Origin of the sequence: Streptomyces sp. NPDC093064 (genome assembly GCF_044754605.1) — a bacterium.
GTDB lineage: Bacteria > Actinomycetota > Actinomycetes > Streptomycetales > Streptomycetaceae > Streptomyces.
This window is the reverse complement of record NZ_JBIVPK010000011.1, coordinates 1-115,343: the sequence shown is the minus strand read 5'-3', so window position 1 is coordinate 115,343 and position 115,343 is coordinate 1. Positions and strand designations below refer to the sequence as shown.

Annotated in this window: 88 protein-coding genes, 1 tRNA gene and 3 pseudogenes (1 of these 92 running past the window's edge); 33 read left to right on the top strand and 59 right to left on the bottom strand. The window is 70.3% G+C overall.

What is annotated here, in order from left to right; genetic code table 11:
• Positions 1 to 128, top strand: partial view of a GNAT family N-acetyltransferase gene (locus tag ACIQFZ_RS16045; RefSeq protein ID WP_365422575.1) — the 3' portion only. The gene continues 316 nt to the left of window position 1, outside the view; the window shows 128 of its 444 coding nt (coding positions 317–444); its start codon lies beyond the left edge, outside the window; it ends in the stop codon at positions 126 to 128.
• Positions 129 to 173: 45 nt separating this feature from the next.
• Here the strand turns inward: ACIQFZ_RS16045 and galK are convergent, their stop codons facing one another.
• The 7 genes from galK to ACIQFZ_RS16010 all read right to left on the bottom strand — a co-directional run bounded on the left by galK (position 174) and on the right by ACIQFZ_RS16010 (position 10,537).
• Positions 174 to 1,328, bottom strand: a complete 1,155-nt coding sequence (gene galK / locus ACIQFZ_RS16040) for a galactokinase (RefSeq protein WP_383056505.1) — start codon at positions 1,326 to 1,328, stop codon at positions 174 to 176.
• Positions 1,329 to 2,297 (bottom strand): UDP-glucose 4-epimerase GalE, encoded by a 969-nt coding sequence (gene galE / locus ACIQFZ_RS16035; protein ID WP_365422569.1) that lies wholly within the window; start codon positions 2,295 to 2,297, stop codon positions 1,329 to 1,331.
• Positions 2,294 to 3,355, bottom strand: a complete 1,062-nt coding sequence (gene galT / locus ACIQFZ_RS16030) for a galactose-1-phosphate uridylyltransferase (RefSeq protein ID WP_402691472.1) — start codon at positions 3,353 to 3,355, stop codon at positions 2,294 to 2,296. The genes galE and galT overlap by 4 nt, the downstream gene beginning before the upstream one ends.
• A gap of 348 nt (positions 3,356 to 3,703) precedes the next feature.
• Complete coding sequence (locus ACIQFZ_RS16025; protein WP_365422563.1) at positions 3,704 to 4,375, bottom strand: LuxR C-terminal-related transcriptional regulator; 672 nt, start codon at positions 4,373 to 4,375, stop codon at positions 3,704 to 3,706.
• Between the two features lie 260 nt (positions 4,376 to 4,635).
• Positions 4,636 to 6,459, bottom strand: a complete 1,824-nt coding sequence (locus ACIQFZ_RS16020; RefSeq protein ID WP_402691471.1) for a PQQ-binding-like beta-propeller repeat protein — start codon at positions 6,457 to 6,459, stop codon at positions 4,636 to 4,638.
• Positions 6,460 to 6,561: 102 nt separating this feature from the next.
• Positions 6,562 to 8,439: a PQQ-binding-like beta-propeller repeat protein gene (locus tag ACIQFZ_RS16015; protein ID WP_402691470.1), complete on the bottom strand. Its 1,878-nt coding sequence runs from the start codon at positions 8,437 to 8,439 to the stop codon at positions 6,562 to 6,564.
• A 283-nt stretch (positions 8,440 to 8,722) separates the two neighbouring features.
• Entirely contained in the window at positions 8,723 to 10,537 is a 1,815-nt protein-coding gene (locus ACIQFZ_RS16010; protein ID WP_365426698.1) for an ABC-F family ATP-binding cassette domain-containing protein, read from the bottom strand.
• A gap of 156 nt (positions 10,538 to 10,693) precedes the next feature.
• Between ACIQFZ_RS16010 and ACIQFZ_RS16005 the strand changes: the two genes are divergently transcribed.
• Entirely contained in the window at positions 10,694 to 11,311 is a 618-nt protein-coding gene (locus tag ACIQFZ_RS16005) for a Uma2 family endonuclease (protein ID WP_365426695.1), read from the top strand.
• 9 nt (positions 11,312 to 11,320) lie between these two features.
• Here ACIQFZ_RS16005 and ACIQFZ_RS16000 read toward each other — a convergent pair whose 3' ends face one another.
• The 6 genes from ACIQFZ_RS16000 to rsmI form a co-directional block, all read right to left on the bottom strand.
• On the bottom strand, positions 11,321 to 12,214 hold the full coding sequence (locus tag ACIQFZ_RS16000; RefSeq protein WP_365775593.1) for a 4-(cytidine 5'-diphospho)-2-C-methyl-D-erythritol kinase: 894 nt from the start codon (positions 12,212 to 12,214) through the stop codon (positions 11,321 to 11,323).
• A complete protein-coding gene (gene rsmA, locus ACIQFZ_RS15995; RefSeq protein WP_365426690.1) occupies positions 12,211 to 13,080 on the bottom strand; it encodes a 16S rRNA (adenine(1518)-N(6)/adenine(1519)-N(6))-dimethyltransferase RsmA in 870 nt (289 codons plus the stop codon). Before rsmA ends, ACIQFZ_RS16000 begins: the two co-directional genes overlap by 4 nt.
• A 123-nt stretch (positions 13,081 to 13,203) precedes the next feature.
• On the bottom strand, positions 13,204 to 14,745 hold the full coding sequence (locus ACIQFZ_RS15990) for a ubiquitin-like domain-containing protein (protein ID WP_402691469.1): 1,542 nt from the start codon (positions 14,743 to 14,745) through the stop codon (positions 13,204 to 13,206).
• A gap of 53 nt (positions 14,746 to 14,798) precedes the next feature.
• Positions 14,799 to 15,677: a TatD family hydrolase gene (locus ACIQFZ_RS15985; protein ID WP_365426687.1), complete on the bottom strand. Its 879-nt coding sequence runs from the start codon at positions 15,675 to 15,677 to the stop codon at positions 14,799 to 14,801.
• Between the two features lie 59 nt (positions 15,678 to 15,736).
• Complete coding sequence (locus ACIQFZ_RS15980; protein ID WP_365426684.1) at positions 15,737 to 16,189, bottom strand: hypothetical protein; 453 nt, start codon at positions 16,187 to 16,189, stop codon at positions 15,737 to 15,739.
• 239 nt (positions 16,190 to 16,428) lie between these two features.
• Positions 16,429 to 17,277 (bottom strand): 16S rRNA (cytidine(1402)-2'-O)-methyltransferase, encoded by an 849-nt coding sequence (rsmI, locus tag ACIQFZ_RS15975; RefSeq protein ID WP_365426680.1) that lies wholly within the window; start codon positions 17,275 to 17,277, stop codon positions 16,429 to 16,431.
• A gap of 97 nt (positions 17,278 to 17,374) precedes the next feature.
• On the opposite strand from rsmI, the gene ACIQFZ_RS15970 reads away from it, so the two are divergent.
• Positions 17,375 to 19,123: a phospholipid carrier-dependent glycosyltransferase gene (locus ACIQFZ_RS15970; protein WP_365426677.1), complete on the top strand. Its 1,749-nt coding sequence runs from the start codon at positions 17,375 to 17,377 to the stop codon at positions 19,121 to 19,123.
• Between the two features lie 1,421 nt (positions 19,124 to 20,544).
• Here ACIQFZ_RS15970 and ACIQFZ_RS15965 read toward each other — a convergent pair.
• Positions 20,545 to 21,282: a flavodoxin family protein gene (locus tag ACIQFZ_RS15965; RefSeq protein WP_376651955.1), complete on the bottom strand. Its 738-nt coding sequence runs from the start codon at positions 21,280 to 21,282 to the stop codon at positions 20,545 to 20,547.
• Positions 21,283 to 21,523: 241 nt separating this feature from the next.
• On the opposite strand from ACIQFZ_RS15965, the gene ACIQFZ_RS15960 reads away from it, so the two are divergent.
• Positions 21,524 to 23,197, top strand: coding sequence for an acetolactate synthase large subunit (locus ACIQFZ_RS15960; protein ID WP_365775607.1), 1,674 nt, complete (start codon positions 21,524 to 21,526; stop codon positions 23,195 to 23,197).
• 463 nt (positions 23,198 to 23,660) lie between these two features.
• Here ACIQFZ_RS15960 and ACIQFZ_RS15955 read toward each other — a convergent pair.
• Positions 23,661 to 23,909, bottom strand: a pseudogene (locus tag ACIQFZ_RS15955) (calcium-binding protein); the annotation flags it as partial.
• Positions 23,910 to 24,270: 361 nt separating this feature from the next.
• On the opposite strand from ACIQFZ_RS15955, the gene ACIQFZ_RS15950 reads away from it, so the two are divergent.
• Together ACIQFZ_RS15950 and ACIQFZ_RS15945 are read left to right on the top strand one after the other, a co-directional pair.
• Positions 24,271 to 25,896, top strand: a complete 1,626-nt coding sequence (locus tag ACIQFZ_RS15950) for a penicillin-binding transpeptidase domain-containing protein (protein WP_402691468.1) — start codon at positions 24,271 to 24,273, stop codon at positions 25,894 to 25,896.
• Positions 25,897 to 26,033: 137 nt separating this feature from the next.
• A complete protein-coding gene (locus ACIQFZ_RS15945; protein WP_402691467.1) occupies positions 26,034 to 27,707 on the top strand; it encodes a penicillin-binding transpeptidase domain-containing protein in 1,674 nt (557 codons plus the stop codon).
• 113 nt (positions 27,708 to 27,820) lie between these two features.
• Here ACIQFZ_RS15945 and ACIQFZ_RS15940 read toward each other — a convergent pair whose 3' ends face one another.
• On the bottom strand, positions 27,821 to 28,180 hold the full coding sequence (locus ACIQFZ_RS15940; protein WP_365424992.1) for an SsgA family sporulation/cell division regulator: 360 nt from the start codon (positions 28,178 to 28,180) through the stop codon (positions 27,821 to 27,823).
• Positions 28,181 to 28,346: 166 nt separating this feature from the next.
• On the opposite strand from ACIQFZ_RS15940, the gene ACIQFZ_RS15935 reads away from it, so the two are divergent.
• From ACIQFZ_RS15935 to ACIQFZ_RS15920, 4 genes are all read left to right on the top strand, one after another.
• Complete coding sequence (locus ACIQFZ_RS15935; RefSeq protein WP_365424994.1) at positions 28,347 to 29,402, top strand: energy-coupling factor ABC transporter permease; 1,056 nt, start codon at positions 28,347 to 28,349, stop codon at positions 29,400 to 29,402.
• A 1-nt stretch (position 29,403) separates the two neighbouring features.
• Positions 29,404 to 30,165, top strand: a complete 762-nt coding sequence (gene cbiQ / locus ACIQFZ_RS15930; RefSeq protein ID WP_402691466.1) for a cobalt ECF transporter T component CbiQ — start codon at positions 29,404 to 29,406, stop codon at positions 30,163 to 30,165.
• A 205-nt stretch (positions 30,166 to 30,370) separates the two neighbouring features.
• Positions 30,371 to 31,120, top strand: a complete 750-nt coding sequence (locus ACIQFZ_RS15925; RefSeq protein WP_365424998.1) for an ABC transporter ATP-binding protein — start codon at positions 30,371 to 30,373, stop codon at positions 31,118 to 31,120.
• Positions 31,121 to 31,260: 140 nt separating this feature from the next.
• Positions 31,261 to 32,430, top strand: a complete 1,170-nt coding sequence (locus ACIQFZ_RS15920) for a serine hydrolase domain-containing protein (RefSeq protein ID WP_402691465.1) — start codon at positions 31,261 to 31,263, stop codon at positions 32,428 to 32,430.
• A gap of 16 nt (positions 32,431 to 32,446) precedes the next feature.
• On the opposite strand, the gene ACIQFZ_RS15915 is transcribed toward ACIQFZ_RS15920, so the two are convergent.
• The 6 genes from ACIQFZ_RS15915 to ACIQFZ_RS15890 all read right to left on the bottom strand — a co-directional run bounded on the left by ACIQFZ_RS15915 (position 32,447) and on the right by ACIQFZ_RS15890 (position 38,669).
• On the bottom strand, positions 32,447 to 32,722 hold the full coding sequence (locus tag ACIQFZ_RS15915) for a DUF1876 domain-containing protein (RefSeq protein ID WP_225074761.1): 276 nt from the start codon (positions 32,720 to 32,722) through the stop codon (positions 32,447 to 32,449).
• A gap of 135 nt (positions 32,723 to 32,857) precedes the next feature.
• Positions 32,858 to 33,841 (bottom strand): trypsin-like serine protease, encoded by a 984-nt coding sequence (locus ACIQFZ_RS15910; protein ID WP_402691464.1) that lies wholly within the window; start codon positions 33,839 to 33,841, stop codon positions 32,858 to 32,860.
• Between the two features lie 411 nt (positions 33,842 to 34,252).
• The gene (locus ACIQFZ_RS15905; RefSeq protein ID WP_402691463.1) at positions 34,253 to 35,098 is read right to left on the bottom strand and encodes an EamA family transporter; all 846 of its coding nucleotides are present in this window, start codon (positions 35,096 to 35,098) and stop codon (positions 34,253 to 34,255) included.
• On the bottom strand, positions 35,095 to 35,595 hold the full coding sequence (locus tag ACIQFZ_RS15900; protein ID WP_402691462.1) for a YbaK/EbsC family protein: 501 nt from the start codon (positions 35,593 to 35,595) through the stop codon (positions 35,095 to 35,097). Before ACIQFZ_RS15900 ends, ACIQFZ_RS15905 begins: the two co-directional genes overlap by 4 nt.
• 153 nt (positions 35,596 to 35,748) lie before the next feature.
• A complete protein-coding gene (locus tag ACIQFZ_RS15895) occupies positions 35,749 to 37,965 on the bottom strand; it encodes an MMPL family transporter (protein ID WP_402691461.1) in 2,217 nt (738 codons plus the stop codon).
• A gap of 104 nt (positions 37,966 to 38,069) precedes the next feature.
• On the bottom strand, positions 38,070 to 38,669 hold the full coding sequence (locus ACIQFZ_RS15890; RefSeq protein ID WP_365775582.1) for a TetR/AcrR family transcriptional regulator: 600 nt from the start codon (positions 38,667 to 38,669) through the stop codon (positions 38,070 to 38,072).
• A 155-nt stretch (positions 38,670 to 38,824) separates the two neighbouring features.
• Here ACIQFZ_RS15890 and ACIQFZ_RS15885 point away from each other — a divergent pair, with 155 nt between their 5' ends.
• Positions 38,825 to 42,259: a S41 family peptidase gene (locus ACIQFZ_RS15885; protein ID WP_402691460.1), complete on the top strand. Its 3,435-nt coding sequence runs from the start codon at positions 38,825 to 38,827 to the stop codon at positions 42,257 to 42,259.
• A 244-nt stretch (positions 42,260 to 42,503) separates the two neighbouring features.
• Here ACIQFZ_RS15885 and ACIQFZ_RS15880 read toward each other — a convergent pair whose 3' ends face one another.
• From ACIQFZ_RS15880 to ACIQFZ_RS15865, 4 genes are all read right to left on the bottom strand, one after another.
• A complete protein-coding gene (locus tag ACIQFZ_RS15880) occupies positions 42,504 to 42,734 on the bottom strand; it encodes a hypothetical protein (protein WP_402691459.1) in 231 nt (76 codons plus the stop codon).
• Positions 42,735 to 42,830: 96 nt separating this feature from the next.
• Positions 42,831 to 43,724 carry an SDR family oxidoreductase gene (locus ACIQFZ_RS15875; protein WP_365432744.1) on the bottom strand — a complete coding sequence of 298 codons (894 nt, stop codon included), beginning with the start codon at positions 43,722 to 43,724 and terminating at the stop codon, positions 42,831 to 42,833.
• Positions 43,721 to 44,764, bottom strand: coding sequence for an alpha/beta fold hydrolase (locus ACIQFZ_RS15870; protein WP_402691458.1), 1,044 nt, complete (start codon positions 44,762 to 44,764; stop codon positions 43,721 to 43,723). The genes ACIQFZ_RS15875 and ACIQFZ_RS15870 overlap by 4 nt, the downstream gene beginning before the upstream one ends.
• On the bottom strand, positions 44,761 to 46,314 hold the full coding sequence (locus ACIQFZ_RS15865; protein ID WP_365775578.1) for an NAD(P)/FAD-dependent oxidoreductase: 1,554 nt from the start codon (positions 46,312 to 46,314) through the stop codon (positions 44,761 to 44,763). The genes ACIQFZ_RS15870 and ACIQFZ_RS15865 overlap by 4 nt, the downstream gene beginning before the upstream one ends.
• A gap of 205 nt (positions 46,315 to 46,519) precedes the next feature.
• On the opposite strand from ACIQFZ_RS15865, the gene ACIQFZ_RS15860 reads away from it, so the two are divergent.
• A complete protein-coding gene (locus tag ACIQFZ_RS15860; protein ID WP_361412088.1) occupies positions 46,520 to 47,140 on the top strand; it encodes a MerR family transcriptional regulator in 621 nt (206 codons plus the stop codon).
• Positions 47,141 to 47,146: 6 nt separating this feature from the next.
• Here ACIQFZ_RS15860 and ACIQFZ_RS15855 read toward each other — a convergent pair whose 3' ends face one another.
• Positions 47,147 to 47,950 carry an exodeoxyribonuclease III gene (locus tag ACIQFZ_RS15855; protein WP_365432735.1) on the bottom strand — a complete coding sequence of 268 codons (804 nt, stop codon included), beginning with the start codon at positions 47,948 to 47,950 and terminating at the stop codon, positions 47,147 to 47,149.
• A 145-nt stretch (positions 47,951 to 48,095) separates the two neighbouring features.
• Between ACIQFZ_RS15855 and ACIQFZ_RS15850 the strand changes: the two genes are divergently transcribed.
• A complete protein-coding gene (locus tag ACIQFZ_RS15850) occupies positions 48,096 to 48,578 on the top strand; it encodes a GNAT family N-acetyltransferase (protein WP_376651962.1) in 483 nt (160 codons plus the stop codon).
• Between the two features lie 203 nt (positions 48,579 to 48,781).
• Here the strand turns inward: ACIQFZ_RS15850 and ACIQFZ_RS15845 are convergent.
• From ACIQFZ_RS15845 to galU, 7 genes are all read right to left on the bottom strand, one after another.
• Positions 48,782 to 48,855 (bottom strand) — tRNA-Ala (locus tag ACIQFZ_RS15845).
• A gap of 74 nt (positions 48,856 to 48,929) precedes the next feature.
• Complete coding sequence (gene glpR / locus ACIQFZ_RS15840) at positions 48,930 to 50,141, bottom strand: gephyrin-like molybdotransferase receptor GlpR (protein ID WP_402691457.1); 1,212 nt, start codon at positions 50,139 to 50,141, stop codon at positions 48,930 to 48,932.
• 195 nt (positions 50,142 to 50,336) lie between these two features.
• A complete protein-coding gene (locus ACIQFZ_RS15835) occupies positions 50,337 to 50,963 on the bottom strand; it encodes a GNAT family protein (protein WP_365433266.1) in 627 nt (208 codons plus the stop codon).
• Positions 50,964 to 50,983: 20 nt separating this feature from the next.
• Positions 50,984 to 51,526: a MogA/MoaB family molybdenum cofactor biosynthesis protein gene (locus tag ACIQFZ_RS15830; RefSeq protein ID WP_365433269.1), complete on the bottom strand. Its 543-nt coding sequence runs from the start codon at positions 51,524 to 51,526 to the stop codon at positions 50,984 to 50,986.
• Positions 51,523 to 52,035: a cyclic pyranopterin monophosphate synthase MoaC gene (gene moaC / locus ACIQFZ_RS15825; RefSeq protein ID WP_326802854.1), complete on the bottom strand. Its 513-nt coding sequence runs from the start codon at positions 52,033 to 52,035 to the stop codon at positions 51,523 to 51,525. The genes ACIQFZ_RS15830 and moaC overlap by 4 nt, the downstream gene beginning before the upstream one ends.
• A gap of 86 nt (positions 52,036 to 52,121) precedes the next feature.
• Positions 52,122 to 53,444, bottom strand: coding sequence for a gephyrin-like molybdotransferase Glp (glp, locus tag ACIQFZ_RS15820; RefSeq protein WP_402691456.1), 1,323 nt, complete (start codon positions 53,442 to 53,444; stop codon positions 52,122 to 52,124).
• A 5-nt stretch (positions 53,445 to 53,449) separates the two neighbouring features.
• The gene (gene galU, locus ACIQFZ_RS15815) at positions 53,450 to 54,376 is read right to left on the bottom strand and encodes a UTP--glucose-1-phosphate uridylyltransferase GalU (protein WP_365433275.1); all 927 of its coding nucleotides are present in this window, start codon (positions 54,374 to 54,376) and stop codon (positions 53,450 to 53,452) included.
• 103 nt (positions 54,377 to 54,479) lie between these two features.
• Here galU and ACIQFZ_RS15810 point away from each other — a divergent pair, with 103 nt between their 5' ends.
• Entirely contained in the window at positions 54,480 to 55,094 is a 615-nt protein-coding gene (locus tag ACIQFZ_RS15810) for a 5-formyltetrahydrofolate cyclo-ligase (protein WP_365433278.1), read from the top strand.
• Positions 55,095 to 55,209: 115 nt separating this feature from the next.
• Here ACIQFZ_RS15810 and ACIQFZ_RS15805 read toward each other — a convergent pair whose 3' ends face one another.
• Entirely contained in the window at positions 55,210 to 58,017 is a 2,808-nt protein-coding gene (locus tag ACIQFZ_RS15805) for a penicillin acylase family protein (protein ID WP_402691455.1), read from the bottom strand.
• Positions 58,018 to 58,231: 214 nt separating this feature from the next.
• On the opposite strand from ACIQFZ_RS15805, the gene ACIQFZ_RS15800 reads away from it, so the two are divergent.
• From ACIQFZ_RS15800 to mscL, 6 genes are all read left to right on the top strand, one after another.
• Positions 58,232 to 59,743 carry a potassium/proton antiporter gene (locus tag ACIQFZ_RS15800; RefSeq protein WP_365433046.1) on the top strand — a complete coding sequence of 504 codons (1,512 nt, stop codon included), beginning with the start codon at positions 58,232 to 58,234 and terminating at the stop codon, positions 59,741 to 59,743.
• 203 nt (positions 59,744 to 59,946) lie between these two features.
• A complete protein-coding gene (locus tag ACIQFZ_RS15795; RefSeq protein ID WP_402691454.1) occupies positions 59,947 to 61,242 on the top strand; it encodes an MFS transporter in 1,296 nt (431 codons plus the stop codon).
• 67 nt (positions 61,243 to 61,309) lie between these two features.
• Positions 61,310 to 61,651: an FmdB family zinc ribbon protein gene (locus ACIQFZ_RS15790; protein WP_365433037.1), complete on the top strand. Its 342-nt coding sequence runs from the start codon at positions 61,310 to 61,312 to the stop codon at positions 61,649 to 61,651.
• A 75-nt stretch (positions 61,652 to 61,726) separates the two neighbouring features.
• On the top strand, positions 61,727 to 62,560 hold the full coding sequence (locus tag ACIQFZ_RS15785) for an S-methyl-5'-thioadenosine phosphorylase (protein ID WP_383056580.1): 834 nt from the start codon (positions 61,727 to 61,729) through the stop codon (positions 62,558 to 62,560).
• Between the two features lie 251 nt (positions 62,561 to 62,811).
• Positions 62,812 to 63,426: a hypothetical protein gene (locus ACIQFZ_RS15780; protein ID WP_383056625.1), complete on the top strand. Its 615-nt coding sequence runs from the start codon at positions 62,812 to 62,814 to the stop codon at positions 63,424 to 63,426.
• A gap of 63 nt (positions 63,427 to 63,489) precedes the next feature.
• Positions 63,490 to 63,948, top strand: coding sequence for a large conductance mechanosensitive channel protein MscL (mscL, locus tag ACIQFZ_RS15775; protein ID WP_365420510.1), 459 nt, complete (start codon positions 63,490 to 63,492; stop codon positions 63,946 to 63,948).
• 28 nt (positions 63,949 to 63,976) lie between these two features.
• On the opposite strand, the gene ACIQFZ_RS15770 is transcribed toward mscL, so the two are convergent.
• Complete coding sequence (locus ACIQFZ_RS15770) at positions 63,977 to 64,159, bottom strand: hypothetical protein (RefSeq protein ID WP_361412034.1); 183 nt, start codon at positions 64,157 to 64,159, stop codon at positions 63,977 to 63,979.
• A gap of 95 nt (positions 64,160 to 64,254) precedes the next feature.
• Between ACIQFZ_RS15770 and ACIQFZ_RS15765 the strand changes: the two genes are divergently transcribed.
• Positions 64,255 to 65,283 (top strand): P1 family peptidase, encoded by a 1,029-nt coding sequence (locus ACIQFZ_RS15765; RefSeq protein ID WP_402691453.1) that lies wholly within the window; start codon positions 64,255 to 64,257, stop codon positions 65,281 to 65,283.
• 206 nt (positions 65,284 to 65,489) lie between these two features.
• Entirely contained in the window at positions 65,490 to 66,236 is a 747-nt protein-coding gene (locus ACIQFZ_RS15760; RefSeq protein WP_365420519.1) for a DUF6227 family protein, read from the top strand.
• Between the two features lie 67 nt (positions 66,237 to 66,303).
• Here ACIQFZ_RS15760 and ACIQFZ_RS15755 read toward each other — a convergent pair whose 3' ends face one another.
• The 5 genes from ACIQFZ_RS15755 to ACIQFZ_RS15735 form a co-directional block, all read right to left on the bottom strand.
• Complete coding sequence (locus ACIQFZ_RS15755) at positions 66,304 to 66,558, bottom strand: hypothetical protein (RefSeq protein ID WP_365420522.1); 255 nt, start codon at positions 66,556 to 66,558, stop codon at positions 66,304 to 66,306.
• Positions 66,559 to 66,671: 113 nt separating this feature from the next.
• Positions 66,672 to 68,789 (bottom strand): fructose-specific PTS transporter subunit EIIC, encoded by a 2,118-nt coding sequence (locus tag ACIQFZ_RS15750; protein ID WP_402691452.1) that lies wholly within the window; start codon positions 68,787 to 68,789, stop codon positions 66,672 to 66,674.
• A gap of 136 nt (positions 68,790 to 68,925) precedes the next feature.
• A complete protein-coding gene (gene pfkB, locus ACIQFZ_RS15745) occupies positions 68,926 to 69,873 on the bottom strand; it encodes a 1-phosphofructokinase (protein WP_402691451.1) in 948 nt (315 codons plus the stop codon).
• Entirely contained in the window at positions 69,870 to 70,631 is a 762-nt protein-coding gene (locus tag ACIQFZ_RS15740; protein WP_361412046.1) for a DeoR/GlpR family DNA-binding transcription regulator, read from the bottom strand. Before ACIQFZ_RS15740 ends, pfkB begins: the two co-directional genes overlap by 4 nt.
• Positions 70,632 to 70,829: 198 nt before the next feature.
• Positions 70,830 to 72,380 carry an MFS transporter gene (locus ACIQFZ_RS15735; RefSeq protein WP_376651967.1) on the bottom strand — a complete coding sequence of 517 codons (1,551 nt, stop codon included), beginning with the start codon at positions 72,378 to 72,380 and terminating at the stop codon, positions 70,830 to 70,832.
• A 62-nt stretch (positions 72,381 to 72,442) separates the two neighbouring features.
• On the opposite strand from ACIQFZ_RS15735, the gene ACIQFZ_RS15730 reads away from it, so the two are divergent.
• Positions 72,443 to 73,441, top strand: a complete 999-nt coding sequence (locus ACIQFZ_RS15730; RefSeq protein WP_383056588.1) for a helix-turn-helix transcriptional regulator — start codon at positions 72,443 to 72,445, stop codon at positions 73,439 to 73,441.
• Positions 73,442 to 73,846: 405 nt separating this feature from the next.
• On the opposite strand, the gene ACIQFZ_RS15725 is transcribed toward ACIQFZ_RS15730, so the two are convergent.
• Together ACIQFZ_RS15725 and ACIQFZ_RS15720 are read right to left on the bottom strand one after the other, a co-directional pair.
• Positions 73,847 to 74,845, bottom strand: coding sequence for an RNA polymerase sigma factor RpoD/SigA (locus tag ACIQFZ_RS15725; protein WP_402691450.1), 999 nt, complete (start codon positions 74,843 to 74,845; stop codon positions 73,847 to 73,849).
• A gap of 445 nt (positions 74,846 to 75,290) precedes the next feature.
• Positions 75,291 to 76,082, bottom strand: coding sequence for a dioxygenase (locus ACIQFZ_RS15720; RefSeq protein WP_402691449.1), 792 nt, complete (start codon positions 76,080 to 76,082; stop codon positions 75,291 to 75,293).
• A gap of 101 nt (positions 76,083 to 76,183) precedes the next feature.
• Here ACIQFZ_RS15720 and ACIQFZ_RS15715 point away from each other — a divergent pair, with 101 nt between their 5' ends.
• Positions 76,184 to 76,717, top strand: a complete 534-nt coding sequence (locus ACIQFZ_RS15715; protein ID WP_383056593.1) for a MarR family winged helix-turn-helix transcriptional regulator — start codon at positions 76,184 to 76,186, stop codon at positions 76,715 to 76,717.
• A gap of 122 nt (positions 76,718 to 76,839) precedes the next feature.
• On the opposite strand, the gene ACIQFZ_RS15710 is transcribed toward ACIQFZ_RS15715, so the two are convergent.
• Entirely contained in the window at positions 76,840 to 78,387 is a 1,548-nt protein-coding gene (locus ACIQFZ_RS15710) for an MFS transporter (protein ID WP_376651970.1), read from the bottom strand.
• A 225-nt stretch (positions 78,388 to 78,612) separates the two neighbouring features.
• Positions 78,613 to 79,266 carry a helix-turn-helix domain-containing protein gene (locus ACIQFZ_RS15705; RefSeq protein ID WP_365428551.1) on the bottom strand — a complete coding sequence of 218 codons (654 nt, stop codon included), beginning with the start codon at positions 79,264 to 79,266 and terminating at the stop codon, positions 78,613 to 78,615.
• Positions 79,267 to 79,655: 389 nt separating this feature from the next.
• Here ACIQFZ_RS15705 and ACIQFZ_RS15700 point away from each other — a divergent pair, with 389 nt between their 5' ends.
• The 3 genes and pseudogenes from ACIQFZ_RS15700 to ACIQFZ_RS15690 all read left to right on the top strand — a co-directional run.
• On the top strand, positions 79,656 to 80,948 hold the full coding sequence (locus ACIQFZ_RS15700; RefSeq protein WP_402691448.1) for a M6 family metalloprotease domain-containing protein: 1,293 nt from the start codon (positions 79,656 to 79,658) through the stop codon (positions 80,946 to 80,948).
• 187 nt (positions 80,949 to 81,135) lie between these two features.
• Positions 81,136 to 82,794 (top strand): IclR family transcriptional regulator C-terminal domain-containing protein, encoded by a 1,659-nt coding sequence (locus ACIQFZ_RS15695; protein ID WP_402691447.1) that lies wholly within the window; start codon positions 81,136 to 81,138, stop codon positions 82,792 to 82,794.
• A 591-nt stretch (positions 82,795 to 83,385) separates the two neighbouring features.
• Positions 83,386 to 83,868, top strand: a pseudogene (locus tag ACIQFZ_RS15690) (helix-turn-helix domain-containing protein); the annotation flags it as partial.
• 82 nt (positions 83,869 to 83,950) lie between these two features.
• Here the strand turns inward: ACIQFZ_RS15690 and ACIQFZ_RS15685 are convergent.
• From ACIQFZ_RS15685 to ACIQFZ_RS15645, 9 genes and pseudogenes are all read right to left on the bottom strand, one after another.
• Complete coding sequence (locus tag ACIQFZ_RS15685; RefSeq protein ID WP_365432225.1) at positions 83,951 to 84,319, bottom strand: metalloregulator ArsR/SmtB family transcription factor; 369 nt, start codon at positions 84,317 to 84,319, stop codon at positions 83,951 to 83,953.
• Complete coding sequence (locus ACIQFZ_RS15680; RefSeq protein ID WP_402691446.1) at positions 84,316 to 84,762, bottom strand: SRPBCC domain-containing protein; 447 nt, start codon at positions 84,760 to 84,762, stop codon at positions 84,316 to 84,318. Before ACIQFZ_RS15680 ends, ACIQFZ_RS15685 begins: the two co-directional genes overlap by 4 nt.
• Before the next feature lie 373 nt (positions 84,763 to 85,135).
• Positions 85,136 to 85,343, bottom strand: a pseudogene (locus ACIQFZ_RS15675) (hypothetical protein); the annotation flags it as partial.
• Between the two features lie 116 nt (positions 85,344 to 85,459).
• Positions 85,460 to 88,846, bottom strand: coding sequence for an ATP-binding domain-containing protein (locus ACIQFZ_RS15670; protein WP_402691445.1), 3,387 nt, complete (start codon positions 88,844 to 88,846; stop codon positions 85,460 to 85,462).
• Between the two features lie 101 nt (positions 88,847 to 88,947).
• The gene (locus ACIQFZ_RS15665) at positions 88,948 to 89,316 is read right to left on the bottom strand and encodes a hypothetical protein (RefSeq protein WP_402691444.1); all 369 of its coding nucleotides are present in this window, start codon (positions 89,314 to 89,316) and stop codon (positions 88,948 to 88,950) included.
• Positions 89,316 to 91,775: an AAA family ATPase gene (locus tag ACIQFZ_RS15660; protein WP_402691443.1), complete on the bottom strand. Its 2,460-nt coding sequence runs from the start codon at positions 91,773 to 91,775 to the stop codon at positions 89,316 to 89,318. Before ACIQFZ_RS15660 ends, ACIQFZ_RS15665 begins: the two co-directional genes overlap by 1 nt.
• Before the next feature lie 337 nt (positions 91,776 to 92,112).
• Positions 92,113 to 93,798 (bottom strand): DUF6119 family protein, encoded by a 1,686-nt coding sequence (locus ACIQFZ_RS15655; protein WP_402691442.1) that lies wholly within the window; start codon positions 93,796 to 93,798, stop codon positions 92,113 to 92,115.
• Positions 93,799 to 93,879: 81 nt separating this feature from the next.
• Positions 93,880 to 94,311 (bottom strand): hypothetical protein, encoded by a 432-nt coding sequence (locus ACIQFZ_RS15650; protein WP_402691441.1) that lies wholly within the window; start codon positions 94,309 to 94,311, stop codon positions 93,880 to 93,882.
• A 320-nt stretch (positions 94,312 to 94,631) separates the two neighbouring features.
• Complete coding sequence (locus tag ACIQFZ_RS15645) at positions 94,632 to 95,222, bottom strand: hypothetical protein (protein WP_402691440.1); 591 nt, start codon at positions 95,220 to 95,222, stop codon at positions 94,632 to 94,634.
• A 232-nt stretch (positions 95,223 to 95,454) separates the two neighbouring features.
• On the opposite strand from ACIQFZ_RS15645, the gene ACIQFZ_RS15640 reads away from it, so the two are divergent.
• Genes ACIQFZ_RS15640 through ACIQFZ_RS15625 form a run of 4 tightly spaced genes read left to right on the top strand, consistent with a single transcriptional unit; the run spans position 95,455 to position 103,745 of the window.
• The gene (locus ACIQFZ_RS15640; protein ID WP_402691439.1) at positions 95,455 to 97,602 is read left to right on the top strand and encodes a hypothetical protein; all 2,148 of its coding nucleotides are present in this window, start codon (positions 95,455 to 95,457) and stop codon (positions 97,600 to 97,602) included.
• Between the two features lie 17 nt (positions 97,603 to 97,619).
• On the top strand, positions 97,620 to 99,242 hold the full coding sequence (locus ACIQFZ_RS15635; RefSeq protein ID WP_402691438.1) for a type I restriction-modification system subunit M: 1,623 nt from the start codon (positions 97,620 to 97,622) through the stop codon (positions 99,240 to 99,242).
• The gene (locus ACIQFZ_RS15630; RefSeq protein ID WP_402691437.1) at positions 99,235 to 100,470 is read left to right on the top strand and encodes a restriction endonuclease subunit S; all 1,236 of its coding nucleotides are present in this window, start codon (positions 99,235 to 99,237) and stop codon (positions 100,468 to 100,470) included. Before ACIQFZ_RS15635 ends, ACIQFZ_RS15630 begins: the two co-directional genes overlap by 8 nt.
• Positions 100,467 to 103,745: a type I restriction endonuclease subunit R gene (locus tag ACIQFZ_RS15625; protein ID WP_402691436.1), complete on the top strand. Its 3,279-nt coding sequence runs from the start codon at positions 100,467 to 100,469 to the stop codon at positions 103,743 to 103,745. The genes ACIQFZ_RS15630 and ACIQFZ_RS15625 overlap by 4 nt, the downstream gene beginning before the upstream one ends.
• 148 nt (positions 103,746 to 103,893) lie before the next feature.
• Here the strand turns inward: ACIQFZ_RS15625 and ACIQFZ_RS15620 are convergent, their stop codons facing one another.
• The 5 genes from ACIQFZ_RS15620 to ACIQFZ_RS15600 form a co-directional block, all read right to left on the bottom strand.
• Positions 103,894 to 105,093, bottom strand: coding sequence for a hypothetical protein (locus ACIQFZ_RS15620; RefSeq protein ID WP_402691435.1), 1,200 nt, complete (start codon positions 105,091 to 105,093; stop codon positions 103,894 to 103,896).
• Between the two features lie 306 nt (positions 105,094 to 105,399).
• Positions 105,400 to 109,203 carry an AAA family ATPase gene (locus tag ACIQFZ_RS15615; RefSeq protein ID WP_402691434.1) on the bottom strand — a complete coding sequence of 1,268 codons (3,804 nt, stop codon included), beginning with the start codon at positions 109,201 to 109,203 and terminating at the stop codon, positions 105,400 to 105,402.
• A gap of 116 nt (positions 109,204 to 109,319) precedes the next feature.
• Entirely contained in the window at positions 109,320 to 109,895 is a 576-nt protein-coding gene (locus ACIQFZ_RS15610; protein WP_402691433.1) for a hypothetical protein, read from the bottom strand.
• A gap of 317 nt (positions 109,896 to 110,212) precedes the next feature.
• The gene (locus ACIQFZ_RS15605) at positions 110,213 to 111,277 is read right to left on the bottom strand and encodes a putative dsRNA-binding protein (protein ID WP_402691432.1); all 1,065 of its coding nucleotides are present in this window, start codon (positions 111,275 to 111,277) and stop codon (positions 110,213 to 110,215) included.
• 677 nt (positions 111,278 to 111,954) lie between these two features.
• Entirely contained in the window at positions 111,955 to 112,335 is a 381-nt protein-coding gene (locus ACIQFZ_RS15600; protein ID WP_402691431.1) for a helix-turn-helix domain-containing protein, read from the bottom strand.
• A gap of 491 nt (positions 112,336 to 112,826) precedes the next feature.
• Here ACIQFZ_RS15600 and ACIQFZ_RS15595 point away from each other — a divergent pair, with 491 nt between their 5' ends.
• Positions 112,827 to 113,831 carry a hypothetical protein gene (locus tag ACIQFZ_RS15595; RefSeq protein ID WP_402691430.1) on the top strand — a complete coding sequence of 335 codons (1,005 nt, stop codon included), beginning with the start codon at positions 112,827 to 112,829 and terminating at the stop codon, positions 113,829 to 113,831.
• Positions 113,832 to 114,135: 304 nt separating this feature from the next.
• Complete coding sequence (locus tag ACIQFZ_RS15590) at positions 114,136 to 114,996, top strand: hypothetical protein (RefSeq protein WP_402691429.1); 861 nt, start codon at positions 114,136 to 114,138, stop codon at positions 114,994 to 114,996.
• Positions 114,997 to 115,343 lie beyond the last annotated feature (347 nt).

Below are 115,343 nucleotides of genomic sequence, written 5' to 3'. Positions count from 1 at the left end.
CCCGCCTGGAGACCTGGGACTTCCAGGCCCCGGACTTCTACCGCAGGCACGACTACAGGGTGGTCTGCGCGATCCCCGACTACCCGCCGGGGATCACCGAGTACACCATGATCAAACGCCTGCCCTGACCGGACCGGCTCCCGGCGAAGGGACCCGCGCCCGCTCCCGTTCCGTCAGGCCAGCCGCCTCGCGCCCGCCGAGGGAACCGCCTCGAAGACGCGCGGGGTCTGGTGGCCCGCGTCCGTGAAGGACTGCTCGATCGCCTTGGTGAGGGCGGGGACGTCGGAGGACTCGGCCAGGACGATCGCCGAGCCGCCGAAGCCGCCGCCGGTCATCCGGGCGCCGAGAGCGCCGGAGGCGAGGGCCGTGTCGACGACCAGGTCCAGTTCGGGGCAGGAGACGCGGAAGTCGTCGCGCAGGGAGGCATGGCCCTCGGTCAGGATCGGGCCGATCGACCTGATGTCGCCCGACTCCAGAAGGGACACCACCCGTTCCGCCCGCCCGTTCTCGGTGACGACGTGACGGACCAGCCGGGCCACCTCCTCCTCGCCGGCCAGGTCGGCCAGCGCCGCGTCCAGACCTCCGTAGGGGATGTCGCGCAGGGCGTCCACGCCCAGCAGGGCCGCGCCCTTCTCGCAGCCCGCGCGGCGCCTGCCGTACTCGCCGCCGCTGTGGGCGTGCTGGACCCGGGTGTCGACGACCAGCAGGCGCAGGCCCTCGGCGGCCAGGTCGAAGGGGATCTGACGCTGGGACAGGTCGCGGGTGTCCAGGAACAGGGCGTGGCCCGACTCGCAGCAGGCCGAGGCGGTCTGGTCCATGATGCCGGTGGGGGCGCCGACGTAGACGTTCTCGGCGCGCTGGCACAGGCGGGCCAGTTGCCAGCCCTTCAGGCCCAGTGCGTAGAGGTCGTTCAGGGCCAGGGCGACCACGACCTCCAGGGCCGCGGAGGAGGACAGGCCGGCGCCCGTAGGAACCGTCGACGCCAGGTGGACGTCCGCGCCGGTCACCTCGTGACCCGCCTCGCGCAGGGCCCAGACCACGCCCGCGGGGTAGCCGGTCCAGTTCCGGTCGGACTCCGGGGCCAGCTCGTCGACCCGCAGTTCCACGGGCCCTCCCGGCACATCGGCCGAGTGCAGCCGCAGTACGCCGTCGTCGCGGCGCGCGACCGCGGCGGTCGTGACGTGCGGCAGCGCGAAGGGCATCACGAAGCCGTCGTTGTAGTCGGTGTGCTCGCCGATCAGGTTGACGCGGCCCGGCGCCGCCCAGATCCCCTCCGGCTCGGCGCCGTACAGCTCGGTGAAGCCTTCCCGGACCTCAAGTGCCCCCACTTACCGCTCCCTTGCGATGTGCTGCGCGAACTCCCAGGCATCCGCGACGATACCCGCGAGATCCGTGCGGGTCGGGTTCCAGCCGAGCTTTTCGCGGGCGGCCGCGGCCGAGGCGACCAGGACCGCCGGGTCGCCGGCCCGGCGCGGGGCCACGACCTCCGGGACGGGGTGGCCGGTGACCCGCCGGACGGTCTCGACGACCTCGCGGACGGAGAAGCCGTTGCCGTTGCCGAGGTTGCACACCAGGTGCTCGCCGGGCCGGGCGGCGTCCAGGGCCAGCAGATGGGCCTCGGCGAGGTCCGCCACGTGGATGTAGTCGCGTACGCAGGTGCCATCCGGGGTCGGGTAGTCGTCGCCGTAGACGGAGATCACCTCCCGCCTGCCCTGGGCGACCTGGAGGACCAGCGGGATCAGGTGCGACTCGGGGTCGTGGCGTTCGCCGTACGCGCCGTGGGCGCCGGCCACGTTGAAGTAGCGCAGCGAGACCGCGCCCAGGCCGTGGGCCGCCGCCTCGCCGGCGATCATGTGGTCGACGGCGAGCTTGGAGGCGCCGTAGGGGTTGGTGGGCCGGGTCGGGGTCGTCTCGACGATCGGGACCCGCTCCGGTTCGCCGTAGGTCGCCGCCGTGGAGGAGAAGACCAGCGTGCGCACGCCGGCCTCGCGCATCGCGGTGAGCAGGGCCATCGTGCCGCCGACGTTGTTCTCCCAGTACTTCTCCGGCTTGACCACCGACTCGCCCACCTGCGAGAAGGCGGCGAAGTGCAGCACCGCGGCGAAGGAGGGGTCCAGCCACTTGGCGGCGTCCCGGATGTCGCCCTCGACGAAGGAGGCGCCCGCGGGCACGCCCTCACGGAAGCCGGTGGACAGGTTGTCGAGTACGACGACCTCGTGACCGGCCTGAAGCAGGTGCTGGGCGACCACGCTGCCGACGTAGCCCGCGCCACCCGTCACCAGGTACTTCCCGCTCATGAACCCGCTACCTCCCGCAGTCGCTCGGCCGCACGCTCCGGCGGCACGTCGTTGATGAACACGTTCATGCCGGACTCGGAACCCGCGAGGAACTTCAGCTTGCCGGAAGTGCGGCGGATGGTGAAAAGCTCGAGGTGGAGTGCGAAGTCGTCGCGCGTGACACCGTCGGACCCGGCCGGCACGCCGAACGGGGCCTGGTGCCAGGCGGCGATGTACGGCGTCGGCGGGGCGCCCTCGCCGAAGAGCCGGTCGAAGCGCCGCAACAGGTCCAGATAGATCCCGGGGAACTCCGCGCGCGCCGCCTCGTCGAGTCCGAGCAGGTCGGGGACCCGGCGCCGGGGGTACAGGTGAACCTCGTAGGGCCAGTGCGCCGCGTACGGGACGAAGGCCACCCAGTGGTCGCCCTCGACGACGACCCGCTCGCCGGCCAGCTCCCGCTCCAGGACCGCGTCGAAGAGGTTCTCCCCGCCGGTGGCCTCCCGGTGGGCCGCCAGTGAGCGCAGCATCAGCGCGGTGCGCGGGGTGGTGAAGGGGTAGGCGTAGATCTGGCCGTGCGGGTGCCCCAGCGTCACGCCGATCTCGGATCCGCGGTTCTCGAAGCAGAACACCTGCTCCACGGAGGGCAGTTGGGACAGCTCCACGGTGCGGTCCGTCCACGCGTCCAGGACCAGCCGGGCCTGCTGCTCGCTCAGGCCGGCGAACGAGGCGTCGTGGTCGGAGGTGAAGCAGACGACCTCGCAGCGGCCGAGGTCGCCGGTCAGCGAGGGGAAGCGGTTCTCGAAGACCACCACGTCGTAGGAGGAGTCGGGGATCTCGCTCAGGCGGTCGCCCGTGGAGGGGCACAGGGGGCACTCGTCGGCCGGCGGGTGGTAGGTGCGGCCCTGGCGGTGGGAGGCGACGGCGACCGCGTCGCCGAGCAGCACGTCCCGGCGCACCTCCGAGGTGGTGACCGTCGGCTCCAGGGGGCGCCGGTCCACCGCGTCGCGCACGGTGTCGTCGCGCAGGTCGTAGTAGACGAGCTCACGACCGTCGGCCAGCCGGGTCGAGGTCTTCTTCACTGTCGGAACTCCCTACTGGTCCCCGGGCCACCGGTCCGCGAGTCCGCACCCCGCCGGCACCCCACCACTCCCAACACAATCAAACACAACACGCCACAACCCACCACCCCTTTTCAGATCACGATCGAACAAAGTCCATCAACAACTGAACGCGGAAGCGTAGGTTCGACCGGCTCCACCGGGCAGGCCGTCAGGGCGCTACGCGCCCTGGAATCCGGATGCGGCGGCACACCGCGCCGCTGGCACACGATGCGATTCCCACCCGGCCTGAACGGCGGGCCCTCCTCGCAAGAGAGCAGACGCGGGCGTCCCCTCGTCCGGTGCGGGGGAGCCGGGACCGGGCCGGAGTTACAGCAGCGGGCCCGCGCGGTCCAGCAGGCCGGTGCGGGCCGCCAGGGCCGCCGCCTCCAGCCGCGAGCCCACCCCGAGCTTCATCAGGACGCGCTGGACATGGGTCCGGGCCGTGCTGGGGGCGATGCCCATGCCGGCCGCGATCAGGCGGGTGTCCTCGCCCTCGGCGACCCGGACCAGGACCTCCACCTCGCGCGGGGTGAGCATCCGCAGCAGACGCTGGCCCTCGTCGTCCGGTGGGGCGGCGGGGTTCAGCAACTCGCCGAAGGCGCCCTGGAGGAGCTGGGGGGCGACGGCGGCCTCGCCCGCCCTCGCCTTGATGATCGCCCGCTCGACGCCCTCGATGCGCTCGTCATGGCGTACGTATCCCGAGGCCCCCGCCGCGAAGGCGGCCGCGATGCCGCGCGGGGACGGAACCGGGCCGAGCACGACCACCACGACCTGCGGACGCTCCCGCTTGATCTTCACCACCGGGTCGAAGGTGCCGGGCTCGGCCGGTGCCGCCGTGCCCAGCAGGCACACCTCCGGAGCGCGGCTGATCACCAGGTCCGCCGCGCCCGCGGCCGGCGCCGCGGCGGCGAGCACGCGGTGTCCGCGCAGCTTCAGCGCCGAGGCCAGCGCCTCGGCCAGTAGCCGGTGGTCGTCGACCACCATGAGCCGCACTCCCATCGAGCCCCCAGTCCCCCCAAGGATGTCCACAGCCCCGGGCTGCGGCCCCCCGGCACGCCACCCGTCATGCCCCCGGAAGCTACACGCTTGTTCGACGTCGCGCTGCCCCTACCGGCGAGAAGTACCCCCGGATCGGCGGACTTTTCGCATTCCTCGCATTCAAAACTCATTTCGAGGGTCATGCGCGGGCGCCGAGTGGTACGCGCACGGCCCCGCCCCCGGTCGGGGGCGGGGCCGTGTCGTTCCGGCCGTGCGGCGGATCAGCCGCCCACTCCGAAGGCCAGCGCCAGGTAGTCCTTGCCGAGGGACGAGGACGACGCCTTGCGGGCGTAGATCGACGACATGTAGAGGTGGCCCTGGGAGTAGAGGAACTCCGCGCGGTCCGGGGACATGGAGGTCTCCGCGTCGCGCACGTCCCGCGAGGCCGGGTTCTCCAGCAGCTTGGTCTGCTTGAAGCTGCCGCCGTCGATGCTGACGATCTGGCCGCCCTTGTCATAGGGCGGGCTCTTGTACGCGATGACGTCGGCGCCGTCCATGCGCAGCGGGTAGATGTGGTAGCCGTCGCCCGCGTCGGCGCGCTGGCCGGTCTGCTTGCCGGTGCCCAGGTCGAACGCGACGATCTCGTTGGTCTTGCGGAACTCCTCGCTGCCGTCGTGGTCCTCGGTGGGCACGTACAGCCGGTCGTCGCCGACCGCGAGGCCCCGGCAGTCCTCGACCCTGCTGATGCCGTCGCAGCGGGCCGCGTAGGTGTCGCCGGGCGCCGAGATGTGGGCGCGCAGCTTGCCGGTCCCGTTGTCGATGGAGAAGAAGTCCGAGATGCCGCTGCCGTCGCCCGCGCTCTGGCCGACGTCGGCGGCCACGACGAGCGGATCGGTCGAGACGATCGCGGCGTACTCGATGCCCTGCGACATCTTGTACTCCGAGATCACCTTGCCGGACTTCGGGTCGATCGTCTGGATGTGCAACTGGCGCTGCCCGTACTGGCCGCACTTGCGCACCGCGACCAGCTTGGCGCCGCCGCCGTACCCGGAGTCGTAGCAGGTGTCGGCCGCCTTCGGGGCCCACAGGACCTTGCCGTCCGCGATGTCGAAGGCGGCGCCGCCGCTGGTGCCGCCCACGGCGACCGTGCCGCCGCTGACGGTGACGTTGTCGAGACCGATGGGCTGGTCACCGGACTTGACGGTCTGCGTCCACAGCTTCTTGCCGGCGTCGAGGTCGATCGCCGCGACCTGGCTGCAGCCGTGCGTGGGCTTGTCCTTGGTCGGCATGGCCGGCTCGTAGACGATCGCCGCCTTGCCGTCCGAGGTGGTGTGGTTGCTGGCCTCGCACACCGGGCCGGGCAGCTCGATCGTCCACAGCTTGGTGCCCTTGTCCCGGTCGTAGCCGACGACCTCGGCGACGCCGCTCTTGACGTACGCCTTGTCGGTGAGCCAGGAGCCGGTGGTGGTGACCAGGTCGCTCACCTCGGGCATCGGCACCTGGTAGAGGACCTTGGCGGCCGGGTCGGACGGCGCCTTCTCCGTGCCGCCGGAGCCGGATTTCCCGTCCCCTTCCTTGCCGCCGGTGCCGCCGCTGGAACTGGCGGTGTCCTGCTTGCCGCCGTCGGACCTGTTCGAGTACCAGATGCCGGTGCCGATGATCAGCGCGATCACCACGACGGTCGAGACGATCATCACCACCTGGGCGTTGACCTTCCGGCCGCCGCCCGGCGTTCCAGCCTGCGGCTGCACCGGCACGGTCGGCGGCTGGCCGGGATAGCCGTACCCGGACTGCTGGGCGCCGTACGGGTTCGGCTGCGCGGCGGGCGACTGGGCGTAGGGGTTCGGCTGCCCGCCCGGGTAGCCGTAGCCGGGCTGGGGCTGCGGCGGTCCGGCCGGGGGCGGCGTCTGCGGGGTGCCCTGCGGCGGCTGCGGTGCCTGCGGGTAGCCGTAACCCGGCGCCGGCTGGGGGGACTTGGCGAAGTCCGGGCCGCCCGCGGGCGGCGTCTGCGGGGACTGTGCGGGCTGCTGCGGCAGCTGGCCCTGCGGCTGGCCGTAGCCGCCGGGCTGCGGCGGCTGGTTGGGCGGTGGGGGCGGCTGGGACATGACGAGTGCACCTCGGAGGAAGCGGAGGGGGCGGGACGACGGGGAAGCAGAGTGGCCGGAACGGCGTGCGGCGCCGGCCGCGCGTGGCGCGGCCGGCCGGGCTCACTTGCCGTAGGCGAGCATCAGCTTCTCCTTCGTGTCGGCCTTTCCGCGCAGCCGGGTGGTGGAGAGGTAGAAGCGTCCGTCGACCCAGTCGACGGCCCGCGAGTAGAAGCCGTTCTCGATCGACGCGGTGCCCTCCGGGTTCTGGAGCAGCTTCACCGGAGTGTGGACCGAGCCCGCCGTCGCCACGGACACGATCTGGCCGCCCGCGTCGTACGAAGGCTCGACGTACACGATGAGCTGCCCGTTCTCCACCTTGAGCGGCATCATCGAGGTGTCCGTCGGGGACTTCACGCGCCACTTCTCCTTGCCGGTGGCGAGGTTGAGGGCGACGATCTCGTTGGCGCCGGTGGTGACGTCGGTGGGCAGGTAGAGGGTGTCGGCGTCGGAGGCGACGGCCTGGCAGCCCTGGAGGTTACGGGCGAGGATGGCCCAGCCGCAGTCGGCGTTGAAGTTCGACTTGGTGTCCACCTGGGAACGGATGGCGCCGCCGCTCAGCGTCGAGATGTTCCAGTGCTTCTTGTCCTTGTCCACCGAGTACAGGACCACCGGGTCGACGGAGTAGACACGCTCGACCGACCAGTCCTTGGGGATCTTCTTGGTCCACCTGACCGCGCCGGTCGCGGGGTCGAGCTCCTGCACCTCGTCGTGCTCGTTCGAACCGCCGGCCCCGCACGACGCCACCGCGAGCAGCCGGGCACCGCCCGCGAAGGCGCCGGGGAAGCAGGCCTGGCCGTAGCGCCGCTTGTCGAAGAGCTTCTTGCCGCTGTCGATGTCGTACGCCGTGCCCGACTGCGAGCGGCCCACCATCAGCGTCTTGCCGGCCACGGTCATCTCGATGGTGAGCGTGCTGTCGAACAGCTCGCCGTCCTCGACCTTGATGGTCCAGCCCTTCGCCCCGGTGTTCAGGTCGACCTGCTGGAGCTGGTTGCACTTGGCGCGGTCGCTGCTGCCGCTCATGTAGGCCACGACCACCTTGTCGTCGGCCGTCTTCTGCGGTGTCACCGCGCAGATCTTCTCCGGGAACGTGATCGGTTCCCAGGTGGGCCTGCCGTCACCGACGTTGTAGGCGAAGACCTGCTTGTACGCCGCCTTCACCGCCGTCTTGTCGGTGATCCACATACCGGGGGCCTCGGCGCCGCCACCGGGCGCGGCGGGCGCCTCCTTGTACCAGAGCACCTTGGCCTCGCTGGACTTGCGGCCCGCGTTGAGGTCCTCCGCCTCCCCCTTGCCGTCGCCGCTGCCGTCACCGGGGTTGACCGGGGCGTCGGAGACGGCGGACTTCGAGGGCTTCGCGTCGTCGCTCGCGTCGGCGACCGGCTTCTTGCCGCCGTCGTCGCCGCTGACGGCCCAGACGGTGACACCGACGACGAGTACGGCGGCCACCGCGGCGCCGATGATGGCCGCGGTTTTGCCCTTGAACGGGCTGCCGGAGCCGCCGGGGGGCGGGGTGCCGGGCGTGCCCGGGAAGTGCGGCTGCTGCGGGTAGCCGTAGCCGGGCTGCTGCCCGTACGGCCCCGGCTGCTGCGGCTGCCCGTACGGGCCGGGCGCGGCGGGCGCGCCGTAGGGGCCGGGCTGGGCGTAGGGCCCGGGCTGCTGTGGGTAGCCGTAGCCGGGCTGCGGCGGGCCGGCGGGCGGGGGCGGCGGCGTCTGCGGCGGCTGGGCCGGGGGCGGGGGCGTGGCCTGGCGCGGGTCCTGGGGCGCTCCGAAACCGCCCTGGGCCGGCGGGCCCTGGGGGGCACCGAAACCGCCCTGCGCCGGTGGGGTCTGCGGCGGCCCGAAGCCGCCGGACTGCGGCGGCTGGTCCTGCGGCTGCGGCGGCTGATCCTGCGGTGCTCCGAAGCCGCCCTGGGGCGGCTGGCTGGGCGGCTGAGACATCAGCGCGCTTCCCCCTCAATCACTGCTTTTTAGCCACGCCCTGAGGTACTCGAAGAACCCAGAGCCGCCCGGGAAAGTCCCCGGACGGCTCATTCTTATCACTGGCAACCTGCCCGCCACCGGCCCGAGTCGGCCCCTGTTCCCAAGGGAGGACCGGCCTGTGACGCGCCCGTTATGCGTGGCGGGCCCGGGGGATTTCCCTCCAGAAAACCACCACGCGCCGTTCACACGGCGCGTGCGCCGGACTGTGGCGGGCCCGACCACGACGGGCCCGCCCGCAGCGCTACGCGTCCTCGGCGAGTTCGAGCCAGCGCATCTCCAGTTCCTCCCGCTCCCCCGCCAACGCGCGCAGTTCGGCGTCGAGTTCGGCGACCTTCGCGAAGTCGGTGGCGTGCTCGGCGATCCGCGTGTGCAGCGTGGACTCCTTCTCGGAGATCCGGTCCAACTGCCGTTCGATCTTCTGCAGTTCCTTCTTCGCGGCGCGCAGTTCGGCGGCGCTCCGCTCGGGCGTGGCCTGCTCGGCGGCGGGCGACGGGACCGGGGCGGCGGCCGCGGCCTGCTGCTCCATCCGCTGCCGCCGCTCCAGGTACTCGTCGATGCCGCGCGGCAGCATCCGCAGCGCGCCGTCGCCGAGGAGCGCGTACACCGTGTCGGTGGTGCGCTCGACGAAGAAGCGGTCGTGGGAGATGACGATCATCGAGCCGGGCCAGCCGTCGAGGACGTCCTCGAGCTGGGTGAGGGTCTCGATGTCGAGGTCGTTGGTGGGCTCGTCGAGGAAGAGCACGTTGGGCTCGGCCATGAGCAGGCGCAGGAGTTGCAGCCGCCGCCGCTCACCGCCGGACAGGTCGCCCACCGGCGTCCACTGCTTCTCCTTGCCGAAGCCGAACGTCTCGCACAGCTGCCCGGCGGTCATCTCCCGCCCCTTGCCGAGGTCGACGCGCTCGCGCACCTGCTGCACGGCTTCGAGGACCCGCCAGTCCGGGTCGAGTTCGGCGACCTCCTGGGAGAGGTAGGCGATCTTCACGGTCTTCCCGACGGCGATCCGCCCGCCGGCGGGCTGTGCCTCGCCCTCGGTACGGGCCGCGTCCGCCATGGCCCGCAGCAAGGAGGTCTTCCCGGCGCCGTTGACGCCGACGAGACCGATCCGGTCGCCCGGACCGAGGTGCCAGGTGACGTGCTTGAGCAGCACCTTGGGCCCGGCCTGCACGGTGACGTCCTCGAGGTCGAAGACCGTCCTGCCCAGCCGCGAGGAGGCGAACTTCATCAGCTCGCTGCTGTCGCGGGGCGGCGGCACGTCGGCGATCAGCTCGTTGGCCGCCTCCACGCGAAAGCGCGGCTTGGAGGTGCGGGCGGGGGCGCCGCGCCGCAGCCAGGCCAGCTCCTTGCGGATCAGGTTCTGCCGCTTGGCCTCCTCGGAGGCGGCGATGCGTTCGCGTTCGGCGCGGGCGAAGACGTAGTCGGAGTAGCCGCCCTCGTACTCGTGCACCGCCCCGCGCTGCACGTCCCACATGCGGGTGCAGACCTGGTCGAGGAACCACCGGTCGTGGGTGACGCACACCAGCGCGGAGCGGCGCTCGCGCAGGTGCCGGGCCAGCCAGGAGATGCCCTCGACGTCGAGGTGGTTGGTGGGCTCGTCCAGGACGAGCAGGTCCTGCTCCTCGATGAGCAGCTTGGCCAGCGCGATCCGCCGCCGCTCGCCGCCGGACAGCGGCCCGATGACGGTGTCGAGGCCCTTGGGGAAGCCCGGCAGGTCGAGCCCGCCGAACAGTCCGGTCAGGACGTCCCTGACCTTGGCGTTGCCCGCCCACTCGTGGTCGGCCATGTCCCCGATGACCTCGTGGCGGACGGTGGCCTCCGGGTCGAGGGAGTCGTGCTGCGTGAGCACCCCGAGCCGCAGCCCGCCGGAGTGCGTGACCCGTCCGGTGTCGGCTCCCTCCAGCCTGGCCAGCATCCGGATCAGTGTGGTCTTGCCGTCGCCGTTGCGCCCGACGACCCCGATCCGATCCCCTTCGGACACACCGAGCGAGACACCGTCGAGCAGGGCGCGCGTTCCGTACACCTTGCTGACGTTCTCGACATTGACCAGGTTGACGGCCATTTCACTCCTGTGCGCGGGGGTCGGTCAGCCTTCTAGCGTAGGGCCTCGCGGGCGGGGACGGTGCGCGAGAGGGCGGTCACTCTTTGTGATGACATGATCGAGATACGGCCGCTACGGTGGGAAGGCAGGTCCCAGGATCCCGCCATGGGAGGAACCATGACTGCCGAGCCCATTCCCGAGGTGACCGTGCCCGAGCCCGAGCCGGCCTCCCGGTGGCCGATGCCGCCTCAGGACGGCTGGACCGTGGACGACCTGCACACGCTGCCCGGCCTCCCGCCGCACACCGAGATGATCGACGGAAGCCTGGTTTTCGTGAGTCCGCAGCGCTATTTCCACAGCATTGTCATCGACCTGCTGGTGAGCGGCCTGCGCCGGACGACTCCACCGAGGCTGAAAGTCACCCGGGAGATGACCGTCGTCATCGACCGCAAGAACGGGCCGGAACCGGATGTCTCCGTGATCCGCGCCGAGGCGGTGACCAGCCGCAGCCAGACGTCCTTCCGGGCCTCCGACGTCGTCCTCGCCGTGGAAGTGGTCTCGCCCGACTCCGAGTCCCGCGATCGCGACACCAAGCCGCGCAAGTACGCCGCCGCGGGCATCGACCACTTCTGGCTGGTGGAGATGGTGGGCGAGGAGGAACGGCCGGTCGTCCACGTGTACGAACGCGATCCGGTCACCAAGACCTACATCGTCACCGGAATCCACCACGACCGTCTGAAGCTCTCCGTCCCCTTCGACATCGACATCGACCTGACGGAGATCGACACCCTCTGACCGGGCCGCTCAGAGCACCGTGGCCCCCGGCGCGGGCCCCGCCGCCACGCGTACCGCGCGGCACGTGCCGGACTCCCGCAGGGCTCGCGCCACCGTCCCCGCCGACTCGGCGTCCGCCACGAGGAACGCCGTCGTCGGCCCCGACCCCGACACCAGGCCCGCCAGGGCCCCCGCCGCGCGGCCCGCCGCGAGCGTGTCCGCGAGGGACGGGCGCAGGGAGAGCGCGGCGGGCTGGAGGTCGTTGGTGAGCGCGGCGGCGAGGGCGGCGGTGTCCCCCTTCTCCAGCGCGGCCAGCAGGTCCTCGGAGGCGACCGGTTCGGGAATGTCCGTGCCCTCGCCGAGCCGGTCGAACTCGCGGAACACCGCCGGGGTGGACAGCCCGCCGTCGGCCATCGCGAACACCCAGTGGAAGGTGCCGCCGACCTCCAGCGGACGCAGCTTCTCGCCGCGCCCGGTGCCCAGCGCCGCCCCGCCGACCAGACTGAACGGCACGTCGCTGCCCAACTCGGCGCAGATGTCGAGGAGTTCGTCGCGGGAGGCGTTCGTGCCCCACAGTGCGTCACAGGCCGCCAGCGCGCCCGCGCCGTCCGCGCTGCCGCCCGCCATGCCCCCGGCGACCGGGATGTCCTTGGTGATGTGGATGTGCACGTCGGGGCGGAGGCCGTGGCGTTCGGCGAGGACGAGGGCGGCGCGGGCGGCGAGGTTCGTACGGTCCAGGGGGACCTGGTCGGCGTCGTGGCCCGCGCAGGTCACGCGCAGCTCGTCGGCCTCGGTGACCGTGACCTCGTCGTACAGGCCGACAGCGAGGAAGACGTTCGCCAGGTCGTGGAAGCCGTCGGGGCGGGCGGCGCCGACCGCGAGCTGGACGTTGACCTTGGCCGGAACGCGTACGGTGACGCTCACTTACCGGTCTCCTTGTGCTCGGCGATCCGCGCGAACTCCTCCACCGTCAGCGACTCGCCCCGCGCCTGCGGGGAGACCCCGGCGGCGACCAAAGCCGCCTCCGCCGCCGCGGCCGATCCGGCCCACCCGGCGAGCGCGGCCCGCAGGGTCTTGCGGCGCTGGGCGAAGGCCGCGTCGACGACGGCGAAGACCTCGCGCTTGGTGGCGGTGGTCGCGATCGGTTCCGTGCGCCGGACCAGAGACACCAGTCCGCTGTCGACGTTCGGCGCGGGCCAGAAGACCTTGCGGCCGATGGCCCCGGCCCGCTTGACCTCGGCGTACCAGTTGGCCTTCACGGACGGCACGCCGTACACCTTCGAGCCGGGCGCCGCGGCGAGCCGGTCGGCGACCTCCGCCTGCACCATCACGAGCGTGCGCTCGATGCTCGGGAAGGTGTCGAGCATGTGCAGCAGGACGGGCACGGCCACGTTGTAGGGGAGGTTCGCGACCAGGGCGGTGGGCGCGGGGCCCGGCAGCTCGGTGACGTGCATCGCGTCGGAGTGGACCAGCGCGAAACGGCCGGCGCGCTCCGGCATGCGGGTGGCGACGGTCGCGGGCAGCGCGGCGGCGAGTACGTCGTCGATCTCGACGGCGGTGACCCGGTCGGCGGCCTCCAGCAGGGCAAGGGTGAGGGAGCCGAGCCCCGGGCCGACCTCGACGACCACGTCTTCGGGGTGGACGTCGGCGGTGCGGACGATGCGGCGGACGGTGTTCGCGTCGATCACGAAGTTCTGGCCGCGTTGCTTGGTGGGGCGTACGCCGAGTGCTGCCGCCAGTTCGCGGACGTCGGCGGGGCCCAGGAGGGCGTCGGGGGCGGGGCTGCTCACGGCACAAGGGTACGGGGGCGCGGGTGACGTGATTGCCACGGCCGCCCGGAGCCGGGTCCGGCCCGCGGCCGCCCGAAGCGGAGGCCGGCGCAGGGGGACGGCCCGCCCGCGCCCGCCGACGGCCTACCCCCGCAGCCGGTCGCCGCAGTGGGGCCAGGGGTTCGCCCCCCGGCTCACGTACAGCTTCTTCGCGCGGTAGGTCTGCTCCTGAGCCGGAGCGTCCTGGGGGCGGCCCCGGCCGCCGAGTCTGTGCCAGGTGCCTTCGTCGAACTGGTACAGGCCGCCGTACGTGCCCGAAGGGTCCACGGCATCCGCCCGGCCGCCGGACTCGCACCGCGCCAGCCCCTGCCAGTCGAGGTGGTCGGCGCCCCGTACCGACGCCGGGTGTGCCTTGGTGCCGACCTTCACGATCTGCTTCCGCGGCGCGTGCACCACCTCCGACTCCACACGCCACGGCCGCTGCCGCACGCCGTTGACCGTGCGCACGGAGTGCACGACCCGGCGCACTCCCGGCTGTCCGGCCCGCTCGACGACCTCCGTTCCCCTGAGCAGGGTCGGGTCGGCGGTGCGCCGCACGGCGAACGGGATGAGTTCCTCGCGCACCTCCCGGCTCCCGGTGATCCGCAGCACGGTGACCGTCTGCCCGTCGCGCGGGAAGCTGCCCGGCGCCACGGAGGTGGTGTCCTGCCCCCGCAGGGTGATCCCGGCCTGCTCCACCACGTCCCGCACGGTCGCCGCGTTGGTGCGGACGGTGCGGGCGCGGCCGTCCGCCATGACGGTCACCGAACGCTCGGTGCGCACGTCGAGCGCGAGTCCGGCGCGTCCGATGGGCTTCGAGCGCGCGGCCGACAGATACGCCCCCTCCGCGCGCACGCCCAGTTCCCTGAGCGCTTCCTCGACCGTGCGCGCCGTCGTCCACACCTCGCGGCGGTGTCCGTCGAGCGTGAGCCGGACCGGCCGCCCGTGGCGGACGGTGATCTCGTCGCCGCTGGTGAGCGCGGCCTCGGGGGCGGGCAGCACCACGTCGTGCGGCCCGAGCCGCACGCCCTCGTCGGCCAGCAGTCCGGAGACGTCGTCGGCGAAGGTGTGCAGGGTGCGCTCGCTGCCGTCGACGCTGAGCTCGATCGCCTTGTCCTCGGCGACGAACGCGGTGGTCCCGCCCGCCAGGAACGCGACGACCAGCGCGCGGGGCAGCAGCCGGCGCACGCACGCCTCCGGCCGCTCCGTGGACCGCGCCCTGCGCCGCCGCGCGCCCCGGTGCGTGCCACTCCCCGTACCGCTTCCGGCCGGGCGGGCCTGGCGGGGCAGTACCGGCTGGGTGGGCTCGTAAGCGGCGGACCGGCGGAGGGCCTCGTAGGCGGGCGGGTATGTGTCCGCGTACGGCGACCCGTGGGGCCCGTACGGCAGCGTCTGCGCGGTGTGCACGTCGTGGTGGACAACGGTGCGCTCGTAGTCCTCGTGCGAGCTGTACCGCTGGTACGGGCTGTACTGCTCGTACGGGGTGCCGTACTGCTGGTACGGGCTGCTGTACTGCTGGTACGGGTTGTCCTGGTCGCACGCGCCGCCGTACTGCTCGAACGGGTTGTACGGCCCGTAGGGCTCATACGTCTCGTAGGTCTCGTATGCGCCGTACGTCTCGTACGCCTCGTACCGCAGATTGCTCACGCGGCCAGAACCTAGCGGAGCGCCTGTCACTCTCCAAAGCGCTCCGGATGCGCTCAGTAGCCGAAAGCGCGGGCCGTGTTGACCGCCAGTGCCGTCGCCAGGGTGTCCTCGTCGATACCGCGCACGGCGGCCATCGCACGCACCGTGACCGGAACGAGGTACGGGGCGTTGGGCCGTCCGCGGTACGGCGCCGGGGTCAGGAAGGGCGCGTCGGTCTCCACCAGAACCAGCTCCAGCGGGGCGACGGCGAGGGCGTCCCGCAGGTTCTGGGCGTTCTTGAAGGTGACGTTGCCGGCGAAGGACATGTAGTAGCCGGCGCGGGCGCACACCTCGGCCATCTCCGCGTCGCCCGAGTAGCAGTGGAACACCGTCCGCTCGGGAGCGCCCTCCTCCTTGAGGACGCGCAGGACGTCGGCGTGCGCGTCCCGGTCGTGGATGACGAGGGCCTTGCCGTGCCGCTTGGCGATCTCGATATGGGCACGGAAGGACCGCTCCTGTGCCGCCTTGCCCTCGGGGCCGGTGCGGAAGTAGTCAAGGCCGGTCTCGCCGACGCCCTTGACCTGGGGCAGCGCGGCCAGCCGGTCGATCTCGGCCAGGGCCTCGTCGAGCCCGGCGTCCCCGCCCGGCTCGCGCGCGCCCTGCCTCGACCAGCCGTCGGGGTCGCCGTGGACGATGCGCGGAGCCTCGTTCGGGTGCAGGGCGACCGTCGCGTGGACGCTGTCGTACGCCGCGGCCGTCTCGGCGGCCCACCGCGAGCCGTTGAGGTCGCAGCCGACCTGAACGACCGTCGTCACGCCCACCGCCGCGGCCTTGGCCAGGCCTTCCTCGACCGTGCCGGACTGCATGTCGAGGTGGGTGTGGGAGTCGGCGACCGGTATCCGGAGCGGCTCCGGAAGCGGGGGCGCCGCGTTCTTGTCGGCGTTCGAAGGCATGCCCCGATCCTACGGAAGGGGCGGGTCCTCATCGTCCACCGCCCGTCGTCCGGCGGCGCTCAGCCCGCCTTGCGGTGGAAGGGGTGCAGCAGATCCGACAGATGCCAGTGGTGGTCGCCGTGGCCGGTGTGGGTGCCCTGCGCGCGGTCCACCGCCTCCTCCCCCGGCGGGGACGTCTCGACCCGGTTCGCCACGGGTGCCGTCGGATGGTGCCGGCGCTCCTCGTGCCGGTGCAGATGGCTCTGCGCGGACGACACCCGGCCGGCCGTCATGATCCGGACGACGTGCCCGTCGCAGTTCTGGCAGCGCGGCCGGCTCAGCGGGGACGGCACGACGCGGCCGTCCGCCACGTACCGCACGCACTCGATGCCGTCGCCGTCCGTGTAGTGCTCGATCTCGTACGACTGCTCCCACCCGTGCCCGCACCTCATGCAGGCGAAGGAGTAGGACTCGTTGACGACGGCCGTGGCCGTACCGCGGTGGTCGTACCGCCGCCCTGTGATGTCGCTCATGCCAGCTCCTCGTGTCCGCTGGACAAAAAGGGACGGTTGCCGTCCCGTCGTCCAGTGAACTCCTCCGCCGTCGGCGACGCACAAGGCCTGGGGAGTGTTGGAGGCGTTTTGGGCCCCGCTTGCCAAAGGGTCCCTCCGGCGGCCGAAGTCCCTTTGCCTTCCCGGACGGCTCTTTGCCGCTCCATGGGGCGGCCGCTCAGGAGAGATGCGCCCTGCTCAGAGCGGGTGTGAGCGAGGTCTCATTCCCCCGCGCGCTTGGCGGCGACCACCGCGTCGAAGACCTCCCGCTTGGGCACCCCGGCCTCGGCCGCGACCGCCGCAATGGCCTCCTTGCGGCGTTCCCCGGCCTCCTCGCGCACCCGCACCCGCCGCACCAGTTCCTCGGGGCCGAGCTCCTCGGGCCCCTTCTCGGGCGCCCCCTCGACCACGACGGTGATCTCGCCGCGCACGCCCTCGGCGGCCCACGCGGCCAGCTCCGCGAGCCCGCCGCGGCGCACCTCCTCGTAGGTCTTGGTCAGCTCCCGGCACACGGCGGCCCGCCGCTCGGCGCCGAACACCTCGGCCATCGCCGCGAGCGTGTCGTCGAGCCGGTGCGGGGCCTCGAAGTAGACCAGCGTGCGCCGCTCGTCCGCGACCTCCCGCAGCCGGGTCAGCCGCTCGCCCGCCTTGCGCGGCAGGAACCCCTCGAAACAGAACCGGTCGACCGGCAGCCCGGACAGCGCGAGCGCGGTGAGCACGGCGGACGGGCCCGGTACGGCCGTCACCCGGACGTCCCGCTCCACGGCGGCCGCGACCAGCCGGTAGCCCGGGTCGGAGACGGACGGCATGCCCGCGTCCGTCACCAGCAGCACGCGCGCCCCGCCGAGCAGTTCCTCGACCAGTTCCGGTGTGCGGGCGGACTCGTTGCCCTCGAAGTACGACACGACGCGCCCCTTGGGGGTGACGCCGAGCGCCTGGGTGAGCCGGCGCAGCCGCCGGGTGTCCTCGGCGGCGACCACGTCCGCGCCGGCCAGTTCCTCCGCGAGCCGGGGCGGAGCGTCCTGGACGTCGCCGATGGGAGTGCCCGCCAATACAAGGGTTCCAGTCACGTACCCCATCCTCTCAAGTGCCGTCGCGAGCGAACGCGTCCCGGCCGGTACCGGCCATGCGCGGGACTCACACAGAACGGTTCCCTACGATGGCGCGGTGACCAGTACCGCGTCCCACACGGACACCCGGCAGGGCCCGGCCCCGCACGACCAGCGGCCGACGTGGCAGCAGCGCCTGCGCCGCTTCGGCCACTCCACGGGGCCCGCGAGCGGCGGCAGTGGCGTCGTCGACCGTCTGGTGCCGCCGTATGCGCGGCCCGGGGAGCGCCTGTGGGCGGCCCTCGGCATCCCGCGGGCCCTCGCCGACCGGATCGTCCGCTGGTCGGGCTGGGGCGGCCCGCTGCTGGTCACGCTGGTGGCGGGCGTGCTGCGGTTCTGGAACCTGGGCAGCCCGAAGGCGGTGATATTCGACGAGACGTACTACGCCAAGGACGCGTGGGCGCTCGTCCACCGCGGCTTCGAGGTCAACTGGGACAAGAACGCCAACGACCTGATCCTCAAGACCGGCGGGCACATCCCCATCCCCTCGGACGCGGCCTACGTCGTGCATCCGCCGGTCGGCAAGTATGTGATCGGCCTCGGCGAGCTGCTCTTCGGGTTCAACCCGTTCGGCTGGCGCTTCATGACGGCCCTGCTCGGCACGCTGTCGGTGCTGATGCTGTGCCGGATCGGCCGGCGGCTGTTCCGCTCCACCTTCCTCGGCTGCCTTGCGGGCGCGCTGATGGCGGTGGACGGCCTGCACTTCGTGATGAGCCGGACCGCGCTACTGGACGGCGTGCTGATGTTCTTCGTGCTGGCCGCCTTCGGCTGCCTGCTGATCGACCGCGACCGGGCCCGGGAGAAACTCGCCGCCGCGCTCCCGGCCGACGCCGACGGACGGGTGCGGCCCGACGCGCACACGGCCGAGACGGCCCACCTCGGCCTGCGCCCGTGGCGCTGGGCGGCGGGCCTCATGCTGGGCCTGGCGTTCGGCACCAAGTGGAACGGCCTGTACGTCCTGGCCGCGTTCTGCGTGATGGCCGTGCTGTGGGACGTGGGCGCCCGCAAGGTGGCCGGCGCCTGGCACCCGTACACGGCCGTGCTGAAGCGGGACACCGGCATCACGTTCCTGGCCACGGTCCCGGTCGCGATCGCCGTCTACCTGGTCTCCTGGATCGGCTGGATCCGCTCCCCCGCCGACGGCAGCGGCGGCTACTTCCGCGACTGGGCCGCGACCGACGGCAAGGGCGGCTACTTCACCTTCCTGCCGGACTGGCTGCGCAGCCTGTGGCACTACGAGCACGAGGTCTACAAGTTCCACGTCGGCCTGTCCTCGCCGCACAACTACCAGTCCAACCCGTGGAGCTGGATCGTCGACGGCCGCCCGGTGTCGTACTTCTACGAGTCGCCCTCCCCCGGCACGGCGGGCTGTCCCACGGACGCCGCCGGCAAGTGCGCCCGCGAGGTCCTCGCCATCGGCACGCCGATGCTGTGGTGGGCGGCCTGCGCCGCGCTGGTGTACGTCCTGTGGCGCTGGTTCTTCCGCCGCGACTGGCGCGCGGGCGCCATCGTCTGCGGCGCCGCCGCCGGGTACCTGCCCTGGTTCATGTACCAGGAGCGCACGATCTTCTTCTTCTACGCCATCGTCTTCCTCCCCTTCCTGTGCCTGGCGGTGGCGATGCTGATCGGCGCGCTCGTGGGCCCGCCCGGCTCCTCGGAGACCCGCCGCGTCGCGGGCGCGACCGGCGCGGGCGTCCTGTTCCTGCTGATCGCCTGGAACTTCATCTACTTCTGGCCGCTGTACACGGGGACGTCGATCCCCATCGACTCGTGGCGGTCGCGGATGTGGCTGGACACCTGGGTCTAGCTGGGCAGACACACCACGAGGGCGCGGCCGATGGCCGCGCCCTCGTGGTCGTTGATGGTCGTTGGCGGTCACCACTGGCCGCCCTCGGACGGCCCAGAGACGGCCCAGAGACGGCCCAGAGACGGCCCACGGCAGATTTACAGCGGGCTGGCTGGACGCCTACTGAGCTGGGAAAGTCCAAGTCGCGCCCTCTCATGGGGGACATGTGGGGGACGGCCCGAGCTTTCACCCTGCTCTCGTCAAAAGATCCAGCACGCTCCACACGAGGAAGAACGGCCATGGAGGGGTGCCGATGTGCTGGCGCTCCTCTGCTCACACTGGATGGCAGATCCGACTGGGTAGCGGGACCGGGGGCTAGCATGGGCGCTGGCTCGCCTTGTCGTTGTGGGGGCGGGTGGTGCGCCGGGAAGTCTGGTCGGCAGCATCACCGTCGTGCCCGGAAGGCTTGCCGTGCCCCTCTCATTTCGTGTTCGCCCCACTGCCCGTGAAGTCGTTTGGTCGCGTGGTGAGCTGAACCACCGAAGAGTCGGCTGCGTCAGGAAGACGCTTTCGAGGGCTCTCGCTCGCGGCCCTGACGTGGCTGAAGCGGACCTGAGCAAGATCACTGCCCTAGCCCCGGAGGCGGCGCCGTGCTCTTGAACGCCGCGAGTGATGCCCGCCCGTCCGGCGTGCGTTTCGTCATCACCCAGGGCTCGCTCCAGAGCCTTGGTGTGCTCCGCAAGTTTGGGCCTGGAGCACTTACTCAACACGCCCCTTCCCTTTGGCCAGTAGCCTCCGACCAGACGAGAGTCCAGCCATGTCTCCGCAAAATCCCTTCCCGGCTCCTCAGGACCCTGTTCAGCAGGTTCTCGCCTGCTTCGACGCCTATGACCGCGTCCGTAGGGCGCGCGACAGCCTTCTGCCAGCCAATCGGGCCTCCCCCCGGGAGGAGCAACGGGCCTTCGACGATCTCCGACAGGCGGTCGAACGGCTCCGCAGCGCCGCCCGATGAGACGCTTTCGCCGGACGGAGGCAGAACGGGAACGGTGGTGGCCGGTTGTCCTGTGCTGGGGTCTGACGACCTCTTCGCCCCGACCGAGTGCGGGTGATCAAGGGGGCGTTCGGTAGGCGAGCGATTCAACTGGCTTCGTTGAGGGAGCGCTGTCGTCGCTACTGCGGGTATCCCTGCTCGGTCATGCACTGCTGGAACGTCTTCTCATGCATGGTGGCGGAGTACGCGTCTGTAAGAGCGTCGGCTGCGTAGTCGTGACGGCGTCTTGACCGTCCGCGCCGGTAGCGCACCGAACTCGTGTTGCCCCGGCGCACAATCTGCTGCAGCTTCTGCCCCTCCTGGTCAGTCAGTCTGCGCACACGGACAGGCTCGGCCACCGCACATCCAACCGCCCCAACCACCAACCCGGCTGACCAATGCGGTCACAGCACTAGCGATGTTCGGGGTTCTCGTAGTCATGGCGGCAGCCAGCGTCCCAGGCGGTGCGCTGGTTGCCGTAGGCGGGGATGCCGCCCAGGTCCTTCAGCATGCGGGCCAGGTGCAGCAGGTTCCAGGTCATGAAGGTGGTGTTGCGGTTGGTGAAGTCGTTCTCCGGACCGCCCGAGCCGGGGTCGAGGTAGGAGGGGCCGGGGCCCGCTTCTCCGATCCATCCTGCGTCCGCCTGCGGCGGGATGGTGTATCCCAGGTGCTGCAGGCTGTAGAGAACGTTCATGGCACAGTGCTTGACACCGTCCTCGTTGCCTGTGATCAGGCAGCCGCCGACCCGTCCGTAGTAGGCGTACTGGCCGGCTTCGTTGAGCAGGCTGGAGCAGGCGTAGAGGCGTTCGATGACCTGTTTCATCACGGAGCTGTTGTCACCCAGCCAGATCGGGCCGGCCAGCACCAGGATGTCCGCCGCGAGGACCTGCTGGTAGAGGGTGGGCCAGGCGTCTGTCGCCCAGCCGTGCTCGGTCATGTCCGGCCACACACCGGTGGCGATGTCGTGGTCCACGGCCCGCACTACATCGACGTGCACTCCCTGTGCGTCCATGATCGTGGTGCTGTGGTCGATCAGCCCCTGGGTGTTGCTGCGCTCCGGCGACCGCTTGAGGGTGCAGTTGATCACCAGCGCCCGCAGGTCGTCGTATCGGGCGGGTGGTACGTCGGTGGTGGGCGACGAAGCGGCCACACGGTCCTCCCAGAGCTCCTGTGCCGCGTCCTGAACGGCAGCGCGTCCACGTCCAACGTGCGGCCCGGCCGGCTGCGGCGCCAACGTGCAGCGTCCGAATGGTTCCTGAAATGTCGGAGCGCCGGGGAGAGAGCCGCTACCTGTCGCATGTCACCCGGTCACAAGTCCCCGGTCGGCTGTCGATGAGTGGCCGAGGGCGCCTGGGCGCCCCTACGTTCGCCTCATGGGCATCGACGGCGCGATGGGGTCGCGGGGCACGGCAGATGTAGAAGACGTGGCACATCTGTTGGTGCGCTGTCTGCGCGCCGAGGGCGTGGAGTACGTCTTTGGGATTCCCGGTGAGGAGAACATCCGTTTCGTCGACGCGCTCAACGGTTCAGGGATCCGGTATGTCGTGGTGCGTCATGAGCAGGCGGCCTCGTTCATGGCGGAGATCTACGGGCGGCTGACCGGCCGGGCCGGGGTGTGCTCGGCCACGCTGGGACCCGGCGCGATCAATCTGCTGCTCGGCACAGCGGATGCGACGACCAACAGCACGCCGATGGTGGCCCTGGCCGCCCAGGGCTCGCTTCGCCGCATCCACAAGGAGTCGCACCAGGTCATCGATCTGGTGTCGATGTTCACTCCCGTCACCCAATGGGCGGCCCGGATCGAGTGTCCGGACGCGGTGCCGGAGATGGTGCGCAAGGCGTTCAAGACCGCGCAGAGCGAACGCCCCGGGGCGGTATTCCTGGCGGTGCCGGAGGACATCGAAGCCGAACACCCCACGGAGGCGCTCGCGCCCTTGCAGATCGACACGGTACGTGCCGATGCACCGTCACCATCCCAGATCGCTCGGGCCGCCGAGGTGCTCACGTCCGCACGGCGCCCCGTGGTGCTGGCGGGCCACGGCGCCGCCCGCGCCGGCGCCGTGGCGGCCCTCGTCCGGTTCGCCGAACGGCTGAACGTTCCGGTGGCGACCACGTTCCACGGCAAGGGGGTCTTCCCCGACGATCACCCCAACGCCCTGGGCGCCGTCGGCTTCATGCGCCACGACTACAGCAACTTCGGGTTCGACGCGGCCGACGTGCTGGTCTGCGTGGGCTACGAGATCCAGGAGTTCGACCCGGTCAAGATCAACCCGAACGGCGACAAGCGGGTCGTGCACCTCCACCGATTTCCCGCCGAGGTGGATGCCCACTACCCGGTGACCGTGGGTGTCGAGGGCGATCCCTCACAGTCGCTGGACGCACTCGCGGCCGTACTGCCCGAGAGCCTCATCTACGAGCCGAGCACCAGCGCGAAGATCCGCACGCTGCTCGACGAGGAACTCCGGTACGGCCGCGACAACGACGCCTTCCCGCTCGTGCCGCAGCGCGTGGTGGCCGACGTCCGCACCGCCCTGGACCGCCACGACATCGTGCTCGCCGACACCGGCGCGGGAAAGATGTGGATGGCACGCCTGTACCCGGCCTACGAGCCGAACACCTGCCTGGTCTCCAACGGCCTGTCCACCATGGGCTTCGCGCTGCCCGGCGCGATCGCCGCCAAACTCGCCCGGCCGGACCGGAGAGTCTTGGCAATGATGGGTGACGGCTCATTCCTGATGAACTCCCAGGAACTGGAGACCGCCACCCGCGAGCGTATCCCGCTGGTGGTCCTGGTGCTGGTGGACGAGGAATACGGGCTGATCACCTGGAAGATGGAGCTCGAACTCGGCCGCCACAGCCATACCCGGTTCACGAACCCGGACCTGGCCGCCTACGCCGAGAGCTTCGGCGCCCGCGGCTACGTGATTCAAGCCGCCGACCAGCTGCTGCCCGTGCTGCGCCGCGCCCTGGACGACGACACGGTCTCCGTGATCGCCTGCCCTGTCGACTACTCCGAGAACCTGCGCCTGACGGACAGACTAGGCAGCCTCCACGGCCCGTTCTGACCGCCGCGGCGCAGCTCCGTGCCCACTGTCCGCCGCGGCGACTGCGCTGAGACCTCTCAGGTTGCAGGCGACCGCGCCACAGCGAACAGCCGGCTCAACCCGGGTGTCAAGACCTTCTCGCTCTTCTCCCCGGGCTCCAGGACCATGACGCCGGCGGCACGGGGTCGTCGGTCTTCGTTCGACACGACCAGGTCGCCGACGAACCGCGCTTCCACGCGCCGGTCGCGCGACTGCTAAAGGTCCGCGGACGGCTGAGGCGACCGTCGCCGCCGCCCCCGTGGCCAGCGCGTCAGGTCCCCCGGTACGCCGCCGCGTAGACTTCGTCTACTTCTGGCCGCTGTACACGGGCACGTCGATTCCCATCGACTCGTGGCGGTCGCGGATGTGGTTGGACACCTGGGTCTGGCTGGGCAGACACACCATGAGGGCACGACTGTGAGTCGCGCCCTCATGGTCGTTGGTCTTACTTCTTCACGCGGACCAGGTCACCCGAGGCGTTGATCGCCGGGGTGTTGGTGTCGCCCGCGAAGCTGTAGCGGTAGTAGCCGTCGACGGTGGCCTTCACGGTGGACTTCAGGCCGCCCGTGGAGTTCGTCTTGACGGTCTTCAGCGTCTTGTAGGTGGTGGTGCCCTTCTTGCGGAACTGAAGCTTCACCGCCTGACCGCTGTAGCCCGAGTACTCGCCGTTCTCCCAGTCGGCCCGGGACAGCTTGCAGAGCAGCGCGAGGCCCGCCATCACTGAGCGGCGTATCCACCGGGAGTGCATCCGTCCGGCCGTGCGCCGGTCGTTCGTCATGACCAACCACTATCCCGAACGGACTGTTCGTGTTCGAGATTCGCGTCATCTGTGATCCGGCCGACACCGACCGCGTCACTACCCGGAAGGCTCCTTCTGGCCGCGTACACGGGCACGTCGATTCCCACCGATTCGCGGCGTTCACGGATGTGACTGGACACCGGGGTCTGGGTCAGCCGGCTGATCACTGTTCGGACACCATTCGAAAACAGCCCTCACAGTTGCCCCGTCGGCCACTTACAGTGCGGTGGGGACGCAACGGGGAGGGAGCGCTTCCATGCGCAAGGGGGTCAAGGCCGCCATCGTCGGCGGGGTGTTCGCCGCGATGATCGGCGGGGCGGGGTACGGAACGTACAACTTCGTGCACGCGCTGAACGGGAACACGGCCGCCGGCGGCGGGCCGGCGCCGGTCAAGACCGGGCCGCCGAGCCGGGACGAGGTGAAGGAGACCTCGGGGAAGTTCTTCGCGGCCTGGGAGAAGAACGAGGCGGCGGAGGCCGCGTCGTACACGGACTTCCCGGAGGCGGCCGAGCAGTTGCTCACGGCCTACGGAGGCGACGCCCACATCACCGATGTGAAGATCACACCCGGGACCGCCTCCGGGGCCACCGTGCCCTTCTCGGTCAAGGCCACCGTGTCGTACGACGGGAAGTCCAAGCCGCTGGCCTACGACAGCCGGCTGACGATCGTGCGGGGTGTGTCCAGCCACCAGCCGCTGGTCGACTGGCAGCCCTCGGTCGTACACCCCGACCTGGTCAAGGGCGACACGCTCGTCACCGGGGGGTCGGCGTCGCCGCCGATCGAGGCCGTCGACCGCAACGGCACGGTGCTGACCAAGGACAAGTACCCCTCGCTCGGGCCGATCCTGGACGAGCTGCGGGCCAAGTACGGTGACAAGGCGGGCGGCGAGCCGTCGGTCGAGCTGAGCATCCGGCACGAGGCCTCCGGCGCCGCCGAGACCCCGCTGATCACCCTGGCCAAGGGCCGTCCCGGCAAGCTGCACACCACCCTCAGCGCGAGTGCGCAGGCGGCAGCCGAACAGGCAGTGCAGCAGTACGCCGAGTCGTCCGTGGTCGCCGTGAAGCCGTCCACCGGCGAGGTCCTCGCGGTCGCCAACCATCGGGCGGACGGCTTCAACGCGGCCTTCCTCGGCCGGCTCGCGCCCGGCTCCACCATGAAGATCCTCAGCGCGGCCACCCTGATCGACAACAGGATCACGACGGCCGCCGGCCCCGCGCCCTGCCCGAACGAGGCGGTGTGGCAGAGCCAGACCTTCCACAACCTCAAGAACATGCCGCCCAACGAGAACGCCACCCTCTCGGAGAGCTTCGCCCGGTCCTGCAACACGGCGTTCGTGAAGTACGCGGACGAGGTCCAGGTGGACTCCCTGACCAGGGAGGCCGAGGAGCGTTTCGGGCTCGGCCGGGACAACTGGAAGGTCGGCATACCGTCCTTCGACGGCTCCGTCCCCGCCTCCGGCGGCCCGGACACCGCCGCCAACCTGATCGGGCAGGGCCAGGTGCAGATGAGCCCGCTGAACATGGCGTCGGTGACGGCGACCGCGATGACCGGCACCTTCCGCCAGCCCGTCATCGTGTCCACGAAGCTCGACGGCCGCCCGCTCGCCCAGGCCCGGGGCCTGTCGGACGGCACGGTCGGCCAGCTGCGGCAGATGATGAACCGCACCGCCACCAGCGGCACCGCGGCCTCCGCGATGTCCGGACTCGGCGGCAGCATCGGAGCGAAGACCGGCTCCGCCGAGGTCGACGGTCAGGCCAAGTCCAACAGCTGGTTCACCGGCTACCACAACGACATGGCAGCCGCCGCCATGACCCAGGAGGGCGGCCACGGCGGCGATGCGGCGGGCCCGATCGTGGCAGCCGTCCTGCGTACGGCGGGCTGACGCCCACCGCGGGCCGTACCCGAACCCCACCCCCCGGACGCATCCGCGCGAGAGGCCCTAGGGTGGGGCCGTCATTGAGGATCGTGGGGGCGATGGGGCAGCGGGGGCCCCGGGGGACTGGCGGAGGACGGAAGGCAGTGGGCAAGAGAAGGCGCGTCGCCGAGCGACGGAAGACGACTCCGGCCGTGGTCGGCGGGGTGATCGCCGTGGTCGTCGTCGGGGCGGGCATCGGCGCCTACGCGATGTACGGGGGCGGTTCGGCGGCCGACGACGGGAAGCACACCGCGGCCGGCCACGGTAAGACGGAGAAGAAGACCGGCCCGCTGTCGGCGGCCGAGGTGCGGACCACGGCCGAGGGGTTCCTGGCGGCCTGGCAACAGGGCAAGCCCGCCGTGGCGGCCGCCGCGACCAGCGACACCGCGGCGGCCACCACTCTGCTGACCGACTACGCCAAGAACGCCCAGCTGAAGGACGTCACCCTGACCGCGGGCACCGCCGCGGGCGGCAAGGTGCCGTTCTCCGTGAAGGCCACGGTGTCGTACAAGGGCCTGACCAAGCCGCTGGCGTACGACAGCGCGCTGACCGTCGTCCGGGGCGCCGCGGACGGCAAGCCGGTCGTGGACTGGCACTCCTCCGTCGTCCACCCCGAGCTGAAGGACGGCGACACTCTGGTCACCGGCGAGGCCGGCACCCCGCCGGTCAAGGCCCTGGACCGGGGCGGCCACGAGATGACGACCGCCAAGTATCCGTCGCTGGGCCCGGTCCTGGACGGGCTGCGCGAGAAGTACGGTGCGACGGCCGGCGGCAGCGCGGGCGTGGAGCTGCGCGTGATCCGCGGCAAGGCGTCGAAGAAGGCGGAGCTGTCCGACAAGACGCTCGTCGAGCTGAGCAAGGGCAAGCCGGGCACGGTGAAGACGACGCTGAGCCCGTCCCTCCAGGCGGCGGCCGAGAAGGAGGTGTCGAAGACCGAGCGGGCCTCGGTGGTCGTGATGCGTCCGTCGACCGGCGAGATCCTCGCGGTGGCGAACTCCAACCACGGCTTCAACATCGCCTTCCAGGGTTCCCTCGCCCCCGGCTCCACGATGAAGGTCATCACCTCGTCACTGCTCTTCGAGAAGAAACTGGCCTCGGCCGACAAGCCGCACCCCTGCCCGAAGACCTTCACCTACGGCGGCTGGAAGTTCCAGAACGACAAGAAGTTCGAGATCAAGGGCGGCACCTTCAAGGCGAGCTTCGCCCGCTCCTGCAACACGGCCTTCATCAGCCAGGCGCCGAAGCTCAAGAACTCCGACCTGACCCAGCAGGCCCAGCAGGTCTTCGGCCTGGCGCTGGACAACTGGGCTGTCGGAGTGCCGACCTTCGACGGCGCGGTCCCGGTGCAGTCGGCGGCCCCGATGGGCGCCTCGCTCATCGGGCAGGGCGGCGTCCGCATGAACCCGCTGAACATGGCGTCGGTGGCCTCGACGGTCAAGGCGGGCGTCTTCCACCAGCCGTACCTGGTCTCCCCGTCCGTCGACAACCGCAAGCTGGCCACGGCCTCCCGGACGATGTCCGCCTCCACCCTGTCCCAGTTGCGCGAGGTGATGCAGTACACCGCCGCGTACGGCACGGCCGCCGAGGCCATGGCCGGACTCGGCCCGGACTACGGCGCGAAGACGGGTTCCGCCGAGGTCGACAACCAGAAGAAGGCCAACGGCTGGTTCACCGCCTACCGCGGCGACCTCGCGGCCGCGGGTGTCGTCCAGGCGGGCGGCCACGGCGGCGACACGGCCGGTCCGATAGTGGCGTCCCTGCTGAAGGCGGGGGGCTGACGGCAGCGGCACCAGGAGCCGGGCACCAAGAGCTGACGACGGCCGCGCACATCACCGGCGGCCGGCGTCACCGGCGGACCCGCGTCACCGACGGTTGGCATCACCCGCGGGCGTCACCCGTGGGCGACCGCCGCCGGTGATGCCGCCGCCCGGTAGGTCCGCCGCAGGAACCTGAGCAGTGTCTTCGTCTCGAGCTGTACCACCGAGACTCCGCGCGCGGAGTGGAACTCGATCACGGCCTGCACCCGGCCGCAGGGCCACACCCGCACGTCACCGCTGCCGACCGGGGCGAGCAGCCCCTGTTCGAGCAGTGACCGGGGGAAGGTCCACTCGTGCGGGCCGGGCAGGTCCACCTGCACGGTGCGCGGATCCTGAAGGGGGTCGTAGCGCAGGACGACCGGGACGGCTCCGACGTCCTCGGGGACGTCGTCCGTGAGGATGTGGGCTCGTGCGTGCTGTTCGACTACCGACATCGGACGACCCCTAACGCTGTGTGACGTATGCGAGGGCTGAACATCCGCTTCCCCTCCAATGTCGCATATTTCCAGGATTCCGCTTCTCGAACATCCGGGAAACGGCACACATCCACGAGACCCTCGCTCTTGCAAGAGGTTCGCAACAAGCCTCTATCATCGAACGGTGCATGTGCCTGACGGATTCATCAACGCCCCCATCTCCGTAGCCACCGGAGTCGTCGCCGCCGGCGCCGTCGCAGTGAGCCTGCGCGGTGCGCGCCGGGAACTCGACGAACGGACCGCGCCGCTGGCCGGTCTCGTCGCGGCGTTCATCTTCGCCGTGCAGATGCTGAACTTCCCCGTCGCGGCCGGCACCAGCGGCCACCTCCTCGGCGGGGCGCTGGCCGCGATACTCGTGGGCCCCTTCACCGGGGTCCTGTGTGTCAGTGTCGTCCTGCTCATGCAGGGCATCCTCTTCGCCGACGGCGGCCTGACCGCGCTCGGCGTCAACATCACCGACATGGCGATCGTCACGACGGTAGTGGCCTACGCCGTCTTCCGCGGACTGGTGAAGGTGCTCCCGCGGCGCCGCCGCTCGGTCACCGCGGCCTCCTTCGCCGCCGCGCTCGTCTCCGTCCCGGCCGCCGCCGTCGCCTTCACGCTGATCTACGCGGTTGGCGGCACCACCGACGTGGCGATCGGCAAGGTCGCCACCGCCATGATCGGCGTGCACGTCCTCATCGGCATCGGCGAGGCCGCGATCACCGCGCTGACCGTCGGCGCCGTCATCGCCGTACGCCCGGACCTGGTGTACGGCGCCCGCGGCCTGGAGCAGCGCCTGAAGCTGCGGGTGAACGGCGAGCTCGTCGACGCCCCCGCGGCCGAGCCGGCGCCTGCGCCCGTCGCCGCCCGGTCCCACCGCAAGCTGTGGATCACCGGCCTGGTCACCTCCCTCGTCCTCGCCGGGTTCGTCAGCTTCTACGCCTCGGCCAACCCCGACGGTCTGGAGAAGGTCGCCCACGACCAGGGCATCGACAAGAAGGAGGAGCGGCACGCCTCGTCCGGCTCCCCGCTCGCCGACTACGGCGTCAAGGACGTCTCCGACGCCCGGCTGTCCGGCGGGCTCGCGGGCGTGATCGGCGTCGGGACGACCGTCGTCGCGGGCAGCACGGTCTTCTGGGTGGTCCGCAGGCGCCGTACGGCCGCCGAGCCGTCCGCCCCCTCCTCCCAGGCCGCCTGACATGGGGGCGGGACACGCGCACCGGCTGTACCGGCACGGGCACTCCCCCGTGCACGCGCTGCCGCCGCACACCAAACTGGCCGCGGCCTTCGCCTTCGTCGTGGTCGTGGTGTCGACCCCGCGGGAGGCGATGTGGGCGTTCGCCGTGTACGCCGTCCTGCTCGCCGCCGTCGCCTCCGCTGCCCGCGTACCCGCCGGCTTCCTGCTCAAGCGGCTGCTGATCGAGGTCCCGTTCGTCGCGTTCGCGGTGCTCATGCCGTTCGTGGCCCAGGGCGAGCGGGTGGACGTCCTCGGGATGTCGCTGAGCGTGAACGGGCTGTGGGGTGCCTGGAACGTGCTCGCCAAGGGCACCCTCGGCGTCGCCGCGTCCGTGCTGCTGGCGAGCACGACGGAGCTGCGCGAACTACTGCTGGGCCTGCAACGCCTGAAGCTGCCGCCGCTGCTGGTGCAGATCGCGTCCTTCATGATCCGCTACGGCGACGTCATCGCCGACGAGATGCGGCGGATGCGGATCGCCCGCGAGTCGCGTGGGTTCGAGGCGCGCGGGATCCGGCACTGGGGCGTGCTCGCCAAGTCCGCGGGCGCGCTGTTCATCCGCTCCTACGAGCGCGGGGAGCGGGTGCACCTGGCCATGGTGAGCCGGGGCTACGCCGGTTCGATGCCGGTCATCGACGAGGTGACCGCGTCCCGGGCACAGTGGTCGTACGCCCTGGCCCTCCCGGGCGCGGCCCTCGTCGCCTGTCTGCTGGGATGGGTCCTTTGACTCCTCCCCCTTGCACACAAGGGGGATTCCTGGCTCACGCTGCTTGGCCGCCCAGTGGACGACCGAGTCTTACACGATCAACACCAGCCGGGTTGAGACCAGCCCGGTTGACATCAAGGTCAAGGAGATGGCGCGTGCTTGGCTCTCGCAACGCACCGTTCGGCGTCGGCATTACCCGATCACGCGGTGGGATTCGGAGGGTTTGGTGACACTCTCGCTGGAGGTCTCCGGCCTCGCCTTCGCCTACCCCGACGGCCACCAGGCCCTGTTCGGTGTCGACTTCGCCATCGGGCGCGGCGAGCGGGTCGCCCTGCTCGGCCCCAACGGCGCCGGGAAGACCACCCTCGTGCTGCATCTGAACGGCATCCTGAGCGGGGGCACCGGGACGGTGACGGTCGCCGGGCTGCCGGTCGGCAGGAAACACATGGCCGAGATCCGGCAGAAGGTCGGCATCGTCTTCCAGGACCCGGACGACCAGTTGTTCATGCCGACCGTGCGGGAGGACGTGGCCTTCGGGCCCGCGGCGGCCGGGCTCAAGGGGCCGGAACTGGAGGCGCGGGTCACCACGGCCCTGGAGCGGGTCGGCATGCGGGACTTCGCCGACCGCCCGCCGCACCACCTCTCCTTCGGCCAGCGCCGCCGGGTCGCGGTGGCGACCGTCCTCGCCATGGAGCCGGAGATCCTGGTCCTGGACGAGCCCTCGTCCAACCTGGACCCCGCCTCGCGCCGTGAACTGGCCGACATCCTGCGCTCGTTGGACGTGACGGTGCTCATGGTCACCCACGACCTGCCGTACGCGCTGGAGTTGTGCCCGCGCTCGCTCGTCCTGAGCGACGGCGTGATCGCGGCGGACGGACCGACCGGCGAACTGCTCTCCGACGACGCCCTGATGCGCGCCCACCGCCTGGAGCTGCCCTTCGGCTTCGACCCGCGGTCCGTGACGATGGGCGCCTGACGCGTCGGGACGGGCAGACGGCAGACGCGCGGGCAGCGTCGACGTAACGATCGTGCCAAGCCGACCGGCCGCAGGAATCGCAGGCCGGGACCGCCGGTTGCACCCACTGTCGCAGGCGAAGAGCGGAAGGAGTGGCGGACGTGGACGTGCACGGCACAGTGGCCGAGGGCTTCGAGCCGGTCGGGGAGGCGTTCGCGGCGAACTTCGCGCTGCGGGGCGAGCGGGGCGCGGCGGTCGCCGTGTACCGGGACGGGCACAGGGTCGTGGACCTGTGGGCGGGGACGCGGGACGTCGACGGTACGGCGGACTCGGCGCCCTGGGAGCGGGGCACCGCGCAGATCGTGCGCTCGGCGACCAAGGGCGTCGCCGCCGCCGTGCTCCTGCTGCTGCACCAGCGCGGGGAGCTGGACCTGGACGCGCCGGTGGGAACGTACTGGCCCGAGTTCAAGGCGGCGGGCAAGGAGCGGACCCGGGTCCGCGACCTGCTCGCCCACCGCGCGGGCGTCCCCGTCCTCGACCGGCCGCTGACACCGGAGCAGGCCGCCGATCCGGTGCTGGGTGCCGAGGCGGTCGCCGCGCAGGCGCCGGTCTGGGAGCCGGGCACGGACCACGGCTACCACGCGCAGACGTACAGCTGGCTGACCGGCGAGCTGGTGCGGCGGGTCACGGGCCGCACGATCGGCGAGTGGATCGCGCGCGAGGTGGCCGGCCCGGTGGGGGCCGACCTGTGGGTGGGGCTGCCGGCCGGCGAGGCCGGGCGCGTGGGCCGGGTGGGCCAGGTGGAGCCGCCGCGTTCCGCGTCGGGCCTGCGCACCCGCCCCAAGCGGTCCGTGGCCGAGGCGTACGCCGACCCGGAGTCGCTGACCCGGCGGGCGTTCGCGGCGATCACCCCGCTGCCGGACGAGAACGACCCCGCCTACCGCGTGGCGGTCCTGCCCGCGTCCAACGGCATCGCCACGGCCGACGGTCTGGCCCGCTTCTACGCGGCGCTGGTCGGCGAGGTGGACGGCGGCACCCGCCTGTTCACCCCGCAGACCATGGAGCTGGCCCGTACGGAGCACTCCGCCGGGCCCGACCGCGTGCTGGTCGCCCCCACCCGCTTCGGCCTCGGCCACATGCTGCACAGTCCGGCGTCCCCGCTGCTCGGCCCCGGCTCCTTCGGCCACCCCGGCCGCGGTGGCGCCCTGGCCTTCGCCGACCCGGACTCGGCCTTCGCCTTCGCCTACGTCACCAACGGCTTCCACCCCAATGTGACGGCGGACCCCAGGGCCCAGGCCCTGGTCCACGCGCTGCGCACGTCCCTGGCGTAGCGCTTCCCGTGGGAGTTCAGACGTGGATGGGCTGCGACGTGCGGCCCGACGCCTGGTCGATCTCGCCGTGCGCCTTGGTCAGGAGCTGCATGGCGAGTTCGTTCAGGGCCCTCGCACCGGCGATCTCCTCGCCGACCCGCGGCTGATCGGAGTCGGTGTGGTGGCGGCTGGCCCTGCCGTGAGCCCGGACCTCGCTGCCGTCGGGCAAGCGGACCAGCGCCGCCGCCCGGGTGTGCTGCCCGTCCTCCTGGAACTCCAGCTCGATGTGCCATCCCACAACGGTCTTCATCATGACGGTCACCTCCGGAACACCTCCTTCCAGGGTGCCCCTCGGCCGCCGCCCGCGCACCCAAGGAGCCCGCGCCGGAGTCTTTCGTTCGGATCAGGCCGGATCAGCCCGGCATGACCCGAACGAGAGGTCACAGCACTAGGCGGCGCGGCGGGTCTTGCGGCGGCGTACTGCGACGGCGGTGCCGCCACCGGCGACGACCAGCGCGGCGGCCATACCGGCGATTGCCGCGGTGTTGTCGTTCGTACCGGTCTCGGCGAGGTCGGAGCCCATGGCCGCAGTCGACAGGGCGTGGTAGTTCTTCGGGGCGTGGTTGGTCTTCATGGTCTTGTTGATCCAGCCCGCGTAGGCGGGCGCGTTGGTGTAGAGGCCAGGACCCTCCGAGCACGGCACCTTCGGGGCACCGGGCCCCGAGGTGACGCCGATCAGCTCCCAGCGGCCGTTCCGGCCCTTCTGGACCTGCGGCCCGCCGGAGTCCCCGAAGCACGCCATGGCCTTGGGCACGGTGGTGATGGTGCACAGCCGGGTCGGGCCCGCGTAGCCCGGCGCGCACTCGGACTCAGCGCCCCTGCGGGTGTTCAGCTCCTGCAGCCGGTCCGGGAACTTGAGCTCGGTGTCGACGGTGGTGCCGAAGCCCAGGAGCCGGGTCGGCGCGCCAGGGCGCCCTACATGCTCGGCGATCTTGATGGGGCGCTGGGCGACCGGGCGGTCCAGGCGTATCAGCGCGAGGTCGTTGTTGTTGGCGGCCTTGCCCGCGCCGTTCACATAGCCGGGGTGGACGAAGATCCGGTCGATCTTCCGGACAGTGCCGCCGGACTTGCGGTGGTCGCTGCCGACGCGCACGATGCCGTCCAGCTCCAGGCCGTCACCCTTCACGCAGTGGGCCGCCGTCAGTACCCATTGCTTGTCGATCAGCGACGCCCCGCAGGTTCCGTCGTTCAGACCGAGCGTGGGGGCCGACTCGGGGACGGTCGCCATGAACGGGTAGTGCTCGGTGGAGTCCGATCCGTTGACGATGGCTGAGGCGCTGCCGGCCATGACAGTGACGCAGGCCGCAGCTGCGAGAACGCCGACGGCAGCGGTGCGGGCGGTACGACGGCGCAGTGGCTTGAAGCTGTACACAGAGGGTTCCTTTTTGCTCAGTGGATCCGTACGCATTCAGCCTCGTTGTTTCGATGCCTGCCAAACCATCCGGGAAACAGGCCAGTCGATGGTATGGCCCTCTTCCCTTACGTACTGGGGAAAACCCGAGGCCCGGAGCGTGGCCCCGCCGACGGCTGGTCAGACCCGCCCCTGCAGCAATCGGGAAGAACCACGTCGCGTTCACGGCCGCAGTGTGATGGATACACGGGCTTCAATCGGCCAAACAATTCAACTGACCGAGCCGGCTGGGGAACCGTGCCCTCACACTGCTCCGCAAGATCCGCTGCGGCCCTGGGCCGGGACAGCTGAACCTCGATCCACCGAGTGACTGTCTGTCAGCGAGCCGGGCACAAAAGCGCGGATGCCCGCTGGCCGGGCGGCGGCGCAGCACTAGCCGGTGTGCAGCATCAGCCCGATGCCGACGACCAGCAGTCCGGCGGCCGCGATGCGCGGTGCCCCGAAGCGCTCCTTGAAGAACACGGCGCCGATCGCGGCGCCCACGATGATCGACGACTCCCGCAGCGCGGCGATCGGCGCGAGTTCCGCCTTCGTCTGCGCCCACAGCACCAGCGCGTACGCCGCCACGGACAGCGCCGCCCCGAGCAGCCCCACCGCGACGTACGGCCGCAGCGCGGCGACCGTGCGCCCGCGCCAGTGCCACACCGCGTACGCCGGGATCACCACGCCCTGGATCGCCATCAGCCAGGCGATGTACCCGAGGGACGACCCGGAGGCCCGCACCCCGAGCCCGTCGACGACCGTGTACGCCGCGATGGCCAGTCCGGTCGCCAGGGCGGCGCCGATCGCCGCCCAGTCGGGGCGGCGTCCGCGCAGGCCCCACAGGGCGACACCGGTCAGGCCGGCGCAGGACACGGCGATGCCCGCGGCCGCCCAGCCGTCGGGCACCTCGTGCGCGAAGACGGCGGCGAGCACGGTGACGACGAGCGGGGCGGTGCCGCGCGCGATCGGATAGGCCTGCCCGAAGTCGCCGAGCCGGAAGGACTTCATCAGCAGGGCGTAGTACACGACGTGGATCGCGGCCGAGACGAGCAGGTACGGCCACGCGCCGCGGGCCGGGAGCGCGGCGAACGACGCCATGGCCAGCCCGATCAGCAGGCCGCCGCCCGCGATGAGGGTGAACCCGGTCAGTTTGTCGGTGATGCGGTGGGCGATCGCGTTCCAGCTGGCGTGTGTGACCGCGGCGAGCAGGACGGCCGCGGTGACCGCCGGCGTCACGAGGTGCGCTCGCGCACGTCCACGAGGACGCCCCCGGCCTGGGCGACCAGCGCCCCGGGTGCCATGGGGAAGACGGTGTACGGGGTTCCGGCGGCCGCCCAGATGACGTCGTGGTCCAGTAGCGACCGGTCGGCGAGCACGCGGGTCCGGGTCCGGTGCCCGAAGGGCGGTACACCGCCGATGGCGTACCCGGTCGCCTCCCGCACGACGTCCGCCTTGGCCCGCGTGACCTTCTCGGCGCCGAGTTCCTCCCGGACACGCTCGACGTCCACCCTGGAGGCACCGTCCATGACCACCAGCACCGGCTCCCCGTCGGCTGCAAAAATCAGCGACTTGCAGATCTGGCTCAGCTCGCAGCCGACGGCCGCCGCGGCCTCGGCGGCGGTCCTGGTCGCCTCGGGAAACCTGCGGACCTCGGGGATCAGCTCGTCGAGCCCCAACTCACGAAGGGCGTCGGCGAAACGGGGGTGGGCTCCTGACTCGGATGTCGTCGTCATGAACGGCAGGCTAGCTGCCGGTTACGGACATCACGAAAGAATTCCCACGTGGTGGACGAGGCTGTCGAACACCGCCGAACACGGCCGAGGCCGGTGAGGGTGCGCCGTCCCCACGGCACCCTCACCGGCCGGTCCCTCCGGTGAGCTACGAGCTCACACCTGCACGAGTTCCCGCCGCTCGTCCGGGTCGGCGTGCCGCGGCTGCTCGGTGTGCAGGGCCGTGCCCTCCACGTCCACGTCGGGCAGGGCGCGCTCCAGCCAGCCGGGCAGCCACCAGGCCCGGCGGCCCAGCAGGGCCAGTACGGCCGGCACGATCGCCATGCGCACGATGAACGCGTCGAAGAACACCGCGATCGCCAGCCCGAAGCCGATCATCTTGACCATCGACTCGCTGGAGCCGATGAAGCCGGAGAAGACGGCGATCATGATGACCGCGGCGGCCGTCACCACCCGTGCGCAGTGCCGGAACCCGGTCACCACGGCCTGGCCCGGCTTCTCCCCGTGGACGTACGCCTCGCGCATGCGGGTCACGAGGAACACCTCGTAGTCCATCGCGAGACCGAAGACGACGCCCACCATGAAGATCGGCATCATCGACATCACCGGGCCGGTCTCCTCCACGTTCATCAGGCCCGACAGCCAGCCCCACTGGAAGACCGCGACCACCGCGCCGAGCGCCGCCAGCACCGACAGCAGGAAGCCGAGCGCCGCCTTGAGCGGGACCAGGACCGAGCGGAAGACCACGATCAGCAGCAGGAAGGCCAGGCCGACCACCAGCGCCAGATACGGCAGCAGCGCGTCGTTGAGCTTCTGCGAGACGTCGATGTTCATCGCCGTGGAGCCGGTGACCAGGACCTTCGCGTCGGTCTTCGCCTCGATGTCGCCGCCCGCGCCGCGGATGGCGTGCACCAGGTCCTCCGTGGCGGTGGAGGACGGCTTGGAGTCGGGGACGACGGTCACGGTCGCGGTGTCGCCGGCCTTGTTGGGCTGCGCCTCCGTCACCGTGACGACGTTCTTGAGGCCCTTGATCTCTTCCGTGACCTTGGTGAAGGACGCCTTGGGGTCGGCGCTGTCCTTGGCGTCGACCACGACCATCAGCGGGCCGTTGAAGCCGGGTCCGAAGCCCTCCGAGAGCAGGTCGTAGGCGCGGCGCTGGGTGGTGGAGACGGGCTGGGAGCCGTCGTCCGGCAGGCCCAGTTCGAGGGAGGCGGCCGGGATCGCGGCGGCGCCCAGGCCGAGCACGCCGAGCAGCAGCACGGCGACCGGGCGGCGGACGACGAAGCTCGCCCAGCGGGTGCCCATGTTGGGCCGGTCCGGCTGCCGCGCGGGGCGCCCGCGGCGGAGCAGCCCGCCCGTCGCGCCGGACGGCTTGACCTTACGGCCCGCGAAGCCCAGCAGGGCCGGGATCATCGTCAGCGCGATGAGGACGGCGATGACGACCGTGCCGGCCGCCGCCAGGCCCATCTTCGTCAGCATCGGGATGTTGACCACGGACAGGCCCACCAGGGCGATCACGACCGTCAGCCCGGCGAAGACCACCGCGGAGCCCGCGGTGCCGACGGCCCGTCCGGCCGCCTCCTCGCGCTCGCGGCCCTCGGCGAGTTCGGCGCGGTAGCGGGAGACGATGAACAGGGCGTAGTCGATGCCGACCGCGAGGCCGATCATCGTGGCCAGGATGGAGGTGGTGGAGCCCAGGTCCAGGGTGTGGGCGAGGGCGGTGATCGTCGAGACTCCGATGCCGACGCCGACGAGCGCGGTCAGCAGCGGCAGTCCGGCCGCGAGGAGCGAGCCGAAGGTGATGACGAGCACGACGGCCGCGACCGCGATGCCGATGACCTCGCTCGCGCCGGTCTGCGGCGCGGTCTGGAGGGCGTCGCCGCCGATCTCCACGGTCAGCCCGGCGTCCCGCGCCTGCTGCGCGGCCTCGTTCAGGGCGGTGCGCGAGGAGTCCTCCAGCTCCATGCCGGAGACCTTGTACCGCACCGACGCGTAGGCGATCGTGCCGTCCTGGCTGACGGCCCTTGCGGTGTAGGGGTCGGCGACGGAGGCGACCTCGGAGCCGCGGGACAGGTCCTCGACCGTCTTCTCGACGGTCGCCTTGTTCCCGGCGTCCGTCATCTTCTCGCCGCTCGGCGCCTTGAACACCACGCGGGCGGTGGCCCCGTCGGCGCTCGCCCCCGGGAAGCGCTGTTCCAGCAGGTCGAAGGCCTTCTGCGCCTCGGTGCCCGGGATGGAGAAGGAGGTGTTTCCGGCGGCCGGCGCGGAAACGGCGCCGACGCCCGCCAGGGTCAGCAGTGCCAGCCAGATCAGGGCGACGAAGTGCCGTCGCCGGAAGGCGAGGCGGCCGAGTCTGTAGAGGAACGTGGCCACGTTGACGTACTCCCGGTCATGTCGTGGGGGTGGTTGTGGGCAGGGGTGATCAGCCCGACGACGTGAGCGGTGACGTCAGAGGGTGGGCTTGCTGGGGAGAGGTGTCAGGAGGTGGGTACGCCGAGGGCGGGGAGGACCACGGCGTCGATGTACGAATGCAGGAAGGCCTGGGTCGGCGGCTGGGCCTCGATGAGCGCCCGGACGACGAAGCCGCCGGCCAGCATGTGCACCACGAAGTCCAGCGCCGGGCAGTCCGCCCGGATCTCGCCCCGGTCGACGGCGCGTTGCAGCAGTGCGCGGAACTCGGCCATCTCCGGTTCGATGAGCTGGTCCCGGAAGGCCTGTCTGAGGTCCGGGTTGGTGTGCATCGCCATGGCCAGGGCCCGCATCAGCGCGGAGTTCTGCTCCATGACGCAGTCGTCCTCGCGGGTGACGAGGGCGTGCAGGTCGGTGCGGAGCGTTCCGGTGTCGATCGTGTCGAGCCGCACCGGTTTGCCGTGCCGCATGGCCCCCACGACGAGCTCGGCCTTCCCGCCCCACTGGCGGTAGAGGGTGGCCTTGCTGGACCGGGTGCGGGCGGCGACGGCGTCCATGGTGAGGGAGTCGTAGCCGACCTCGCGGAGCAGGTCGAGCACCGCGGCGTACAGCTCCGCCTCACGCTCGGGCGTGATGCGGCTGCGGCGCCCGGTCGCGACCTCGGCCATGTCTGCCGCCTTCCCGCTTGGAACGACACCGTTTCGTACACGAAGAATGTAGCGCACCCCTCTAACGAAACGAAACCGTTTCGTACGTGTCCTGGGTCACGACTGTCGGTTCGGCATAAGTTGCTGCGGCCCATACCCGGGCAAAGCATGGGAACGTGAGCTATCTGCGCCTGCCGCACCTCAGCGGCGACCTGCTGTGCTTCGTGGCCGAGGACGACCTCTGGCTGGCGCCGCTCGACGGAGCGGGCCGTGCCTGGCGCCTCACGGTGGACCGCACGAAGGTCGGCCCTCCCCGCTTCTCCCCCGACGGGCGGCACATCGCGTACACGAGCTGGCGCAGTCTGGTGCCCGAGATCCACCTGGTCGCGGTGGACGGCGGACCGGCCCGCCAGCTGACCTACTGGGGCAGCACCGACACCCGGGTGTGCGGATGGGCGCCGCCCGACGAACACGGCGGCACCGACATCCTCGCCGTCACCTCCCACGGCGAGCCGTTCTCCTACTTCACCTGGGCCTACAAGGTCGGCACCGACGGCTCCCCCGGCCGCAAGCTGCCCTGGGGGCCGGTCTCCGACCTCCAGGTCGCCGACGTGGACGGCGGCCACAAGACCCTGCTGCTGACCGGGACGCCGCCGCACGAACCGGCCTCCTGGAAGCGGTACCGGGGCGGTGCGACGGGCCGGCTGTGGTTGCACGGGCAGCGGCTGCTCGCCGACATCGGCGGGCATCTGGCCTGCCCGATGTTCGTCGGCGGCCGGATCGCCTTCCTCTCCGACCACGAGGGCGTCGGCAACCTCTACTCCTGCGCCCCCGACGGCTCCGACCTGCGCCGGCACACGGACCACGACGCCTTCTACGCCCGGCACGCCTCCAGCGACGGCACGCGGGTGGTGTACCAGTGCGCGGGCGACCTGTGGATCGTGGACGACCTGTCCGCCGACTCGGTCCCGCGCCGGCTCGAGGTGCGGCCGAGCGGGCCGCAGGCGGGCCGCCGCCTCTACCAGGTGCCGGCCGCCCAGCACGTCGACGGCATCTCCGTCGACGAGACGGGCCGGGCCAGTGCGGTCGTCGTACGCGGCTCCCTGCACTGGCTGACCCACCGCGACGGCCCCGCCCGCACCCTCATCGACACACCCGGTGTGCGCATCCGGCTGCCGGAGATGCTCGGCGAGACCGGCCAGGTCGCCTACGTCACCGACGCGGACGGCGAGGACGCCGTCGAGATCACCCACCTCCCCCGGGCCAGCGGCACCCGCCCGCTGCGCCGGCTCGCCTCGGGCCGCCTCGGCCGCGTCCTGGAGACGGCCTCCGACCCCGCCGGCGAACGCCTGGCCCTCGCCTCCCACGACGGCCGCCTGCTGCTGCTCGACGTAAGCGATGTGAGCGACGTGAACGAGGGGGAGCCGGCGGAGGCGTCCGAGGGGGCGGAGGGGCCGGAGGCGGCCGCGGGTGCCTCGCCGAGCGGGGAGACCTCCGCCGGTCCGGATACCGCCGAGGGCCCCGCGGACGCCGGTGCGCCCGCCGCGACCGGTGCGACGGAAGGTCCGGCCGTCCCCGACGCGACGGACGGTTCGGCCGACCGTCTCACCGAGTTGGTGCGGTCCGTGAACGGGCCCGTGCGGGACCTGGCGTTCTCGCCCGACGGGGCATGGCTGACCTGGTCGCATCCCGGGGTCGGGCGTTCGCTGCGGCAGATCAGGATGGCGCGGATCCAGGACCGCCTGATCGTCGACGTCACCAACGGCCGCTTCGAGGACGAGAACCCGGTGTTCACCCGGGACGGCCGGTATCTGGCCTTCCTGTCCTGGCGCGGCTTCGACCCGGTGTACGACGTGCACACCGGCGACCTGTCCTTCCCGCTCGGCTGCAAGCCGTACCTCGTTCCGCTGTCCTCCGCGACCCCGTCCCCCTTCGCGCTGAACCCCGAGGGGCGGCCGGCGGCGGGCGGTCTGGACCCCGTCGAGGACGAGGAGACCGGCGAGTCCGGCGCGGTGACCGTGGAGGTCGAGGGCCTGGCGAACCGGGTCACCCCGTTCCCGGTCATCGCCTCCAAGTACTCGGCGCTGCACCCGGTCGCCGGCGGTGGCCTGGTCTGGCTGCGCTGGCCGATCTCCGGCGCCCTGGGCGAGACGTTCGTCAACCCGGACGACATCACCGGCCGGCCGACGCTGGAGCACTTCAACATCAGCAAGGCCAAGAAGTACGAACTCGTCGGTCACCTGGACTGGTTCGCGGTCAGCGGCGACGGCACCCGGCTGGTCGTCGTCGACGAGGGCGAGCTGCGCGCGGTGCCGTCCACGGAGATCGGCGACAGCGACACGACGACCTGGATCGACCTGCGCCGGATCCTGCACGTGGTCGACCCGGCCGCCGAGTGGCGCCAGTCGTACGAGGAGGCGGGCCGGCTGATCCGCACCTACTTCTGGGAGCCGGACATGTGCGGCATCGACTGGGACGCGGTGCTCGCGCAGTACCGCCCGCTGGTCGAACGCGTCGCGTCCCCGGACGAGTTCGCCGACCTGCTGCGCGAGGTCCTCGGCGAACTGGGCACCTCCCACGCCTACGTCTCCCCCGCCCGCCGCAACGAGGGCCCCGCGCACTACCAGCGCCTTCAGGGTCTGCTCGGCGCCAACCTGATGTGTCGTGACGGCCGTTGGGTCGTCCGGCGGATCCTGCCCGGCGACTCCTCCGACTCCAAGGCCCGCTCCCCGCTGGCCGGCGCGGGCATCCGCGAGGGCGCGGTGCTCACCCACGTCGACGGGCGCCCGGTGGATCCGGTGACGGGCCCCTACCCGCTGCTCGCGGGAACGGGCGGCACGACGGTGGAGCTGACGTTCTCCCCCGCGGAGGGCCAGGGACCGCCGCGCCGGGTCGCCGTCGTGCCGCTGGTCGACGAGCGCCCGCTGCGCTACCAGGACTGGGTGGCCAAACGCCGGGCCGTCGTACGGCAGTTGAGCGGCGGTCGATGCGGCTACCTGCACATCCCCGACATGGGCGGCTCCGGCTGGGCGCAGTTCAACCGGGACCTGCGCATGGAGGTGTCCCGGCCCGCGCTGATCGTCGACGTCCGCGGCAACGCGGGCGGTCACATCAGCGAGTTGGTCATCGAGAAGCTGACCCGCACCATCCTCGGCTGGGACCTGACCCGCAACGCCCAGCCGGTGTCGTACACCTCCGACGCGCCCCGCGGGCCCGTCGTGGCCCTCGCCGACGAGGCGACCTCGTCCGACGGCGACATGATCACGGCCGCCTTCAAACTGCTCAAGCTGGGGCCCGTGGTGGGCCAGCGCACCTGGGGCGGGGTGGTCGGCATGACCGGCCGGCACCGCCTCGGCGACGGCACGGTGATCACGGTGCCGATGAACGCGGCCTGGTTCGACGCCTACGGCTGGTCCGTCGAGAACCACGGCGTCACCCCCGACGTGGAGAGCCTGCGCACCCCCCTGGACTGGGCCGAGGGCCGGCACGTCGAGATGGACGACGCGATCGAACTGGCCCTGGAACTGCTGGCCGCCAACCCGGCGGCGATCCCGCCGGACTACCGCGACGTACCCGACCGTTCGCGGCCGAAGCTGCCTCCACGTCGCTGAGCGAAGGGACTTGAGCGGCCGGACCCGTCTCGCCGGGCTCACACGGCCGGACTTGAACGGCCGAATGCGCGGTGTCCGTCTCACGCAGCCGGACCTGCGCACTGCCGAGCGGCCGGACTTGCGCGCCGCCGAGCGGCCCGACCCCGGCACCACAGCACGGACATGGGGTGCCCCGGCATCCGGGACACCCCACACCGTCACGGCCGAGGCCGAGCGCAGCAACAACGCTGACTACGGGCCGTGGTTAGCGGTCGTAGTCCTGGTTGAGGCGGTCTTCCATCTCGTCCGGCGTGTCGTGGCCGTCCTGACGCCCGCGCTCGCGCGGCTGGGACGGGCGCTGCCCGGCCTTCTCACGGCCCTCGCCGGGGCGGCCCTCGCCGGGGCGGCCCTCGCCGGGGCGGCCCTCGCCGGGGCGCTGCCGGCCCTGCTGCTGCCGCTGCTCGGACGGGTCCTGGTACTTGTCCTTCATACCCATGCTGTTCACTCCCGTGTTGGGTGAGTGGGATCCCCAAGTGGGCTAGGGGATCGGCCTCGACCAGATTCACACGGGCGGTGACCCTGCGCATGTCGATCAGTGACGTTGCGTAGCCGGTGCGGATCGGTGCCGCTCGTCGGCCGCGCCACCCGCTCCGACCAGCCCGGTCCGCACCCCCGACAGGCGGTCCGCGAAGCGCCGTACCTCGCGCTGCCCCACGGTCCCCACGACGCCCGGCAGCCACCCGCGCACGCCCTGCATCCCGCGCAGCCACCACTGCCCGTACACATGGGCGGCGCGCCGCTCGATCCCGGCCACGATCCGGTCCACCGCCGGCCCCAGCGGATAGGTCCGGCCGGCCGGCCACGGCAGCCGCTGCCTCAACTCCCGCATGACGTCGTCCTGATCGGCCCCACGCACCATGTCGGTGTCGGTCCACGACAGGTAGGCGACGCCCACCCGCACGCCCCGGTGGCCGACTTCGGCCCGCAGGCTGTGCGCGTACGCCTCCACACCGGACTTGGAGGCGCAGTACGCCGTCATCATCGGCGCCGGGGTGATGGCGGCGAGCGAGGCGATCTGGAGCAGGTAGCCGCGGCTCGCGGTGAGCGCCGGCAGGAACGCCCTCCCGGTGACCGCCGATCCGATGAGGTTGACCTCGATCACCCGCCGCCAGGAGTCGGGGTCGGAGTCGGCGAACGGACCGCCGCTCGCCACACCCGCGTTGGCGACCACGATGTCGACCCTGCCGAACCGCTCCTCGACCTCCGCCGCGACCCGGGCCATCGCCTCGTGGTCGGTGACGTCGGCATGCCAGTGGGCGCTCTCGCCGTGCAGCCGCTTGCCGACTTGTTCGAGCAGGTCCGGCTCCAGGCCGACCAGCGCGATCTTCGCGCCCCGCGCGGACAGTTTGCGGGCGAGCAGTTCGCCGACGCCCCGCGCGGCCCCCGTGACGACCGCGACCTGCCCCTCCAGGCTCACCCTGCTCATGCACCCTCCCTGATCCGTGCCTCGTCGTGCTGCTCGTATGCGCTTCCACGGCCGGTGACCTGGCCGGGGACGTGACCGGCACCATGGCCGGTCGGCTGACCGGGTACGTGACCGGTGACGAGTTCCCGGATCTTCGCGGTGACCAGCCCAGGTGCCTCCACCGGCGCCATGTGGCCGAGCCCCGGAAGCTCGGTCAGGCCGAGGCAGTCGGGCAGCGCGGCGGCCAGCGCCCGCGCGTGCTCCGGCGGGGTCAGCCGGTCGGCCGTGCCCGCGACGACCGCCACCGGCACCCTCAACTGCCGTACGTGGTCGTCTAGATCGAGCCGGTCCAGCACCTGCGACCAGGCGTGGCGCACCCGGCGCGGACAGGCGTGCACGATCCGTGCGCACACCTCGACCATGTGCAGCGCCGAACCGGGGCCCATCGTGGCGTACTTGAGGATCCGCCGGGCGAGCGGAGTGACCGGCCCGAGCGGCGCCCGGGAGCCGAGGACGCGACGGGTCAGCCAGGTGCGCGGCCGGCCGGCCCGGATCGGTACGACGGTCGACCGGGCGACCAGCCGTGAACTGCCCGTGCTGCACAGCAGAACGGCCGCCGCGTGCTCCTGGAAGCCGGGTCGGCCGGCCGCTGCCATCACCGTCATCCCGCCCATCGAGTGTCCCGCGACCACGGCCTTCTCGCCGGGCGCGAGCGTCGCCGCGAGTACGGCTTCGAGGTCGTCGGCGAGCGCGTCGGTGCCGTATCTCCGGCTCGCCGGGCTGCGTCCGTGGCCGCGCTGGTCGTAGGCGATGACGCGGTGGTCGGCGGCCAGATCCCGGATCTGCGCGGCCCAGAAGGCGGTGGAGCAGGTCCAGCCGTGGGCGAGGACGACGGCCGGGGCAGCGGGGTCGTCCACCGGCCCGTGCACCTCGACGTGCAGCCGGGCCCCGTCGGCGGAGACGGCGGTGAGTTCGCGGGCGGGGACGGGAGGGGCGTACGGATCCGGGGCAGCGTGGTCTTCCGGACGGCCCCCGGCCGTCCGGCGGGCGGGACGGCTCACGCGTCCACCTCCACGGGCCGCCGCGCCGGGGTGCGGCCGGCCGCGCCCTGGGACCCGGGTGCCCGGAGGACCTGGTACTCCGCGAGATCCACCCGCCGTGTGGCCTGCCGGAACTCGGTGGTCGTACCGGGCCAGACGGTGGTGTTGCGGCCGCCCGCGTCGAGGTACCAGCTGGTGCAGCCGCCGGTGTTCCACACCGTGCGCTTCATGCGCTCCTGCACCTTGCGGTTCCAGGCGTTCACGGCGCTGGGCCGGGCGTCGAGGGCGACCCGGCCGCCGAGGACGCGCAGTTGGCGCAGGTAGTCGGCCAGGTAGTTCAGCTGGGACTCGATCATCAGGATCATCGAGGAGTTCCCGAGGCCGGTGTTGGGGCCGATGATCGTCATCCAGTTCGGGAAGCCGGCCGCGGACGCCCCGCGCAGCGCGGCCATGCCGTCCTTCCAGCTCTCGGCGAGCGTACGGCCGTCCGCGCCGACGACCCGCTCGGCGATCGGCATGTCGGTCACGTGGAAGCCGGTGCCGAAGACGATCGCGTCCACCTCGGCCTCGGTGCCGTCGGCGGCGACGACGGTCGACCCGCGGACCTCGCTCAGTCCGCTGGCGACGACGTCCACGTTGTCCTGCGCGAGTGCCGGATAGTACGTGCTGGACAGCAGTATCCGCTTGCAGCCGATGCGGTAGTCGGGGGTGAGCTTGGCCCGCAGGTCCGGGTCCTTGATGGCGCGGGACATGTTGAGCCGGGCCAGCCGCTCCACGAAACCGAGTTGGCCCGGATGCCTGGTGAACGCCTGGACCTGCAACTCCCGGATGCCCCACAGCAGTCCACGGCGCAGTTGCGCGGTCAGTGGCAGCGCGCGGTGCATCCGGCGCTCGACGCCGCTGATCTCGCGGTCGACGCGGGGCATCACCCACGGCGGGGTGCGCTGGAAGAGGGTGAGCCGGGCGACCTCGGGCTGGATGGACGGCACGATCTGGATGGCGGAGGCTCCGGTGCCGACCACGGCGACCCGCTTGCCCGCGAGGTCGTGGTCGTGGTCCCAGCGGGCGGAGTGGAAGACCTTGCCGGGGAAGGAGTCGAGCCCCGGTATGTCCGGGACCTTCGGTTCGGACAGCGGACCGGTCGCGCCGACCACGACGTCGGCCGACAGGTTCCCGCTCGTGGTCTCGATGTCCCAGCGCAGCTTCTCGGCGTCCCAGGTCATCCTCGTGACCTCGGAGTGGAGGCGCAGGTGCGGGCGGAGGCCGAAGACGTCCGTGACGTGTTCCAGGTAGGCGCGGATGTGCTCCTGCCCGGAGAAGGTGCGCGGCCAGTCGGGGTTGGGCGCGAACGAGAACGAGTACAGGTGCGAGGGCACGTCGCAGGCGCATCCCGGATAGCTGTTGTCTCGCCAGGTGCCGCCGACGCCGCCGGCCCGCTCCAGCACGACGAAGTCGGTGATCCCCTCCCGGCGCAGCCGCACGGCGGCGCCCAGTCCGCCGAAGCCGGACCCGATCACCGCCACCCGCACATGCCGGTCCTCGTGCTCGTGCTCGTGTTCGTGCTCGGCCATTGAGCGCCCCTCCCATGACTCGCGTTACAGCGACCCGCGTGCAGCCTTCAGCGACTCTGCCAGTGAACACTGGCGCAATGGGGAGAGTAGAGGAGGTCCGTACCGACCGGTAGGGGGCGGCAGAGGAAAAGTTACCGCCGGTACAACATAGGCTGCTGCCGTGGCAGGAGAAGGTGGAGCACGCGGCGGCCGACGCGAGTACCGCATGGAGGAGCTGGCCCGGCTGGCCGGTATCACCGTGCGCACCCTGCGCTTCTACCGCGAGCGCAAACTGATCCCGCCGCCGCGCCGCGAGGGCCGTATCGCCTGGTACGACGACCACCACCTGGCGCGCCTGCGTACGATCTCGGCGCTGCTGGAACGCGGTCACACCCTCAACGGCATCGCCGAACTGGCTGAGGCCTTCGACCACGGCCGCGACGTCGGCGATCTGCTGGGCCTCGGCGCCCCCACCGAGGAGACCCCGGTCCGCCTGACCCCCGAGGAACTCGCCGACCACTTCGCGGGCGAGGTCACCGCCGAGAACCTGGCCGCCGCCATGGAACTCGGCTACCTGGGCACCGACGGCGACGAGCTCGTCCACATCAGCCGCCGGCTGCTGGACGTCTCCGCCGCCCTGGTCCGCGAGGGCATCCCCCTCGCCGAAGTCCTCGAAGCCGGCCGCCGCGTCCGCGAACACGCCGACGCCCTCGCCGAGCTCTTCACCGCCCTGATCCTGCGTCACGGTCCCGAGGACGACCTGAAGCGGCTGCGGCCGCTGGCCAAGAGCGTGGTGGAGGCGGAAGTGTCGATGGCCCTGGACCGGCGGCTGCGCAAACAGCCGTAGTGACGGCTAGAGGTCGTACACGACCGTCACCGGGGCGTGGTCCGACCAGCGCTCGGCGTGCGTGGCCGCCCGCTCGACGTACCCCTTGACGGCCTTGGCGGCGAGCCCGGGCGTGGCCACCTGGAGGTCGATGCGCCATCCCGTGTCGTTGTCGAAGGCCCGCCCCCGGTAGGACCACCAGGTGTACGGCCCCTCGCCGTCCGGGTGCAGTTCGCGCACGACGTCGGCGTACCCGCCGGTCTCGGGGGCGAAGACCGTGCTCAGCCACTCCCGCTCCTCCGGGAGGAAGCCGGAGTTCTTGGTGTTGCCGCGCCAGTTCTTGAGGTCGGCCTGCCGGTGGGCGATGTTCCAGTCGCCGCAGACGAGCACCTCGCGGCCGTCGGCGGCGGCCCGCTCCCGCAACTCCTTGAGATGGGCGAGGAACTCGTCCATGAACCGGACCTTCTCGTCCTGCCGCTCGGTGCCGACCTCGCCGGAGGGCAGGTAGAGGCTGGCGACCGTGACGCCGGGCAGGTCGGCCTCGACGTAGCGCCCGCTGCCGTCGAACTCTGCCGATCCGAACCCGATCCGGACCCGGTCGGGTTCGCGGCGGGTGTAGAGGGAGACGCCCGCGCGGCCCTTGGCGGCGGCCGGCGCGTGCACGACGTGCCAGCCGTCCGGCGTGCGGACGTGCTCCGCCAACTGGTGCGGCTCGGCGCGCACCTCCTGGAGGCACAGCACGTCGGCCCCGGTCCCCGCGAGCCACTCCACGAAGCCCTTCTTGGCGGCGGCGCGCAATCCATTCACATTGACGGAGGTCACAGTCAGCAAAACGCTCTCCTTGCCTTCACCGACGACCCCCTCCAGACGCGTTGACGGAGGTCACAGTCAGCACCCGGGCACCCTACCGGCACACTGGACGAGGTCTTCCCGGAGGCCACCTGTCCCGACATCCGCATCGACAGACGGTTCCCACATGAACATCCGCCCCGTGCCCTTCGACCACCCCGACGCCGTCAAGCTGAACGACGAGGTACAGGCCGAGTACCACGTCCGCTACGGCGACGGTGGCGACGCCACGCCCCTCGACCCGGTCGACTTCCGGCCGCCGAACGGCGCGTACCTGATCGCCTACGACGAGGACGGCACCCCCGTCGCCACGGGCGGCTGGCGCAGCCGGGACAAGAACACCGAGGGCAACGAGGACGGCGACGCCGAACTCAAGCGGATGTACGTGATCGAGTCGATGCGCGGCCGCGGTCTGGCCCGCCGCATCCTCGCCGCCCTGGAGGACGACGCCCGCGCCGCCGGGCGCCTCCGCATGGTCCTGGAGACCGGCGACCAACAGCCGGAGGCCGTCGCCCTGTACGCCTCCACCGGCTACGAGCCGTGCACGAAGTTCGGCTACTACCGCGAGTACGAGTCGAGCATCTGCCTGGCGAAGCCGCTCCAGTCCTGACGCGAGGCCCCTCCCGCCACGGCGCGGCGGAAGGGGCTCTCGGTTCGCCCTACCAGCTCTAGTGGATGACGTTGCGCAGGGTGGTGGGCGCGGCGCCCACCGCCTGCGACGTACGCCTCACGAAAGCGGGACCGATGTTTCTGTGAGCCCCGCGTGACACGTCAAAGCCCCGGTCGGTTTCCCGACCGGGGCTTTGAGCTGCGTGGACCTGAGGGGATTTGAACCCCTGGCCCCCTCGATGCGAACGAGGTGCGCTACCGGACTGCGCCACAGGCCCTTGCAACGAGTGAAACTCTAGCATCCTCGCTGGGGTGGTTGGTAATCCGTTCCCTGGCTGGTCAGGGGCGGGAGTCACTCGTTGGCCGCGCGGCGGCGGTCGCCGTCCTCGTACTGGTCGAAGAGGGGGGTGCGGCCGCGCTCGCGGGAGCGGCGGGCCGAGGCGGCGCGGCGGGCGTCGGTGCGGCCGTCGGCGGCGGACCTGTCCTCGGCGTGCGGCGGAGGCTCGGGCGCGGCCGGGGCCGCCTCCTCCTGCTCCGGCACCGCGGCGGACGACCGCGCCGAGCTCCAGGCGTCCGGAGCACCGAGGTCCACGTCGGAGGTGGCCCGCGGGGCGACCGGGGCGGTGACGTAGGTGGGCAGCGGCACCGGAACCGGGTCCCAGCTGTCGCCCTGGCCGGGGCGGCGCTGGCGCTCGCGCTGCTGGTCGAGCCACTCGGCGTGGTCGGTCTGCTCGACCAGGGCGCGCCGGTCGGCGGCGAGGGAGGAAAGGCCCGGGTCCGTCTCCGGTTCAGGCCCCGCCTCCGGTTCGTCCGCGGCGGGGTCCAGGGGCGTGCGCCGACGCGGCTGGCGACGGCTCTCACGCAGCCGCTGCGCGGCGACCTCGGCGCGGCGGCGGTCCATCTGGTAGGCGAAGCGGCGCCGCTCCTGGGAGCGCAGGTACGCGATGTACGCGCTGAGCATCACGGCGGGCACTCCGGGCGCCCACAGGAAGGTGAGCCCGCCGACCGCGGCGACGATCGCGCCGAGGGTGAAGGCGAGGAAGAGGAGGACGGTGGTGCGTCTGCGGCGTGCGAGGACCTTCGTGCGCCGGGCACGCGCCGCGGACACCTCCGCGCGGGGCGTGCGCCGGGCCGCGGTGACCCGCGGACGCGCGGACGCGTCGGCGGGCGGGGCCGCCGACGGGGACGCGGCCCGGGCGGCCGGCTTGCCGGTCCGGTCGCGCTCGTCGTGGCCGCGGACCGGCTCCCGTTCCTCCCGTGCCGGCGGCTGCTGCCGCTCCGGCGACCGGCCCGGGGGCATGGCGAAGGCCCGGACGTCCACCGAGTCGGTGACGGCGTCCGGCTCCCCGTCGGCGGGCTCCCCCTCCTCGGCGGAGCGCGCCCTGAGGTCCTTGGCGTACCGGCGCTCCATCCCCGCCCGTCCGGACAGGAACCGGATGGCGGTGCTGAAGCGTTCCGTCGGACGGGCCTCGTTCAGCTCGTCCTGCCTACGGAGCCACATCGGCACCAAGTAGGCGGCCCAGGCCCCGACGATGACTGCGTAGATGAGGCCGCTGCTGCTCACGCCTCACACGGTAGAGGGGTTTGCATGAGGCCATCTGCCAATTGCGCCGGTGTGTCGCACGATCTGGCTGATATTTCGAACTTTTTTTGCGATCGATGTGATCAGCAGGACGTCAAGGACGCGAATTCAATGCCACCCGGACGATCGCGAGCGGGTCCGGTTCGGATCGCAGGTCGATCAATTTCGAACATTCATTCAATTTCCGGGTGAGGCGGGATTCTCCTTCGGCGTCCTCAGGGCCCGGGTTCGGCGCCAGCGGTTCAGCAGCCCCTCGGGCACCTCTTCCGCGGTGAGCGCGAACACCATGTGGTCGCGCCACGCGCCGTCGATGTGGAGATAACGGGGCCGCAGACCCTCCTCGCGGAATCCGAGTTTCTCCACCACCCGCCGGCTCGGCCCGTTCTCGGGCCGAATGCAGACCTCGATGCGGTGCAGTCCGACGGTGCGGAAACAGTGGTCCACGACCATCGCCACGGCCGTCGGCATCACCCCGCGGCCGGCCACCGACTCGTCGACCCAGTAGCCGACGTGACCCGAGCACATCGAGCCCCAGGTGATCCCGGCGACGGTCAACTGCCCGACCAGCCGCCCCTGGTACTCGATGACGAACGGCAGCATGCGGCCCGCGTGCGCCTCGGACCTGAGGTGGCGCACCATCTGCCGGTAGGTCGGCCGGTGCGTGATGGGCCCGCCGGGCGTGGGCGGCGGAATCGTCGCCTCCCAGGGCCTGAGCCAGTCCCGGTTGCGCCGGTTCACCTCGCGCCAGGCCCGCTGGTCGCGCAGCTTTATCGGCCGGAGGACGACATCGCCCTCCGCGAGCACGACGGGCCAGGATGGGCTGTTCAGCTCGCACCCCCACTACCGGCACCGGGTCTGACGTGGTCGCCGCCGCGCAGCTGGTCGACGGCGTGCTTCAGCACGGGCTCCAGAACGGCCAGTCCGTCCTTCACCCCGCCCGTGGAGCCCGGAAGGTTGACGATCAGCGTCCCTCCGGCCACTCCGGCCAGCCCTCGGGACAGCGCCGCGGTCGGCACCTTCCGCATGCCGAACGCCCGGATGGCCTCCGCGATTCCCGGCACCTCGGCCTCGATCACCCGGCGGGTCGCCTCGGGCGTGCGGTCGGTGGGCGAGACGCCCGTGCCGCCGGTGGTGACGACGGCGTCGTACCCGGCCTCGACGGCGGCGCGCAGCGCGGCCTCCACCGGGTCTCCGTCCGGTACGACCTGCGGCCCGTCGACGGCGAAGCCGAGGCGCCGGAGGCCGTCGGCGACCAGCGGACCGCCCGTGTCCTCGTAGACCCCGGCGGCGGCCCGGTTGGAGGCCGTGACCACCAGAGCGCTGTACGGCGCGCGCAGTGCGTCTCCGGCCGATGCGTCCAGTGTCATGCCCGGCTCCAGTCGCCCGACTTGCCGCCCGTCTTCTCCTCCACGCGCACGTCCGTGATGACCGCTCCCTTGTCGACGGCCTTGACCATGTCGATCACGGTGAGCGCGGCGACGGACACCGCGGTGAGCGCCTCCATCTCGACGCCCGTGCGGTCCGTGGTCTTCACCGTGGCCTCGATCTCCACGGCGTCGTCCGCGACCGACAGTTCCAGTCTCACACCCGACACCGACAGCGGGTGGCACAGCGGGATGAGGTCCGGTGTGCGCTTGGCGCCCATGATCCCGGCGATCCGCGCGGTGGCGAGGGCGTCGCCCTTGGGCACCCCCTCGCCGCGCAGCAGCTCGACCACGCGGGGCGAGACGAGGACGCGACCGCTGGCGCGGGCGGTGCGCGCGGTCACGTCCTTGCCGGAGACGTCGACCATGCGGGCGGCGCCCGCGTCGTCGATGTGCGTCAGCCGGTCCGGCGCTGGAGGTCCGGGGGTCTCCCCCCGGGAAGGCACAGTCATGATCGTGTGGGGCTCCCGGTCCGGGCCCGTCGCCGTGCGGCGCACGGGCCTGTTGTGCGCGACACGGTACCGCCACCCCGGACGGCTCAGCCGAGCAGGACCACCTCGACCTCGGCACCGGGCTCGACGGACTCGGCGTCCTCGGGGACGACGATGAGCGCGTCGGCCAGCGCGAGGGCCGCGATCAGATGGGATCCGGCGCCGCCCACGGGCCTGACCTCGCCGTCGGCGTACACCCCGCGCAGGAACTGCCTGCGTCCCTTCGGCGAACTCAGCGCCCGGTCCGCGGCCAGCGTCGCGCGCACGGTCGACCGGTGGACGTCCTGAAGGCCCATCAGGGTGCGGATGGCGGGGCGGACGAACAGCTCGAAGGAGACGTACGACGACACCGGGTTGCCGGGCAGGGCCAGCAGCGGCACGTGGTCGGCACCGACGGTCCCGAAGCCCTGCGGCTTGCCGGGCTGCATGGCGAGCTTGCGGAACTCCACGCCGCCACCCGGCTCGTCCTCGTCGCCGACGTCGGACAGTGCCTCCTTGACCACGTCGTACGCCCCCACGCTCACCCCGCCGGTGGTGACCAGCAGGTCGGCGCGGACGAGCTGGTCCTCGATGGTGGACCGCAGGGTGTCGGCGTCGTCGGCGACGGCGCCCACCCGGTAGGCGATGGCGCCCGCGTCCCGGGCGGCCGCGGTCAGGGCGAAGCTGTTGGAGTCGTAGATCTGGCCGTCGCCGAGCTGCTCGTCGGGCTGGACGAGTTCGCTGCCGGTGGACATCACCACCACGCGCGGGCGCGGACGCACCAGGACCGTGCCGCGGCCGATCGCGGCGAGCAGCGCGATCTGCGGCGGCCCGAGGACCGTACCGGCCCGCAGGGCTCGCTCGCCCGCCTCCACATCGCTGCCCTTCGCGCGCACGTGCGCGCGTGCCTCAGCCGGCCGGTACACGCGTACGTGCCCGTCGGCGCCCTCGGGGGCAAGGCTCCGGGCGCGCATCGCGCTCACCGGGCCCTCGCCGAGCCCGCCGTCGGTCCACTCGACGGGGACGACCGCCTCGGCGCCGGGCGGCAGCGGGGCACCGGTCATGATCCGCGCCGCTTGTCCCGGCCCCACCCGGAGCAGGCCGGCCGCGCCCGCCGCGACGTCCCCGACGACCTCCAGGACGGCCGGGAACTCCTCGCTCGCGCCCGAGACGTCCGTGACCCGTACCGCGTAGCCGTCCATGGAGCTGTTGTCGAACGGCGGCAGCGAGAGCGGCACCGTGACGTCGTCCACCAGGACACAGCCCTGGGCATCGAGCAGTTGCAGCTCGATGGGTTCCAGGGGGCGGACGGTGGTGAGGATGTCCTCCAGGTGCTCGTCCACCGACCACAGGTGGTCCGGGCCGGCGGTGCAGGGCTCGGCGCTGCTCAACGTCGTTACATCTCCTCGACTACGTACCGCTGAAGCCAGGCCCTGAAGTCCGGGCCCAGGTCCTCACGTTCGCACGCGAGTCTGACAATGGCACGCAGATAGTCGCCACGGTCCCCGGTGTCGTAGCGGCGGCCCTTGAAGACGACGCCGTGCACCGGGCCGCCGGCCCGCTGCTCGTCGGTGGTCGCCGACGCGTGCGCCTCGGCCAGGTGCTGAAGGGCGTCGGTGAGCTGGATCTCACCGCCGCGGCCGGGCTCGGTCTTGCGGAGTATGTCGAAGATGTGCGGGTCGAGGACGTAACGGCCGATGATCGCGTAGTTGGAGGGGGCCTGCGCCGCGTCCGGCTTCTCGACCAGGCCGGTCACCCGGACGACGTCGCCGTCCTCGGTGGCCTCCACGGCCGCGCAGCCGTAGAGGTGGATCTGCTCGGGCGCGACCGCCATGAGGGCGATCACACTGCCGCCGTAGGTCTCCTGGACCTCGATCATCCGCTGGAGCAGCGGGTCGCGCGGGTCGATCAGGTCGTCGCCGAGCAGGACGGCGAAGGGCTCGCTGCCCACGTGCGGGGCCGCGCACAGCACGGCGTGACCCAGGCCCTTGGGGTCGCCCTGGCGGACGTAGTGGATCGACGCGAGGTCGCTGGACTCCTGCACCTTGGCGAGCCGCTCGCCGTCGCCCTTCTTCTCCAGGGCGGACTCCAGCTCGTAGTTGCGGTCGAAGTGGTCCTCCAGCGGCCGCTTGTTCCGGCCGGTCACCATGAGGACGTCGTCGAGGCCCGCGGAGACGGCCTCCTCGACCACGTACTGGATCGCCGGCTTGTCGACGACCGGCAGCATCTCCTTGGGAGTGGCCTTGGTGGCCGGCAGGAACCGGGTACCAAGACCTGCCGCGGGAATGACAGCCTTGCTGATCCTGGGGTGCGCCTGTGTCATGGCCGCAACCCTATCCGCTGCCTTTGCGCGGAATCTGCCTCTCCGGTTAATTGACTCTCATATGAGCAGACATACCGGCATAAGGAAGGGTACGGAAGGACCAGTGAGCCACAACGGACACGACGCCGAGCCTGCCAAGCGCACCTTGCGGCGAGAAATCCTCACGGTGAGGAAGACATTGACCGTGGATGAAGTGCGGGAGGCGGCGCACGCGCTGGCGGAGCGCGCCCTGGAGCTGCCCGAGCTGACGCGGGCGCGCACGATCGCCGCGTACGTCTCCGTGGGCACCGAACCGGGAACACCGCCGCTCCTCGACGCGCTGCGCGCGCGGGGCGCGCGTGTGCTGCTGCCCGCGCTGCTGCCGGACAACGACCTGGACTGGGGCGCGTACACCGGGGAGGGTTCCCTCACGCGCGTGCAGCACGGCGGGAGGATGGCGCTGTTCGAGCCGGCCGGGGAGCGTCTCGGCCCGGACGCCGTGGCGACGGCCGACGTGGTCCTGCTGCCCGGTCTCGCCGTCGACGCGCGCGGGATGCGCCTGGGCCGCGGCGGAGGGTCCTACGACCGTGTCCTGGCCCGCCTGGAGGCGGCGCGGGCGCATCCCGCCCTCGTGGTCCTGCTGTACGACACGGAGGTCGTCGAGCACCTCCCCGAGGAACCCCACGACCGGCCGGTGCAGGCCGTGGTGACACCTTCGGGGGTACGCCGCTTCACCTGACGCGCACGGCTTCCGGCACGGCCGGTACCGCTTCGGCCGCCGGCACGGCTCGGGCACGGCGAAGGCCCTCCACGCGCGCGTGGAGGGCCTTCGCCGCCGTTGTGGCCTCAGCGGCTCACGGCTTGAGCACCAGTGTGTCGCTCGTGCTCTGGTCGACCGCGTTCGGCGAGAAGGACCACGAGAGAAGCTCACCCTTGGCCCACTTGCCCGTCTGGTCGGTGTAGTGGGCGCTGAAGGCGTGCCCGGAGGCGCCGGTGAGGTTGATCCACTTGGACTTGTCGAGGTCGTCGAGGTTGACCACCATCCGCATGGACGGCACCCACACCACGCCGTAGCCGCCGGCGGCGTTCCAGCCGGAGGCGTTGACCGCGGCCTCGCCTCCGCTCAGCTTCCAGGGCCCGCGGTTGAGGACGTACTTCAGGACGCCGGGTCCCTCGGTGCCCAGGGTCTGGTTCTTCAGGAACAGGCGGTGCAGCCGGCCCCAGCTCCAGGTGTCGATGTCCTTGCCGAGCTTGGCGGTCAGCTCCCAGCGGGCGTCGATCATGGCGCGCTTGAACAGCTCGTCGCGGTTGTCCGCCTTGGGGCGGGTGCCCGACGCCGGAGTCTTCCACCAGTCGCTGTCCGGGCTCTCGACGAGCCCCCGGACCACCTCGAACCAGCGGTCGCCGCCGTCCGGCTGCGCCTGGTCGGCGTCGCGCTGACCGCACTCGCGGACCTTCTGGTTCTCGTCGGCCGGGCCCGTGTTGCCGGTCGGCTCCACCCACAGGCACTGGCCCTTGACCCGCAGCTCCTTGGGCAGCTTGTTGCCGAAGGCCAGCTTGAGGATGTTGCGCCAGACGGCGTTGAAGTACGCGGCGGCGGCCGAGTCGGCGTCCTGCGTGCGGCCCCAGCCCTCCAGCAGCTTCTGCGCCTCGCGGACGTCCTTGTCGCCGATGTCGATGTTCAGCAGCTTGGGCACCAGCAGGTTGGCGATCGCGCTGCTGTTGTCCATCTGCATCTGGCGCATGTCGTCGGTGGAGATCTTGCCGCCGCCGTCGATCTTCTTCTGGATCAGGTCGGTGATCCGCCGGCTGCGGGTGCCGTAGCCCCAGTCCGTGGTGAGCGTGTACGGGTAGGACTTGGGGTCGACGACGGCCTGGTTGGCGGTGACGATGTAGCCGCGCTCGGGGTTGTACTCGTAGGGCAGTTCCTGCGGCTTGATGTAGCCGGTCCAGTCGTAGCCGGAGTCCCAGCCCGGCGACGGGACGGAGCCGTCGTCGTTCTTCGCGCGCGTGGGGATGCGGCCGGGCAGCGTGTAGCCGATGTTGCCCTTGGTGTCGGCGTAGATCAGGTTCTGCGAGGGCACGTCGAACAGCTCCGCGGCCGACCGGAAGGACTTCCAGTCCTTCGCGCCGTTCATGGCGAAGACGGCGTCCATGCTGGTGCCCGGCTCCAGCGCGGTCCACTTCAGGGCGATCGCGTAACCGTCGCCGCGGTCGGGCGCCGCGGTGTTGACCGCCGCCTTCTTGCCGACCGCCATCAGCTCGTCGGAGCGGTCGGACAGCAGGGGCATTCCGTCGCTGGTCTCGCGCACGACGATCGTCTTGGACTGGCCGCCGGCGACCTTGATGGTCTCCTCACGGGTCCGGAACGGCACCGTCTTGTTGTCGCGCAGGTAGCCGTCGCCGCTGAGCTTCTCCAGGTAAAGGTCGGTGACGTCGACACCGGAGTTGGTCATGCCCCAGGCGATGTCCTGGTTGTGGCCGATGATCACACCGGGCATGCCCGCGAAGGTGTAGCCGGTGACGTCGTACGGGCACGCCTTGGAAAGCTCGCGGCAGTGCAGGCCCATCTGGTACCAGACCGAGGGCAGCGAGGCCGACAGGTGCGGGTCGTTGGCGAGCAGCGGCTTGCCGGTGATCGTGTACCGCCCGGAGACGACCCAGGAGTTGGAGCCGATGCCGTTGCCGTTGACGCCGACGGCCGTCGGAAGGCCGTCCAGGACGTCGTGGAGGCCCATCAGCTGGCTCTGCACACCGGAGGTGCCGCTCGCGTCCGTCGCGGTGCCGGTGACGCCGCCCGTGCCCGTGGAGTCGGCCGAACCGGGCGTACCGGTGCCGGTCGAGGTGCCGCCGCTCGTGCCCGTCGTGCCGCCGCTCGCTTCGAACGCCTGGGTGAGCGTGCTGTACTGGCCCTCGCTGACAATCGGCTTGTTCCGGCTGTACGGGTAGTCCGGGTAGAGGTCCTTGATCTGCTTCGGGCCGAGGCGGCTGGTCATCAGGGCCCGGTCGATCTCGTCCTGCATGTTGCCGCGCAGGTCCCAGGCCATCGCCTTCAGCCAGGCGATGGAGTCGACCGGAGACCACTGCCCGGGCTTGTAGTCGTTGGCGAAGCCCAGGGCCGCGTACTCCAGGGAGATGTCCTTGGCTTCCCGTCCCTTGAGGTAGGCGTTGACTCCCTGGGAGTACGCCTGGAGGTACTTCTTGGTGGAGGCCGACAGCGTCTTGTCGTACTCCTGCCGGGCGACCCGGTCCCAGCCCAGAGTGCGCAGGAACTCGTCGTTCTTGATCTGGCCCTTGCCGAACATCTCCGACAGGCGCCCGGAGGTCATGTGCCGACGCACGTCCATCTCGTAGAACCGGTCCTGCGCCTGGACGAAGCCCTGCGCCATGAACAGGTCCTCCGAACTGGAGGCGTAGATCTGCGGAATGCCGTTTCCGTCCCGTTTGACGTCGACGGGTCCCGACAGGCCCTGCAGCGTGATGGTGCCCTTGGTCTGCGGGAAGGAGGCGCGCACGGTGCTGACGGACCAGTAGGCGCCGTAGGCGGTGCCTCCGACGAGGGCCAGGACCAGGACAAGCGCGACCAAGCGGGCTTTCCGCCCCTTCTTCCTGCCGGACTTGCCGGCCTTGTCACCCGTTGAGGCGGTGGTGTTCGGGGGCATCGCTGTCCTTGCTGTCCTAACGCGAGCGGCAGGTCGGGCTGTGACTTCGAATGAGCGCTGGAGCAACCATAGGCGCAGGGCCCGGTAGCACTTGACGCGGAGTCGGGTCCAGCCGCGGCGAGACGTCTCCATCTCGTCACGGGACGCGTCAAGAAAGCGTCAAGAGTTAGGTAAGGTAACGAAGTAAACCGGGAACTCGCGGAAGGAACCGCTGCTGACTGTTCACCACCTCAACCAGCTCCTGCTCGCCTGCTCGGTCGTCCTGCTCGTCGCGGTCGCCGCGGTCCGGATCTCCTCGCGCAGCGGGCTCCCCAGCCTGCTCGTCTACCTGGGGATCGGCGTCGTCATGGGCTCGGACGGCCTCGGCGGCATCCACTTCACCAACGCCGAACTGACCCAGGTCATCGGCTACGCGGCCCTCGTCGTGATCCTCGCCGAGGGCGGTCTCGGCACGAAGTGGAAGGAGATCAAGCCGGTCCTTCCATCCGCCACCGCCCTGGCGGTGGTCGGCGTCGCCGTGAGCGTCGGCGTCACCGCGGCCGCGGCCCACTACCTCAGCGGCCTGGGGTGGCGTCAGTCGCTGATCATCGGCGCGGTGGTGTCCTCCACGGACGCGGCGGCCGTCTTCTCGGTGCTGCGCAAGATCCCCCTGCCCGCGCGCGTGACGGGCACGCTGGAGGCCGAGTCCGGCTTCAACGACGCCCCGGTGGTCATCCTGGTCGTCGCCTTCTCCACCGCGGGACCGATCGAGCACTGGTACGTCCTGGTGGGCGAGATAGCCCTGGAGCTGGCCATCGGCGCGGCCATCGGCCTGGCGGTGGGCTGGCTCGGTTCCTGGGGTCTGCGGCATGTGGCGCTGCCCGCCTCCGGCCTCTACCCGATCGCCGTCATGGCGATCGCGGTCACGGCGTACGCCGCCGGCGCGCTGGCCCACGGCAGCGGCTTCCTCGCCGTCTACCTCGCGTCGATGGTGCTCGGCAACGCCAAGCTGCCGCACTGGCCCGCCACCCGCGGCTTCGCCGAAGGACTCGGCTGGATCGCCCAGATCGGCATGTTCGTCATGCTCGGTCTGCTGGTCACCCCGCACGAGCTGCTCGACGACGTCTGGCCCGCCCTCGTCATCGGCCTGGTGCTGACCATGGTCGCGCGCCCGCTGGGCGTGGTGGCCAGCCTGCTGCCGTTCCGGGTGCCGTGGCAGGAGCAGGCCCTGATGTCCTGGGCCGGACTGCGCGGCGCCGTGCCCGTCATCCTGGCGACGATCCCCATGGTGAACGGGGTCGACGCCACCCACCGCATCTTCAACATCGTCTTCGTCCTGGTCGTCGTCTACACCCTCGTGCAGGGGCCGACCCTGCCCTGGCTCGCCCGCAAGCTGCGGCTGGGCTCCGGCGAGGAGGCCGCCGACCTCGGCATCGAGTCGGCGCCCCTGGAGCGGCTGCGCGGCCACCTGCTGTCCGTCGCCATCCCCGCCGGGTCCCGGATGCACGGCGTCGAGATCAACGAGCTGCGGCTGCCGTCCGGGTCCGCGGTCACCCTGGTCGTCCGCGAGGGCAAGTCGTTCGTACCGCTGCCGACCACCACCCTGCGGCGCGGCGACGAACTCCTCGTGGTCGCCACCGACCCGGTCCGGGAGGCGGCCGAACAGCGCCTGCGCGCGGTCGGCAAGGGCGGCAAGCTGGCCGGATGGCTGGGCGCCGGCGGAGCGGGGGCGGGCAGCCGAGGCTGAAGGGGTGTTCCCCGCGCCCCTGTACGATGAGGACGCACCCTGATCGAACCAACTCTGCCTGACGCAGAGCTGGCGCGACCGTATGGCGGCCGGGTAGTCCCCCGCAGTGGGCGCCGGTATCTACCGCAGTTTGCGCAAGAGGACAGCTCTCGGCGCGCCCGCACGCCCGGGCCCGCGCTACCAGGCGGCAGAAAGGCACGGCCGTGGGATCCACGGTCACCAACACCGAACCGGCGTCGACCGCGACGGCATCCTCCCGCCCTGGATACGGGCAGTTGCTGCGCACCCGCGGCGCCTGGACGTTCCTGCTCCCCGGTTTCGCCGCGCGCCAGCCGTTCGCGATGCTCACCATCTCCATCGTGCTGCTGGTGCAGCACACCACCGGCTCCTTCGGGGCGGCCGGCGCCACCGCGGCCGTCACCGGCGTCTCCATGGCGCTGTTCGCGCCCTACAGCGGACGCCTCGCCGACCGCTACGGGCAGCGCGCGGTACTGGTCCCCGGCGTTCTGGCGCACACCCTCGCGGGACTGACGCTGACCGCGCTCGCCCTGGCGCACGCCCCCCTGTGGGCGCTGTTCGCGGCGGCCGTGCCGACCGGCGCCTCAGTGCCACAGGTCGGTCCGATGGTGCGCGCCCGCTGGGGCGTCACGCTCAAGGACTCGCCGCTGATGACCACCGCGGCCGCCTTCGAGTCCGTCACCGACGAGCTGACGTTCGTCCTCGGCCCCCTCCTGGCGACCGCCCTGTGCACCACCGTGGCCCCGGCCGCCGGGCTGGTCACGGAGGCCGCGCTGACCCTGGTCGGCGGTCTGCTGTTCGCCGCGCAGAAGCGCACCCAGCCGTCCGTCACCGGCGATGGGCACGCGCGCGTGGAGCACACCTCCGCCCTGCGCGTCCCCGGGGTGCGGGTGCTGATCGCGACCTTCCTCGGCATCGGCTCGGTCTTCGGCGGCATGCAGGTCTCGCTGGCCGCGTTCACCGAGTCGATCGGCGAGCCCGGCCTCAACGGCGTGCTGTACGGAACCTTCGCCGCGGGCAACATGCTCTCCGGCGTCGTCTGCGGCGCCATCGCCTGGAAGGCCGCCCCGCAGCACCGTCTCCTCGTCGGCTACACCGCCCTGGCGCTGGCCGCGTCCGCGCTGTGGACCGCGCACTCGGTGCCGCTCCTGGCGGCACTCGGCCTCCTGGTCGGCATGTGCATCGCACCCACTCTGATCACCGGCTACACCCTGGTGGAGAGCCTGGTCCCGGCCGGCGCCCGCACCGAGGCGTTCACCTGGCTCACGGGCGCGGTCGCACTCGGCCAGGCGGCGGCGGTCACCGTCGCCGGGCAGCTGGAGGACCGCCTGTGGGGCGGAGCCGGCTTCCTGGTGCCGATGGCCGGCACGGTGCTCGCCCTCCTCACCCTGGTCGCCCTCAGATCGCGGCTCGCGGCCCGGTCGCACGGCCGCACGGTCGCACGTGGCGTCGGTCACCGCGCTCACGTCACAGTGGACTGATCCTCGGGAATACGTCACTATGGACCGTCGTTAGCACTCATCGAGTGAGAGTGCCAGGAGGAAGACAGTGCCCACCTATCAGTACCAGTGCACCGAGTGCGGCGAGGGCCTCGAGGCGGTGCAGAAGTTCACCGACGACGCGCTCACCGAGTGCCCCGGTTGCGGTGGCCGCCTGAAGAAGGTGTTCTCCGCGGTCGGCATTGTCTTCAAGGGATCCGGCTTCTACCGCAACGACAGCCGAGGCTCCTCGTCGAGCAGCAGCCCGGCGTCGTCGTCGAAGTCGTCGAGCTCGTCTTCTTCGGGTTCCTCGTCTTCCTCGTCGGAGTCTTCCTCCGGCTCGTCCTCCTCGTCCGGCTCGTCGGGGTCGTCCTCGACGTCCACGAGCTCGGCCGGCAGCTCCGCCGCCTGACGTCTTCCTTCCGGGACCCCGCCGTCGTGGGACGGTGGGGTCCTCGGCGTGTGCGCGGGCGCTAGTGTGCTGGTCATGGCGAACGCAGACATCGGTGTCATCGGCGGTTCCGGCTTCTACTCGTTCCTCGACGACGTGACCGAGGTCCGGGTGGACACGCCGTACGGGGCACCCAGCGACTCCCTCTTCCTCGGTGAGGTCGCCGGCCGGCGGGTCGCCTTCCTGCCCCGGCACGGCCGGGGCCACCGCCTCCCGCCGCACCGCATCAACTACCGGGCCAACCTGTGGGCGCTGCGCTCGGTGGGCGTGCGCCAGGTGCTCGGGCCCTGCGCGGTGGGCGGGCTGCGCCCCGAGTACGGGCCGGGCACGCTGCTCGTGCCCGACCAGTTCGTCGACCGTACGAAGTCCCGGGCGCAGAGCTACTTCGACGGGCTGCCGCAGCCCGACGGCACGATGCCGAACGTCGTGCACGTCTCACTGGCCGACCCGTACTGCCCGGTGGGCCGGACCGTCGCGCTGAAGGCGGCGCGCGGGCGGGACTGGGACGCGGTGGACGGCGGCACCCTCGTCGTGGTGGAGGGACCCCGCTTCTCGACCCGGGCCGAGTCGTTGTGGCACCAGGCGCAAGGCTGGTCGGTGGTGGGCATGACCGGCCACCCCGAGGCGGCGCTCGCCCGTGAACTGGAGCTCTGCTACACCTCGCTGACGCTGGTCACCGACCTGGACGCGGGCGCGGAGACCGGCGAGGGCGTCTCGCACGAGGAGGTGCTGCGGGTGTTCGCGGCCAACGTGGAACGGCTGCGGGGCGTTCTGTTCGACGCGGTGGCCGCGCTGCCCACGACCGAGCAGCGGGACTGCCTGTGCGCCGGCGCGCTGGGCGGGATGGACCCGGGGTTCGCGCTGCCGTAGTGGGGCGGAATTGCTCCTTCGGGTGAGGGGGTTGTCCACAACCGGCGGGTAGCACACGGGCTCCGACGGGCGGCGGCGCGATGCCTCATCGTGGGCGTGGCAAGCCGAAATCCCCGTCGCTGGTGGTGGTCCGCATGTCCCTGCCGTCTCCGTCCTCGCCGTCTCCCCACTCTCCGTCTCCCTCCTCTCCGTCTTCGTCCTGGCCGTCGCCGTCTTCTCCGGTGCCGCCCGCTCCCCTGCCCGCCCCGCCCCTGCCTTCCTCTCCGCTGCCCTCACCCTTGCCGGGGCGCTCTGCTTCCTCGGCGCCCCTCACGCGGTCCTCTCCGTACGCGCCCGGTACGGACGCCCCGGCCACGTGTGAGGTACCGCACTTCGCGCCGGTGCGTGTGCGCGGCGGGCGGTACGGGCTGCGCCGGCTCGTACGGCACCGGGGGCGTGCGGTGGCGGCCGGGCTCGCCGTGACCGCGGCCGCGCTCGTGGCGGCGGGCCCGCGGGATGCTCCAGACCCCCCTCGCGGCGGACCGGCCCGCGGACAGCCCTCGCCGGCCGACGGAGCCGGTCAGGCCGCCGGGCGACGCGACGCGGACGAGGTGCGCACGGTGATCGCACCCGTGCGCATCGCGGACGCGGCCACGGTCCGGCTGCTGCGCCCCGGCGACCGGATCGACGTGATCGCCGCGGAGGATCCGGCGACAGGAGGGCAGGCCCGGGTGATCGCACACGGCGCCCGGGTGGCCAAGGTCCCGGAGCCCGTGGACGACGCGGCCGGGGGCGGGGCACTGGTGGCGCTGTCGGTACCACGCTCCACCGCGGCAGGGCTGGCCGGGGCGAGCGCGACGGCCAGGCTGGCGGTGACCCTGTGGTGAGCCGTAGGTTGCGGAGCTGTTTGTTCCGCACGTTGCAATTGCATGTCCAAGGAGGGGCCCCAGGTGAGCGACAAGAAGGACCCGAGTGTCTGGCAGGGCTTCAAAGCCTTCCTGATGCGCGGGAACGTCGTCGATCTGGCAGTAGCGGTGGTCGTCGGCGCCGCCTTCACCAACATCGTCAACGCGGTGGTGAAGGGGATGATCAGTCCGGTCATCGGAGCGATCGGCACCAAGAACCTCGACCATTACGACTCGTGCCTGAGCGCCACCTGCAAGGGCGATCAGGGCATCCAGATCATGTGGGGTTCGGTGCTCGGCGCCGCTCTCCAGTTCCTGATCACCGCCGCGGTGGTCTACTTCCTGATGGTCCTGCCCATGGCGAAGTTCCTGGCCCGGCAGGAGGCGCGGAAGAAGGCCGGGGAGGGCACGGCGGAGGTCGTGGAGCTGACCGAGCTGGAGGTGCTCAAGGAGATCCGCGACGAGCTGGTCGCCCGGCGCCGCTCCGAATACGGCGAGCGGTAGCGTCCGCGGTCCGGCGGGCCCGCGCGCCTCAGAGGTGGTGGGGAGGCTTCTCGTCCAGGAAGCGCTTGAGATCGGCGGCGGAGTCGCCGTCCGTGCGCTCGCCCCACCCGCGGTCGGTGTCGTCCGCGGACTGCTGGCTCAGCGGGTCGTCGAAGATCAGCGCGGCCTTCGGGTCACGCGGTTCGGGGGCGGGTTCGGGGGCGGTACTCATGCCTCAAGGGTACGGTCCGCGGCAGGCGGCGTGACGTTGCACGCCGTTCCTCCGAAGAGGCCCGTGACTGCGCCGCGCCCGGGAGACTGGCTCCCATGACAGTGGACGCTCTGACGGACGTCGAAGGCGTGCGGGTGGGACATGCGACGCGCACGGGCGGCGGTTGGCTCACCGGCACGACGGTCGTGCTCGCGCCGGAGGGCGGCGCCGTCGCCGCCGTGGAGGTGCGCGGCGGCGGCCCCGGAACCAAGGAGACCGACGCCCTCGATCCGCGCAACCTGGTGCGAACGGTGGAGGCGGTCGTCCTGACCGGCGGCAGCGCCTACGGGCTGGACGCCGCCTCGGGAGTGATGGCCTGGCTGGAGGAGCGGGAGCGCGGGGTCAGGGTCGGCCCGGACCCTTCGCATGTCGTACCGGTCGTACCCGCCGCCTGCGTGTTCGACCTGGGCCGCGGCGGTAACTTCCGGGCCCGGCCGGACGCGGTCACCGGGCGCGCCGCAGTCGAGGCCGCGGCGGCGAGCGAAGTGGGCGGGCGCGTGCCAGAGGGGTGTGTGGGCGCCGGGACCGGAGCCGCCGTGGGACCGCTCAAGGGAGGAGTCGGCACGGCGAGCACGGTGCTCGACTCGGGCATCACGGTGGCCGCCCTGGCGGTGGCCAACGCGGTGGGATCGGCGGTCGATCCGGAAACGGGGGTGCTGTACGGGGAGTTGTTCCAGGGACCGGTGGACTACCCCGACGCGCGGGTGCACGAGGCCGCGCGGAGGCGCCTCGCCGAGGCTGCCGCGAGGAACGCGCCGCCTCCTCTGAACACCACCCTGGCGGTGGTCGCCACCGACGCGGACCTGACCAAGGCGCAGGCGCAGAAGCTGGCCGGCACAGCGCACGACGGCATCGCGCGCGCCGTACGTCCGGTGCACCTGCTCAACGACGGCGACACGGTGTTCGCGCTGGCCACCGGGGCGCGTCCGCTCGACCCCGGCTCCCCGCTCGCCCTGAACGAGATCCTCGCGGCGGGCGCGGACCAGGTGACCCGCGCGATCGTCCGCGCGGTACGGGCCGCCGAGGCGGTGACCGGACCGGGCGGAGAGTGGCCGGCCTACGAGGAGTTGTACGGCGCCCGTTGACCTCCGGTGCCGCCCTCTATCCGGTCTCCGCTTCACAACACCCTGTTGACCAGCGGATTTTGACGGGACGACGGCTCACACGGGAACTTCTCGCGCGGGCCGGGCGTTTTCCTCGCGGACGTTTTCTCGGTTCGTGGACATGATGCTAGACCGAGGGGCTACGGTATGCACCCACAAGGTGACATGCAGCAACGCCGGGAGAAACCTTGAGCGTTCCGTACGAGACGACTGCGTACGAGCCACGCGAGTCGCCCGAGTCTCCGGAGGAGCACCTCGCGCGATTGCTCGGCCGCGCCCTGAACTCCTTCGAGTTACCCGACGAGACCATACGGCGACTCGACTGCGCCCTGGCCTACGACGGTTCGCTGCACTCGGCGCACCACAGTGCCGGACTGCACCGGGAGACCTACCGGCACACCTGGCTCCTCGCCGACGGCTCGGCGCTCACCCTGTGGGAGCTGGTGCACAACACCGCGCCGGGCAGCGAGGTGCAGCACGAGGTGTACGACGACGAGGAGGAGCTGAGCACCGCCACGGCACGGCTGCCGCTCCCGCCGGACGCGCCGGAGTTCGAGCTGCCGGTACTGGTCCAGCTCTCGCCGCTGCCCCAGGCACGGCACGCGTACGCGTCCGACGACTCCGCCGACCACGCACGCCGCCTGCTGCGGCGCGCGGAGAACGCCGACCGGCCGGGCGCGGACGTCGCGTCCCTGCTGGCGGCGGCGTCCGGTCACCGGATCACCCAGGCCTTCGGCCGCCCCTGCCGCGCGGGCCGCGCCGGGCTGTGCTTCTCGCTCTACGAGCACGCGTTCCTGCTGGACGACGGCGTGGAGATCTCACTCTGGGAGGTCGAGCACACGGCGACCCCCGACGGTCGCCACATGTGCGAGGTGTACGTGACGGAGGACGCGGCCCGCGGCGCGATGGAACAGCGCGCGGCGCAGATGTCCTAGACCTCGTCGGCCGGTGCCGACGGGTACGGCGTGGAGGCGACCGCTGCCCGCTCGGCCGGGATGAGCCTCAGTGGCCGTTGCCGAGTCGACGTACCAGGCCCGCGAAGGCGTCCCTCTCCTCCGGGGTCAGTTCCACGAACTCCCGGCCCGGTCCGGCCCCGCGCTGGAGCGGGAGGCCCGACAGCCTCGGGGTGGACTGCTGTCGAGCGGTCTCGAGGCGGATGCCGCGTCGGATGCGGGCGAGGCCGATCAGGCAGGCGACGGTCAGCGTGGCGGGGACGGCCACACCTATCCACATCAGGGTCGAGACATGCTGAGGCATGTGCACAGTAGACACCACGGTCCGGGACTTTGGCCCCGGACCGTGATGTATCTCGCAGGTGCCGTGAACAACTCACACTGTATTAAAGGGACAAGGGGGCGAGAGGGAGCCGCTCAGGCCGCCACCGGCTGCTTCCGGTCGGCGGGCTCGGTCGGCGCGCCCTCACCCGCCTCGGCGACCGCCGCGCCCTGCACCGGCTTGCGCAGGGTCTTCAGGGCGACCACCAGGGCAGTGGTCACGCACACGCCCGCCGCGATGGCGATCAGGTAGAGGAACGGGTTGCCGATCAGCGGGACCACGAAGATGCCGCCGTGCGGGGCACGGAGCGTGGCACCGAAGAGCATCGACAGGGCGCCGGTGAGCGCGCCGCCGACCATCGACGACGGGATGACGCGCAGCGGGTCGGCCGCCGCGAACGGGATGGCGCCCTCGGAGATGAAGGAGGCGCCCAGGACCCAGGCGGCCTTGCCGTTCTCCCGCTCGGTGTAGGTGAACAGCCTGCCGCGCACGGTCGTGGCCAGGGCCATCGCCAGCGGCGGGACCATGCCGGCCGCCATCACCGCGGCCATGATCTTCATCGCGGAGTCACTGGGGTCGGAGACCGCGATACCGGCGGTGGCGAAGGTGTAGGCGACCTTGTTGACCGGACCGCCGAGGTCGAAGCACATCATCAGGCCGAGCAGCGCGCCGAGCAGGACGGCGTTGGTGCCGGTCAGCCCGTTCAGCCAGTCGGTCATGCCCTTCTGCGCGGTGGCGATCGGCTTGCCGATGACCACGAACATCAGGAACCCGACGACCGCCGAGGAGATCAGCGGAATCACCACCACCGGCATGATGCCGCGCAGGGCCGCCGGGATGCGCACCTTCTGGATCGCCATCACCACACCACCGGCGATCAGACCGGCCGCCAGGCCGCCGAGGAATCCGGCGTTGATGGTGAGCGCGATCGAGCCGCCGACGAAGCCGGGGACGAGTCCGGGGCGGTCCGCCATGCCGTACGCGATGTAGCCGGCCAGCACCGGGACGAGGAAGGCGAAGGCCACACCGCCGATCTGGAACAGCAGGGCGGCCCAGCTGTCGGCCTGGGTCCAGACGAAGTGGTCCATCACCGACGGCGCCTTGTTGATCTCGTAGCCGCCGATCGCGAACCCGAGGGCGATCAGCAGACCGCCCGCGGCGACGAAGGGAACCATGTAACTGACGCCGGACATGAGCCACTTGCGCAGCTTCGTACCGTAGCCCTCGCCCGCTTCGCCGGCCCGCTCGACCGGGGTGCCGCCCGGCGCGGGCGCCGCGGTCACCTCGCCGCGCGCGGCCTTGCCGCGGACCTCGGTGATCAGTTCGCCGGGCCGGTTGATGCCCGCCTTCACGCCGACGTCGACGACCGGCTTTCCGGCGAAGCGGTCCTTGTCGCGTACGGGGACGTCGTGGGCGAAGATCACGCCGTCCGCAGCCGCGATCACCGCCGGGTCGAGCCGGGTGAAGCCCGCCGAACCCTGGGTCTCGACGACGATCTCGACGCCCGCCTCACGGCCGGCGTTCTCCAGCGACTCGGCCGCCATGTAGGTGTGCGCGATACCGGTGGGGCAGGAGGTGACGGCGACGATCCGGAACGGGCGCTCGCCCTTGCCGCTCGCGTCCGGCGTCGGGGCCGTGCTGCCCGCCACGGCGCCGGAGGAGGCCGCCCCCGGCGTCGCGGCGGTGTCTTCGGGGGCGTCCTGCGCCTCCGCGGAGGCGCCTTCGGCGGTCGCGGCGGAGCCCTCGGCCTCTGTCGTGGCCTCGCCCGGAGTCTCGTCCCCGCGGATGAGCGCGGCGGCGGCCGCCGCGTTGTCCACCGAGCGCAGCGCGGAGGTGAACTCGTTGTTCATCAGCTGCCGGGCCAGCGACGACAGGATCTTCAGGTGGGCGTCGTCGGCGCCGGACGGGGCCGCGATCAGGAAGATCAGGTCGGCGGGGCCGTCCGCCGCGCCGAAGTCGATCCCGGCCGCGCTGCGCCCGAAGGCCAGCGTCGGCTCGACGACGTGCTCGCTGCGGCAGTGCGGGATGCCGATGCCGCCGTCGAGGCCGGTCGGCATCTGCGCCTCGCGGGCGGCCACGTCGGCGAGGAAGCCCTCCAGGTCGGTCACCCGGCCCAGGGCCACCATCCGTTCGGCGAGGGAGCGCGCCGCTGCTTGCTTGGTGTCGGCGGACAGGTCGAGGTCGACCAGGTCCGCGGTGATCATGTCGCTCATCGCGGGCTCCTTAGCGCGCGTATCGCCCGGTCAGTGAGGTGGGCGGGGGTGGGGACGGGGGCAGTGCGGGGAGAGTCGTAAGGGATGTGGGTCGGCGGAGTTGTCGTACGGCACCGGGTGCGGGGCCGGCGGGGGGTCATGTCACCGGCTCCGTCAGCGCGCGGTCCACCGGCACGTCCGCCGTGACCGTCACCGCCGCCGGGTCCAGGTCGGCGGGTGTCGGCATCAGGCTGCCCGGCAGCTGGACGGCGGCCGCGCCGTGTGCGACGGCGAGGGCCAGGGCCTCCGGCCCGGTGCCGCCGGCGATCAGGAACCCGGCGAGGGAGGAGTCGCCGGCACCGACGTTGCTGCGGACGGCGTCCACGCGCGCGCTGCCGAACCAGGCGCCCGCGGCGTCCACGAGCAGCTGCCCGTCGGCGCCCAGGCTCGCGAGAACGGTACGCGCGCCGAGCCCGCGCAGCTCCTCGGCCGCCTTCACCGCGTCGCCGACCGTCGTCAGGGAGCGGCCGACGGCCTCGGCGAGCTCCGCGGCGTTGGGCTTGACCACGTCGGGGCCCTCGCGCAGCGCCGCCAGCAGGGCGGGCCCGGAGGTGTCGAGGGCGATGCGCACACCGGCCGCGTGCGCCCGCGCGACCAGATCGGCGTACCAGGACGGCGCGAGTCCGCGCGGCAGGCTGCCGCAGCACGCGATCCAGTCCGCGCCGTGCGACTGCCGCCGCACGGTCTCCAGCAGCAACTCCTGCTCCTCGGCGGAGAGTTCCGGACCCGGTGCGTTGATCTTCGTCAGGACGCCGTCGGCCTCCGCGAGCGCGATGTTCGAGCGGGTGGCCCCGGCGACCGGCACCGGTGCGACGTCGATGCCCTGCGCGTCGAGCAGGTCCGCGACGAGCGCGCCCGGGGCACCGCCCAGGGGCAGGACGGCGACCGTGCGCCGACCGGCGGCCGCGACAGCGCGCGAGACGTTCACACCTTTGCCGCCCGGGTCCATGCGCTCGCCGGTGGCCCGGACGACCTGGCCGCGTTCGAGCGAGGGGACCTCGTAGGTCCGGTCCAGGGAGGGGTTGGGGGTGACGGTGACGATCATGCGCGTACTACTTCCGTGCCGGCACGCTCGATGGCGGCCGCGTCCTCGGGACTCAATCCGCTGTCGGTGATCAGCAGGTCCACGTCGTTCAGGCCGCCGAAGCGGGCGAAGTGCTCCTGGCCGTGCTTGGCGGAGTCGGCGAGCAGCACCACACGGCGGGCGGCGGCGATCGCCGCGCGCTTCACCGCGGCCTCGGCGAGGTCGGGGGTGGTCAGGCCGTGTTCGGCGGAGAAGCCGTTGGCGGCGACGAACAGCACGTCGGCGCGGATCTCGCCGTAGGCCCGCAGCGCCCAGGCGTCCACGGCGGCGCGGGTGCGGTTGCGTACCCGCCCTCCCACGAGGTGGAGCTGGAGACCGGGGTGGTCCGCGAGGCGGGCGGCGATCGGCAGGGAGTGCGTGACGACGGTGAGCGAGGCCTCCAGGGGCAGGGCGGCGGCCACACGGGCCACCGTCGTACCGGCGTCGAGGATCAGCGTGCCCTCGGCCGGCAGTTCGGCCAGGGCCGCCTTGGCGATGCGGTCCTTCTCGTCGGCGGCGGTGGACTCGCGCTCGGTGAGGTCGGGCTCGAAGTCGAGACGGCCGGCCGGGATGGCGCCGCCGTGCACCCTGCGCAGCAGGCCCGCGCGGTCGAGGGCCTTCAGGTCGCGGCGGATCGTCTCCGCCGTCACCTGGAACTCCTCGGCGAGCGACACGACGTCCACGCGCCCGCCGTCCCGGGCGAGCCGGAGGATCTCCTGCTGCCGCTCCGGTGCGTACATGTCCGCTCGCCTCCGACTGATGCCCGAACTTGTGGTTTCTCCCGGAGGCTACGCCGAGGCATCCAGAAAGTAAACAGGTTCGGGCATGGAACCAGGCATGAACGGACTTCCGGTTGTGTCCGAGTACGCCGATGGGCCCGGCACCAAGGGTGCCGGGCCCATCGGCCCACGTTCGGGGTCGGCCCACGTTCGCGCAGGTCAGCCCACCAGCTCGCCCGCCCGCTGCGCCACCACGCCCGGCTCCCCGGCCGCCTCCGTCCCGGCCTCCTCGGCGTCCTCCGCCTGCCGGCCCGGCCGCTTGGGCAGGGCCGACATCAGGACGAAGATGACGCCCAGCACCGCCGCCACCCACACCAGCGCGTGTTGGAAGGCGTTGACGAAGGCCGGGCCCACCTCGGCCGGGGCCAGGCGGTCGCCGATGACCCCGAAGAACACCACCGACACCAGGCCGAGTCCCAGCGCGTTGCCCATCTGCTGCACGGTGTTGATCAGGCCGGACGCCGAACCCGCGTGCTCACGCGGGACCTCCGAGAGCACCGCGTCGGTCAGCGGCGCCACGATCAGGCCCATGCCCACGCCCATCACGACCAGCGGGAGCGCCATCTGCCAGGGGGCGATGTGCAGGCCGTACCGCTCGGACTCCCAGATGTAGAGGAGGACACCGGTCGCCATCACCAGCGCGCCGGCCTGGAGCACCTTGCGGCCGAAGCGCGGGACCAGCTTCTGCACCGACATCCCGGCCGCGATGGACACGGCGATCGAGAACGGTACGCCGGTCAGGCCCGCCCGCAGCGGGCTCCAGCCCAGGCCGACCTGCATGTACAGCGTCCAGACCAGGAAGAACACGCCCAGTGCGACACCGAAGACGGTCTGCACGGCGATGCCCGCGGCGAAGCTCTTCACCCGGAACAGCGACAGTTCGATGAGCGGCGAGCCGTCCCGCGCCGCCTTGCTCCGCTCGTACGCCACCAGCCCCGCGAAGACCACCAGCGCGCCCGCCATCGAGACGTACCCCCACAGCGGCCAGCCCAGTTCGCGGCCCCGGGTCAGCGGGTAGAGCAGCATCAGCAGGCCCAGGGTGACCAGGGCGACCCCGACGAGGTCCAGCTTCAGGGCCCGAGGGGCCTTGGACTCGCTGATGAAACGGTTGCCGAGGACGAGGGCCAGGACTCCGACGGGCAGGTTGATCAGGAAGATCGGCCGCCATTCCAGCCCGAACAGGTTCCACTCGGTGAGCAGCGCGCCGAGCAGCGGGCCGGAGACCGCGCCCAGGCCGACGATCGCGCCGAACAGGCCGAAGACCTTGCCACGTTCGTGCGCCGGGAAGGTGGCGTGCACGATCGAGAGCACCTGCGGGACCATCATCGCGGCCATGGCGCCCTGCAGGAGACGGGCGGCGACCAGCATGTCGGGGTTCGCGGCGAAGCCGCACAGCGCGGAGGCGAGGGTGAAGCCGCCGATGCCGAGGAGGAACAGCCGCTTACGGCCGTGGATGTCGCCGAGCCGGCCGCCGGTGATCAGACCGGCCGCGAAGGCGAGGGCGTACCCGGCGGTGATCCACTGGATCTGGCTGAAGGACGCGCCGGCGTCCTGCTGGATGGACGGAATCGCGATGTTGACGATCGTGACGTCCACGAGGTCCATGAAGGCCGCGGTCATCACGATCGCCAGCGCGAACCAGCGACGGCGGTCGGCGGCGGGGGCCGGGGCCGCGGCCGGGCTGTCGGCAAGGGTTTCGGTGGAGGACATGACGCCAAACTAGGCAGGCATTAGGTCAGATCGTGTCCTACTTCTGCGGCATCCTCGGATTTATGACGACGGACACTCCGGCCCGGCTCCTCCAGCTCCTCTCCCTCCTCCAGACGCCCCGGGAGTGGCCCGGCGGCGAACTCGCCGGCCGGCTCGGGGTGTCCCGGCGCACGGTCCGGCGGGACATCGACCGGCTGCGTGAGCTGGGCTATCCGGTGCAGGCGACCAAGGGCGCCGACGGCGGCTACCGGCTGGTCGCGGGGAAGGCCATGCCGCCCCTCGTGCTCGACGACGAGGAGGCGGTGGCGATCGCGGTCGGGCTGCGCGCGGGGGCCGGGCATGCGATCGAGGGCGTCGACGAGGCGTCGGTGCGGGCGCTGGCGAAGCTGGAACAGGTGCTGCCGACCCGGCTGCGGCACCGCGTCTCCACGCTTCAGGCCGCGACGACTCCGCTGACCAGCGGCGACGGGGCGAGCGTCGCGACGGAGACGCTCACCGTCATGGCCTCCGCGGTGGCGGGGTACGAGCGGCTGCGGTTCGCCTACCGGGCCGGCGACGGAGCCGTGTCGCGGCGGCTGACCGAGCCGTACCGGCTGGTGTCGACCGGTCGGCGCTGGTACCTCGTGGCGTACGACCTGGACCGCGCGGACTGGCGGACGTTCCGCGTCGACCGGGTGAGCGACCCCTTCGCCACCGGTGCGCGGTTCGCTCCGCGGGAGCTGCCGACCGGGAGCGCGGCCGAGTACCTCAGGCAGTCGATGTACCGCAGGCAGGAGACCTACACGTTCACGGTGGCCTTCGCTGACCCGGCCGAGGTGGTCGCGGCGCGGCTGCCCTCGTGGCTCGGCGCACCGGAGCCGCTCGACACCGGCGGCTGCCGGCTGCGGGCCACGGTCGGCGACCGGGTGGAGTGGCTCGCGGTGCGGCTGGCGATGCTCGGGTGCGAGTTCACGGTGGAGGAGCCCGACGAACTCGTGCAGTGCGTACGGCGGTTGGGGGCACGGCTGACGCGGGCCGGCGGGGGCGGCGGCTTCCCTGCGGCGCGCGCCCCGGGCGACTGAAGTGGAGCCGGGCTCCGGCGCCCCGGGGGGAGAGGCGCCGAAACCCGGCTCTGGGAAAGTCCCGGCGCCGGGGGGAGTGCGTCGGGACGTGGCTCTGGACGTCAGTGCGTTCCGCCGAAGCGGCCTGGAGCCGGTCCGGTCCGGAACCCGTCCGGCGGTCGAACTCCTGGGCTCTGAAGGGTTGTTCCCGTGCCCCCGCCGCTTGAAGCGGCGGTACACGGCCATGTTTGCGCGGCCTTTCGCCACCGGGCGTACGCGGTCGCCCGGTGCGCCGACAGCCTCACCCGCCCGGTCTGCCCGGTCTGCCCGGTCTCACCACGTCCCGGCCGGGGCGAACGTCCTCGGGGACGGGCATCCCTGCGCGCCCCTGGACGTCTCCCTGGCCGGATCCCGTTCGGAACGGCCTCACGCCGCCGCGTCGAACCCGGTGTCGCGGGCCAGCTTCTTCAGCTCCAGCAGCGCGTGCTTCTCGATCTGGCGGATGCGCTCACGCGTCAGGCCGTGCTCCTTGCCGACCTCGGTGAGCGTACGCTCGCGGCCGTCCTCTATGCCGTACCGCATCTTGATGATCGAGGCCGTGCGCTGGTCGAGGCGGCCGATGAGGTCGTCGAGCCCCTCGCTGCGCAGCAGCGTCATGACCGACTGCTCGGGCGACACCGCGGAGGTGTCCTCCAGGAGATCCCCGAACTGGGTCTCGCCCTGGTCGTCCACCGACATGTTCAGCGAGACCGGGTCACGGGCCCAGTCGAGGACGTCCGAGACGCGCTCGGGCGTCGAGCCGAGGTCCTCGGCGATCTCCGCGGGCTCCGGGTCGCGGCCGTGCTCCCGGTTGAACTCGCGCTGGACACGGCGGATGCGGCCCAGCTCCTCCACGAGGTGGACGGGCAGCCGGATGGTGCGCGACTGGTCCGCTATCGAGCGCGTGATCGCCTGGCGAATCCACCAGGTGGCGTACGTCGAGAACTTGAAGCCCTTGCGGTAGTCGAACTTCTCCACCGCGCGCACCAGGCCGGCGTTGCCCTCCTGGATCAGGTCCAGCAGGGGCAGGCCGCTGCGCGGGTAGCGCCGGGCGACCGCCACGACCAGGCGCAGGTTGGAGCGGATGAAGACGTCCTTCGCCCGCTCCCCCTGGGCGACCAGGGCCCGGAGCTCCTCCTCGGTGGCGTCCGTCTTCGTCTCCTCGTGCCGGTCGAGGACCTGCCGCGCGAACACACCCGCTTCGATGATCTGGGACAGCTCGACTTCCTTGGCGGCGTCGAGCAGCGGTGTACGCGCGATCTCGTCGAGATACATGCCGACCAGGTCGCGATCGGCGATCTCGCCGCCATGGGCGCGAACACTGCTTGCCGCGTCGGCCGTCTCGCCGGTGGCGGACTGACGACGGGCGACGGCACGGGTTGCCATGCGTGCTCCCTTGCGATGGTGGGTCAGCGGGTGGTCCTTCAGATGCTTGGCACCTGCCTCGGAACTCTCCTCGGGTGCCCGGCATCCGATGGAAACAACGACTGGAATCCGGACAGAATTCCCAACCCGCCCCCCAATTTTCTGATCATGCAGTACCCTGTTTCGCCGCAGCCGTCGAACGTCGCCGCTGACGGATACGGAACCGCAGGTCAGCGCGGCACCGAGGGCTTCCCGGGCCCCTCGCGGACCCCGCCGGATGCCCCGTATGTGAGACTCCGCTCACACCAATGGCGCCACTTCGGGAAGATCGCCCCCTTCGACCTCTTCGACCGCCTTCCACCCTGGTGGACGAATCGCTCCGGTGGAAGGTTGCCGCAAACAGGGACTCTCGGGAAAATCCAAGACTCTCCACACCCTCGTCTTACGCAGCGGGGGCGCGCATGTCTCAGCCGAACTGCACCGAGCGCTTGGCCAGCCCCATCCAGAAGCCGTCGATCACGGACTTCTGCGTGCCCAGCTCACCACCGGCCTCCGCCGCGCCCATGGTCACGAACAGCGGGGCGAAGTGCTCGGTGCGCGGGTGGGCGTACCGGCCGGCCGGGGCCTTGTCGAGGAAGTCCAGCAGGGCGTCCCAGTCGCGGGCCTCCAGGGCGCGCCTGCCCCAGTCGTCGAACTCCGCGGACCAGGTCGGCACCCCGCCCCCGGTGTGCCGCAGGGCGGCCAGGTTGTGGGTGAAGAAGCCGGAGCCGACGATCAGTACGCCCTCGTCGCGCAGCGGCGCCAGCCTGCGGCCGATGTCCATGAGCCGGACCGGGTCGAGGGTCGGCATGGAGACCTGGAGCACGGGGATGTCGGCCTCGGGGAACATCTCGACGAGCGGGACATAGGCGCCGTGGTCGAGGCCCCGGTCCGGGACGTCCTGCACGGGCGTTCCGGGCGCACGCAGCAACTTCCGTACGCTCTCGGCGAGTTCGGGCGCACCGGGGGCGTCGTACCGCACCCGGTAGTAGTGCTCGGGGAAGCCCCAGAAGTCGTAGACCAACGGGACCGTCTCGGTGGCGCCGAGGGCCAGCGGGGCCTCCTCCCAGTGCGCGGAGACGACGAGGATCGCCTTGGGGCGGGGCAGCTCGGCGGACCAGGCGGCGAGCTGGCCGGGCCAGACCGGGTCGTCCGCGAGCGGCGGGGCACCGTGACTGAGGTAGAGGGCGGGCATGCGCTCCCGGGTGGCGGCGGACATGGTGACGACTCCCTGCGGCTGGATGCTTGAAAGCTAAAGCTCTGTCCTCACATTACGCCCGGTTTGTTTAACCTTCAAGGAGTAGCTCGTACAGTGGACGTATGAACACGGCACCCGCTTCCGCCCCCGAGCCCGCCTCCACCGAGGCCGATGCCCACCGCTGGCTCACCGCCGAGGAGCAGCGCGTCTGGCGTTCCTACCGGCATGCCACCACCCTGCTGGAGGACCACCTCGACCGCCAGCTCCAGCGCGACGCGGGCATGCCGCACATCTACTACGGCCTCCTCGTCAAGCTCGGTGAGGCCCCGCAGCGCCGGCTGCGGATGACCGAGCTGGCCATGGACGCCAAGATCACCCGCTCCCGCCTCTCCCACGCGATCGCCCGCCTGGAGAAGAACGGCTGGGTGCGCCGCGAGGACTGCCCCTCCGACAAGCGGGGCCAGTTCGCGGTCCTGACCGACCAGGGCCTCCAGGTGCTGCAACGCACCGCGCCGGGCCATGTGACCGCCGTACGCCAGGCGCTGTTCGACCGTCTCAGCCCGGAACAGCAGAAGTCCCTCGGCGAGATCATGCAGATCGTCGCCGAGGGACTCCAGCCGAACGAAGCGGGTGCGGACCTGCCCTGGCTCCGCTGAGGTACGTACGGCCCCGGGGGGGGTTGAAGTACGTACCGCCTGGTGGGCGCCTCAACAGTGTCTGAGCGGGCGCCTCAGCAGGTGATTCAGCGGGTGGTTCAGCGGGTGGTTCAGCGGGTGGTTCAGTGGGCGATGACCGGCACCGCCACCTCGTCCTCGGCGTCCGCGCCGGAACCGGACCCGGTCACCTTGGTACCGCCCGGGCGCCCCGCGTCGACGAGGGTCAGGGCGATCACGGCGGCCACGACCAGGATGCCGACGGCGAACCAGATGGCGCTGGTGTAGCCGTTCACCATGGCCTGCAACTGCACCAGCTGCTGCTGGGGCTTGGTGGCGGCATTCGCGATGTGGTCCTGGATGTACGAGGTCGTGGCCGAGGCCGCGATCGTGTTCAGCAGGGCCGTACCGATGGCGCCGCCCACCTGCTGCGAGGTGTTGACCATCGCGGAGGCGACACCCGCGTCCCGCGGCTGGACACCCTGCGTGGCCAGAGACATGGCGGGCATGAACGCCGTACCCATGCCGAGTCCCAGCAGCAGCATCGCGGGCAGCAGCACGGCGGCGTAGGAGGAGCCGATCTCCAGCTGGGTCAGCAGCAGCATGCCGGTGGCGGCGACCAGGAAGCCGGGGCCCATCAGCAGCCGCGGTGCCACGCGGGTCATCAGGCGGGCGCCGATCTGGGTGGAGCCGGTGATCATGCCCGCGACCATCGGGAGGAAGGCGAAGCCGGTCCGCACCGGCGTGTACCCCCGCACGACCTGGAGGTAGTACGTGAGGAAGAGGAACAGGCCGAACATCCCGATGACCGCGAGGCCCAGCGACAGGTAGATCCCGCCGCGGTTGCGGTCGGTGACCACGCGCAGCGGCAGCAGCGGGGCCTTCACCCGCGACTCGACCAGCGCGAAGGTCGCCAGCAGAACGGCGGACGCGACGAACATCGAGACGGTCAGGGTGTCGCTCCAGCCCTCGGACTCGGCGCGGGTGAAGCCGTACACCAGGGCGACCAGGCCGAGGGTGGACAGCACCACGCCCGGGACGTCGAGCGGGGAGCGGTTGCGGCCGCCGGCCGGCTCACGGATGACGAAGTAGGCGCCCGCCGCGGCGACGACGGCGAACGGGATGTTCACGAAGAACGTCCAGCGCCAGTCCAGGTACTCGGTGAGGAATCCGCCCAGGATCAGGCCGACGGCGCCACCGCCACCGGCGATCGCGCCGTAGATGCCGAACGCCTTGGCGCGCTCCTTGGCGTCGGTGAACGTCACCGCGAGCAGGGAGAGCGCGGCGGGCGCGAGCAGCGCGCCGAAGACGCCCTGCAGCGCGCGGGCGCCGAACATCATCGCGCCGGTCGTGGCCGCGCCGCCGAGCGCGGACGCCACCGCGAAGCCGATCAGACCGGTCACGAAGGCGCGCTTGCGGCCCCACAGGTCGGCGATCCGACCGCCGAAGAGCAGCAGTCCGCCGAAGGCAAGGGCGTAGGCCGTGACGACCCACTGCCGGTTGCCGTCGGAGATGCCCAGGTCCTGCTGGGCGGAGGGGAGGGCGATGTTCACGATGGTCGCGTCCAGCACGACCATCAGCTGGGCAAGCGCGATGAAGACGAGCGCCTTCCAGCGGCCCGGATCGCCGGACTCGTCCGGGACGCCGGGAGCCTTTGCGGCTGTTTCAGACATGGGGGTACCCACTTCGGAACTTCGTGACGGAAAAAGACGAGAAGGTGCAGGAAAGAAGAGGAGAAGACGAGGAAAGGCGGAAAAAGTGGTGTCGGAAGATCGCAGCCGACCGTCACGGTCGGCCCGGGGCTCGGTTGCGGATGATGAGTTCGGTTGGCGGGGCGGCGGCCGGCCGTGACGCGGTGACGGCCGGAGTACGGGTCCGGGCCGATCGCTCCCGGCTGGTCAGGCTCGGCGGAGGTCCTCCAGGGTCGCGGTCGTACCCGGCAGGGCGGATCGGGCCGGGGCCCGCAGCCCGTCCAGGAACAGTTGCAGATGACGGTGCACGAAGCGGTCGATGCTGCCGCAGCCGGTGCCGGCCGGCGGCCGGGAGAGCTGGGCCACGGCGACCATCACGTCGCCGACGCCCACGTCGGGGCGCAGTTGCCCGGCCTCCTTGGCGCGGTCCATGACCTCCTCGACGAGGTGCTCGACCCTTGTGCGGGCGGCTTCCATGTCGGGGTGGTTCCGGTCGAAGGTGCTGGACACCATGGGGCACAGCGCGCTGATCCGCTCGTCGGCGGAGGCGTGCACGAAGTGCTCCAGGGCGTCGAAGGCGTCGCCCGTCTCGGCGAGCGCCCGCTCGGCCGCCCGCGCCGTACGGTCCATGACGGAGCAGACGACCTCGCGTACGAGGGCGTCGCGGTCCGGGAAGTTGCGGTACAGCGTGGCGTTGCCGACGCCGGCCCGGCGGGCGATCTCGTCGAGCGGCACCTCGGGACCGTGCTCGACGAACATCTCGCGGGCGGCCGTGACGATCCGCTCCCGGTTGCGCAGGGCGTCGGCGCGAGGCCGGGTCGCCTTGCGCAGTTCGGGATTCGCGGTCGTCGCGGTCTTCACGGCGTACTCCTCAGGTCGGTCGGTCAGTCAGTCGCGCGGCCGGCTGGTCAGCCGGCCCGCCGGTAAGTCGGTCAGTCGGGCGGTCGATCGGCCGGCCGGCCCGCCGGGCGGGCGGTCGGTGAGTCGGGCGGACGGGGCGATCCGGGGAGCGAGTCCCCGTTTCGCTCGGACACATGACCAAACGGGGAAGAGGTCCCCGGTTATTTCCCGACCGCCGCGAGTTTTTCCGTGACCTGGGTCACACCCACCTGGACGCGCGCATTTCGCACGACCGGGCGGCCTGTCCCACGACCGGACCGCTCCAGCGCGCGCCGAACGCCCCAGCGACACAGGGTGATCACAAGGGTGCAGCCGGGAACCGGTGGCTGCCCGGCGCGAAAGGTGAACGCATGCAGGTGCAGCCGCCCCGCCGCCGCCGTAAAGGCCCGATACCCAAGCGCCGTGCGGTCGCCCTGGGCTCCGTCACGGCGCTGATCCTCGCGGTCGGCACCTCCGCGGGAACCGGTCACCTCACGGCGGGCGGCCCGGAGACCGGGACCGGAACGGCTGCGCTCTCCCCCGCCCTGATCCCCTGCATGATCAGCGGAGCCTCTTCGGTCCAGATGTCGGAAGGCGTCCCCACCACCGCCGGCTACGCCCGCTCCGTCGGCACCGTCCACGCCCTGACCCTGATGATCGACTTCTCCGACGCGCCCGGCGAGGACAACGCGCTCGACCGCTTCCACGAGTTCTTCCCGCAGACCCAGGAGTGGTTCCGCACCGCCTCCTACGGCCGCCTCGACTACCGCGCGGAGACCCCGATCACCCGGTGGCTGCGCATGCCGAAACCGTTCAAGGACTACGGCCTGGAGCGCGGCGCCCCGTTCGACCCGGGCTACCGCCAACTGATCAAGGACATAGTCAAGGCCGCCGGACCGACGGTGAACTTCCGGGACTACGACCTGATCAACATCCTCATGACTCCGAACGCGGGCCCCTCCGCCCTGGACACGGTCCTGTCGGTGACCTTCGCCGGCAACTCGGACGCGCCCGTCGCCAACGGCGTCGCCATGGCAAACGTCTCCTTCATCTACTCCCGCCAGGACGACGGCTCCGGCTCGTACGAGAACACCGGCTTCCGCGTCCTGCCCCACGAGAACGGCCACGTCTTCGGCCTGCCCGACCTCTACACCCAGGAAGGCGGGGAGGCGGTCGGCCACTGGGACATCATGAGCGAGGACTGGGGCGCCAACAACGACCTGCTTGGCTGGCACAAGTGGAAGCTGGGCTGGCTGGACGCCTCCCAGGTGAGCTGCGCGTCCAAGAAGGGGTCCGCCGAGTACACCCTCACCCCACTGGGCCGGGCGGGCGGCCACAAACTGGTCTTCGTCCCCCTCGACGGACGAACCGGCTACGCCCTCGAACTACGCACCCGGGAGGGCAACGACGAGGAGGTGTGCCGGCCGGGGATCCTGGTCTACAAGGTCAACGCCGAAGTCGACACCGGGCAGGGCCCGATCAAGATCCACGACTCCCACCCCCACTCCGGCGGCTGCACCCGCAGCCCCAACGTCGAGGCGGAACTGTCCGACGCGCCCTTCGCACCGGGCGAGTCCTTCAAGGACCCCAAGGCACACATCCGCGTCGACGTGATCTCGGCCGACCGCGCGGGGAACTACCGGGTGCGGGTCACTCGGCAGTGACGCGCGGAGTCTGCGGGAGCGGGAGCGCACCGGGGCCGAGGTGGGTGGGCGAGATGGGGTGAGGTGGAGTGAGGCGGGGTGAGACGGGTGGGTGAGGCGGGGTGAGGCGGGTGAGTGACGCGGACGAGTTCGCGAACGGACTACCGTAGGCCTGCTGCGACCGCCGCCGTACCGGAGAGCCGAACCGATGCCCGCGAACACCACGACGGATCCGGAGGCCCACGGGGCCGCCGGGGCCGACGCCCGCACCGGGCCCTCCACGGCAGACGCGCACCCGGCCTCACCCGCCGTACCTGCGGCACCCGCCGCACCCGCCGCACCCGCCGAGGCGGTCGCCCCGCTGATGCGAGGCGTAGCGGTGCTGCGGCAGCTGACGCTGGCCGGGGGCGCGCTGAGCCCCAGCGCCCTGGAGCGCGCGACGGGCCTCGCCCGCTCGACGGTGGACCGCATCACGGCGACGCTCGCCCGGATGGGATACGTCCGCCTCGACGGCCGGGACGTCGTCCTCACCCCCCGCCTGATGGAACTGGGCAACGCCTACCTGGCCGCCCTGCGCCTGCCGGCCCTGCTCGGGGCGCGCGCCGACGCACTCGCCGACGAACTGGACGAGTCGGTGTCACTGGCGGTCGGCGACCGCGACGGAATCCGCTTCATCCACCAGGCGACCCGCCGCCGCGCGATGTCCCTGAGCTTCCGCATCGGCGACCTGCTCCCGGCCGAACGCACCGCGCCGGGCGCGCTGTTCGCCACGGAGTGGACGGACGAGGACTGGCACCGCTGGCACGAGCGCCGCTCGGCCGACCCGGAGGACCGGAACTTCCCGGCGGTACCGCCACGTTCGCCGGGACGGCCGGACGACTTCGAGGAACGAACCGCTCAAGCCGGCCGGGAGGACTGGTCGTTGGACGACCAGCTGATCGAACCGGGCCTGGTCGCGGTCTCCGTCCCGGTACGGAACCCCGCCGATGGCCGGATCGCGTGCGTGGCGAGCGTGGTGAGCCACACCAGCCGCCACTCGGCACGTGACCTGCGCACGACACTGCTGCCCCGGCTGCGGGAGACGGTCGCGGCCATGGAACGGGACCTGCGCGAGGCCCCGCCCCCGGCGCCCGCCCCGCCGCCGTCGGGCCTGGCGACCTGGACGGCCGCCTCGAAACAGGAACTGGGCCGCGACTTCATCGAATCCCTGGCCCGCGGCCTGACGGTCCTGACGGCCTTCGACGAGGGCCGGACCGCCCTGACCCTGACGGAGGTGGCCAAGGCCACGGGCCTGGCCAGGGCGACGGCGCGCAGGGCGCTGATCACCTACGAGCACCTGGGCCTGGTGAGCCAGTCCCGGGACACCCGTACATTCACGCTCACCCCCCGAGTCCTGTCCCTGGGCTTCCCGCCCCTCTCCCGCGCCTCCCTGTCCGGGATCGCCCAGCCGCATCTGGAGGACCTGGCGGCCCGCGTGCACGAGACGACCTCCCTCGCCGTGCTGACGCCGTCCGGCGAGGAGATCCAGTACACGGCGCGTGCCACCACGAGCCGCATCATGAGCGTCGACATCACGGTCGGCGCCCGCCTTCCGGCCCGCGCGACGTCCCTGGGCCGAGCCCTCCTGGCAGGCCACGGCTACGCCCTGGTCGACGAGGAACTGGAACAGGGCGTGCGCTCGATCGCCGTCCCCATCCGCGACCGCGCGGGCAGAGCGGTCGCCGCGACGAACATCGCCCTGCACGCGGCCCGCCACACCCGCGAGGAGTGCGTCGAAGACCTCCTCCCCGCCCTGGTCCGAACCGCCCACCACCTGGAGGAAGACCTCCACATGGCCTCCCGCTTCACCCGTGTCGCCCTGGCCTGACTCCCCACCGCCCCAATCCGGTACGCTGACGCCTGTGGCCCACACGCCACGATCCGCCTTCGTGGGATCTGTGGGAAATTCCGTCGTCGCAGCTCAGGCCTAATGCCATGCGACGCCCGCAAACGCTGCAGCGCGGAATCCCAAACGTCTCTGCAGTGTTTTCGCAGTTCACGACAGGTATCGCACCCGACGGAACGATGCCGTGATGCACCGCAACCTGTGCACTGGCGGTGGCAGGGGCGCCCCCCACTGGCACCACACATCTGACGCTGTGGGGTGAGGGTCTCACCCATAGGACGGCACACCGCTTGCTACTTGAATAGCTAGCCGTGCAGCCTTGCAATGTGCCCAACTCACCCACCCCGCAGCCTGGAGGGGTCCGTTTCTCGTTGTTTCCTGGCGGATGTGAGGTATCGCACGGCTCGGGATGAGACGTGTCAGGACCCCGATGTGTGAGGTATCTCACGGTAGGGCGGGTCTTTGTCGTCGACGGGTGAAATGAGGACCACGGACGGCGGATCAAAAGCGGGCCACTGCGTGATCTCTTGATCATCCTGACTTCACTGGTACGGGAGTCAGGAGGGAAGAGAGGTGATCGGCGTGGAGGACTGGGCTGAGATCCGTCGGCTGCACCGGGCCGAGGGCCTGTCGGCCCGGGCGGTGGCCCGGCAGTTGGGGATCTCCAGGGGCACTGTCCTGCGGGCCCTGGCCTCGGACCGGCCGCCGGTCTACCAGCGCCCGCTGAAGGGCTCGGCCGTGGACGTGGTCGAGCCGGCCATCCGCGAGCTGTTGAAGCAGACTCCGACGATGCCGGCCACGGTGATCGCCGAGCGGATCGGGTGGGACCGCGGCCTGACCATCCTCAAGGAGCGGGTGCGCGAGCTGCGGCCGGCCTATCTGCCGGTCGACCCGGTCTCGCGCACGGTCTACTCGCCCGGTGAGCTCGCCCCGTGCGATCTGTGGTTCCCGCCGGCGGACATCCCGCTCGGCTACGGGCAGACGGGTCGGCCTCCGGTCCTGGTCATGGTGTCGGGCTACTCGAGGATGATCACGGCCCGGATGCTGCCCTCGCGGACCACCGCCGGGGATGGCCGCCGCATCGAGCAACCTTTCGTAGGCGCTGCGAAGGACTGTCGTGTCCATAGCGTGCTTCCCTTCAATCGGGGCGTGTCGAACTCGAATCCCGCTCCGCTGCCTCAGCGACGCGTTTGATGTTCGCCAACCGCCGGTCCCAGTCGGCCGCGAGCGAGGCCATCCACCGTGCCGTCGTGTCCAGCGCCGCAGGCCGCACCGCGTACCGCACCTCGCGCCCGATCCGGCTGCCGGAAACCAGCCCGGCGGCGTCCAGGACGGCGAGGTGCTTGACCACCGCCTGCCGCGAGACGGGTAGGTGTTCGGCCAGCGTTGTTGCGGTGGCCTCGCCCTGTGCGGCGAGCAGGTCAAGCAGTTGACGTCGCGTCGGGTCGGCCAGCGCACCGAGGACGCTGTCGACGACCTCGGCGGCGCCGGGACGTTCTTCCGTCACGTGGAGGGCTGTTCGGCGCGCGTCTTGAGCGCGTCGAGCTCCAGGGGCCAGCCTTCGCTGTGGTCCTTCAGATTCTGACTGCGCAGCTCATCGGACCCGGCCAGCGCCGCGAACCCGCTCTCGACGACGCGCAGCCGCGTCTGGTCGCCTTCCGGGGTCAACGTGAACTCTACGAGGGTGCTGTTGTCCTCGCGCAGCTCTTCTCCAGGGAACGCGCTGGTCCAGCGGTACGCCAGGTACGTGGGCGGCTCGACCTTCTCCACGCGCACCGGGAAGTCGCCGTGCTCGGCGTTCTTCGCCATCATCGACTCGCCTTCCCTGGCCACGGTGCCGGGCAGGCTCGCCTTGTCGGCCACCCAGAACCCGGGTTGGGCCACCAGCGACCAGACCCGCTCCAGGGGTGCCGCGATCAGGGTTTCGCGTTCGATCCGGTCCTCACTCATGAGGGGACTCCTCTGTCATTGCCATTGAGTGCAACTTCAGAGTTGCACATCGAACCCTTCAGGTGCAACCCAAGGGTTGCACCTAGGCGCTCATCGTCGGTTGGCGATGTTGGATGGGGGCTGAGTGAGGGCCGCGGGGCTGCTCAAAGACCGTAATGACCGCATCCCACCAGCGGTCGGCGCGCCTGCGCACCTCGGCCACGAAACCAACCGCCGCGTCAACCCCCGAAGTGCTTCCGTAACCAACCACTAAGGACTATCCCGCTCTCGGTCGAGGGTCCGCCGTCTGCGAGCCGGGCGCGGTGGTCCAGGTGGCGGGGTTCGCCATGCAGCGGAGGCTGATCGACGCCGCGGTCAGCGCCCTCATCGGCCAGCCACTCAGGCTCAAGGCCATGTCCTTGCGGGTACCAGCCAGCATCAGCGACAGCTCGCGCATACCAATGCCGGTCAGCGCTACCTTGGCGCCGCGCTGACCCTGGGCCACGGCCTTCCCCACGCGGTGCCGCTTGGCGCGGCCAGGGCGAACTCTGCCGCAACAAAAACCAGCTGCCGATCAGCAGCACGGTGACGAAGCGCGCCATAGGGAAACTGCTCCTCGGCCAGTCGCTCAGGCACGTGAAGGTCGAGGCTGCGTACGCCGATGACGGCACTGGTGACCGCCGCTGTTTCCGCCTGGTCTCCCGCCTGTGTGATCCTGCTACGGCTTGCCCGAGCCTAGGGCGGATTCCGCATCTCGGCCGCCCCAGCTGCCAGGGCTGCGCCAGAGCACGTGGACGCCGAAGATGCCATGCAAGGCATCGGCCGACCAATCCTCGACGGGCGGTTCGGACAGGACCAGGTAGAGGCGGTCGGCGGCAGTGGACAGGGTGTGGTTGATCTCCAGGAGGCGGGTGGCGCCCGCGCGGAGGTCGGCGTAAGTGGAGCGTCCGGCTCCGAGAACCTCGTAAAGGAAGTGGCCGTCCTCAGCGACGCGGCTGACATCGATGATCGGGGACTCGGTCGGCTGCAGGTCCGCCCAGAGCAGGTCTGCCATCAGGGCGTGGCGCACCGCCTCGTGCTTCTTGCACGTGCGGTCAGCAGCCGCCGCAGTCTCCAGTGTGTCCAGAAGATCCTTCGCGGGCGCTGCCGGCGTCGCGGGCATCTCTTCAACGGGTGTCATGGGCTCGGCTTCCTTCTGCGCGGGCTGCTGGATGGCTGAGACGGGTGCAGTCTCGGTTCCCGGTTCGGGCGAGGCAGCCAGGCGGTGTCGTAGCGCCTCGCGGGCTTCGACTAGGGGCTGGGCCCAGCCGGTGCGCGCCAAGTCCTCCTGGAGTCGGTTCACGTCCAGGCGGTTGTCCTTGAGCGCGCGGTTGGTGTTCGCCGCGAGATCGCGCAGGAGGCTCAGGCCGTCCTTGTCCGGAGATCCGAGCACACGCCGCACGTCCACCCAGTCCACCTGGTCGCGGCGGAGGACGCGGTTGACCATGCCCTTGAGCTCTGAGAGACGTTCGCGGGCGTTCTCCGGAACGGTGCCGTCACCATTGGCCAGTTCGTCGAGAACGCCGAGTGCCGCCACGTAACGCTCGGCCATTCTGGTTGAGATGGGCTGGCGCCCGCGCTGATCTGCGGTGAGCAGACAGTGGGTCTTCTCGTGGGCGAACACCCAGCAGTCCAGTTCCTCGCCGGCACGTGGGGGAGCCGAGCCGTGGCGGACGGTCAGAAGCAAAGGGACGTCGATCACGGGAGACAGGGCTTTGACCCTGTAGCGGCCGCCGGGGGCTTGGCCGATCACTCGGACATGGATGTCGGTACCGATCTCGGGGACGTGGCCGTCTGCCATGTTTGGTCCGGCTTGGACGGTTGCCGTTTCGGTGGTGCTGTCGGTGTCCGTGAGAGCCTCCGGGAGCGGGGAAGTGTGCAGGACGGTCAGGCTCTGGGTGCTGCGGGTGAGAGCGACGTAGAGCTGGCGAAGGCCGGCCGGGCCGCGGTTGGCGATGGTGGCAGGTTCGACGACGAGGACGTGGTCGTATTCCATGCCCTTGGCCTGGGCGGCAGCCAGGACGGAAACGGCCTCCCGCCGTTCGTCGGTGATGCTGGCGGACTGATCCAGATGGCGGCTGATTTCGTCGAGCCAGCCGGAGTCATCGGGGACGATGACAGCCACGGAGCGCAGAGTGTTCCCGTCGCTGGTGCCGAGGAGTCGGGTGGCTTGGGCGACAGTTTCGTCGAGTAGCTTCCACGGCTCGGTTGCCAACGTCTGGACGGCGTCCTCCCCGACTTCACGTATGGCCTGCGGGTAGGGCAGTGCGGGGGCGATCGTACAGGCCAGGGGCGCGACGAATTCCATGATTTCTGCGGGTACGCGGTAACTGGTGTTCAGCTTTGCCACGCGCCAGTCGCCGTGGTCGGAAAGGAGGGTGCCGAGGCGGCCCCAATCGGTGTAGGTGTGGGGACCTGTGGCCTGAGCGAGGTCGCCGAGGACGGTCATGGAGCCGTTCACCGCGGAGCGTCGGCGCAGGGAGCGGGCCTGCATGGGTGTCAGGTCCTGGGCTTCGTCGACGACGATGTGCCCGTAGCGTTGCGGGGTCTCCCCGGTGATGAGGTACCGCAGTTCTTCGAGACAGACGTGGTCGTCGAGGGTCCAGGAGTCAGCGTCGGCCTTGTCGGCTCTGGAGCGGTGCAGGGCTGCCTGCTCCTCGACGTCGAGGACGCCGTCGGCGCAGGTGCGCAAGAGGTCTTGGGAGTCGTAGAGGCTCCGCAGAGCCTCCCTGGCACCCGGCGACTGCCAGATGCGTTCGATCAGGCGCTCGATTTGGCGGTTGCGTTCCAGATCGCGACGGATCGTGTCACCGCCGCTGCGGCGCGGGGCTACTGCGACGAGTTCCTGCAGCAGGCGGTCGACGAGCAGGCTACGGAAGCGGTCGCGGCGCTCACGATAGGAGCCCTCGCCTTCGCGTACTTCCTCCAAGAGGGCGAGGACCTCCGAGCGCGGGATGCGCAGGGTGGTGCTGCCAGCAGTGACGGTGAGTTCTGGTTTGGCGTCCTTGTAGGAAGGGGTGCTGGTGAACTCGTCGATTGCCTCGGGGCGGCACTCGTGCTCAACGCGCTGACGCAGGACGGCCGCCATGCGTTCGTCGGACTTGACGACCCGCCCCTGAGGTGTGTCAGTACCGAGGATCTCGCCGTCCCACAGGCGGGTCACCTGCACAGCGTTGACGTTTCGGGTGCCGAGGGTGGGCAGGACCTGCCCGACGTAGTCGAGGAACCCCTGGTGAGGGCCGACGACGAGGATGTCCTGCGCCTTGAAGTGCTCGTTGTTGACCAGCCATGTCACGCGATGCAGGCCGACCGCGGACTTGCCGGTACCCGGGCCGCCCTGCACGACGAGGACGTCGGTGGGCGAACCGGTGACCAACTCCATCTGGTCGCGGCGGATGGTCTCGACGATGTCCCGCATGTTGCCGCGGCGCGAGCGCTGGAGCTCGCGCAGCAGGAACTCGTCGGGTTGCAGTGGCTTCTGGCGCTGGATGCGGACGATGTCGGCGGGGGTGAGGACGGGGCTGGGAACGGGCGGTCGTGGTACTCCCCCCTTCTGGATGCCGGTGGCGGGAATCGCAGGCAGCGCCTCCGGTTCTGCGTCGTCCACCGCCGGCCGCGGCTGCGGAACGGTGGCTGCGGGGGCGATCTCGTCGAAGTAGTCCTCGACGACACGCTGGACGCAGCGCAACTGCCTCCGCAGGAGAACCTCGCCCGGCGCGTCAGGCCGGACCTCGAACCACTTCTTGGCCAGTGGGCTGGTCCACAGCAGGACCACACGGTCACCAGTTGCGGGATCGCTGACGCCACGTCGTCCCACGTACCAGGGGTCAGGCTCGTCCTGTACGTCGACACGGCTGATGACCAGGGATTCGTTGCCGAGACCGCCGTACGACGCCGCCCGCTCCTCGACTTCGATCCGGTTGGCGACGCTGTCCTTGCCGCTGGCGGAGGCCGAGGCGACCGAACCCCCGGAAAGTTCAGCCAGTCGCGCGGCATAGCAGTCATACGCGTGGTCCACCGCCTTCTGCTCGACGGCGATGATCTCGTCACGCGTGGTGGTGCCCATGTGCATCCCTCCCTTGCGACGCCCCGAACGAAGGACGCCGCTACGGGCCTGCGCCCGTACCCCGGCGAAAGAACTATCAAAAATCGGTTGATGACACCCAGTCAGAGTCCCAATTCTCGGACCAGCTCGCCGACCTCCGTCCGCCAGGCGAGGACCTGGCCGTGCGTGGGGCCGATCTCGTACTGGTGGTAGTGGCACCCCAGACACAGGTGAGACCAGACAGCCTTGGCCCGCCGGGCAGTCTCCGCAGCGGCGTAGCAGCGCAGGCAGAGCATCCGGGCCCTCGCCGTTGTCCTGGACAGCCCCGGCACCGCGGTGTCCAGCACCTGGCCGACAGCGATCTCCAAGGCGGTCCGCAGTGCCAGGGCCGCTCCGCGGTTACGGCCGGAGGCCGTGGCGCCAAGGTTGCCGGCGAGGAGCCGGTCGGCCGTCAGCAGGAGGTCTTCGACTGAGATGGCAGGACCAGTCATCACGCGGTCACCTCCGGCTTGCGAACCTTCTGCGCTAGGGCCTCGACGTCCTTCACGAAACGGCGCGCGTCAGTGATCTGCGCGCCCCCGGAATGGGCACCCGACTGGCACTGCTTGATGAGGTACGCCGCCTGTGCTCCGTAGCGGGTGCGCAGTTCCTGGTCGACGTCGGCGGTCCGCCCGATGTCGCCGAACAGGGCCAGCGCAGCGATCTTCCTGAATTTGTCGGCGTCGCCGACGGCGGCCTGCAGCGCGTGCTCGGAACCGCCGGAGCGGTGGTGCCGGATCCAGGCGGCTTCTAGAAAGGCGTTTTCGAGTGCGATACGGCACAGGCTGGGCAGCACATGGGTCCGCGTCGCCGACGGAAGGCCTGGGGTGCTGACGATGGCCATGGCGTCGGCGAGCGCCTGGGCGACCGGATCGGTCACGGGCTTGACCGTCACCCTCGACGACGTACCCCGGTCGACCTCGAACACGGTCACGGGCAGTTCCTGGCTGGCGAAGGCCCGCTGGAGCCGGGTGTCATGGGTGAACACGACGACCTGCCGGTGCTTGCCGAGTTCGGACAGGACCTGGGCGAGTCCGTGAACCTTGGCGGGGTCCATGGACTGAACGGGGTCGTCGATGACGATGAAGCCGAACGGGCTGTCGGCGGTGGCGGCCCGGGGCAGGAACAGGGACAGCGCGAGGGAGTGCTGCTCGCCCTGGCTCATGACGCTGAGCGCCGAGGCCTCCTGACCGTCGACGGAGACGTCCATGACGAGCTTGCGGACGGTGGCCTTCTCGCTGCCCTTCAGGCTTACAGCCTTGAGGTCGATGTTGCTCTCCTGGCGGAGCCTCTCCCAGATCCGCTGCGACTGGTCGGCGAAGCCCTCCATGCGCTGCTCCCGCAGCTCGGCGGCCAGGGCCTTGATCCAGGTGCTGGCCTTCTTGAGGTCACGCAGCCGGCCCCTGTTCGCCTCTACGGCACGGGCCTTCTCCGCCCAGCCCGCCAGGCGGGTGACGAGCCTGCGCCAGCGTTCGTCCCGCTTCTCCAGCTCCCTGCAGGCCCTCTCCTTGACCGCAGCACAGGCGTCGGCCAGGGGTGCGACGGCTTCGTGGGCGCGCCGGGCGAGTTCGGCGGGATCGCTGATCCTACGGCAGGCGGTCCAGGCGCCCCACAAATCGGTCAAGGCGACGGGGATCCGCCCGGGCGTGTGGACGAGGTCCTGCACAGCCCGAGCGGCCGACCGAAGTTCGCTGCGCGCCTCCGCGGCGGCCGTCGCCTCCTGCCGCAGTGCGGCGATCTGGGCGGTGGCATCCGTGGCCCAGGCAGCGTCCAGCATCCCGTCGGTCCGGCACACGGGGCACGAGTCCTCGTCGGGGTGGCGGTCGTTGTGAGCCACCGCCCGCTCGAGGAGTTCCGCACGCTGCAGAGCGTCTTCGGCGCCGGTACCGCGCAGGTCCTCGACGTCGGCAAGGGCGTTGCGCAGCCGGTCCACAGCCGCACCGACCCGCGCCATGTCGGGTCCCTCTACGTCGGCCTCGGCGCGCAGCTCGGCGAGCAGACCCTCGTCGGCGTTGGGCAGACCACTGACCAGTGCTTCAAGGGTCGCGAAGTCGGGGGCTCCCTTCGTGTCGATTGCCACGAGTGCCTCTACCGCGCGCTCGTCGTCCTCGAGCTCGTACAAGCCTTCCTTGAGGCCCGGCAGCTCCGCCTTCGCCGCCTTTGCCGCGTCGTCGAGCGCCTTGGCCTCCTCGCGGAGCCGGCTACCAGCAGTGCTGAGCTGCCCCAGGCCGAGGATGGTGGCGATGGCGTCGTACATCTCAGAGGGCTTGCCGCTGATCATGCGGTCCAGGTCGACGTACGACAAGAAGGGCCGATAATCCGTCAGCGCCTGCCTCCAGTCCGCCTGGTCAAGGGGCACACGGCCGTGCCCAGGTCGCTTGAGTTCACCCTCCGAGTCGCTGAAGTCCTCGCCCTTCCACGTCCGGGTAAGTGTGCTGCGGCCGGTGTCGCCCTCAATTGCGAGTTTCACCTCGATCTCCGGCTTGCCGGTGTCATGGAGGTTGCGCCAGTTGCGGCTGCGCGTCGCGTCCTTTCCGTGCCACCGCAGGTTGGTGCCGGTGAAGGCCGTCTCGATGCTCTCGGCGATGCTGGACTTGCCGGAGCCGTTGCGGCCGACGACGAGGTTCACGCCGGGCCGGGGGCCGAGCTTCAGCCAGGCACGAGGGCCGATGCCGCGGAACCGGGCGACGGCGACGGACTCGAGGTAGATCCGGTCGGCCTGGGCGGCCTCCTGGATCTCGCCGTCGCCCAGAGCCTCCTTGAGGATCACCTTCACGGCCTCGGTGAGGTCTGCGGCCGCCAGGCGCGTCTGCACCAGCTCTGCCACGGGGACGGGCTGCTCGACCTGGGCCGGCTGGGCGGGGCGGGTGGGGTGGAGCACGTTCTGTTCGGGCCGTTCCGTCACTGTCATGGGTGTCTCCCGGGGTCCGGTGCTGATGCGGAGGAGGGGTGGGACACCGGCTGCGACCGTGGAGGGTGTGACTCCTGCGCCGCATCCGACACCAGGAACGATAGGGAGAACGAGGTGTTGGGAGCCTTTCATGCGTTGATAACTAGGGTTATCAACTATCAGCGGAACATGGACAGTTGACCACTCATGGTGTTCGCGTTCAATCCCGCAGTCCTGGCTGTTCCGGCGACGGCTTCATGGACAGAGACGGTCTGAGCCCGGTGACTGGTCGTCCGACCAGGCGGCGGAGGCACGAGCGGTCAAGTTCGCGCAGCTACTTCCCGGGGGGTTCTCCCGGTCAACGACGGATGGGGATCACCTCTACCTCGGCATGCATGGCTCGCAGTCGTCGGGCCGAGTGCAGGAGCGAGATCTGGGCGAAGGCGAAGAGGGAATCAACGTCGATGTCCTGTCCGTCCTTGAGGAGGATCCCGAACACCACCCGCAGTGCGCCGAGGTCCTCTACCCCACTGCGCGTTCCGGAGCGGGCGGCCACCTGCGCGAGGAACTTCTCGCGCACCTCGCTGTCGGTGCGGAGTGTCTCGACCGCGACCACCCCCTGGGCGAAGAGGTGGTTGAGAGGCGCGGTCTTCGACGCCTTCTTCACGCAGATCAGCTCACCCTGGGGACCGAGAACGTCACAGATCTCCAGACCGCCGCCGTTGAACCTCTCGGTAACGATGGTCCTCTTGTCGAACAGGGTGTAACCGGGCTGCCTTGCGATCAGGTCGTTGTACCAACCCTCGTCGTGGGAGTCCTGCCCCTTAAGGTTGCGAGCGCCCTTCGGCCAGGCGGGCAGCGTGAGCGTTCCCTTCTGCGCGAGGAGCTCCCGCAGCTCCTCTTCGAGCGTCGTCATTAAGTCGGCGCCAACCTCATACCACTTCCCATGACCGTAGAAGTACCGGTGTGCTCCGACCGGGACGTCCGCGATGAGCCACTCACAGCCCTTGGTGGAGGCACTCGCAGGAGTACGGCAATCTTCATCGCTGTACATCGTGATGCGCACTCGTTCGAGAGACTTCAAACGGTCACCCTCTTCCTCGCCCCGGATGAACTGCAGAAGGGTGCGGAGGTCGAGATCGGTCACCTCCTCGCGGCCGTGTCCCGGTCTGGTGAGCCGGAATGCCTGGGCGGACCCGAGCGCCTCCAGGCAGGATTCCGGCACACTGAGAGCCAGGCGAGCGCTGTTCGGATCTGCGATCAGCCGCTCCAGGGCACCCTGGGCATCTTCCGCTTTGTAACCGGAGGGGGCGAGGGTGCGAACTCGGTCGACGAAACGCAGCTCCGGAAGAGGCTCTTCACGGGCGCAGACCTCCTCGATCGCTCGCAGATCGCCGAGGAAGTCCTCCGGGTGGGTCGCCAGGGGCAGCTTGATGGTCGCTTCCGCGCATTCCACCTTGACCCGCTGAGCCTTTCCGCCCCGCACAGAGGTCAGAGGGATGCCGCTGACGGTGCCGCACAGGCGTCTGACAATGGCGCCGAACCGGTCCAGCCCGAAACCGTCGATGCGTTCGCCCCGGGCGACCGAGTATTCGTCGACCCGGCCTCGCCCGTCCATGATCTGGTTGCGGACCTTGATGACGCCTTCTTCGTCAAGGCTGCGCGTGGCGAACTCCAGGCCGAAGTCGTCGTCGCGGTAGTAGGGATCGAGCATGTGGTGGCCCACGCCGTAGCTGAGGGCGTACAGACCGCGTTCTGTCCTCATGACGATGAGGCCGGCAGCGGAGTGGCTGCGCTCGCTGACTTCGATCCCGGTGATGGCCTGGACCGCGGCGCACCAGTCGACTCTCTCACGGGGAATCCCTCCCGTGATCAACAGGCCCTCGATGCCGTCCCTGAAGAAGTCCTGGACCTTGTACCCGGGGCGATCGAGGTAGCGGCTGCGGACGAGGTCCCGGAGCTTGACCGTGCGCTCCGCAGGGACTCTGAGACGGTGGAGGGTTGACTTACGGGTGGTGCGCTTGCGCTGCTGCGTACTGCTCACGGGACGGCCCTCTCAGGTCGTAATAAGGACACGTGGCGCCTGGGCATGTGCTGATTTCTCGCTGCTCCTGGCGAACCCACGTCAGTCGCCGAGCGTGAACTTGAGTCCGCCGGTGTGTAGTTCGGCCTCGGTCTGGGTGAGACCGCCGCGGTGGGACACCTCGACGGTGTAGAACTTCGAGCCCGGGGTGATCTCGTCGACCGTGAACGCGAAGGTGCAGCCCGCCTCGGTCTTCTCCCCGAGGCCGAGGGAGCTGGTGGCGACCAGGGTTCCCGCCGCGTCGGTGATGTTGACCTGGGTGCCGAAGTCGATGTCGGAGTAGCCGCCCGTGCCGGAGCACGGCTCCCCGTCTTCGAGCCCCGCGCCGACGTCGGTGATCGTGATCGTGCCATCGGTCTCGAACGCTTTCGGTGCCTGCGTCTCCTCGGCCGTGGCGGTTTTCGAAGGGCTGTCGCCCTTCGCCCCGACTGTGTTTGCGCCGATGAGGGACACGGTCAGCCAGCATGCCGCCATCGCCGCGGCTCCTGCTCCGACACCGAGGGCCAGGACAGTGCCCCGTTGCAGTCGCGCCCAGCGGGAAGGGCTTGACGGTCCGGCCGGGGCACGGCCCCCGTCCGGTGCGAATGTTGGCATGGACGGGACTGGAGCCGCCGCCGGGGCAGGGTTCGATACGACGGGTTCGGGACCTGGAGTCGGGGCGGGGACGTGAGCAGGCGGCTCGGAGTCAGACATCGCGGTGCTGCCTCTCAGGACTCGAGACGGGGGCGGAGGCAGGCGGCCGTGAGTGCGGCAGACCCACCCCGTCCGGTGGGGAGAGCCGAAAAGGCTCGGCGTCAGCCGACCTTCTCCCACTTCAGGCAGCCCTTGGTCTCGAAGTACTCGCCCTTGTTGACCGTGACGCGGGACTGGCCGGTGATGTTGTCGTTGGCGATGATCGCCCCCAGTTCGCCGGAGGCGTTCTTGTTCCGGGCCCAGTAGCAGCCGAGGCCGAAGTTGTCGTTCTCGGGTCCGGCGGTCTTGTAGGTGCCGGCCTGGATGTCCTCGCCGACCAGGTACTGGCCGTCGCTGTCGATGGCGTCGGGCGGGCCGGGCCTCTTGGTCGGCTTCGGCTTGGCGGCGACCGTCTCCTTGGCTGTCTCGGTGACGGTCGCGGCCGGCTTCGGCGCAGAGGCATCGACGGTCTTGGTGACGGTGATGGCGGGTGCGGGCCGCACGGAGTCCGCTGCACTGCCCGACTCTCCGCTCCCGCCGATTGCGGCACCGAAGATCAGCGCGACGAAGGCTGTCGCACCATGAGTGAGCCATGCCTTCCGGCGGGACGGCTTCTGCACCGGCGGCAGCGGGGGCGGCACGGTGCCCCAGCTGGTGGCCGGGCTTGGCCCGTCGGGCTGGGCGGCGGGCGGCATCGAGGGCGTGCCGGTCATATCCGGGACCTCCAGGTCGTCGCGTGGTCAGTCCCACGCGGGTGGTGTGTCAACGGAGGCCAAGGTGACGTTCGTGGATGACAAGATGAGTGAACGAATGCGATAACCCCGGTTATCAAGCATGTCGGCCGTAGCGGGACCCGTTCGCAGTAAGGTTCTGCCACCTGCTCCGTAGCCGGGATTTCCTCCCGGAGCCGACAGGACAAGGGACTGCCTGAAGGGGGTGGAGACGATGAGCGCTGCGCTCAAAGCGGGATCCCACATCTTGCCCGAGATGCCGGCCTGGCGGATCACATACGCCGAAATCGCCGCCCTCGCACATGTGCAGCGGCCCGTCCCCACCACCTGGAGCCGCAGGCACCCAGACTTCCCCGCCCCCGTGGTCCATGAGGACGGTCGTCCCCTGTTCGATGCCCGTGCGGTCGTCGACTGGCTGACTACGACAGGCCGCGGCAATGCTGACCCTCGTCGGCTGCGCGCCGAGCTGGCCCTGCATACCCTCTCCGCCTGGCGGACCCCCGACCTGCCCGCATCTGTTCTGGTAGGGGCGCTGACCGCACTGATCTGCCTGCGCCAGCAGCTCGACACCGCCGTGTCGGGCCAGAGCTGGGACGCGCTCCTGGCCCGGGCCGACGACCTCGACTCCGAGGACACCTTTCTCCTCGCCGAGCTGCGTGCCGTGCCCGACCCGGACCGCACCGGGCCCGCCCTTGCTGCTCTCGCGGACGAGCTGACCGAGGCCGCCTACACTCCGGCAGAGGCCTTCGACTGGGTCCTGGAGGCCCGCCGCCGCCTCGGCTCCCACGACCTGGCCGCTGACGAGCCCACTCCCGCGATCGTCCAGGCTCTCGCAGCCCTGTCCGGTGTCGACGTCCTCGGCGAGGAGTCCGTCATCGCCACCCCCCACGCCCGCGCCGGCGACCTCCTCGCGGTCCTGCACGACCGAGCCGCCGAAGGCTCTGGCCACACCTACCTTGCCGCCGACCCCGACCCGGCCCGGGTCCGCCTCGTACGCCGACGGATGCTCGTACGCGGGGTGTACGAGTTCCATCTCGACGTCATGGAGGGCGAGGACCTGTCCTCCTCCGCCGACGAGTGGGGGTACCCGGACCTGCTGGCTTGCGTCCTTCCGTACGAAGGCGCGGAGACCCGCAGCCCCCAGGTCGTCCTGGAGCAGGTGCAGGCGCTTACCGACTACCTCGGCAACGGCTCCGTGGCCGTCGTGCTCGGCCCCGCCGACGTACTCGTACGCCCGCTTCCCCGGCATGGCGAGGCCGACCGGCTGCGCCGCTCCTTCCTTCACGAGGGCCTCCTAAAGGTCGCGATCAGCCTCCCCGACGGGGCGTTCGCTTACCGTCCTGGCTACCGCACCGCCGTGTGGGTGTTGTCCCGTACGGCGGAGGCGGAGCGCGCGGGCCGCGTTCTCCTTTCCGACTTCTCGGCGCAACCGCTCACCGAGCCGGTCCTCAACGCCCTCGCGGAGGACATCGCCATCTGGCGATCCTCGGGCTGGCGCGGGGACCGCCGGCACGAGCCGCGGCACGCCGTGATCGTCCCCGCGAAGGACCTTGACGACCGGCCGGGGAGCGCCTTCACCCCGCACCAGGGCCCCGTCGAGGCGCGCTATACCCGCGCGGTCATGGAGCGTCCGGCCCGCATCAGCGACCTGGAGCAGCGCCTGACCGAGCTCCAGGAGCAGGCCCGCCGGCAGCAGGCCGACCTGCGTGCGGCGTTGCGCATCCAGGCCGTCCTGCGCCCCGAGGATCAGCCGGTACGGCGCACCACGGTCCGCCGGCTCCTCGAGGAGCGTCGCCTGCGTCGACGCCCCGGTCACCGCATCGCGCCCGAACACCTCACTTCCGAGGGCCACTACCCGGTGCTCGCTCCGGACGAGATTCTCGGCACCGCGCGGCTGGGCGGCCGTCGTATCGACCGCGGTTTACTCCTCACCGCGTACGAGCACGCACAGTTCACCGAGCCCGGCGATGTCGTTGTCACCGCCAACCCGCGCTTCGGCGTCCACGTCGACGAGGAGGGCCTGTCGGTCGTCGCTGCTCCGGCCCGCATTCTGCGAGTACACCCCGACGCCGACCCGCCGGTCCGGCCACGGGTGCTGGCGGCGCTGTTGCGGGCAGCGGCCACGGAGTACACGCGTACCAGCGGCGCCGTAAGGGCGTCCCGGGGCATCGAGGACTTACTCATCCCTGACCTGGGGCGAGTCGAGGCCGAGCGCTACGACGCCGCGCTCGCCGAGATCGAGAGCCGCGCGGCGCTGCTGCGGGAGCAGTCCGCCGCCCTCGATGACCTGGCCCGCATCACGGCCGCCGGTATCGCCGACGGCACGCTGACCATTCAGAACCTTCCCGGAACCAATGACTGAAGGAGACGGTCTGCCTAATGGTTACCGCTGCAAAGAAGCCCACTGACCAGGCGGAGCTGTTCAGCGCCTCCACCGCCAAGGAGATCCAGGCGATCCTGTGGAAGGCCGCGGACAAGCTGCGCGGCTCCATCGACGCCGCGCAGTACAAGGAGTTCGTCCTTGGCCTGATCTTCCTGAAGTACGTCTCCGACGCCTTCGAGGAGCGCCGCGCCGAGCTGGCCAAGGAACTCGCCGAGGACGGAATCTCCGAGGACCGCCTCGACGACTTCCTGGAGGATCGTGACGAGTACACTGGCGCCCACGTCTTCTGGGTCCCGGAGACCGCCCGCTGGTCGTGGATCGCCGCCCACGCCAAGAGCCAGGGTGTCGGCAAGCTCCTCGACGAGGCGATGGACGCGGTCATGACGGAGAACGCTTCGCTAAAGGGCGTTCTCCCGAAGATTTTCAACCGCGACAACGTCGACCAGAAGCGCCTCGCCGAGCTCGTTGACCTCATCAGCGACGCCCGCTTCGGCGGCAGCGAGAATAAGCCAGCGCAGGACGTGCTCGGTGAGGTGTACGAGTATTTCCTCGGCAACTTCGCCCGCGCCGAGGGCAAGCGTGGCGGCGAGTTCTACACGCCGCAGTCCGTGGTCCGGCTGATCGTGGAGATCTTGGAGCCGTACGAGGGGCGTGTGTATGACCCGGCGTGCGGCTCGGGCGGCATGTTCGTCCAGGCCAGCAAGTTCATCGAGGCCCATCGGGGGCGCGGCCACAAGGCCGACATCGCGGTCTACGGCCAGGAGCTCAACGAGCGCACCTGGCGCCTGGGCAAGATGAACCTCGCCATCCACGGCATTGACGGAAACCTCGCTCCCCGCTGGGGCGACACTTTCGCCGACGACAAGCACCCGGACCTCAAGGCCGACTTCGTGATGGCCAACCCCCCGTTCAACATTAAGGACTGGGCGCGGGACGAGGGCGACCCCCGGTGGAAGTTCGGGGTCCCGCCGAGGAACAACGCCAACTACGCGTGGCTCCAGCACATGGTCTCCAAGCTGGGCGAGCGGGGCGTAGCCGGCATCGTCCTGGCCAACGGCTCGCTCACTGACCAACAGGGTGGACAAGGAGAGATTCGGCAAGCCCTGATCGAGGCGGACCTTGTGGCGTGCATGGTCGCACTGCCCCCCCAGCTGTTCCGGACGACACAGATCCCGGCCTGCCTGTGGTTCCTGTCCAAAGACAAGACCCCGCAGGGCGCGAAGCGCCTGGACGACCGGCGCGGGGAGATCCTCTTCATCGACGCCCGAGGGATGGGCGAGATGAAGGACCGCACGGAACGAATCCTGACGGATGCCGACCTCGCCAAGATCGCTGGGGCGTACCACGCATGGCGGGGTACGGCGTCGGCGCGCGAGGAGGGGCTGACGTACCGGGACGAGCTCGGGTTCTGCTTCTCGGCCAATCTGGAGACCGTGCGTGAACATGGGTACGTGCTGACGCCGGGGCGATACGTGGGGGCCGTCGAAGCGGAGAAAGAGGACGCGGAGGCGGTGGCGGCGAGGATTGCCACGCTGACGGAAGTGCTCTACGAACTCTTCAACAAGTCGTCGGAAGCAGAGAAGACGGTTCGCAAGCAGCTGGGGAGGATCGATGCCTGACTGGAACTTTGTTAGCTACGAATCCCTTTCCTCCACCGACAAATCATCATTCTCCATGGGGCCGTTTGGGTCGAAAATCACGAAGGAAAACTATGTAAGTGACGGAATTCCCGTAATTCGGGGCGTCAACCTTACGCAGGGAATCTTCATGGATGACGATTTTGTTTTCGTTACAAGCGAGAAGGCGGACGAAATCCTGTCTGCCAACGTGGAACCGGGGGATTTGATCTTCACGCATCGCGGAACGATCGGACAGGTCTCCATGGTGCCGCGCAAACCTCGATTTGATCGATACGTGATTGGATCCAGTCAAGTCAAGACTCGGCTCGACGAGAAGAAGGCCGTGCCGGAATTTTACTATTATTGGTTTCAGTCTCCTGGGGGCCAGCATTCGATCTTGGCGCATGCCTCCACTGTCGGAGTTCCAGGCATCTCCACTCCGCTCACCTCGATCCGTAACCTCAAGGTGCCGTACCCAAAGTTGTCGGAGCAGAAGGCCGTCGCTGACGTACTCGGGGCCCTGGATGACAAGATCGCCGTCAACGAGCGCATCGCGGCCACGTACGAGCAACTGCTTCAGTGCATGTACACGGGGCTAGGTCTGTCGGACGAGCCGGACGACGAAAACGCCATTCCGGTCACGGACCTGGTTGCCTTCAACCCGAAGCTAGCCAAGCCCTCCGACGAGGAGCCGGTCTATGTGGACATGGCCGCGTTGCAGGTCAATCGGGCCAGCATTCCAACCTGGGCTCGACGCGCCCCTAAGTCCGGTCCGCGATTTATGAACGGCGACACGCTCCTTGCCCGCATCACCCCGTGCCTGGAAAACGGGAAGACCGGTTATGTCGACTTCATGGAAGACGGCGAGGTCGGGCTCGGTTCCACCGAGTTCATCGTTGTGCGTTCTCGTGCCGGAATTCCTAGCGAACTCAGCTACTTCATGGCACGCGACAGCAGGTTCCGCGAGCACGCCATTCGCAACATGGTCGGGACGTCCGGGCGTCAGCGCGTCAGTGCTGCGGACGCGGCTAACTACTTCGTGAACCGCCCCGACGCCGATGCATTGGCGGCCTTCGGTAAGGAGGCCACGGCGGCGTTCGCGCACATGAAGTCGCTCCAGGGCGAGAACCGCGCCCTCGCCACCCTCCGCAACACCCTGCTCCCTCAGCTCATGTCTGGCCGCCTCCGCGTCAGAGACGCCGAGAAGATTGTCGAGGACCACGTATGACGCACCCCGACGACGACAACGAGCACCACCGACCCTTCGAGTCCGACTGGGAGCTGCTCGCCCTCGACGAGCTGGCCGAGCTGGCCTGGGAGCACACGCCCGGAAACGAGTTCGCCCCCGGCTCCGGGCACCGCAAGTCGTGGGCCGACCTGATCCTCTACCCGGACCTGCAGGAAGCGGTGGAGCGGCTCAACTCGAACCTCCCCACGGACGCCGTCCGCGACGCCGTCGCAGCCGCCGCGACCCCGGGCTCCCAGGACGCGTACGAGGAGAACCGCACCGCCCACGCACACCTGACGGCTGGCATCCGGTCCGTCACGTACACCGACGCCTTCGGCGCTGAGCACAACCCCACCATCCGCCTCGTCGACCTGGACGACCCGGACGCGAACGTCTACCGCGCACTGAACCAGGTGACCGTCATCGACGGCGAGCGGAACCGTCGCTTCGACGTCGTCCTGTACGTCAACGGCCTGCCGCTCGCCGTCCTGGAACTGAAGCGCGCCGGCGACGAGGATGCCACGCTCCAGACCGCGCACTCGCAGGTCACCCGCTACGTCGCTGAGTTCCCGACCGCTTTTCGCTACAACGCGGTTGTCTTGCTCTCCGACGGCATCACGGCGAAGTACGGCACGCCCTTCACCCCGTACGAGCACTTCGCGCCGTGGAACACGGACGAGTTCGGCGCCCGCGTCGACCCGCTCGATGCCGAGGGGATATGGGATTCGGGCCAGAACCTGGCCGTGCACGGCCTGTTCACCCAGCCGCGCTTCCTCTCCCTCATCCGGTCCTTCATCAACTTCGTCCCGTCGAAGCGGATGAAGCGCATCGCGAAGCCGCACCAGTACCACGCGGTGACCCGCGCCGCCGAGGCCGTACGGGAGGCCTCGGCGAGTGACGGGAAGGCCGGCGTCGTCTGGCACACGCAGGGGTCGGGCAAGTCCGAGGAGATGGTCCTCACCACGACGACGGTGATGCGCGACCCGGCGCTGCTGAACCCGACCGTCGTCGTCATCACGGACCGCACGGACCTCGACGACCAGCTGTACTCCACCTTCCTGGAGAGCGAGATCCTCCCGGAGAGCCCCAAGCAGGTTCTCACCCGGGCCGAGCTGCGCGAGGAGCTGGCCGCCAAGCGCACGGGTGGCATCCTCTTCACCACCCTCCAGAAGTTCGGCCGTACCAAGGAGGAGAAGGAGTCCGGCGCGGACCACCCGCTGCTGTCGGACCGCCGCAACATCGTGGTCGTCGTCGACGAGGCGCACCGCAGCCACTACGACTCGCTCAACGGCTACGCGCGCCATCTGCGCGACGCACTCCCGCACGCCACGCTCCTCGCCTTCACCGGCACCCCGCTCTCCCAGGCCGACCGCAATACCCGCGAAGTGTTCGGCGACAAGGGCGATCACAACGGCTACATCGACGTCTACGACCTCAAGCGCGCCGCCGACGACGGCGCGACCGTCAAGGTCTTCCACGAGAGCCGCGTAGTCCAGCTCGTCCTGGACAAGGACGTCGATCCGACGAAGATCGACGAGGAGGCCGATCGCATCACCGATGGCCTCGACGACACCGAGCGTGAGCGCGTCGAGCAGGCAGTCGCCACGATGAACGCGATGTACGGCTTGCCCGCCCGCATACGGGACCTCACCCAGGACCTGGTGGAGCACTGGGAGGGGCGGCGCGATCGGATGAAGTCGTTCGTTGGCGTCTCCGCGACCGGCGGCGCGGTCGGCAAGGCGATGGTCGTGTGCGCGACCCGTGAGATCTGCGTCCGCGTCTACGACGCCCTGCGCGAGCAGCGGCCCGAGTGGCACAGCGACGAGGTTGACAAGGGTGCCATGAAGATCGTCTTCTCCTCGAACTCCCGCAAGGACCCGAAACACCTCCTCGCCCATGCCCTGAGCGACAGCCGGCGCAAGACAGTCATCAACCGGGCCAAGGACCCCGACGACGAGCTGGAGTTGCTCATCGTCAACAACATGCTCCTGACCGGCTTCGACGCTCCGCCGGTCCACACGATGTACCTGGACCGGCCGCTCAAGGGTGCCAACCTGATGCAGGCCCTGGCGCGGGTCAATCGCCGCTTCCGCGCCAAGGAGGACGGTCTCCTGGTGGGGTACGCGCCGCTGACCGAGAACCTTCAGCGGGCGATCGCCGAGTACACCGAAGCCGACCAGGAGGATCGCACGCTCGGCCAGGACATCGACCGGGCGCTGGACGAGCTGCGCAACGAATACGACATCCTCACGGACATCCTGCGCGGCTTCGACTGGCAGACCAGGCTGGCCATGCCGTCCAAGACGGCGTTCATCGACGCTGCGATCAGGGCCGCCAACTACCTGCGGGACCCGCGCACGGCGGGCAACGACCCAAACAAGCTCGAAGACCCCCGCCAGACGCTCGGCCGACGCTTCCGCGAGCGCGCCCACCGCCTCGAGCGCTTCTACGCGTTGTCCGCCAGCGCCACGAATATCGGCGAGCGCTTCCCCGACCACCCGGCCTGGCGCCGGGACATCCAGTTCTTCGTCGAGGTCCGCGCGTACATGGCGAAGTACGACGCGATGGACCGCGAGGCCCGCGGCTTGCCAGTTGCCCGCGACGTCGAGCTGTACCTCGCGCAGCTGACGTCCTCGGTCGTCGAGACCGGTGGGGTGACGGACCTGTTCGCCGAGGCCGGCCTGGAGACCGCCGACCTGACGCACCTGAACGACGCGCTCGTCGCGCAGCTGCAGAACAGCGAGACCCCGCACCTGGCGGCGGAAGCGCTGCGGCGGCTCATCGAGCGGAAGATGCGCGAGGTGACACGGCACAACATCGTCCGGCGGACGACGTTCTCAGAGCGGCTACAGGACCTCATGGTCCGGTACATGCGGCAGCAGTACACGAGCGCGGAGCTCATCGCCAAGCTCGTCGAGATGGCGAAGGAGGTCGTGGACGACGCCCGCCGCGGCGAGAAGTTCGAGCCGCCGCTGGACTGGCGCGAGCTCGCCTTCTACGACGCGGTGGCCGACCACGGCACGGCGCGCTCGGTGATGGGCGATGAGGTGCTGGCCAGCATCGCCCGCGAGCTGGTCGCGGAGGTCCGCAGCAAGCTCAAGCCCGATTGGATCGCCCGCGAACCGGTCCGCGCCCGCCTCCGCAGCGCGATCAAGCGCCTCTTGGCCCGCCGCAACTACCCGCCGGACCAGGAAGTCGAGGCCATCAACCTGGTCCTGAAGCAGATGGAGCACTTCGCCAACGAGTGGTCCACGAAGGAAATGAAGGGAGACTGAGCCACGGTTCCGTATGCCAGCGGGCTCACATCAGTGGGGTCTGTGTGGCTGGTGGTTGACTTGTCAAGAGAAACGGGCCGCAATATAGCGGCCCGTTTCTCTTACCTGGAGGGACTGAACGCGGGCCCTGTCGCACGTGAGGGGCGGGTCAGTATTCGTTGGTGAAGGCAGCCTCCTGCGCAAGCTTGTTGGCTGGCCTTACACGACCGCTGTCCCGATACAGGTGGAAGATGAAGGCCTTGGCCCTGTTGGCGAAGTCCGTCGCGGGCCGCGTGATGCCACCGTTGATGACGACGACCAGCCGTTTTCCCTCAACCGCTGCGTCGGCATAGAGCTGCTTGACGTCGGAGGTTCCCAGGTCCTTGGACCGCTCCCACCATACGACGTGGACTCCGTCCGAGCGGAATGGTGAGCCGTCGGAGGACGAGAGCTCCATGTCTGTGAACCCCATGGACCGGAGCTGGGCCACGACTTCCGTGACCAGGACGTGAGGGCTGGGTGGGACCACCTCTTCACCGAAGATCGTGAGTCCCTCCGACTCGTTATCCCCATGCGTCTCGATCTTGGTAACCGCCTCAGGACCGGGAGCGAAGACAAACGGGTGGTCCAGGAGTTCCTCGATCACGTCCGCCAAGCGTGTCGTGCCGATGTCGGGTAGTGGCGTCCCGGGTGTGAGGCTCGCCTGCCCGTGAATGAGGCTGTTGAGATCAAGGCGCCACTGGACGCCGTGCTCGAGGTCATGGATGTCAACCATCCATCCAAGGGTGGGTTTGCAGGAGACACGTACCGTCCGAGGGCCACTCCGGACCACGAGGAAGTCGCCCTCGTGCTGCCGAAAACTACGGGCCTCCCATCCCTTCGGCGCTAAGGTGGCCCGCAGCCTGTTGTTCGCCACGACCTGGGCGACGGGGATGCCCTGTCCGGCCAACACGTCCGCTAGACGGACGATCTGGCACATCTCCGGTTCGTCCCACTTCCAAGGGCTCACCTCTTCGCGTCTATCCCTCCAAGCGGTGGTGCGCTCATGGAAAGCGTCAGCCAGGACGTCCTCGCCCGTCTGCGGATCCCAGATGCGAGGAGTGTCTCCGTCGGTGGGACCGTATATGTGCCAGAACAGGTGGTAGTCGTAGGGGCGACCGAACCTCGTCATCCAGAGCAGAGTCTTCGTGCCGTCGTCCACGGTGACGGTGAGGGCCGTGGCACGATTCCCTCCGACCGACTCCTGCATGCGGAGTCGGTCGTTCAAGTCGGGATGCCTTTCGCGGACCGCTGACTCGACGCGTTGGTAGGCGAAGAAGGCCCCCATCGCAGACGACATGTCGCCCCACGGAATCTGCATGAACGTCATCAGTCCGAACCCCCTGCGTCTATGGTCAGAGCAAGCCCCATGCCCGGTGATCACGCTAGCGCGGAATTCGGCATGCCTGCCGGGAGCGTCTGGAGAGGATGAGGCCGTAGCCGCCCAACGCGGGCATCCATCTTCGCAAGTTCTTTACGGCATCCCTCTACCATCGGTGTGAGGTCGTCCGATACCCACGGGTGCGACCGGCGCCGATCTTGAAACTGAAGGGGATGTCCTGCCGGTCGAGCCGTCAGCGGCACCCTCAGTCTGAGCGTCGCTGCGCGTTACCCATATGGGGAGAACTCCTGATCACTACGAATTGGGACGCCGTTGTGCTGTCTTCTTGGCGACTCGCCGTGCTGGCCCCGGCTGGTCGCCCGCTGGATCAGGTGGCATGGCCGGCGTTACTCTCAGAACCTCAGACGCGAAGGTCAACCAGGCCTGCGCGTCGGCGCCGTTGAGGTCGTCCGTCCATATGAGCGAGCCCTTCTGTCCGCCGCCTTGGTTGTGCGGAAGGATGCCGTTGTCTGCGTACCAAGCCTTCTTGAGCTCCCACTTCCGGGCGTAGTCGGGTAGGTCGAGCATCCCTGCGTGCTCCCAGTAGACCGTGCGGCCATCACTGGCTGAGATCGTGAAATCGGGCAGGACGACGCGTCCGTCGGCACCGGTGTAAGGCTCCTCGTATTGCCATTGGCCTGGGGCGAGTTGGTCAAGGAGGCCAGCGATGATGACCTCGTTCTTCGACGCCATCGGGATGCCGCTCGCTGACACATGCATGAGCTTCCGGTCGAAGCGGCGGGCCGTGCCCTGGATCTCAAGCGCTACCGGGTGCGGCGCGTCGAACAGGTCAGTCAGTCGCCGGGCCGTCTCCGAGCGCCAAGGCTGTGCAAGGTCGCGTAGATCGGAGAGCGTGCCCTCGTGGAGGATGACGACCTTGTCCTTCTGCCTGGTGAGGGCGGTGTACATGAGTTCCCGGGAGACGTTCGCCCGGGCGGGGAGGATGAGGAAGGTCGTGCCGAACTCCGATCCCTGCGACTTGTGGACCGTGACTGCCCATGCGAGTTCCAGTAGGGCGTCATCGGAGTCCGTTGGCCAGTACGAGTACTGAAACCCGGATTGGGAGGAGAACTCAACGTTGAGGCGCAGCTGGGACTTGGGTGTCTTCGTCGCCGGTGTGACGAATCCGATCGCCACGCCGATCTCGCCGTTTGCCACGTAGTTCATTGCGTTCTGCTTGGGCCATGCGTTCAGACGCTTGTTGGTGGTCTGCATGACCTTGTCGCCGCGAACGATCAGCTCGGGTCCGATCGGCTTCGGGATGTTGCCCCGACGGGTGTCTCGTTGTGCCCACGTGGTGTCGCTTGACCGGTACGTGCGCTTGATGTGGCGGTTGAGTTCGACTGTGCCGAACGCCCGGGATCGGCTCGGGGAGAGAATCTGCCAGTCCTCTGCATGTTCACCTGCGCCGACCTGCCAGTTGAGGTACGCGCCGTTGATGACGCCGCCGTAGGTGAGCGCGAAGGCTCGCGCTGGGTCCGGGTGGCTATCGAGAACCAAGTTGTGCTTGAGCTCATCGGTCAGTGCCTCGACGACAGTTCTGTTGCCCCATGGGACGTATCGCACGGTGGGCAAGTCAGGGTTGGCGGCCAGTTCTGCCCAGATGGCCTCGTCGCCTGCGCCCCGAGTGTTGTCGCCGAACCAGGCTGCCAGTTCAAGGTCGTGTCTGGTGCCGTGGCTTCCGTCCGCGAGCTGGCGCCGAGGCACCTGGAGTTCGACGTAGCCGGGTGCCACCCGCACCCAGTTACTGAAACCGTCGGGCCGCAGCTTGTTGACGAGGTCGACGAAGGGGCGGCCTGCGCCGATCGGTGGGAGTTGTCGTGGGTCGCCGACAAGGACGAGTCGTTTGACGCCGGTGAAGGAGTCGAGGGTGGCTGCGAGCATCTCCTCGGTGAGCATCGATGCTTCGTCAATGACGACCAAGGCGTAGTTGTGTCGTGGTTGCTGGTCTCCCCACACGAGATACCGGCCGGTCTCTCCGTCGTACCTGTGACTGGCGCTCAGGTGCGACGCCAGAGTCTTGGCGGGCAGCTTCACCTTGGTTTCCAGCTGGACCTTCGCTTTGCCGGTGGGAGCGAGGAGCAGCACATTGCCCGCGGCGACACCGGGGTACTCGACCAAGGCGCGCAGCAGCGTGGTCTTGCCGGTTCCCGCCGGCCCGATGAGCACCGAGAGCGGGGCGTCATGAAGGGCCGAGAGGCCGGCAGCCTTCTCGGTGCGAGCGCGCTCCTCCAATTCGTCGAGCTCTCCCGTGACGTTCTGGTTCCGGTCGAGCGCGCTGTCCAACACTCTTCTGGCGTCCGTGACCGGCCCGAGGCTGTCCCTGTTCTCTTGAGTCCTGATCCAGTCCCGGATGACGGAGGAGGTCTCGTCGAACCGTGTGAGCTTGTACGCGGGAGTGCCGTCTGCGAGCGACACGCTTGTCAGGGGTGACCACTCGCTCCACTCGTTGATGCCGTCATGGTCCAGATCGAGGCCAGTCAGGATGGTCTTGGTCAGAGCGGGCGGTTGAGCGAGTGGGACGTCGTTTGCCAGCGCGACGGTCTCGCCTTCCGGTACGACTGTGTCGCCCTGCCAGCCTCGCCGTTCGAGCACGTCGGTCAGCAATGCTTCGATCCGACGCCGATCGAGGTGGCCCTCCAGCTTGACGTCATCGGGAACCGGAGGCTTCCAGGTGACGTGGGCCGGGGGGAAGAGGGCGCGGTCAACGGTCGTGAACGGTACATGCTCCGCGATGCCGTAGGTGCACGTCGAAGCGAAGTACGGGTTTTGGAGCAGGTCCTCGGCCGTCATCTCGACCTCCGTGGCGCCTTCGAGCAGCATCCGACCCTGGGCCGGGGAGATGTCGAAGCCAGAGAGCAGGCGCAGCACAGCCTGGCGCTCTGGCGGCACCTTCTTCCAGATCCTGGCCTGGAGATTGCCGATGTGTACTTTTATCGCACTCGGTGCGCCGGATGGGTCGGCAAAGACCGTCTGGAGGAGGTCCCACGGGTCAGTATCGTCCCCCGCCTCTGCCATCACCGCTCGCGCCGCCGCGTACGGCTGCTGGACGCCGATCACCTTGAGGAAACCCGGCAGGCCGGGGACGGGGCCACGTAGCTGCCAGAGTCGCTCGATCTGGGCCTGAAGCCATTCGCGGCCGGCGTCAGGGAGATCCACACCCAGTTCGCGCATGCCATCGGCGGCCGACTGCAGCGAGGTGAGCGCCTCAATGGCGGCATCGTCGGACAGGTGCTCGGTGACGTACGAGAACTCGACGACGCGGCCCTCAGGGGCCCACGCGAGCGCCCTGTCGACGTCAATGCCCTCGTCCATCAGGGAGACGAGCTGCTGGTAAGGCAACAAGACCCCATCGGTCATATCGGCGCGGAGCGAGTGCTCGACAACCGTCTCCCACATGGCGGAACTGAAAGGCGGGTTCCCCGATTGGTTCCACATCGGCGGCGGAGTGACGCGGGTGACCCGTGCGGCGCCCACCAGCAGCCGGTCGGTGCGCTGCTCCTGAAACGGTGAGTGCTTCAGATAGGCGAAGACCAACGAGTCACCCGGGGCGACCGGCTCGAAAAAGGCATCCATGATGGCACGTTGGTTGCCTCCGTCCATCACCCACAGCGGGTTGGAGTTCAGCGCTGCGTCGGCGGCGTCCTCCGCGGCCTCGCTGAACAAGGGGACTCGCTCATGGCCGATCTCCTGCGCGAAGACTTCGCGGTTCATCCAGCGGAAGGGAACCGCCTCGAAGGCGTATCCGGGGAGTGTGACGTGGGTGTCGTGGATCTTTCCCTTTAGTGCACGGTGTTGTCGGTACGGATGCTGTTTGACGACCGTGTAGCCGAGTGGAGACATGAACGTCGCGCGCTCGCTGAGGCATGGCAGCCGGTCCTGATCGAGGGTGTCGATCCCGGCACCGGCGTGGGCGACCTCGAACGAGTCGTCCCGACCCTTGCCGATCGCGGCGAGCAACGTACATGACGAGTTCCCTAACGGGTCGTCGCAGATGAACTGGTCCCAGGGGCGGTCCCGCCACGGAACCCTCATCGACACGTGTTGAATTCCGGCCATACAGGAGGTCTATCACCTGGTACCGACGCAGTCCGGCTGTCCGACTTTTTGGTTGTTCAGTGCGTTCGCCCGTGCGCAGTCGCGCATCCGGCCACCGCGTTTCTCCAAGGGCCGCCCTACTTCGACACCTGCCCCAGATAAGCATCCAGGCCGGCCGCCGCCAGCGGGGAGAAGTCCTGTGGGTCAGGGCTGCCGTGCAGCCGCAGCAGGAAGTGGTCCTCGGCGATGATGCAGTCAGTGCACGGCAGGACGCGTGACAGCAGCCGTCCGAAGTCGTGGCAAGTCGCTCGGACGTCGACGTTGTTGAGGCTGATCCACACGTGCAACGTGCCATCTCGAATGGCCAGTTCGACGTCGACTCGAGTGCCGGCCGCAACGGCCGCTTCACCACACCACTTCAGCGTCTCGTGCAGAGCCCCAAGCTGAACCGGAAGCGGGAGGAACGCCTCCTGGCGCATGTCGTCCCGGACCGACACGCCGGTGTGGGGCGCCTGGTCACGCCACCAGTCCTGCAGGATGTCCCGCACGGAAGCGGCCCAGGCTCCCGTGCCCGCCGCGCCCCGGACGGACTCGGTGGCCTGGCGCCGGACCACGCTCGCGGTGTCGGTGTCCTGCTCCGCAGCCATCCGGCGCAGCAGGGAGCGCGGTCCGTACCGGGTGTCGTCGACGATCTTGCGGTACAGCTCCCGCAATGCGTCGGGGCCCCCGCGTCGTCCGGGCCGAGAAGGGCCGTGACACGGTCAGCCCAGGCAAGGAACGCCTCGGTGTCGCCGGTGGCGAGGAGGTCCGTACCGAGGTCGCCGCGGGCCAGGATTCGGGCGCGCTGCCGTTCCATCGCCGGGCCGAGGCCCTCGAGCTGGGCGCGGAGCAGGTAGGTCAACAACCCGCGTTCCGGGTCGAGGAGGTCGCCGACCAGGTCGGTGGCCGGGGCAGCGAGAATGTCGAGGACGGCCTGGGCGGTCGCCTTCTTCGCTTCCGGCTTCCCGGAGGTGCCGGGCAGTTGCTCCGTTCATCGGTGGACACGGCCACGTGTGTCCCGCAGCACGACTGTCGCCGTGTAGCTCTTAAGGTGGTCGGGTCCGCAGATCTGGTACTCGAAGTCGTTGTCGATGCCGTACGCGGCGGTCATGGCGGCCAGGACGGTCACCGGGTCGTGTCGGTGCTTCAGTCCTGTGAGCCAGTCGTCCAGCACATCGGGTCGGCGCCACAGCAGTCGGGACCCGTGTGTGCGCCAGGCCGCGGCGACGACCGCCTGGGTGGCGTCCGACACCGCCGTACGGCCCTGCCCGCTCTCACCGCGGCTGGTCAGCAGCCCCTCCGCCACCTGGAGGGCCGCGCCGAGCTGGGCGGTGTCCTCGTCCGAGGCGGTGAGGATGCGGCTTTCGTCCTCGTCGGGTGTGAGGCCGCGCGCAAGGGTACGACGGGCTCTGACGTGGGCGGCCAGGTAGTTGATGACGTGCGAGCCGTGGTGGGCGAGGAGGTGGTTGTTGTGCTGGCGGGCAGCGGTCACGGCGGCCTGGTTCTCCAGGATCCAGGAGGCGTGGGTGAGGGCCTGCGCGAGGAGACCGTCCGCCCTGTGGCCGAGTTCGAACATCGTCGCCAGATCGCTGACGGCGTCCCGGTGTCTGTTGCCCGGCTGCGCGTACGGCAGCGGCGGCATGCTCCGGTTGGTGGCCGGCGCCGCCTTCTGCCCTTGGTCCACTGCTCCGGCCGCCTGCGGGTACCTGTCCAGCAGGGCTCGGGCCGCGGCCGCTCGTGCGGCCTTCTTCGACAGGCCGGTGCCCTCGGCCGTACGGCCGGTGCCCGTGCGGGCGGTGGCGCGGAAGACCTTCCGGTGGTCGGGGCCTTCCTCGTCGTAGTCGTAGGTAAGTCCTTCCTTGTGGAAGGCCATGTGCGCCAGCGTGACGGGATCGGCGCCGGTCTCTGCGGACGGGCGGTCGAGGTCGGGCCAGACAGCGGCGACGAGCCGACGGGCGAACTGGTGCTCACCACAGAGGCTGAGCGCGCCGAGGATCTGTCGTGCGACCGCTTCGGACACGGATTTCGCGGGCCGCTGCGCTTCGCCGGCGCCCATGCGCACCAGACGACGTTTCGACGGCCCACTGGCCCAACGCGCGGTCTGCGGCGGCGCGCCGCCGAGCGTGTTCGCTGGACTGCTCGCCCGACGTCTGAGGAGTGGCCCACCGTACGTAGGCGTCGAGCAGGATCACGTCGAGCGCTGTGCCACGGAGTCGATCGAGCAGGCCAAGCACGTGCGACGTGATGCGGTCGGCCTGGTGGCTTTCGTAGAGGTGGCTGCGGTGCTCTGCGGCCAGCCCGAGCCAGGCCGTCACCTCTGGCCCGGCGTCCCAATTCCTCACGGTCTCCCGTACGGCCGCGCGGACGACGTCCCCGAAGGTGTCCAGCAGCGTGATGGGCGGCTCGCACAGTGCCGGGTACGTCACGTCGCGGACCGCAAGCGGCCGTACGGCGCGGCTGCACGGCCGGACCGGTTCAGGCAGCGGACGGTGGCCGGTCCTGGGAGGGTCGGGCCGGGCGACTCCGGCGGACGTGCTCCTGCTGCGACGCGGGGACGGGGGCCGGTGGTGGTCGGCGCATTGGGGCTTGCGCGTCGGGGCCTTCCTCTTCCGCCCGTCCGTCCTCGGCGCGTCGCTGCCCTCCAGGAAGTCCTGAAGCTCGGCAGTGAGCCAGAAGGGTAGGCCGGCCGGGAGCTCCCCCCCGCCGGCGCTGGTACGGCGGGCGACGCGCGCCTCAAGCGCCCCTCTGGCGCCTCGGCTCGGAAGCCTCTCCATCTGGGGCAACACGGTCCCCCGGATGCCCCGGCTCGGGGATCTTCCACTGCGTGTGGTCGGGCCAGAGCAAGATACTCAGCGCACCTTCGAGGTCCACGACCGTAAGCATGTCGGGCCAAACGGTTCCGTTGAGCACGTTGGTGATGACCTGTCGATTGACACCGCTTTTCTTCGCGAGGGCATTGGCGCTGATCCCCTGCTCCGTCATCGCCGCAGCGAGCTTGCGGGCTATGGCCTGCGCGACGAGGGCGCCTCGATGCGGCTCCATCATGGCGTGCGGCCAGTCGCCGTCGATGACGAAACTGCTCGGCTTCTTGGCACGTCTGATTCCTCCAGGCACCGCACAAGTGTGACCGAGGCGCACCCCGGATGCGCCCCAAGCCCCCGCATGCTACTTGTATAGCAAGTAACGGAGCGTGATTTCTCGGGAAGACGCGCATGAAGCACGACGGCGAACGGTGCAACGATCCACTCGGGAAGCCCCTGGGGGCCCCTGCTCTGCAAAAGCCTCTGCAGAGCCGCCGCAGAGCGACTCGCATAACTTGCCGAGGCGACCAGGCAACCACCACAGTCGACTACCGTCTGGCCACCCACCTGCGGGATTCACCCGCCCCGATGTGCGCTCGCTGTCACGCGAGCCAGCAGGGGGCCGCACGTGGGGCAACACCCTTGCAGGGCTTGCAGGTTGCCCTGCACTGCAATGTGGTCAATTCCTCTGCATCACAGCATTGCCCTGCCCTACGCTGCCCAGGCGCCCATCTGTGCGCAGAGGTCGTAGGAGGGGCAATGCCGGGTCAGGGATCCACAGCGGCGACCGCACCCTTGCGGGAGTTGCCCACGTACCGAGTGGTCGCGTCGGAGCAGATCTCCATCGCCTGCACGATCGGTATCCTGCCTCAGCCGTTCTCGGTGCACGATGTCAAGGCAAAGCTCGGTCTGGACGCTGGGCGCATCGGCCTCACGATGGCCTTCTTCAAGTACTGCGGGCTCGTCACAAACGCTCCGGGCAGGGGCATGTACCTCGCCACCCGCTCGGCGACTCGGGTAGCAGAGGCATGGGCGAAGGACGCCGAGTTCGGCAAGGCGGAACTGCGCAAGGCATGGAATCAGACATGGTTCACCAAGAGCGCACGAAACAGGCTCGCCCAGGGCCCTGGACTGCGCGACGGAGTGCACGCCCGCTTCATGAGGCTGGCCGGGCGCAGCGCAGCGCACCGCCAGTCGGTCGACAAGCTCATGGAGCTGATGATGCTGTCCGGCCTCCTCATCGAGCAGCCCGACGGGTTCGTGCGCTGGTACGAAGACGCGGCACCCCGTTCCCCTGAGGAATCGCCCGGTCGCCAGCTGGACGACGACGAACCAGGACGTGAAGGCCGCGCAGGAACCTCGCGAAGCGACAGGCCGTCGCACCCCCACAGCAAGAAGCACGCTCAGGCGCAGGAACCTCCTGCCGAGAAAGACGACGATGCGGGGCAGGCACAGACCTCCCCCAGGGCCGGGGATGCGGACGACGACGGTACTGTCCCCGTCTACGAGGATGACCCGGCTGAACTCCTAACCGACCCGCTCTGGCTCAGGTACGTCCGCTATATGACGCCGGATGAAGCGGCGAAATTGCATGAACAGCTCCACGGGGTCCTGAGCATCCTCGCCGACGCACGCGCTTGTGCTCGGGCCGACCCGGGTTCTCCGGCCGTCGAACTCGATCAGCCCCTGCATCTGTCGGACCTTGGGCGAGTGAGCTTGAAGACCTGGCTCGCCGTCTACGCGTCCAGCAGGGAGATGTCCGCATTCATCCCCTCGATGAGGAGCCGCCAGTCGACCTCCCAGTCATGAGTTCGGGTCCGGAGATGCGCTTCCCCGCCAAAGGATCACGCCTCTCCGGACCCGCCACCGTCACCCCGTAAGCCTCATCGCGGCGCCAACCGCGAGAAAGGGGGCTTTGGCGTGCCCTCACACAGAGCGAGAGCCACCAGCCACGGTAGCGCGCCAGCGCGTCGTACCCCATACGTTTCGCTGATTCCCCAGCTCAGACCCACGCACCATCGAGGTCAGTTCGGCCCGCGAGGAGGCGGCCGTGCGTAGCGTCACCCTGCCGGCGGCCCTACGTCAGGTCGCCCGGCAGTGGCAGGAGAAGGTCGTGCGCGGGGCACTCAGCGCACAGACGGCGGACTCCTACATCACCAACTCGGAAAGGCTTCTGCGGTTCACTCTGGCGCTCGGCCTCGAACGCCTCGATGACGTCACCGACACCGTTGCCCAAGCCTTCATTGACGCGCCCGGGCACGACCGTCAAGGCCGGTTGGTCCCCTGCCCGGCGGACAGTACCCGCCGGGTTCGCCGCTCATCGGTCGACGCCTTGTTCGCGGAGGCCCGCAGAATCGGACTGACCACCCGAGCACCGCTCTTGGACCTCCCGCCGATTCCGCGCTCGCAACCGCGGCCCACCGGCATCCTGACCGACACCGACATCGACCGACTCCGCTTCTACGCCGAGCGAGGGATGCCGCAAACCAGGCATGCCGCCGTACTCGGGCTGCTCTTGTCCGGTCTCCACACCGGCGAGATCGGCCTGACCGCTACCACCGATCTGGATCTCGACAACTCCCGGGTCTGGGCGGTGGGCGCTGCCCGGATCACCGCCCGCTACTGTCCGCTCGAGGATCCGTGGAGCCGGGAGGTCCTCCGCCTGCGCGTCGAGTACGTCCAGCACCAGTCGAGCTGCGACCTCCCCGAAACGCTCACCACGAACGGTCTCGCCCCCGCTAACCGGCTGCAGTCCAGCGTGTGCACGGCCTTCGGCGAGGTCGTACGCGCCAGCGGAATCGCCCCGGAAGGTCGGTCCGCCACACCGCGGGATGTCTCCAGCTGGCTCGCTGCGAAGATCCACTCGGAGACCGGTCAAATCTCCGAGGTCGCGCTGCGCCTCGGGCTCTCCTCGCTGGACCGCGCCGCAAAGCTCGCCGGCTACGAATGGCGACCATCAGGGAAGGAAGCCTGATGGGGACGCCGAAACGGCGCCCCGCCGTCTCCAAACCCAAGCCCAAGAAGAAACCGGACTACGTCATGGGCCCGGCGCCCAAGGACGTCTTCTGTCTCAGCCGCCCCGAGCCCCCCGGTCCTCCTGCCCGCCCACTCCCCGCGCTGGAGCGCCTCGAACTACTCGTTGCCAACCCTGACCTGTACGACGTGGCAGAGAAGGTCTTCCCCGGGCGCACTCCAGGATCGCCGGGCCGTCGCCCCGCCTACCCCCCAGGGCCCCGGCGTTTGCCCGGCTCATCCTGACTTGATCGGTTGATGTCGGTAGTGGGCCCCGAAAGTAGGCGAACACGGCCCCTGTGGATCATG

Bases quoted from the DNA above. Each gene is read 5' to 3' on its own strand.
- galE (WP_365422569.1), bottom strand. From the start codon at position 2,297: ATGAGCGGGAAGTACCTGGTGACGGGTGGCGCGGGCTACGTCGGCAGC.
- ACIQFZ_RS16025 (WP_365422563.1), bottom strand. From the start codon at position 4,375: ATGGGAGTGCGGCTCATGGTGGTCGACGACCACCGGCTACTGGCCGAG.
- ACIQFZ_RS16020 (WP_402691471.1), bottom strand. From the start codon at position 6,459: ATGTCCCAGCCGCCCCCACCGCCCAACCAGCCGCCGCAGCCCGGCGGC.
- ACIQFZ_RS16015 (WP_402691470.1), bottom strand. From the start codon at position 8,439: ATGTCTCAGCCGCCCAGCCAGCCGCCCCAGGGCGGCTTCGGAGCACCG.
- ACIQFZ_RS16010 (WP_365426698.1), bottom strand. From the start codon at position 10,537: ATGGCCGTCAACCTGGTCAATGTCGAGAACGTCAGCAAGGTGTACGGA.
- ACIQFZ_RS16005 (WP_365426695.1), top strand. From the start codon at position 10,694: ATGACTGCCGAGCCCATTCCCGAGGTGACCGTGCCCGAGCCCGAGCCG.
- ACIQFZ_RS15985 (WP_365426687.1), bottom strand. From the start codon at position 15,677: ATGCCTTCGAACGCCGACAAGAACGCGGCGCCCCCGCTTCCGGAGCCG.
- ACIQFZ_RS15980 (WP_365426684.1), bottom strand. From the start codon at position 16,189: ATGAGCGACATCACAGGGCGGCGGTACGACCACCGCGGTACGGCCACG.
- ACIQFZ_RS15960 (WP_365775607.1), top strand. From the start codon at position 21,524: ATGGGGTCGCGGGGCACGGCAGATGTAGAAGACGTGGCACATCTGTTG.
- ACIQFZ_RS15950 (WP_402691468.1), top strand. From the start codon at position 24,271: ATGCGCAAGGGGGTCAAGGCCGCCATCGTCGGCGGGGTGTTCGCCGCG.
- ACIQFZ_RS15940 (WP_365424992.1), bottom strand. From the start codon at position 28,180: ATGTCGGTAGTCGAACAGCACGCACGAGCCCACATCCTCACGGACGAC.
- cbiQ (WP_402691466.1), top strand. From the start codon at position 29,404: ATGGGGGCGGGACACGCGCACCGGCTGTACCGGCACGGGCACTCCCCC.
- ACIQFZ_RS15915 (WP_225074761.1), bottom strand. From the start codon at position 32,722: ATGATGAAGACCGTTGTGGGATGGCACATCGAGCTGGAGTTCCAGGAG.
- ACIQFZ_RS15900 (WP_402691462.1), bottom strand. From the start codon at position 35,595: ATGACGACGACATCCGAGTCAGGAGCCCACCCCCGTTTCGCCGACGCC.
- ACIQFZ_RS15890 (WP_365775582.1), bottom strand. From the start codon at position 38,669: ATGGCCGAGGTCGCGACCGGGCGCCGCAGCCGCATCACGCCCGAGCGT.
- ACIQFZ_RS15880 (WP_402691459.1), bottom strand. From the start codon at position 42,734: ATGGGTATGAAGGACAAGTACCAGGACCCGTCCGAGCAGCGGCAGCAG.
- ACIQFZ_RS15875 (WP_365432744.1), bottom strand. From the start codon at position 43,724: ATGAGCAGGGTGAGCCTGGAGGGGCAGGTCGCGGTCGTCACGGGGGCC.
- ACIQFZ_RS15865 (WP_365775578.1), bottom strand. From the start codon at position 46,314: ATGGCCGAGCACGAACACGAGCACGAGCACGAGGACCGGCATGTGCGG.
- ACIQFZ_RS15860 (WP_361412088.1), top strand. From the start codon at position 46,520: ATGGAGGAGCTGGCCCGGCTGGCCGGTATCACCGTGCGCACCCTGCGC.
- ACIQFZ_RS15850 (WP_376651962.1), top strand. From the start codon at position 48,096: ATGAACATCCGCCCCGTGCCCTTCGACCACCCCGACGCCGTCAAGCTG.
- ACIQFZ_RS15830 (WP_365433269.1), bottom strand. From the start codon at position 51,526: ATGACACTGGACGCATCGGCCGGAGACGCACTGCGCGCGCCGTACAGC.
- moaC (WP_326802854.1), bottom strand. From the start codon at position 52,035: ATGACTGTGCCTTCCCGGGGGGAGACCCCCGGACCTCCAGCGCCGGAC.
- galU (WP_365433275.1), bottom strand. From the start codon at position 54,376: ATGACACAGGCGCACCCCAGGATCAGCAAGGCTGTCATTCCCGCGGCA.
- ACIQFZ_RS15805 (WP_402691455.1), bottom strand. From the start codon at position 58,017: ATGCCCCCGAACACCACCGCCTCAACGGGTGACAAGGCCGGCAAGTCC.
- ACIQFZ_RS15785 (WP_383056580.1), top strand. From the start codon at position 61,727: ATGGCGAACGCAGACATCGGTGTCATCGGCGGTTCCGGCTTCTACTCG.
- ACIQFZ_RS15770 (WP_361412034.1), bottom strand. From the start codon at position 64,159: ATGAGTACCGCCCCCGAACCCGCCCCCGAACCGCGTGACCCGAAGGCC.
- ACIQFZ_RS15765 (WP_402691453.1), top strand. From the start codon at position 64,255: ATGACAGTGGACGCTCTGACGGACGTCGAAGGCGTGCGGGTGGGACAT.
- ACIQFZ_RS15755 (WP_365420522.1), bottom strand. From the start codon at position 66,558: ATGCCTCAGCATGTCTCGACCCTGATGTGGATAGGTGTGGCCGTCCCC.
- ACIQFZ_RS15750 (WP_402691452.1), bottom strand. From the start codon at position 68,789: ATGAGCGACATGATCACCGCGGACCTGGTCGACCTCGACCTGTCCGCC.
- pfkB (WP_402691451.1), bottom strand. From the start codon at position 69,873: ATGATCGTCACCGTCACCCCCAACCCCTCCCTGGACCGGACCTACGAG.
- ACIQFZ_RS15740 (WP_361412046.1), bottom strand. From the start codon at position 70,631: ATGTACGCACCGGAGCGGCAGCAGGAGATCCTCCGGCTCGCCCGGGAC.
- ACIQFZ_RS15735 (WP_376651967.1), bottom strand. From the start codon at position 72,380: ATGTCCTCCACCGAAACCCTTGCCGACAGCCCGGCCGCGGCCCCGGCC.
- ACIQFZ_RS15730 (WP_383056588.1), top strand. From the start codon at position 72,443: ATGACGACGGACACTCCGGCCCGGCTCCTCCAGCTCCTCTCCCTCCTC.
- ACIQFZ_RS15725 (WP_402691450.1), bottom strand. From the start codon at position 74,845: ATGGCAACCCGTGCCGTCGCCCGTCGTCAGTCCGCCACCGGCGAGACG.
- ACIQFZ_RS15720 (WP_402691449.1), bottom strand. From the start codon at position 76,082: ATGTCCGCCGCCACCCGGGAGCGCATGCCCGCCCTCTACCTCAGTCAC.
- ACIQFZ_RS15715 (WP_383056593.1), top strand. From the start codon at position 76,184: ATGAACACGGCACCCGCTTCCGCCCCCGAGCCCGCCTCCACCGAGGCC.
- ACIQFZ_RS15710 (WP_376651970.1), bottom strand. From the start codon at position 78,387: ATGTCTGAAACAGCCGCAAAGGCTCCCGGCGTCCCGGACGAGTCCGGC.
- ACIQFZ_RS15700 (WP_402691448.1), top strand. From the start codon at position 79,656: ATGCAGGTGCAGCCGCCCCGCCGCCGCCGTAAAGGCCCGATACCCAAG.
- ACIQFZ_RS15695 (WP_402691447.1), top strand. From the start codon at position 81,136: ATGCCCGCGAACACCACGACGGATCCGGAGGCCCACGGGGCCGCCGGG.
- ACIQFZ_RS15680 (WP_402691446.1), bottom strand. From the start codon at position 84,762: ATGAGTGAGGACCGGATCGAACGCGAAACCCTGATCGCGGCACCCCTG.
- ACIQFZ_RS15670 (WP_402691445.1), bottom strand. From the start codon at position 88,846: ATGGGCACCACCACGCGTGACGAGATCATCGCCGTCGAGCAGAAGGCG.
- ACIQFZ_RS15665 (WP_402691444.1), bottom strand. From the start codon at position 89,316: ATGACTGGTCCTGCCATCTCAGTCGAAGACCTCCTGCTGACGGCCGAC.
- ACIQFZ_RS15660 (WP_402691443.1), bottom strand. From the start codon at position 91,775: ATGACAGTGACGGAACGGCCCGAACAGAACGTGCTCCACCCCACCCGC.
- ACIQFZ_RS15650 (WP_402691441.1), bottom strand. From the start codon at position 94,311: ATGGCGGCATGCTGGCTGACCGTGTCCCTCATCGGCGCAAACACAGTC.
- ACIQFZ_RS15645 (WP_402691440.1), bottom strand. From the start codon at position 95,222: ATGACCGGCACGCCCTCGATGCCGCCCGCCGCCCAGCCCGACGGGCCA.
- ACIQFZ_RS15640 (WP_402691439.1), top strand. From the start codon at position 95,455: ATGAGCGCTGCGCTCAAAGCGGGATCCCACATCTTGCCCGAGATGCCG.
- ACIQFZ_RS15635 (WP_402691438.1), top strand. From the start codon at position 97,620: ATGGTTACCGCTGCAAAGAAGCCCACTGACCAGGCGGAGCTGTTCAGC.
- ACIQFZ_RS15630 (WP_402691437.1), top strand. From the start codon at position 99,235: ATGCCTGACTGGAACTTTGTTAGCTACGAATCCCTTTCCTCCACCGAC.
- ACIQFZ_RS15625 (WP_402691436.1), top strand. From the start codon at position 100,467: ATGACGCACCCCGACGACGACAACGAGCACCACCGACCCTTCGAGTCC.
- ACIQFZ_RS15620 (WP_402691435.1), bottom strand. From the start codon at position 105,093: ATGACGTTCATGCAGATTCCGTGGGGCGACATGTCGTCTGCGATGGGG.
- ACIQFZ_RS15615 (WP_402691434.1), bottom strand. From the start codon at position 109,203: ATGGCCGGAATTCAACACGTGTCGATGAGGGTTCCGTGGCGGGACCGC.
- ACIQFZ_RS15605 (WP_402691432.1), bottom strand. From the start codon at position 111,277: ATGGGCGCCGGCGAAGCGCAGCGGCCCGCGAAATCCGTGTCCGAAGCG.